This is a genomic window from Bradyrhizobium sp. SZCCHNS2022 (genome assembly GCF_032377575.1).
Lineage (GTDB): Bacteria > Pseudomonadota > Alphaproteobacteria > Rhizobiales > Xanthobacteraceae > Bradyrhizobium > Bradyrhizobium aeschynomenes.
On the sequence record NZ_JAUHHZ010000001.1, the window covers coordinates 3,680,335 to 3,786,949 of the forward strand.

At 64.9% G+C, this 106,615-nt stretch carries 132 protein-coding genes (1 of these 132 cut by a window edge); 42 read left to right on the forward strand and 90 right to left on the reverse strand.

The annotated features are described in order from the left end of the window. Positions 1-743: the 5' portion of a quinone oxidoreductase gene (locus QXZ94_RS16340; protein WP_315721263.1), read on the reverse strand. Its footprint begins 232 nt before the window's first position; 743 of the gene's 975 nt are visible here — the first part of the coding sequence; its start codon is at positions 741-743; its stop codon lies beyond the left edge, outside the window. A gap of 213 nt (positions 744-956) precedes the next feature. Here QXZ94_RS16340 and QXZ94_RS16345 point away from each other — a divergent pair, with 213 nt between their 5' ends. The 3 genes from QXZ94_RS16345 to QXZ94_RS16355 all read left to right on the forward strand — a co-directional run bounded on the left by QXZ94_RS16345 (position 957) and on the right by QXZ94_RS16355 (position 3,296). Further along, a complete protein-coding gene (locus tag QXZ94_RS16345; RefSeq protein WP_315721264.1) occupies positions 957-1,217 on the forward strand; it encodes a hypothetical protein in 261 nt (86 codons plus the stop codon). A 234-nt stretch (positions 1,218-1,451) separates the two neighbouring features. Continuing rightward, entirely contained in the window at positions 1,452-1,778 is a 327-nt protein-coding gene (locus QXZ94_RS16350; protein ID WP_315721265.1) for a multidrug efflux SMR transporter, read from the forward strand. 1,296 nt (positions 1,779-3,074) lie between these two features. Further along, positions 3,075-3,296 (forward strand): hypothetical protein, encoded by a 222-nt coding sequence (locus QXZ94_RS16355; RefSeq protein ID WP_315721266.1) that lies wholly within the window; start codon positions 3,075-3,077, stop codon positions 3,294-3,296. 24 nt (positions 3,297-3,320) lie between these two features. Here the strand turns inward: QXZ94_RS16355 and QXZ94_RS16360 are convergent, their stop codons facing one another. The 9 genes from QXZ94_RS16360 to phnG are packed head-to-tail and all read right to left on the reverse strand — an operon-like array spanning position 3,321 to position 10,275. After that, positions 3,321-3,932, reverse strand: coding sequence for a pyridoxamine 5'-phosphate oxidase family protein (locus QXZ94_RS16360; RefSeq protein WP_315721267.1), 612 nt, complete (start codon positions 3,930-3,932; stop codon positions 3,321-3,323). Beyond that, positions 3,910-4,554, reverse strand: a complete 645-nt coding sequence (phnN, locus tag QXZ94_RS16365) for a phosphonate metabolism protein/1,5-bisphosphokinase (PRPP-forming) PhnN (protein ID WP_315721268.1) — start codon at positions 4,552-4,554, stop codon at positions 3,910-3,912. The genes QXZ94_RS16360 and phnN overlap by 23 nt, the downstream gene beginning before the upstream one ends. After that, positions 4,551-5,708 carry an alpha-D-ribose 1-methylphosphonate 5-triphosphate diphosphatase gene (locus tag QXZ94_RS16370; RefSeq protein WP_315721269.1) on the reverse strand — a complete coding sequence of 386 codons (1,158 nt, stop codon included), beginning with the start codon at positions 5,706-5,708 and terminating at the stop codon, positions 4,551-4,553. Before QXZ94_RS16370 ends, phnN begins: the two co-directional genes overlap by 4 nt. 15 nt (positions 5,709-5,723) lie before the next feature. Next, positions 5,724-6,422 (reverse strand): phosphonate C-P lyase system protein PhnL, encoded by a 699-nt coding sequence (gene phnL / locus QXZ94_RS16375; protein WP_315721270.1) that lies wholly within the window; start codon positions 6,420-6,422, stop codon positions 5,724-5,726. Positions 6,423-6,433: 11 nt separating this feature from the next. Next, a complete protein-coding gene (phnK, locus tag QXZ94_RS16380) occupies positions 6,434-7,228 on the reverse strand; it encodes a phosphonate C-P lyase system protein PhnK (RefSeq protein ID WP_315721271.1) in 795 nt (264 codons plus the stop codon). Further along, on the reverse strand, positions 7,221-8,105 hold the full coding sequence (locus QXZ94_RS16385; protein ID WP_315721272.1) for an alpha-D-ribose 1-methylphosphonate 5-phosphate C-P-lyase PhnJ: 885 nt from the start codon (positions 8,103-8,105) through the stop codon (positions 7,221-7,223). The genes phnK and QXZ94_RS16385 overlap by 8 nt, the downstream gene beginning before the upstream one ends. Further along, on the reverse strand, positions 8,102-9,205 hold the full coding sequence (locus QXZ94_RS16390) for a carbon-phosphorus lyase complex subunit PhnI (RefSeq protein WP_315721273.1): 1,104 nt from the start codon (positions 9,203-9,205) through the stop codon (positions 8,102-8,104). Before QXZ94_RS16390 ends, QXZ94_RS16385 begins: the two co-directional genes overlap by 4 nt. A 3-nt stretch (positions 9,206-9,208) precedes the next feature. Then, positions 9,209-9,820, reverse strand: coding sequence for a phosphonate C-P lyase system protein PhnH (phnH, locus tag QXZ94_RS16395; protein WP_315721274.1), 612 nt, complete (start codon positions 9,818-9,820; stop codon positions 9,209-9,211). Then, positions 9,820-10,275, reverse strand: coding sequence for a phosphonate C-P lyase system protein PhnG (gene phnG / locus QXZ94_RS16400; RefSeq protein WP_315721275.1), 456 nt, complete (start codon positions 10,273-10,275; stop codon positions 9,820-9,822). Before phnG ends, phnH begins: the two co-directional genes overlap by 1 nt. 119 nt (positions 10,276-10,394) lie before the next feature. Here phnG and phnF point away from each other — a divergent pair, with 119 nt between their 5' ends. Beyond that, complete coding sequence (gene phnF / locus QXZ94_RS16405) at positions 10,395-11,120, forward strand: phosphonate metabolism transcriptional regulator PhnF (protein WP_315721276.1); 726 nt, start codon at positions 10,395-10,397, stop codon at positions 11,118-11,120. Positions 11,121-11,156: 36 nt separating this feature from the next. Here phnF and QXZ94_RS16410 read toward each other — a convergent pair whose 3' ends face one another. The 9 genes from QXZ94_RS16410 to phnC all read right to left on the reverse strand — a co-directional run bounded on the left by QXZ94_RS16410 (position 11,157) and on the right by phnC (position 19,523). Next, a complete protein-coding gene (locus QXZ94_RS16410; RefSeq protein ID WP_315721277.1) occupies positions 11,157-11,999 on the reverse strand; it encodes a phosphodiesterase in 843 nt (280 codons plus the stop codon). Between the two features lie 7 nt (positions 12,000-12,006). Continuing rightward, positions 12,007-13,059 (reverse strand): ABC transporter ATP-binding protein, encoded by a 1,053-nt coding sequence (locus QXZ94_RS16415; RefSeq protein ID WP_315721278.1) that lies wholly within the window; start codon positions 13,057-13,059, stop codon positions 12,007-12,009. A gap of 5 nt (positions 13,060-13,064) precedes the next feature. Next, a complete protein-coding gene (locus tag QXZ94_RS16420; RefSeq protein ID WP_315721280.1) occupies positions 13,065-13,850 on the reverse strand; it encodes an ABC transporter permease in 786 nt (261 codons plus the stop codon). Between the two features lie 4 nt (positions 13,851-13,854). Continuing rightward, entirely contained in the window at positions 13,855-14,670 is an 816-nt protein-coding gene (locus tag QXZ94_RS16425) for an ABC transporter permease (protein WP_315721281.1), read from the reverse strand. Between the two features lie 52 nt (positions 14,671-14,722). Next, the gene (locus QXZ94_RS16430; protein WP_315721282.1) at positions 14,723-15,730 is read right to left on the reverse strand and encodes an ABC transporter substrate-binding protein; all 1,008 of its coding nucleotides are present in this window, start codon (positions 15,728-15,730) and stop codon (positions 14,723-14,725) included. 158 nt (positions 15,731-15,888) lie between these two features. Further along, positions 15,889-16,737, reverse strand: a complete 849-nt coding sequence (gene phnE / locus QXZ94_RS16435) for a phosphonate ABC transporter, permease protein PhnE (RefSeq protein ID WP_315721283.1) — start codon at positions 16,735-16,737, stop codon at positions 15,889-15,891. Beyond that, positions 16,734-17,618 carry a phosphonate ABC transporter, permease protein PhnE gene (gene phnE / locus QXZ94_RS16440; RefSeq protein WP_315721284.1) on the reverse strand — a complete coding sequence of 295 codons (885 nt, stop codon included), beginning with the start codon at positions 17,616-17,618 and terminating at the stop codon, positions 16,734-16,736. The genes phnE (QXZ94_RS16435) and phnE (QXZ94_RS16440) overlap by 4 nt, the downstream gene beginning before the upstream one ends. 93 nt (positions 17,619-17,711) lie before the next feature. Next, complete coding sequence (gene phnD / locus QXZ94_RS16445) at positions 17,712-18,644, reverse strand: phosphonate ABC transporter substrate-binding protein (RefSeq protein WP_315721285.1); 933 nt, start codon at positions 18,642-18,644, stop codon at positions 17,712-17,714. Positions 18,645-18,716: 72 nt separating this feature from the next. Continuing rightward, entirely contained in the window at positions 18,717-19,523 is an 807-nt protein-coding gene (gene phnC, locus QXZ94_RS16450) for a phosphonate ABC transporter ATP-binding protein (protein WP_315721286.1), read from the reverse strand. Between the two features lie 178 nt (positions 19,524-19,701). On the opposite strand from phnC, the gene QXZ94_RS16455 reads away from it, so the two are divergent. Genes QXZ94_RS16455 through QXZ94_RS16465 form a run of 3 tightly spaced genes read left to right on the forward strand, consistent with a single transcriptional unit; the run spans position 19,702 to position 22,256 of the window. Continuing rightward, a complete protein-coding gene (locus QXZ94_RS16455; RefSeq protein ID WP_315721287.1) occupies positions 19,702-20,364 on the forward strand; it encodes a chloramphenicol acetyltransferase in 663 nt (220 codons plus the stop codon). Further along, a complete protein-coding gene (locus QXZ94_RS16460) occupies positions 20,361-21,548 on the forward strand; it encodes an alpha-D-ribose 1-methylphosphonate 5-triphosphate diphosphatase (RefSeq protein ID WP_315721288.1) in 1,188 nt (395 codons plus the stop codon). The genes QXZ94_RS16455 and QXZ94_RS16460 overlap by 4 nt, the downstream gene beginning before the upstream one ends. Before the next feature lie 6 nt (positions 21,549-21,554). Continuing rightward, a complete protein-coding gene (locus QXZ94_RS16465) occupies positions 21,555-22,256 on the forward strand; it encodes a DUF1045 domain-containing protein (protein WP_315721289.1) in 702 nt (233 codons plus the stop codon). A 17-nt stretch (positions 22,257-22,273) separates the two neighbouring features. Here the strand turns inward: QXZ94_RS16465 and QXZ94_RS16470 are convergent, their stop codons facing one another. From QXZ94_RS16470 to QXZ94_RS16495, 6 genes are all read right to left on the reverse strand, one after another. Continuing rightward, complete coding sequence (locus QXZ94_RS16470) at positions 22,274-23,386, reverse strand: mechanosensitive ion channel family protein (protein WP_315721290.1); 1,113 nt, start codon at positions 23,384-23,386, stop codon at positions 22,274-22,276. 121 nt (positions 23,387-23,507) lie between these two features. Continuing rightward, positions 23,508-24,263: an SDR family oxidoreductase gene (locus QXZ94_RS16475; protein WP_315721291.1), complete on the reverse strand. Its 756-nt coding sequence runs from the start codon at positions 24,261-24,263 to the stop codon at positions 23,508-23,510. Between the two features lie 27 nt (positions 24,264-24,290). Further along, on the reverse strand, positions 24,291-25,214 hold the full coding sequence (locus QXZ94_RS16480) for an acetamidase/formamidase family protein (RefSeq protein WP_315721292.1): 924 nt from the start codon (positions 25,212-25,214) through the stop codon (positions 24,291-24,293). Between the two features lie 32 nt (positions 25,215-25,246). Beyond that, on the reverse strand, positions 25,247-26,113 hold the full coding sequence (locus tag QXZ94_RS16485) for an ABC transporter permease (protein WP_315721293.1): 867 nt from the start codon (positions 26,111-26,113) through the stop codon (positions 25,247-25,249). Next, positions 26,110-26,931 (reverse strand): ABC transporter ATP-binding protein, encoded by an 822-nt coding sequence (locus QXZ94_RS16490; protein WP_315721294.1) that lies wholly within the window; start codon positions 26,929-26,931, stop codon positions 26,110-26,112. The genes QXZ94_RS16485 and QXZ94_RS16490 overlap by 4 nt, the downstream gene beginning before the upstream one ends. Next, positions 26,928-27,971 (reverse strand): ABC transporter substrate-binding protein, encoded by a 1,044-nt coding sequence (locus QXZ94_RS16495; protein ID WP_315721295.1) that lies wholly within the window; start codon positions 27,969-27,971, stop codon positions 26,928-26,930. Before QXZ94_RS16495 ends, QXZ94_RS16490 begins: the two co-directional genes overlap by 4 nt. 588 nt (positions 27,972-28,559) lie before the next feature. Here QXZ94_RS16495 and QXZ94_RS16500 point away from each other — a divergent pair. From QXZ94_RS16500 to QXZ94_RS16515, 4 genes are all read left to right on the forward strand, one after another. After that, positions 28,560-29,114, forward strand: coding sequence for a peroxiredoxin (locus tag QXZ94_RS16500; protein WP_172132846.1), 555 nt, complete (start codon positions 28,560-28,562; stop codon positions 29,112-29,114). 2 nt (positions 29,115-29,116) lie between these two features. Continuing rightward, the gene (locus QXZ94_RS16505) at positions 29,117-29,662 is read left to right on the forward strand and encodes a carboxymuconolactone decarboxylase family protein (protein ID WP_315721296.1); all 546 of its coding nucleotides are present in this window, start codon (positions 29,117-29,119) and stop codon (positions 29,660-29,662) included. Between the two features lie 503 nt (positions 29,663-30,165). Beyond that, a complete protein-coding gene (locus QXZ94_RS16510; RefSeq protein WP_315721297.1) occupies positions 30,166-31,083 on the forward strand; it encodes a sel1 repeat family protein in 918 nt (305 codons plus the stop codon). Positions 31,084-31,185: 102 nt separating this feature from the next. Further along, complete coding sequence (locus tag QXZ94_RS16515) at positions 31,186-33,546, forward strand: ABC transporter substrate-binding protein (protein ID WP_409998752.1); 2,361 nt, start codon at positions 31,186-31,188, stop codon at positions 33,544-33,546. On the opposite strand, the gene modD is transcribed toward QXZ94_RS16515, so the two are convergent. Continuing rightward, positions 33,547-34,413, reverse strand: a complete 867-nt coding sequence (gene modD / locus QXZ94_RS16520; RefSeq protein WP_315726313.1) for a ModD protein — start codon at positions 34,411-34,413, stop codon at positions 33,547-33,549. 119 nt (positions 34,414-34,532) lie between these two features. On the opposite strand from modD, the gene QXZ94_RS16525 reads away from it, so the two are divergent. Continuing rightward, positions 34,533-35,126 carry a DUF2478 domain-containing protein gene (locus QXZ94_RS16525; RefSeq protein ID WP_172132844.1) on the forward strand — a complete coding sequence of 198 codons (594 nt, stop codon included), beginning with the start codon at positions 34,533-34,535 and terminating at the stop codon, positions 35,124-35,126. 7 nt (positions 35,127-35,133) lie between these two features. Here QXZ94_RS16525 and QXZ94_RS16530 read toward each other — a convergent pair whose 3' ends face one another. From QXZ94_RS16530 to nifH (QXZ94_RS16580), 11 genes are all read right to left on the reverse strand, one after another. After that, a complete protein-coding gene (locus QXZ94_RS16530; RefSeq protein WP_172112537.1) occupies positions 35,134-35,340 on the reverse strand; it encodes a molybdopterin-binding protein in 207 nt (68 codons plus the stop codon). Positions 35,341-35,488: 148 nt separating this feature from the next. Continuing rightward, positions 35,489-35,785, reverse strand: a complete 297-nt coding sequence (locus QXZ94_RS16535; protein ID WP_315721298.1) for a ferredoxin family protein — start codon at positions 35,783-35,785, stop codon at positions 35,489-35,491. Between the two features lie 40 nt (positions 35,786-35,825). Beyond that, positions 35,826-37,133: an FAD-dependent monooxygenase gene (locus QXZ94_RS16540; RefSeq protein WP_315721299.1), complete on the reverse strand. Its 1,308-nt coding sequence runs from the start codon at positions 37,131-37,133 to the stop codon at positions 35,826-35,828. 22 nt (positions 37,134-37,155) lie between these two features. Then, positions 37,156-38,262 carry an electron transfer flavoprotein subunit alpha/FixB family protein gene (locus QXZ94_RS16545; protein ID WP_172132843.1) on the reverse strand — a complete coding sequence of 369 codons (1,107 nt, stop codon included), beginning with the start codon at positions 38,260-38,262 and terminating at the stop codon, positions 37,156-37,158. 35 nt (positions 38,263-38,297) lie between these two features. Next, on the reverse strand, positions 38,298-39,143 hold the full coding sequence (locus tag QXZ94_RS16550; protein WP_315721300.1) for an electron transfer flavoprotein subunit beta/FixA family protein: 846 nt from the start codon (positions 39,141-39,143) through the stop codon (positions 38,298-38,300). A gap of 259 nt (positions 39,144-39,402) precedes the next feature. Continuing rightward, a complete protein-coding gene (gene nifW, locus QXZ94_RS16555; RefSeq protein ID WP_315721301.1) occupies positions 39,403-39,741 on the reverse strand; it encodes a nitrogenase stabilizing/protective protein NifW in 339 nt (112 codons plus the stop codon). Beyond that, complete coding sequence (gene cysE / locus QXZ94_RS16560; RefSeq protein ID WP_315721302.1) at positions 39,738-40,529, reverse strand: serine O-acetyltransferase; 792 nt, start codon at positions 40,527-40,529, stop codon at positions 39,738-39,740. The genes nifW and cysE overlap by 4 nt, the downstream gene beginning before the upstream one ends. 2 nt (positions 40,530-40,531) lie before the next feature. Continuing rightward, entirely contained in the window at positions 40,532-41,671 is a 1,140-nt protein-coding gene (gene nifV / locus QXZ94_RS16565) for a homocitrate synthase (RefSeq protein ID WP_315721303.1), read from the reverse strand. Positions 41,672-41,985: 314 nt separating this feature from the next. Further along, on the reverse strand, positions 41,986-42,480 hold the full coding sequence (gene irrA, locus QXZ94_RS16570) for an iron response transcriptional regulator IrrA (RefSeq protein WP_315721304.1): 495 nt from the start codon (positions 42,478-42,480) through the stop codon (positions 41,986-41,988). A gap of 17 nt (positions 42,481-42,497) precedes the next feature. Beyond that, entirely contained in the window at positions 42,498-43,223 is a 726-nt protein-coding gene (locus QXZ94_RS16575; protein ID WP_315721305.1) for a nitrogen fixation protein NifQ, read from the reverse strand. A gap of 84 nt (positions 43,224-43,307) precedes the next feature. Then, positions 43,308-44,195: a nitrogenase iron protein gene (gene nifH, locus QXZ94_RS16580; protein WP_006609655.1), complete on the reverse strand. Its 888-nt coding sequence runs from the start codon at positions 44,193-44,195 to the stop codon at positions 43,308-43,310. Positions 44,196-44,617: 422 nt separating this feature from the next. Here nifH (QXZ94_RS16580) and QXZ94_RS16585 point away from each other — a divergent pair, with 422 nt between their 5' ends. Both QXZ94_RS16585 and QXZ94_RS16590 read left to right on the forward strand, forming a co-directional pair. Beyond that, complete coding sequence (locus QXZ94_RS16585) at positions 44,618-45,049, forward strand: response regulator transcription factor (protein ID WP_041756928.1); 432 nt, start codon at positions 44,618-44,620, stop codon at positions 45,047-45,049. A gap of 1 nt (position 45,050) precedes the next feature. Further along, positions 45,051-45,467, forward strand: coding sequence for an ArsC/Spx/MgsR family protein (locus QXZ94_RS16590; protein WP_315721306.1), 417 nt, complete (start codon positions 45,051-45,053; stop codon positions 45,465-45,467). An 18-nt stretch (positions 45,468-45,485) separates the two neighbouring features. On the opposite strand, the gene QXZ94_RS16595 is transcribed toward QXZ94_RS16590, so the two are convergent. From QXZ94_RS16595 to QXZ94_RS16605, 3 genes are read right to left on the reverse strand one after another with little or no spacing between them, the layout of a single operon-like run. Next, the gene (locus QXZ94_RS16595; RefSeq protein ID WP_315721307.1) at positions 45,486-45,848 is read right to left on the reverse strand and encodes a (2Fe-2S) ferredoxin domain-containing protein; all 363 of its coding nucleotides are present in this window, start codon (positions 45,846-45,848) and stop codon (positions 45,486-45,488) included. Next, positions 45,845-46,174, reverse strand: coding sequence for a Grx4 family monothiol glutaredoxin (gene grxD, locus QXZ94_RS16600; RefSeq protein WP_315721308.1), 330 nt, complete (start codon positions 46,172-46,174; stop codon positions 45,845-45,847). Before grxD ends, QXZ94_RS16595 begins: the two co-directional genes overlap by 4 nt. Before the next feature lie 39 nt (positions 46,175-46,213). Next, positions 46,214-46,447 (reverse strand): BolA/IbaG family iron-sulfur metabolism protein, encoded by a 234-nt coding sequence (locus QXZ94_RS16605; protein WP_006609694.1) that lies wholly within the window; start codon positions 46,445-46,447, stop codon positions 46,214-46,216. A 262-nt stretch (positions 46,448-46,709) separates the two neighbouring features. Here QXZ94_RS16605 and QXZ94_RS16610 point away from each other — a divergent pair, with 262 nt between their 5' ends. From QXZ94_RS16610 to QXZ94_RS16625, 4 genes are all read left to right on the forward strand, one after another. Then, complete coding sequence (locus QXZ94_RS16610) at positions 46,710-47,201, forward strand: hypothetical protein (protein WP_315721309.1); 492 nt, start codon at positions 46,710-46,712, stop codon at positions 47,199-47,201. Between the two features lie 95 nt (positions 47,202-47,296). After that, a complete protein-coding gene (locus QXZ94_RS16615) occupies positions 47,297-47,659 on the forward strand; it encodes an iron-sulfur cluster assembly protein (protein ID WP_315726314.1) in 363 nt (120 codons plus the stop codon). Between the two features lie 37 nt (positions 47,660-47,696). Continuing rightward, positions 47,697-48,452 (forward strand): dienelactone hydrolase family protein, encoded by a 756-nt coding sequence (locus QXZ94_RS16620; protein ID WP_315721310.1) that lies wholly within the window; start codon positions 47,697-47,699, stop codon positions 48,450-48,452. 23 nt (positions 48,453-48,475) lie between these two features. After that, positions 48,476-48,718 (forward strand): hypothetical protein, encoded by a 243-nt coding sequence (locus QXZ94_RS16625; protein WP_315721311.1) that lies wholly within the window; start codon positions 48,476-48,478, stop codon positions 48,716-48,718. A 513-nt stretch (positions 48,719-49,231) separates the two neighbouring features. Here the strand turns inward: QXZ94_RS16625 and QXZ94_RS16630 are convergent. The 20 genes from QXZ94_RS16630 to QXZ94_RS16725 form a co-directional block, all read right to left on the reverse strand. After that, positions 49,232-49,690, reverse strand: a complete 459-nt coding sequence (locus QXZ94_RS16630) for a group II truncated hemoglobin (RefSeq protein ID WP_315721312.1) — start codon at positions 49,688-49,690, stop codon at positions 49,232-49,234. 16 nt (positions 49,691-49,706) lie between these two features. Beyond that, positions 49,707-49,874: a hypothetical protein gene (locus tag QXZ94_RS16635; protein ID WP_006609688.1), complete on the reverse strand. Its 168-nt coding sequence runs from the start codon at positions 49,872-49,874 to the stop codon at positions 49,707-49,709. Between the two features lie 10 nt (positions 49,875-49,884). Continuing rightward, complete coding sequence (locus QXZ94_RS16640; protein ID WP_315721313.1) at positions 49,885-50,193, reverse strand: DUF6156 family protein; 309 nt, start codon at positions 50,191-50,193, stop codon at positions 49,885-49,887. A gap of 35 nt (positions 50,194-50,228) precedes the next feature. Then, positions 50,229-50,441, reverse strand: a complete 213-nt coding sequence (locus QXZ94_RS16645) for a hypothetical protein (RefSeq protein WP_315721314.1) — start codon at positions 50,439-50,441, stop codon at positions 50,229-50,231. A 12-nt stretch (positions 50,442-50,453) separates the two neighbouring features. Then, positions 50,454-50,762: a 2Fe-2S iron-sulfur cluster-binding protein gene (locus QXZ94_RS16650; RefSeq protein WP_172185768.1), complete on the reverse strand. Its 309-nt coding sequence runs from the start codon at positions 50,760-50,762 to the stop codon at positions 50,454-50,456. A 36-nt stretch (positions 50,763-50,798) separates the two neighbouring features. Beyond that, positions 50,799-52,013: a DegT/DnrJ/EryC1/StrS family aminotransferase gene (locus QXZ94_RS16655; protein ID WP_315721315.1), complete on the reverse strand. Its 1,215-nt coding sequence runs from the start codon at positions 52,011-52,013 to the stop codon at positions 50,799-50,801. A gap of 2 nt (positions 52,014-52,015) precedes the next feature. Beyond that, complete coding sequence (locus QXZ94_RS16660) at positions 52,016-52,276, reverse strand: hypothetical protein (RefSeq protein ID WP_172115343.1); 261 nt, start codon at positions 52,274-52,276, stop codon at positions 52,016-52,018. 17 nt (positions 52,277-52,293) lie between these two features. After that, positions 52,294-52,650: a DUF3024 domain-containing protein gene (locus tag QXZ94_RS16665; protein ID WP_315721316.1), complete on the reverse strand. Its 357-nt coding sequence runs from the start codon at positions 52,648-52,650 to the stop codon at positions 52,294-52,296. A gap of 16 nt (positions 52,651-52,666) precedes the next feature. Beyond that, positions 52,667-52,906, reverse strand: a complete 240-nt coding sequence (locus QXZ94_RS16670; protein WP_006609681.1) for a nitrogen fixation protein NifZ — start codon at positions 52,904-52,906, stop codon at positions 52,667-52,669. After that, entirely contained in the window at positions 52,903-53,226 is a 324-nt protein-coding gene (locus QXZ94_RS16675; RefSeq protein WP_009032133.1) for a nitrogen fixation protein NifZ, read from the reverse strand. Before QXZ94_RS16675 ends, QXZ94_RS16670 begins: the two co-directional genes overlap by 4 nt. After that, positions 53,223-53,996, reverse strand: coding sequence for a 4Fe4S-binding leucine-rich repeat protein (locus QXZ94_RS16680; RefSeq protein ID WP_315721317.1), 774 nt, complete (start codon positions 53,994-53,996; stop codon positions 53,223-53,225). Before QXZ94_RS16680 ends, QXZ94_RS16675 begins: the two co-directional genes overlap by 4 nt. Next, entirely contained in the window at positions 53,989-54,522 is a 534-nt protein-coding gene (locus QXZ94_RS16685) for a hypothetical protein (protein WP_315721318.1), read from the reverse strand. The genes QXZ94_RS16680 and QXZ94_RS16685 overlap by 8 nt, the downstream gene beginning before the upstream one ends. 11 nt (positions 54,523-54,533) lie before the next feature. Further along, positions 54,534-54,863, reverse strand: a complete 330-nt coding sequence (locus QXZ94_RS16690; RefSeq protein ID WP_315721320.1) for an iron-sulfur cluster assembly accessory protein — start codon at positions 54,861-54,863, stop codon at positions 54,534-54,536. A 10-nt stretch (positions 54,864-54,873) separates the two neighbouring features. Further along, a complete protein-coding gene (locus QXZ94_RS16695) occupies positions 54,874-55,098 on the reverse strand; it encodes a YfhL family 4Fe-4S dicluster ferredoxin (protein ID WP_006609676.1) in 225 nt (74 codons plus the stop codon). Positions 55,099-55,153: 55 nt separating this feature from the next. Next, positions 55,154-56,716 carry a nitrogenase cofactor biosynthesis protein NifB gene (gene nifB / locus QXZ94_RS16700; RefSeq protein WP_008960281.1) on the reverse strand — a complete coding sequence of 521 codons (1,563 nt, stop codon included), beginning with the start codon at positions 56,714-56,716 and terminating at the stop codon, positions 55,154-55,156. A gap of 259 nt (positions 56,717-56,975) precedes the next feature. Next, positions 56,976-57,842 (reverse strand): SIR2 family protein, encoded by an 867-nt coding sequence (locus tag QXZ94_RS16705; RefSeq protein ID WP_315721321.1) that lies wholly within the window; start codon positions 57,840-57,842, stop codon positions 56,976-56,978. Then, a complete protein-coding gene (gene nifT, locus QXZ94_RS16710) occupies positions 57,842-58,063 on the reverse strand; it encodes a putative nitrogen fixation protein NifT (RefSeq protein ID WP_006609673.1) in 222 nt (73 codons plus the stop codon). Before nifT ends, QXZ94_RS16705 begins: the two co-directional genes overlap by 1 nt. Then, positions 58,060-59,274 carry a cysteine desulfurase NifS gene (nifS, locus tag QXZ94_RS16715; protein WP_315721322.1) on the reverse strand — a complete coding sequence of 405 codons (1,215 nt, stop codon included), beginning with the start codon at positions 59,272-59,274 and terminating at the stop codon, positions 58,060-58,062. The genes nifT and nifS overlap by 4 nt, the downstream gene beginning before the upstream one ends. Positions 59,275-59,283: 9 nt before the next feature. Then, positions 59,284-59,574, reverse strand: coding sequence for a NifU family protein (locus tag QXZ94_RS16720; RefSeq protein WP_172115359.1), 291 nt, complete (start codon positions 59,572-59,574; stop codon positions 59,284-59,286). A gap of 39 nt (positions 59,575-59,613) precedes the next feature. After that, positions 59,614-59,934 (reverse strand): HesB/IscA family protein, encoded by a 321-nt coding sequence (locus QXZ94_RS16725; RefSeq protein ID WP_008960276.1) that lies wholly within the window; start codon positions 59,932-59,934, stop codon positions 59,614-59,616. A 325-nt stretch (positions 59,935-60,259) separates the two neighbouring features. Between QXZ94_RS16725 and QXZ94_RS16730 the strand changes: the two genes are divergently transcribed. Further along, complete coding sequence (locus QXZ94_RS16730) at positions 60,260-60,868, forward strand: hypothetical protein (RefSeq protein ID WP_315721324.1); 609 nt, start codon at positions 60,260-60,262, stop codon at positions 60,866-60,868. 217 nt (positions 60,869-61,085) lie between these two features. Here the strand turns inward: QXZ94_RS16730 and QXZ94_RS16735 are convergent, their stop codons facing one another. Beyond that, the gene (locus QXZ94_RS16735) at positions 61,086-61,508 is read right to left on the reverse strand and encodes a Rieske (2Fe-2S) protein (protein ID WP_315721325.1); all 423 of its coding nucleotides are present in this window, start codon (positions 61,506-61,508) and stop codon (positions 61,086-61,088) included. A 198-nt stretch (positions 61,509-61,706) separates the two neighbouring features. On the opposite strand from QXZ94_RS16735, the gene QXZ94_RS16740 reads away from it, so the two are divergent. Genes QXZ94_RS16740 through QXZ94_RS16750 form a run of 3 tightly spaced genes read left to right on the forward strand, consistent with a single transcriptional unit; the run spans position 61,707 to position 63,413 of the window. Continuing rightward, positions 61,707-62,165 carry a hypothetical protein gene (locus tag QXZ94_RS16740; protein ID WP_315721326.1) on the forward strand — a complete coding sequence of 153 codons (459 nt, stop codon included), beginning with the start codon at positions 61,707-61,709 and terminating at the stop codon, positions 62,163-62,165. A 48-nt stretch (positions 62,166-62,213) separates the two neighbouring features. Beyond that, the gene (locus QXZ94_RS16745; protein WP_315721327.1) at positions 62,214-63,065 is read left to right on the forward strand and encodes a sulfurtransferase; all 852 of its coding nucleotides are present in this window, start codon (positions 62,214-62,216) and stop codon (positions 63,063-63,065) included. Positions 63,066-63,095: 30 nt separating this feature from the next. After that, complete coding sequence (locus QXZ94_RS16750) at positions 63,096-63,413, forward strand: hypothetical protein (RefSeq protein ID WP_008965769.1); 318 nt, start codon at positions 63,096-63,098, stop codon at positions 63,411-63,413. A 323-nt stretch (positions 63,414-63,736) separates the two neighbouring features. Here QXZ94_RS16750 and hspQ read toward each other — a convergent pair whose 3' ends face one another. From hspQ to nifH (QXZ94_RS16800), 10 genes are all read right to left on the reverse strand, one after another. Next, positions 63,737-64,063, reverse strand: coding sequence for a heat shock protein HspQ (hspQ, locus tag QXZ94_RS16755; RefSeq protein ID WP_315721328.1), 327 nt, complete (start codon positions 64,061-64,063; stop codon positions 63,737-63,739). Between the two features lie 19 nt (positions 64,064-64,082). Further along, positions 64,083-64,370 (reverse strand): ferredoxin III, nif-specific, encoded by a 288-nt coding sequence (fdxB, locus tag QXZ94_RS16760; RefSeq protein ID WP_315721329.1) that lies wholly within the window; start codon positions 64,368-64,370, stop codon positions 64,083-64,085. A 23-nt stretch (positions 64,371-64,393) separates the two neighbouring features. Further along, entirely contained in the window at positions 64,394-64,594 is a 201-nt protein-coding gene (locus QXZ94_RS16765; RefSeq protein ID WP_006609662.1) for a CCE_0567 family metalloprotein, read from the reverse strand. Positions 64,595-64,610: 16 nt separating this feature from the next. Continuing rightward, complete coding sequence (locus QXZ94_RS16770; RefSeq protein WP_006609661.1) at positions 64,611-65,081, reverse strand: NifX-associated nitrogen fixation protein; 471 nt, start codon at positions 65,079-65,081, stop codon at positions 64,611-64,613. 10 nt (positions 65,082-65,091) lie between these two features. Next, entirely contained in the window at positions 65,092-65,487 is a 396-nt protein-coding gene (nifX, locus tag QXZ94_RS16775; protein ID WP_172115371.1) for a nitrogen fixation protein NifX, read from the reverse strand. A 25-nt stretch (positions 65,488-65,512) separates the two neighbouring features. Further along, positions 65,513-66,910 carry a nitrogenase iron-molybdenum cofactor biosynthesis protein NifN gene (nifN, locus tag QXZ94_RS16780; protein WP_315721330.1) on the reverse strand — a complete coding sequence of 466 codons (1,398 nt, stop codon included), beginning with the start codon at positions 66,908-66,910 and terminating at the stop codon, positions 65,513-65,515. Between the two features lie 10 nt (positions 66,911-66,920). Continuing rightward, positions 66,921-68,594 (reverse strand): nitrogenase iron-molybdenum cofactor biosynthesis protein NifE, encoded by a 1,674-nt coding sequence (gene nifE, locus QXZ94_RS16785; protein WP_315721331.1) that lies wholly within the window; start codon positions 68,592-68,594, stop codon positions 66,921-66,923. A gap of 133 nt (positions 68,595-68,727) precedes the next feature. After that, positions 68,728-70,287, reverse strand: a complete 1,560-nt coding sequence (nifK, locus tag QXZ94_RS16790) for a nitrogenase molybdenum-iron protein subunit beta (RefSeq protein ID WP_315721332.1) — start codon at positions 70,285-70,287, stop codon at positions 68,728-68,730. 83 nt (positions 70,288-70,370) lie between these two features. Then, a complete protein-coding gene (gene nifD, locus QXZ94_RS16795) occupies positions 70,371-71,873 on the reverse strand; it encodes a nitrogenase molybdenum-iron protein alpha chain (protein ID WP_315721333.1) in 1,503 nt (500 codons plus the stop codon). A 72-nt stretch (positions 71,874-71,945) separates the two neighbouring features. Further along, on the reverse strand, positions 71,946-72,833 hold the full coding sequence (gene nifH / locus QXZ94_RS16800) for a nitrogenase iron protein (protein ID WP_006609655.1): 888 nt from the start codon (positions 72,831-72,833) through the stop codon (positions 71,946-71,948). A gap of 448 nt (positions 72,834-73,281) precedes the next feature. On the opposite strand from nifH (QXZ94_RS16800), the gene QXZ94_RS16805 reads away from it, so the two are divergent. Beyond that, entirely contained in the window at positions 73,282-73,698 is a 417-nt protein-coding gene (locus QXZ94_RS16805; protein ID WP_315721334.1) for a response regulator, read from the forward strand. A gap of 13 nt (positions 73,699-73,711) precedes the next feature. Beyond that, positions 73,712-74,170, forward strand: coding sequence for a SufE family protein (locus QXZ94_RS16810; protein WP_315721335.1), 459 nt, complete (start codon positions 73,712-73,714; stop codon positions 74,168-74,170). 265 nt (positions 74,171-74,435) lie between these two features. Here QXZ94_RS16810 and QXZ94_RS16815 read toward each other — a convergent pair whose 3' ends face one another. The 7 genes from QXZ94_RS16815 to QXZ94_RS16845 form a co-directional block, all read right to left on the reverse strand. Further along, positions 74,436-75,677: a cysteine desulfurase gene (locus tag QXZ94_RS16815; RefSeq protein ID WP_315721336.1), complete on the reverse strand. Its 1,242-nt coding sequence runs from the start codon at positions 75,675-75,677 to the stop codon at positions 74,436-74,438. Between the two features lie 3 nt (positions 75,678-75,680). After that, positions 75,681-77,006 carry a Fe-S cluster assembly protein SufD gene (gene sufD, locus QXZ94_RS16820; protein WP_315721337.1) on the reverse strand — a complete coding sequence of 442 codons (1,326 nt, stop codon included), beginning with the start codon at positions 77,004-77,006 and terminating at the stop codon, positions 75,681-75,683. Positions 77,007-77,022: 16 nt separating this feature from the next. Then, on the reverse strand, positions 77,023-77,784 hold the full coding sequence (sufC, locus tag QXZ94_RS16825; protein ID WP_315721338.1) for a Fe-S cluster assembly ATPase SufC: 762 nt from the start codon (positions 77,782-77,784) through the stop codon (positions 77,023-77,025). 38 nt (positions 77,785-77,822) lie between these two features. Then, on the reverse strand, positions 77,823-79,340 hold the full coding sequence (gene sufB / locus QXZ94_RS16830) for a Fe-S cluster assembly protein SufB (protein WP_315721339.1): 1,518 nt from the start codon (positions 79,338-79,340) through the stop codon (positions 77,823-77,825). A 39-nt stretch (positions 79,341-79,379) separates the two neighbouring features. Continuing rightward, positions 79,380-79,574, reverse strand: a complete 195-nt coding sequence (locus tag QXZ94_RS16835) for a 4Fe-4S dicluster domain-containing protein (RefSeq protein ID WP_006609648.1) — start codon at positions 79,572-79,574, stop codon at positions 79,380-79,382. Between the two features lie 489 nt (positions 79,575-80,063). Continuing rightward, the gene (gene nifA, locus QXZ94_RS16840) at positions 80,064-81,803 is read right to left on the reverse strand and encodes a nif-specific transcriptional activator NifA (RefSeq protein WP_315721340.1); all 1,740 of its coding nucleotides are present in this window, start codon (positions 81,801-81,803) and stop codon (positions 80,064-80,066) included. A 435-nt stretch (positions 81,804-82,238) separates the two neighbouring features. Next, positions 82,239-83,090 carry an SDR family oxidoreductase gene (locus QXZ94_RS16845; RefSeq protein ID WP_315721341.1) on the reverse strand — a complete coding sequence of 284 codons (852 nt, stop codon included), beginning with the start codon at positions 83,088-83,090 and terminating at the stop codon, positions 82,239-82,241. A gap of 362 nt (positions 83,091-83,452) precedes the next feature. Here QXZ94_RS16845 and QXZ94_RS16850 point away from each other — a divergent pair, with 362 nt between their 5' ends. Then, the gene (locus tag QXZ94_RS16850) at positions 83,453-84,286 is read left to right on the forward strand and encodes a xanthine dehydrogenase (RefSeq protein WP_315721342.1); all 834 of its coding nucleotides are present in this window, start codon (positions 83,453-83,455) and stop codon (positions 84,284-84,286) included. A gap of 106 nt (positions 84,287-84,392) precedes the next feature. Then, the gene (locus QXZ94_RS16855) at positions 84,393-84,635 is read left to right on the forward strand and encodes a bacterioferritin-associated ferredoxin (RefSeq protein ID WP_172114181.1); all 243 of its coding nucleotides are present in this window, start codon (positions 84,393-84,395) and stop codon (positions 84,633-84,635) included. 162 nt (positions 84,636-84,797) lie between these two features. On the opposite strand, the gene QXZ94_RS16860 is transcribed toward QXZ94_RS16855, so the two are convergent. Continuing rightward, complete coding sequence (locus QXZ94_RS16860; RefSeq protein WP_315721343.1) at positions 84,798-85,658, reverse strand: SDR family oxidoreductase; 861 nt, start codon at positions 85,656-85,658, stop codon at positions 84,798-84,800. 126 nt (positions 85,659-85,784) lie between these two features. Between QXZ94_RS16860 and QXZ94_RS16865 the strand changes: the two genes are divergently transcribed. Continuing rightward, positions 85,785-85,955: a hypothetical protein gene (locus QXZ94_RS16865; protein ID WP_172114179.1), complete on the forward strand. Its 171-nt coding sequence runs from the start codon at positions 85,785-85,787 to the stop codon at positions 85,953-85,955. A gap of 382 nt (positions 85,956-86,337) precedes the next feature. Here the strand turns inward: QXZ94_RS16865 and QXZ94_RS16870 are convergent, their stop codons facing one another. From QXZ94_RS16870 to QXZ94_RS16885, 4 genes are all read right to left on the reverse strand, one after another. Then, positions 86,338-86,493 (reverse strand): hypothetical protein, encoded by a 156-nt coding sequence (locus tag QXZ94_RS16870; protein ID WP_315721344.1) that lies wholly within the window; start codon positions 86,491-86,493, stop codon positions 86,338-86,340. Between the two features lie 30 nt (positions 86,494-86,523). Then, on the reverse strand, positions 86,524-86,712 hold the full coding sequence (locus QXZ94_RS16875; protein WP_315721345.1) for a DUF2934 domain-containing protein: 189 nt from the start codon (positions 86,710-86,712) through the stop codon (positions 86,524-86,526). Positions 86,713-86,888: 176 nt separating this feature from the next. After that, positions 86,889-87,245 carry a hypothetical protein gene (locus QXZ94_RS16880; RefSeq protein ID WP_315721346.1) on the reverse strand — a complete coding sequence of 119 codons (357 nt, stop codon included), beginning with the start codon at positions 87,243-87,245 and terminating at the stop codon, positions 86,889-86,891. 102 nt (positions 87,246-87,347) lie between these two features. Next, positions 87,348-88,697 (reverse strand): histidine kinase, encoded by a 1,350-nt coding sequence (locus QXZ94_RS16885; protein ID WP_315721347.1) that lies wholly within the window; start codon positions 88,695-88,697, stop codon positions 87,348-87,350. 154 nt (positions 88,698-88,851) lie between these two features. On the opposite strand from QXZ94_RS16885, the gene QXZ94_RS16890 reads away from it, so the two are divergent. After that, positions 88,852-89,472 carry a response regulator transcription factor gene (locus tag QXZ94_RS16890; RefSeq protein ID WP_315721348.1) on the forward strand — a complete coding sequence of 207 codons (621 nt, stop codon included), beginning with the start codon at positions 88,852-88,854 and terminating at the stop codon, positions 89,470-89,472. An 86-nt stretch (positions 89,473-89,558) separates the two neighbouring features. After that, positions 89,559-90,404 carry an S-formylglutathione hydrolase gene (gene fghA, locus QXZ94_RS16895; RefSeq protein WP_315721349.1) on the forward strand — a complete coding sequence of 282 codons (846 nt, stop codon included), beginning with the start codon at positions 89,559-89,561 and terminating at the stop codon, positions 90,402-90,404. Between the two features lie 633 nt (positions 90,405-91,037). Here the strand turns inward: fghA and QXZ94_RS16900 are convergent. Next, positions 91,038-91,553 carry a DUF3280 domain-containing protein gene (locus QXZ94_RS16900; protein WP_315721350.1) on the reverse strand — a complete coding sequence of 172 codons (516 nt, stop codon included), beginning with the start codon at positions 91,551-91,553 and terminating at the stop codon, positions 91,038-91,040. A gap of 106 nt (positions 91,554-91,659) precedes the next feature. Here QXZ94_RS16900 and QXZ94_RS16905 point away from each other — a divergent pair, with 106 nt between their 5' ends. From QXZ94_RS16905 to QXZ94_RS16925, 5 genes are all read left to right on the forward strand, one after another. Further along, positions 91,660-92,868, forward strand: coding sequence for an ABC transporter substrate-binding protein (locus QXZ94_RS16905; protein ID WP_315721351.1), 1,209 nt, complete (start codon positions 91,660-91,662; stop codon positions 92,866-92,868). A gap of 263 nt (positions 92,869-93,131) precedes the next feature. Next, positions 93,132-94,097 (forward strand): YVTN family beta-propeller repeat protein, encoded by a 966-nt coding sequence (locus tag QXZ94_RS16910; RefSeq protein ID WP_315721352.1) that lies wholly within the window; start codon positions 93,132-93,134, stop codon positions 94,095-94,097. Then, positions 94,097-94,924 carry an ABC transporter ATP-binding protein gene (locus tag QXZ94_RS16915; protein WP_409998795.1) on the forward strand — a complete coding sequence of 276 codons (828 nt, stop codon included), beginning with the start codon at positions 94,097-94,099 and terminating at the stop codon, positions 94,922-94,924. Before QXZ94_RS16910 ends, QXZ94_RS16915 begins: the two co-directional genes overlap by 1 nt. Next, positions 94,921-95,775 (forward strand): ABC transporter permease, encoded by an 855-nt coding sequence (locus QXZ94_RS16920; protein ID WP_315721353.1) that lies wholly within the window; start codon positions 94,921-94,923, stop codon positions 95,773-95,775. Before QXZ94_RS16915 ends, QXZ94_RS16920 begins: the two co-directional genes overlap by 4 nt. Next, the gene (locus QXZ94_RS16925) at positions 95,772-96,383 is read left to right on the forward strand and encodes a hypothetical protein (RefSeq protein WP_315721354.1); all 612 of its coding nucleotides are present in this window, start codon (positions 95,772-95,774) and stop codon (positions 96,381-96,383) included. The genes QXZ94_RS16920 and QXZ94_RS16925 overlap by 4 nt, the downstream gene beginning before the upstream one ends. A 32-nt stretch (positions 96,384-96,415) precedes the next feature. On the opposite strand, the gene QXZ94_RS16930 is transcribed toward QXZ94_RS16925, so the two are convergent. Then, positions 96,416-96,979: a PQQ-dependent catabolism-associated CXXCW motif protein gene (locus QXZ94_RS16930; RefSeq protein ID WP_315721355.1), complete on the reverse strand. Its 564-nt coding sequence runs from the start codon at positions 96,977-96,979 to the stop codon at positions 96,416-96,418. Between the two features lie 5 nt (positions 96,980-96,984). Further along, positions 96,985-97,854, reverse strand: a complete 870-nt coding sequence (locus tag QXZ94_RS16935) for a substrate-binding domain-containing protein (RefSeq protein ID WP_315721356.1) — start codon at positions 97,852-97,854, stop codon at positions 96,985-96,987. 152 nt (positions 97,855-98,006) lie between these two features. Here QXZ94_RS16935 and QXZ94_RS16940 point away from each other — a divergent pair, with 152 nt between their 5' ends. Both QXZ94_RS16940 and QXZ94_RS16945 read left to right on the forward strand, forming a co-directional pair. After that, on the forward strand, positions 98,007-98,933 hold the full coding sequence (locus QXZ94_RS16940) for a quinoprotein relay system zinc metallohydrolase 2 (RefSeq protein WP_315721357.1): 927 nt from the start codon (positions 98,007-98,009) through the stop codon (positions 98,931-98,933). A gap of 56 nt (positions 98,934-98,989) precedes the next feature. Beyond that, positions 98,990-99,811, forward strand: coding sequence for a quinoprotein dehydrogenase-associated SoxYZ-like carrier (locus QXZ94_RS16945; protein ID WP_315721358.1), 822 nt, complete (start codon positions 98,990-98,992; stop codon positions 99,809-99,811). Positions 99,812-99,834: 23 nt separating this feature from the next. Here QXZ94_RS16945 and QXZ94_RS16950 read toward each other — a convergent pair whose 3' ends face one another. Next, positions 99,835-100,194 (reverse strand): hypothetical protein, encoded by a 360-nt coding sequence (locus QXZ94_RS16950; protein WP_315721359.1) that lies wholly within the window; start codon positions 100,192-100,194, stop codon positions 99,835-99,837. Positions 100,195-100,280: 86 nt separating this feature from the next. Between QXZ94_RS16950 and QXZ94_RS16955 the strand changes: the two genes are divergently transcribed. From QXZ94_RS16955 to QXZ94_RS16970, 4 genes are read left to right on the forward strand one after another with little or no spacing between them, the layout of a single operon-like run. Beyond that, positions 100,281-101,261 carry an ABC transporter substrate-binding protein gene (locus QXZ94_RS16955; protein WP_315721360.1) on the forward strand — a complete coding sequence of 327 codons (981 nt, stop codon included), beginning with the start codon at positions 100,281-100,283 and terminating at the stop codon, positions 101,259-101,261. Continuing rightward, the gene (locus QXZ94_RS16960) at positions 101,261-101,998 is read left to right on the forward strand and encodes an ABC transporter permease (protein ID WP_315721361.1); all 738 of its coding nucleotides are present in this window, start codon (positions 101,261-101,263) and stop codon (positions 101,996-101,998) included. The genes QXZ94_RS16955 and QXZ94_RS16960 overlap by 1 nt, the downstream gene beginning before the upstream one ends. Further along, entirely contained in the window at positions 101,988-102,698 is a 711-nt protein-coding gene (locus QXZ94_RS16965) for an ABC transporter ATP-binding protein (protein ID WP_315721362.1), read from the forward strand. Before QXZ94_RS16960 ends, QXZ94_RS16965 begins: the two co-directional genes overlap by 11 nt. Positions 102,699-102,737: 39 nt before the next feature. Continuing rightward, positions 102,738-103,085: a hypothetical protein gene (locus tag QXZ94_RS16970; protein ID WP_315721363.1), complete on the forward strand. Its 348-nt coding sequence runs from the start codon at positions 102,738-102,740 to the stop codon at positions 103,083-103,085. 13 nt (positions 103,086-103,098) lie between these two features. Here the strand turns inward: QXZ94_RS16970 and QXZ94_RS16975 are convergent, their stop codons facing one another. Continuing rightward, positions 103,099-103,311, reverse strand: coding sequence for a hypothetical protein (locus QXZ94_RS16975; protein WP_315721364.1), 213 nt, complete (start codon positions 103,309-103,311; stop codon positions 103,099-103,101). A gap of 216 nt (positions 103,312-103,527) precedes the next feature. Here QXZ94_RS16975 and QXZ94_RS16980 point away from each other — a divergent pair, with 216 nt between their 5' ends. Further along, entirely contained in the window at positions 103,528-103,836 is a 309-nt protein-coding gene (locus QXZ94_RS16980) for an EthD family reductase (protein ID WP_315721365.1), read from the forward strand. A gap of 135 nt (positions 103,837-103,971) precedes the next feature. Here QXZ94_RS16980 and pqqA read toward each other — a convergent pair whose 3' ends face one another. Both pqqA and QXZ94_RS16990 read right to left on the reverse strand, forming a co-directional pair. Then, complete coding sequence (pqqA, locus tag QXZ94_RS16985) at positions 103,972-104,052, reverse strand: pyrroloquinoline quinone precursor peptide PqqA (RefSeq protein WP_009031067.1); 81 nt, start codon at positions 104,050-104,052, stop codon at positions 103,972-103,974. Positions 104,053-104,276: 224 nt separating this feature from the next. Then, on the reverse strand, positions 104,277-104,549 hold the full coding sequence (locus QXZ94_RS16990; protein WP_315721366.1) for a hypothetical protein: 273 nt from the start codon (positions 104,547-104,549) through the stop codon (positions 104,277-104,279). Between the two features lie 381 nt (positions 104,550-104,930). Here QXZ94_RS16990 and QXZ94_RS16995 point away from each other — a divergent pair, with 381 nt between their 5' ends. Next, entirely contained in the window at positions 104,931-106,595 is a 1,665-nt protein-coding gene (locus tag QXZ94_RS16995) for a methanol/ethanol family PQQ-dependent dehydrogenase (RefSeq protein ID WP_172181721.1), read from the forward strand. Positions 106,596-106,615 lie beyond the last annotated feature (20 nt).

Consider the following 106,615-nt stretch of genomic DNA (forward strand, 5'->3'; position numbering starts at 1 on the left):
TTGAGCGGATCGACCGTGCCGGAGGACTGGCCGAACAGCACCGCATAGCCGAGCGGCGCGAGGCAATCGAGCGACTTCAGGAACGTGTCCTTGCCGACGGAATCATAGACCACCGGCACCTTCTTGCCGCCGGTGATCTCGTTCACGCGGGCAACGAAGTCCTCGCGGGAATAGACGATCGTATGCGCGCAGCCATGCGCCCTCGCCAGTTCCGCCTTGTCGTCGCTGGAGACCGTGCCGATGACGGTGACGCCCAGATGCTTGGCCCACTGGCTGAGGATGAGCCCGACCCCGCCGGCGGCCGCATGCAGCAGAATGGTCTCGCCGGCCTTGACCCGGTAGGTCTGGCGGATCAGGTACTGGGCGGTGAGGCCCTTGAGCATCATCGCGGCAGCCGTCTTGTCGTCGATCTCGTCCGGCAGCTTCAGCAGCAGCGCCGCCGGCATCAGCCGCGCCTCGGAATAGGCGCCGAGCGGCGACGAGCCATAGGCGACCCGATCTCCGACCTTCAGGTCCGTAACCCCCTCGCCGACTTCCTCGATCACGCCGGCGCCCTCGCTTCCCAGGCCGCTGGGCAGCTGGACGGGATAGAGACCCGACCGATTGTAGATGTCGATGAAATTGAGCCCGACCGCCGTGTGGCGGATGCGCGCCTCACCCGGGCCCGGCTTGCCGACCTCGACCTGCTCCCAGCTGAGGACCTCGGGACCACCGGTCTTGTGGAAACGAATGGCATTCGTCATGTGACGTTCATCCTCCCTGTCTGACGCCCGGAGGTCGCACCGCTCCGGCGCGGCTGTTCTACGTGCACGAGCATCTTCATCACGTGCGACTGAGACCTGGATGATTTGGTAGCCGCTCTCGCCGCCGCTTGGCAATCGCTTCAAGGCGCCCCCGCCCACAGGAACAACGCTCGCCGCTCCAGCGTTCACGGGCGATAGCGGAGGACAGCTCCAATGCCGCCCAAAAAACGCAGCGCAGTGGTCAGCCCGGCCATCCTGATCGAGCTCGCCTGTCACACCTTCATGGGCACCGCGCTCGGTCTCGGCTTCGCCTTTGCGCTGACCCAGGTCGATGCCTTCGGGATTTCGCCCCTGATCGCCCGCAGCGGCGATCCGCACCTGACCTTCACCGTTCTCGTCGGCACGTTCACGCTGGCATTTGCGGTGGGCGCCACAATGACCGGGATCGTCTTCACAATGATGCAAGAGAGGTGACGCAAACCGGCTGAACTGATCACCACCGCGACATGGCCGCCGCCGCGTCCTATGCGTCGTCAGTGGCTGACTCCGTCATATGCACGTCGTGCAAAGATTGCAGATGGATGGCATTCGGACCGCGGAGCCGAGAATGCCCAGACGATTGGTTGCGGTTGCTCAGCCGTCGACGAGAGCGAACCCGCCACGACATATCGTCGCACGACGCCTTGCGTGGGCGGAAAGCACACCGTCATGACAAGCGGCTGGCTCGCGCTTCTCGCCGCAGGACTGCTCGAGATCATCTGGGCGCTCGGTCTCAAGCATTCCGACGGGCTGACGCGGTTCTGGCCCAGCCTGGGCACGGGGGTTGCGATCCTGCTCAGCTTCGCAATGATGTCGTTCGCCTTGCGATCACTGCCCTTTGGCACCGCCTACGCGGTATGGACCGGGATCGGCGCCGCAGGGAGCATCATCGTCGGCATGATTGTCTACAGCGAGCCGGCCGATCCGATGCGACTGCTCTGCCTGACGCTGATCATCGCCGGCATGGTCGGACTCAAGTTGAACTCGCCGGTCTGATCGCCCAGGCATGGTCCGCCGACTCCGGCCGAGCTCGATCATGCCGAACAGAGCGAGCGACAGCACGAACGGCAGCAGATGGTAGAGAATGCGAAAGATCAACAGCGCCGCGAGCAGCTTCTCCTGACCATTGCCGCCGAGGCCGAGCAGGATGGTCGCATCGAATACGCCGATGCCCGCCGGCGCGTGGCTGGCAAATCCAAGCAGGGTTGCGGCTATGAAGACCGCGATCAACCGCATCACGTCGATGCCGAGTTCGGCCGGCAGCAGCACATACATTGCGAGCGCGGCCGTGCTGAGATCGAACAGTCCGATCAGGATCTGCAGCAGCACCGCCGGCCCCGACGGCAGGCGGACCGGCCATCGGAGGCTACGACGCCCCGGCCAGCTCCAGACAACGAAGGCGAGCACGCCAGCCAGCAGCGCCGCCGCAATCAGCCGATTCAGCGTCGGCGGCCAGTATTCAACCCAGCCGAAGGCATCTGGATCGATCATCAGGCTCAGACCAAGTGCGGTCAGATTGCCGAGCCAGAACGTCAACCCCGTGAGAAAGCTGATATTGGCAATGTCGATCGCGCTCAGTCGATACGGCGCATAGATCCGGTAGCGCACCAGCGGGGAAATCAGGGCCACCACGCCGATACCATGCGCAATCGGATAGCTGGTAAAGCTGCCGACAGCAGCTGCGCGAAACGGAATGTCGGCGCGGCCGATCGTGCGTAGCGCGAAGAGGTCATAGAGCGTCAGGCTGGCGTAGGAGAGCGCGATCAGCGCCAACGCGAGAACGATGAGCTTGTGATCGGTCGCCTGCGCGATCGATACGACATGACCGACATCGAGCTTCTTGAGCGCCCGCATCAGCACGACGACCGCGATCGCGGCGATCGAGATGCTCAATGCCAATCCCCCCAGACCACGGATCCACGTCCTGCGGCTCAGGCGCGGCGTCAGATCGTCGTTCAGCACAGCCATTCAACGGATCTCGCGCCGCGCAGTTCGCGCCGGCTGATTCGAGCGGGATGATGGCGCCGTGTGACACGCTGATGTGACAGCTGCGTTACTCTGGATCACGCAGCGCCCGCCTTAATTGCCCCTTAACCACACGCCAGCTGCATGTTGCTCTGCGCAGAGTTCGTGAGCGCCGCAATGCAAATTGCGGATCATTCAAAATTGAATTAAACGCGGCGTCCTTCGCGCGTAATGACATGAGCCGTATCACTACGGATGCATGGCGGTCGCATCTTCGTCACGCTGTTTACCTAAGACGTGTGCGCGACAACAAGGCTACGAGGCAACATGAACGCGGACTTCGATCACGAGCTCACGCCGGATCAATGGGAGATGCTGAAGACGCTCCGCACTCCCGCGCGTGAACGCCGCCGGTTGAACAGCATGGTCGTGAGCCAACTCGTTGACCTCGGACTTGCGGTCATCGATGACGGCACCGCAACCATCACACAGGATGGCCGCAAGGTGCTGATACGGGGCTCGTCACGCCTGCTCGACGTGGCCGCTTGACGGCGCGCGGGGCGCAACCGGCCGTCACCACATCGACTGGCGCGCGCGCTCGGGCCACTCGCGGTCGTACTCGGCCCCGTCGATGGCGTCGGCCGTCATTGCGGCCAGGATCTGTCCGGGACTCGGGATCTGCCTGGGATCGACCCGCTTGTCGGGGTTCCAGAGATCGGCACGCACGATCGCTCGGGCGCATTGGAAGTAGATCTCGTCGACGGTCATGACGAGGACACTCCTCGGCAGCTTGCCCTCCATCCGGAACGATTCAAGCAGACCGGCGTCCGTGGAGAGGTAACCGCGCCCGTTCACACGCAGCGTGTTGCCCGATCCCGGAATCAGGAACAGCAGGCCGATCCGCGGGTCGCGCACGATGTTCCGCAAGGAATCGACGCGATTGTTGCCACGGCGGTCGGGCATCATCAGCGTCTTCTCATCATGGATGCGGACAAAGCCGGGGCGATCGCCGCGCGGGGAGCAGTCGAGACCTTCCGGGCCGCAGGTCGCGAGTGCGACGAACGGCGACGTCTCGATCATCACGCGATAGTGCGAAGTCACGCGGTCGGCGACCTTCGCCGTCGATGTAACGCCAGTCTGGCCATAGATCGCTTCGAGCTGCTCAATCGTGGTGATGACCGACATCGTTCGCACCTCCCATTGTCCCCGGCAGGGCTCCGTCTCCGGCCCCCCTGATCACATCGAGCAGCCTGCGTCCGTGCTGAGCCGGATCGCCCACATTGACGATGGTGACATCCGCTGCCACCGTATCGTCCTTGACCGTCCGATGAAGCCGCTCGCCGATGTCGGCATCGCTCGGGCGATGCCGCTTGCCCAGACGTTCCGCGAGCACCTCCGCCGGCGCCGTGATGTTCACGACGACGACATCGGCATAATCGCGCCGCGCCGACGGGATGACCATCCGCGACACGTTCACGACGACGGTACAACCCGCGGCGATGTCGTCCCTGATCGCACGCGGAACACCGTAGCGGTGGCCATGCGCATCCCAATGCAAAGCGAACGCACCCGAAGCGAGGGCCTCGTGAAAAGCCGCCTCGCTCATCTCGAGATTGTCCTCAAATGCCGACGCTTCGCGGGTTACGACGCGCTGCGGGAATACGATGCGATCGTCACCAGCGCATCCGGCTCGCGCCAGATTGAGCAAGGTGTCCTTGCCCGCTCCGCTCGGCCCGACGACGAGCACGAGCCGGCCCGGCCCCAGCTGTTCGCTCCCATCAGCCGATCGGCTGGACTCTCCGCTCATGCGACCCGCAATCCTTCGCGCCATGCGCTGCGTACGACCGCGAGATCACCAGCCAGATGAACACGGATCAGGTCAGCGCGCTTGCCGGCGGCAATTTCGCCGCGATCATGAAGACCCACGGCCTCGGCGGGAGCCTTGGTCACGGTGCGGACCGCAGCAGCGAGATCGATGGCCGGCACGCGCTGCGGCAGTTGCAGCGCGCCCATCAGCAGGCTCGAAGGCACGTAGTCGGACGAGAGGATGTCGAGCAGGCCCTCGCGCGCCAGATCGACCGCGGCGATGTTGCCCGAATGCGATCCGCCGCGCACGACATTCGGCGCACCCATCAGGATGCTGATGCCGGCCTCGTGAAGCCCCCGCGCTGCCTCGATCGTGGTTGGAAACTCCGCGACGGCGATGCCGTCCTTGATTGCGTCGGCAACATTCTCCGCGGTGGTGTCGTCATGACTGGCCAGCGGCACATCATGGATCTTCGCCAGCGCAACGATGTCGCGCATGTTCGAGGCCGCATAGGCCTTCTGATAGGCAAAGCGCCGCTCGAACATCACGTCGAGCTCGGCGTCGGTCTTGCCCCCGCTCTTGCCGCGATAATAGTCCCGCAGCTTTCCCTCGTCGCGAAACTGCCGCTGCCCCGGCGTGTGATCCATCAAGGACATCAAGCGGACATCGGACCGGCCCGCCAGCTGCTTCGCCTCCTCGACAACGGTCGGCATCGGCACCTCGCAGCGCAGATGCAGGAAATGGTCGGCGCGCAACAGACGGCCGTCGCGCGCGGTTGCGATCGCCTCGGCGAGCACATTGGCCTGGCCGTCGACGCCTTCGGCGCCTTCCTCGCTCCAGACCCGCAAGGAATCGAGCACCGTCGTGATGCCCGCCGTCGCCAGCTGCCCATCATAGGAGATCACCGCGGCAACGGGATCCCAATAGACTTTCGGCCGCGGCACGAAATGCGCCTCGAGATGATCGGTATGCAGCTCGATCAGGCCGGGCATGAGCAGATCCCCCTCGGCATCAAGACTGCCGGCGGGCGCAGCCCCTTCACCCAGCTCGACGATGCGGCCACCTGCGATGGCCACCCAGCCCTGCTCGATGACTCTCTCGGCGAGGACCAGCCTGGCATTGCCTATCACCGTGTCGGACATGTTCGCGCTCATCTGTTGTTGTGCCTGTTATGCCGCCGCCGCGAAAGTCGTCACATCGACCGTGCGATCTGCGATCTGCCTCCGAATCTCGTCGTCATGCACGATCGCGATCATGGCGACGCCGGCTTGCTTCTTGGCCGCAATCAAGTCCACCACGACGGCGCGGTTCGCCGCATCGAGCGAGGCGGTCGGCTCGTCCAGCAGCAGGATCGGAACGTCCGATATGAATCCGCGCGCGATATTGACGCGCTGCTGCTCGCCGCCGGAAAAGGTCGACGGCGGCAGCGACCACAGCCGCTCGGGAATGTTGAGCCGGCCGAGCAAGGCGCCGGCCCGCACGCGCGCATCCTCCCGCGAGAGTCCCGCGGTGAGCAGCGGCTCGGCGACGACATCGAGCGCCGGCACGCGCGGCACCGCGCGCAGGAACTGGCTGACATAGCCGATGGTCATCCGCCTCGCATTGAGCACCAGGCGCGGTTCGGCGCCTGCGAGGTTCGTCATCTCGCCCTGATGACGGACGCTGATGCGGCCACCGTCGCACCGATAGTTGCCGAAGATCATCTTCAGGATCGACGACTTTCCGGCGCCGGACGGCCCCGACAGGACGACGCATTCTCCTGCATTGACCTTGAACGACACGTCGCGCACCACGGGCAGAGAGATCCCGCCCTGAAGGTGCATGGTGAAGCTCTTCCGGGCATTCTCGACATCAAGCATCAGGGTCATTGTTATCGGGCTCATGGCGGCAGGATCGAGGACACGAGAAGCTGTGTGTAGGGCTCGCGCGGATCATCGAGCACCTGATCGGTGAGGCCGGTCTCGATCACCCGCCCCTCCTTCATGACCATCACACGGTGGGACAGCAGCCGCGCCACTGCAAGATCGTGCGTGACGACGATCGCCGCGAGGCCGAGTTCGTTGACGAGGCTGCGCATCAGGTCGAGCAGGCGCGCCTGCACCGAGACGTCGAGCCCGCCGGTCGGCTCGTCCATGAACACCAGCCGCGGCTCCGTCACCAGATTGCGCGCAATCTGCAGCCGCTGCCGCATGCCGCCGGAATAGGTCCGCGGCGCATCATCGATACGGGCGACGTCGATCTCGACCCGCTGCAGCCAGGACGATGCGGTCTGCCTGATACGGCCGTAGTTATTCCAGCCAATGGCCATCAGCCGCTCGCCGACATTGGCGCCCGCGGATACGGCCATGCGCAGGCCTTGCGCCGGATCCTGGTGCACATAGCCCCAGTCGGTGCGAAACAGAAAACGCCGCTCGGCCTCGCCGAGATCGGCGAGACTGCGCAGCACGCCATCGCGCATCCGGTAGGACACGCGGCCCGCGCTTGGCGCGAGCTGCGCCGAGAGCATCTGCAGCAGCGTCGACTTTCCCGAGCCGGATTCGCCGACGATCGCGAGCACCTCGCCCGGATAAAGCACGAACGAGACGTCGCGACAGGCTGCGAGCCGGCCGTAGCTCTTGCCAAGTTCTTCAGCGACCAGCAGCGGCTGATCGGATGCGCTGTTCATGTCAACCATGAGCGCCCTCCTTGTGCGGGGCGGCATTCTCGATGCCCCGATGTCCGGCCGCCTGGCGGCCCTCGCAATAGTCGGTGTCGGAGCAGACGAACATGCGGCTCCCCTTGTCGTCGGTGACGATCTCGTCGAGATAGGAATCCTCAGCGCCGCACAGCGCGCAGGGTGCGTCGAACTTGTAGCGCGTGAACGGATGGTCCTCGAAATCGAGCGACACCACCGACGTATAGGGCGGGATGGCATAGATCCGCTTCTCGCGCCCCGCCCCGAACAGCTGCAGCGCCGGGCAATTGTCCATCTTCGGATTGTCGAATTTTGGCGTCGGCGACGGGTCCATCACGTAGCGCGCATTGACCTTGACCGGATAGGCATAGGACGTCGCGATGTGGCCGAACCGGGCAATGTCCTCGTAGAGCTTGACATGCATCAGGCCGTATTCGGCAAGCGCATGCATGCGGCGCGTCTCGGTCTCGCGCGGCTCGAGAAACCGCAGCGGCTCCGGGATCGGCACCTGATAGACGAGCACCTGGCCCTCCCGCAGCGGCGCCTCGGGAATGCGATGGCGAGTCTGGATCACACTCGCCTCTTCCGTCGATGTCGTCGTTGCCACGCCTGCCGTCTTGGCGAAGAACTTGCGGATCGAGATCGCGTTGGTGGTGTCGTCCGAGCCCTGGTCGATCACCTTGAGCACGTCATGCGGGCCGAGAATGGCCGCTGTGACCTGCACGCCGCCGGTGCCCCAGCCATAGGGCATCGGCATCTCGCGGCTCGCAAACGGCACCTGATAGCCGGGAATGGCGATGGCCTTGAGGATCGCGCGGCGGATCATCCGCTTGGTCTGCTCGTCGAGATAGGCGAAGTTGTAGGTCGGCGCGTTCATTCCGCGGCCTCCTTCAACACGGCAACGGCATTGGCATCGGCAAACTCCTGGCGCAGCTTGCGCAGCAGGCCGAGCTCGGATTGAAAGTCGACGTAGTGCGGCAGTTTCAGATGCTCGACGAAGCCGGTCGCCTGCACGTTGTCGGAATGTGACATCACGAACTCCTCGTCCTGTGCCGGGGCGATCAAATCCTCGCCGAGCTCGCGCGCGCGCAGCGCGCGATCGACCAGCGCCATCGACATCGTCTTGCGCTCGCTCTGACCGAAGGCCAAGCCATAGCCGCGGGTGAAGCATGGCGGCTCGGTCGCCGATCCCTTGAACTGATTGACCATCTGACATTCGGTCAGCTCGATCGATCCGAGCGGCACGGCGAACCCGATCTCCTCGGCGAGGAACTCTACCTCGACTTCGCCGAAACGGATCTCGCCTGCGAACGGATGGTTGCGGCCATAGCCGCGTTGCGTCGAATAGCCGAGCGCCAGCAGAAAGCCTTCGTCGCCGCGCGCGAGATTCTGCAGCCGCAGATCGCGGCCGGCAGGAAAGCTCAGCGGATCACGCGTGAGATCTCCCACGGGCGCCTCGGGGTCCGCGTCAGGCGACGGCTCGATCAATCCGTCCTGACCGAGAATGTCGGTGACCCGCGGCATCGGCGCGTCGGACGTCGACGCAAGGGCCGGCGCCTCGGGATCGCCTGCCTCGGCCAGAGCCGGATCGAGCAGCCGGTGCGTGTAGTCGAATGTCGGGCCCAGCACTTGCCCGCCGGGAATGTCCTTGAAGGTGGACGATACGCGCCGCTGCACGCGCATCTCGCCGGTATCGACCGGCTCGGTCGCACCGAAGCGCGGCAGGGTCGCACGGAAGGCGCGCACCAGGAAGATCGCTTCGATGAGATCACCGCGCGCCTGCTTGATGGCAAGAGCTGCCAGCTCGTGATCATACAGCGAACCCTCGCTCATGACGCGATCGACCGCGAGTCCGAGCTGCTCCGAGATCTGCGCAAGCGACAACTCGGGCACGCTCCTATCGCCGCGGCGCTCATGCGCCAGCAGCCGGTGTGCGTTCTCGATGGCGCGCTCGCCGCCTTTGACCGCCACATACATCCGCTAAGCTCCTGCAGGTGAGAGACGCGTCGTGCGCGGGATCGCGACCAACGATTGATCGTCGACCAGAATGACGTCGATCCCGCGCGGGAACAGCGCCTCGTTGATTGACAGTCGCGCGAACAGATCGCGCGGCTCGATCGTCGCCGCGAGCGAGGTCACCCCATCGATCCCAGGACCACGCAGGTGGAACGTCGGCCCCGTAGAAAGGCTCGGCACCTGAAGGATGAGGGTTGTCGACCGGTCCGGGTATTCCGGCGTCCCCAGAGCAAAGGACGCGAGATCAGGCAGCGCGTCGGGCGCCGCCACGAGTGCGAAACTTGCGAGCTCTGGACGCGTCACGACCGGCGCGCCGGTGTGAAATTTCAGCCAGGCTCCGACATCGGGCGCGCGCGCGAAGGCCGCATCGAGCCAAAGCGGCGTATCCTGGTCCAGCAAGGTCAGGGCGATCGCCGCAACGCCGGCCGTCATCGACGTTGGCCGGCCGGCGCCGTCGTCGACCGACACCACCTGTCCGGGACGCGCCATCGCCTCCATCACCATGCGGAAGGTCGATTGCGCCGACAGAACCTTGTCGGCAAAGCCGGGCTGCAGCTCGACAGTCATTGCCGTCATCACCCTTCTCCCCGCACCATCGTGTAGAAATCGACCCGCGTCGCCGCGGCCTCGGCGGCGCTTCGATCCCGCTCCTGTTGCATCTGCGCCCGCAGGGGCGCAACGACCTCCCTCTCGATTGCCTTGGCGTGATCGGACGATTGAAGCAAGGCGTCGCACAGCGCGATCAGGCGCGCCTTGCCGCCGTCGCGCCCGAGGACATAGCCAAACCCCACCTGCCCGCCCTGCAGACGAACAGCCGCGCGAGACACCGTCGCCTCACCGAGATTGAACGGCGCGCCATCGCCGCCGATCCGGCCACGGACCATGACGAGGCCGCTTTCGGGGGCACGCAGATCCTGGTGGGGCGGCACCGGCAGCGCGGCCATCCTATTCTCGATGTCGGCGGCCGCAACGTGCGACAGCACCTTCATCGCGTCCCGCCGCTTCTCCTGCAACGCCGTATCGCCGCTCATCGCCATTCTCGATCTTGCCTGCATCAAGTTGTCTATGATACTAGACAACTCGATAAGAGAGCGCCATGACTGTTTGATGACATGGACGTGATTTTCACAACACGACGCGGGGAGCTGCGATGAGCATGCCGGACGCCGGATCTGGCGTCGCGCTGTGGCGGCGGGTGGCCGACGGCATCGAGCGCGACATCGCCGATGGCCGCTTCGCGGCCGGTACGCGCCTGCCGGGCGAGACCGAGATCGCGGAGACCTACCGCGTCAACCGCCACACGGTCCGGCGGGCGCTGGCGACCCTCGCGGAACGCGGGCTCGTCCGCGCCGAGCGCGGCAGCGGCACCTATGTGGAAGCCCCGCGCCTGTCCTATCCGCTGCGATCGCGGACCCGATTCTCGGAGATCGTCGGCGCGGGCGGTCGTGAGCCGCGCGGGCAGCTGATCGCGGCCTCGGAGGAATCCGCGACGCGCGACCTCGCACGACTGCTGGGATTGAAGACGGGTGCTCCGTTGGCGCGCATCGATGCGCTGCGCTTCGCCGACAAGACGCCGATCTGCGTCAGCACCTCCTGGCTCTCGGCCGAGCGATTTCCCGACGCAGGGCGGGTGTTCGCCGCGACCCGCTCGATGACGGCGCTCCTCGCGCATTACGGCATCCGCGACTATCGCCGCGGTGCGACCAGGATCACGGCAGCGATCGCCGATGCCAGCGACGCGTCCCGCCTCGACCTCGCGCTGGGGCGTCCGGTCCTGGTCGTCGACAGCACCGACATCGACGCCGACGGGACGCCGCTCGTCAGCAAACGCTCGCGCTTCGCTGCGGAGCGTGTGACGTTCGAGGTCGAGAGCTAGGGCGAAACCGTCGCCATGTTCTCGACCTCGGGGCACTCAGTCGATGAGCGTGCCGTCTTGATTGAAGAACGGATGCGGCCCGTCGAAATCCCCGATGGGCACCTGATGCGTGACGATCGTTCCGAATCCCGGCCCTGGAAACCAGGCATGAAGGTGAAAGGCTGGAGGCTCGATGCAGAAGGATGGCGATTGCATCTCGGCGAGATCCAGTGCCACGGCATGGTTCGGCGCCGGGCAGATCGTGCAGGGGATTGCGGCAAACCGGGTCAGCGCTGCACGATGGACGTGACCGCATCCAATCAATTGCACCCGCGGGTGACGCGTGAGGATGGCTGCGAGATCCGCAGCATTGCGCAGGTTCTGCCGGTCCATGTGACCGATGCCGGTCGAAAATGGCGGATGGTGCAGAAACAGCAGGGCCGGCTTGTCGGCACGAGCAGAGAGCTTGGCATCGAGCCATTGCAGACTCGCCTGATCGATCTCACCATGCGGATGGCCGGGCACGCTGGAATCGAGCAACAGCAGATCGAGATCGGCCAATTCCACATGCCGATTCAGCGGACCCGAGGGGTGATCATGAGACGCGTCCGGAAACGCCACTCGCATCAACTCGCGTGAATCGTGATTGCCGGGCACGGCAGCGAACGGAATCCGGAGCTCGGCAAGCAGATCCTTGAGATGATCGTACTCGGCCGGTGACGGCGTGTCGGCGAGATCCCCCGAGATCACCACCAGGTCGAGCTTTGGCTCAAACCGGTTGAGCTCCGTGATGCATCGCGCGAGCGCGCGCGCCGTGTCGACACGACGATAGGCCAGCCGACCGGGCGCCTTGATGTGGAGGTCCGAAATCTGCGCAATGTTGACCGCGTTCTTGGTCATGAGATGATCAACCTTCCGCTGGCAGCAGACGAATGGAATTCGGCTCAATCGACAGTCCGATGCGCTCTCCGGCATGGACCTTGATCGTATTCGGCGCATCCACGGTGAGTGGAATGGAGGCCGCGCCGCGAACGATGATCCGCTGCCGGTCGCCGGCAAAACGGACGCTGTGGACGACGCCGGTCAGCTCCGATGCCGCGGCCTCGACGATGCCAATCGTTTCCGGTCGAACCATCGCAACGGCCTGGTTACGCGGCGCGGGATCGGCGACCGGCAGTCGTCCGCCCGGCAGAACGAGGTGGCCGCCGTCGATCGGTGCCTCGATGATGTTGGCCGCACCGACGAACTCCGCCACGAAGCGATCGGCTGGAGTGAAATAGATCTCTCGCGGCGTCCCGATCTGGGCGATGGCGCCCTTGCGCATGACGACAATGCGGTCGCCGAGCTCCATGGCTTCGGCCTGGTCATGCGTGACGTAGATCGCCGTGATCCCGAGCGTGCGCAGCAGGCTGTTGAGCTCACCGCGGAGCCGCTCGCGCAGGGCCGCATCCAACGCCGTGAGCGGTTCGTCGAGCAGGAGCACGCTCGGCCGGATGGCGACCGCACGTGCGAGCGCGACACGCTGGCGCTGGCCACCCGAGAGTTGATCGATGCGGCGATCTTCGAGCCCGCCCAGATTTGTCAGGACCACGAGTTCGGCGACCCGCGCGGCCCGTTCAGCCCTCTTCACGCCGCGGATCTTGAGCCCGTAGCCGATATTGTCGGCGACCGTCATGTTGGGGAACAGCGCATAGGACTGAAACACCATGCCGACGTTGCGCTTCTCGATCGGCTGCCGCGTCAGGTCTTTGCCGTCGAACAGCACGCGTCCGCCCGCATCGGGATTTTCCAGCCCGGCCACGATCCGCAGCAGCGTGGTCTTGCCGCAGCCGGACGGCCCCAACAGCACCAGCGTCTCGCTCTGCGCGATGTCCAGCGTGGCGCGCGCCAGCGCGCACGTCCCGTCGGCAAAGGTCTTGCCGCAGTTCTCCACCTTCAGCGCGGCTCCATGCCGGGTCATCGTGCTCACCGCAGGTTTCCTCTCTCGCCGATCCATTGCATGGCCACCAGCAGCGGAATGATCATCACGAAGAAGATCAGCGTATAGGCGGACGCGACCTCCAGCCGCATCGATGCGTAGCTGTCGGCGAGGCCTACCGGCAGGGTCTTGGTCAACGGCGTATGCAACATCCAGGTCAGGTTGAACTCTCCGAGCGACAACGTCACCACCATGAGGCTGCCAGCCAGAATGCCGGGGGCGGCATTGGGAACGATGACGTCGATGAAGCGCCGCCATGGCGCGGCCCCGACGGATGCGGCGCCCTCATCGAGCGATTTGACGTCGATCGTCGCGAATACCGCCATGACGGACCGGACCATGAACGGCATCGTGAAGATCACATGACCGGCGAGGATGAACAGCCATGAGCGGCGGAAGCTTCCGAAGCCGCCATAGGTCAGCAGCAGCGCGAGCGCGATGGCGAGTCCGGGAATGGCGAGCGGCAAGGTGATGATCTCCTCGACCAGCCGTGCCAGCCGCCCGCCGCGAACATACAGCGCATAGGCGGCGGGAATACCGACCACGAGCGTGACTGCCAGGGTGCCCAGCGCAATCAGGATCGAGGCCATGATCGTGCCGGCGTAGAGCTCCCAGACCTGGGCAACCCATTGCAGCGTGATGCCGGACTGAATGCCGCGGAAGTAGTTGACCGTGACGCCAGCGGCGATCGACAGCGCCGCCGGCACGGCCAAGAAGGCGGCGACGAGCAGCGTGAACAGCAGTTGAAGGATGAAGATGATACTGTTGCGCACGAGCCTACCCTGCCGCCGCCACCGAGCTGCCGGCGAAGGAGCGCGCCAGCGCCAGCATGAGCCAGGTCATCACGCCAAGGCCGACCGAGAGCGCCGCCGAGGTGGCCAGGTTTCCGGCCAGCGTGAACTCGGTATAGATCAGCATCGGCAGCACATCGATGTTCGTCGCCAAGGTGAATGCCGTTCCGAACGCGCCCATCGCCGTCGCGAACGCGATCGCGCCGGACGCGATCAGCGCCGGCGTCAGTGCCGGCAGGATCACGTCGCGCAGCACGGCCCATGGGCTCGCGCCGAGCGATCGGGCCGCCTCCTCCAGACCGGGATCCAGCTTCTGCGCCGCAGCCATGATGGTGAGGATCACGCGCGGGATCGAAAAGTAGAGGTAGCCCAGGAACAGCCCATGGATCGAATAGGCGAACACGAGCTTGTCTCCCGTGAGCCTGGACGAGACTTCCCCGATCAGCCCCTGGCGGCCGGCCAGAAGAATGATCATGAAGCCGACCACGACGCCGGGGAAGGCGAGCGGAAACGTCAGGATCGCGACCAGGATCGCACGGCCGCGAAAGCGGTGCCGTTGCAGAAACAGGCCCGCGATGGTCGCGATGATCAAGGTCGCGACCGTCGTTACCGCCGCCAGCACCAGCGTGTTGAGCAGGGTCGTCCGATAGCGCGGCTCGAGGATGATCGCGAGATACTCGGCCAGCCCACGCGGTCCTTCTGCGCCGGTGAGGAGCAGCCTCGCCATCGGCAACAGGAAGAACGCTGCCGTGACCGCCGCGAGCGGCAGCAGACAGAGACGGACGAAGGAATTGTGAGACATGGAATTGATTGCACCTCCGCCGGAGCGTCTCCGGCGGAGGCGCGGCACTCCTTTAGCGGACCTCGGACAGGTAGCGATCCACGAAGCCCTTCTGCGCGGCCTCCATGTCGCCCCAGTTCACGCTCTTGGCACGGGCATAATCGCTGTCCGGAAGGAACTTGCTCTTCACCGAGTCCGGCAGCTCGATGGGGCGCGCCGGACGCAGATAGGCATTGGTCCAGATCGCCTGGCCCTTGTCGGACAACAGATAATCCATGACTTTCTTCGCCTTGTCCTTGTCGGGGGCGTTCTTCACGAGGCCGACGACATACGGGAAGACCACTGAACCTTCGCAGGGAATGACGAACTCGAAATTGCCCTTCTCGGTATACTTCGCGCGGTAGGCGTTGAAGTCGTAGTCGAACAGGATCGGGATCTCGCCCGAGACGACGCGTGCATAGGACGTCTGCTTCGGCACGATAGGATCGTTCTTGCGCAGGTCCTTGAAGAAGCCCAGAGCCGGATCGAAATTGGCCTGCGTACCGCCGAGCGCGAGGTTGACCGCGACGGCGCCGACATAGCCAACGGCCGCCGAGCTCGGATCGAGATAGCCAACCATGCCCTTGTAGTCCGGCTTGAGCAGATCCTTCCAGCAGGCAGGAACCGGCTTGCCGCCGAGCGCATCCTTGTTCACGAACAGGCCGAGCGTACCCGAGTGGATCGTGGTCCAATAGCCGTCCGCGTCCTTCAGGCCGGCGGGGACCTGATCCCAATTCGCGGGCTTGTAGGCCTCCAGCGCATCCTGCGCCTTCGCCTTCATGCCGAAGGTGACGCCGAAATAGCCGATGTCGCCGACGGGATTGCTCTTCTCAGCGAGGATCTGCGCCAGCGCCTGGCCGGAATTCTTGTTGTCATGTGGAATGTCGTAGCCGAGATCGGTCTTGATCGCCTTGAGCATCGAGGCCCAGTCGGCCCATTCCGGCGGGCAGTTGTAGCAAATGACGTCCGCGGCCTTGGCCGGGTGCCACGACGCGACGACACACAGCGCGAGCAGAGCGAGAACGAGGCGGGTGACCTTCATGAAGACAGACTCCGTATTCCTGGCATCACGGCCAGTTCCGAAGCTTCCCCTAAAGACGGCCCATGAAGGATTTGCGACAGCGATTGCAGCGCACACAGCGCATGCTGCACCCTGATCGCTTGCACACGAACGATCGCAACCTTCAGATGCCTATCGGTTCAAGCAACAGCCCGACGGCCGATGATCGCGAAGCGCAGCTTGCCGGAGATCCAGTCGATCGCGGCGACGGCGACGAGGATCATGAGGATCAGGAACGACACCTTCTGCCACTCCAGGACGCGAATCTGCTCCGCTAGCTGCAGCCCGATGCCTCCCGCGCCGACGATGCCGATGATCGTCGCCGAGCGCGTATTTGATTCGATGAAGTAGAGTACCTGACCCGCAATGACCGGAAGCACCTGTGGCAGCAGGCCAAAGCGGATCTCGTGCAGCGCATTGCCGCCGGCCGCGCGCACGCCTTCGACCTGCTTGCGGTCGGCGCCCTCCATCGCCTCCGAAAACAGCTTGCCGAGGGCGCCGAAGTCGGACACCGCGATTGCGAGCACGCCCGCGAAAGGCCCGAGACCGACGACGTTGATCCAGACCAGCGCCCAGATCAGCGTGTCGACGCCGCGGATGGTGTCGAACAGGCGGCGCACCGGAAAGCGGAAGATCGCCGACGGAATGACGTTTCTCGCCGCAAGCAGGCTGACCGGGAAGGCGACGCATGCGGCGAGCGTCGTGCCGAGCACCGCGATCGACAGCGTTTCGCCAAGCGCCTGGAGATAGATCGGCAGCGACGCGCCGGGATCAGGCGGCAGCATCAGCCGGGCGATCCAGCCGAGCTGGCCGAGGCCGGCCAGCATCCGCGACGGCGAGAAATCCAGATCGATAAGGCCGAACACGAACACCGCGAGCGCGACCAGCAGCACCACCGGGGTCGCAAGGCGCGCCGACATCGGACGCTCGAAAACGTGTGGATAGCGCTCCCTGAGCACGCGCGGATCTGGCGTCTCGCCGCTCTTCATGTTCGCGGCTCCGCGCCGAACAGCCGGCCGCGCAGCCAGCCGGTGGCGATATCGATCAGGAACACGGTCACCACGATCATCACGAGAATCGCGCTCACATCGGAATAGTAGAACTTTCGCACGGCGACGACGAGTTCCTGGCCGATGCCGCCGGCGCCGACGAACCCCATCACCGAGGCTTCGCGCACGTTGATCTCGAAGCGTAGCAGCGTATAGCTGGAGAAGCCGGCCATCACCTGAGGCAGCACGGCAAAGCGCATGCAGGAGAGCCAGCTGGCCCCGGTGGCACGGACGCCCTCGACCGGCTTCATGTCGGCGTTCTCGACGACCTCGGCAAACAGCTTGCCGAGCGCTCCGCTCGAATGAACGGCGATCGCGAGCACACCGGCCACCGGCCCGAGGCCGAAGGCGATGACGAAGATCAGCGCGAAGACGATGCCGGGGACGGTGCGCGCGAACTCGAGCAACCGTCGCACCGTGAAGCGCACCCACGGCGCAGGCGAGGTGTTCTCAGCGGCGAGGAAGTTCAGGCCGAACGCGACCAGCATCCCTGCCAGCGTGCCGACATAGCTGATCAGCAGCGTCTCGCCGAGCAGCTTGATCCACTTCTTGAAGCCCCAGAACCACTCGAAGACATTGCTCCAGACCCGGTGACCATCGTCGAGCGTGAAGATGCGGTCGAAATAGCCGACGAAGTTGCCAAAATATGCATAGAGCGTCCGGACGTTCACCTCCGCGCCGATGGCGGCAACGACGAGCACGGCCGCGAACGCACAAGCTCCGAGCAGAGTTCGCCAGCGCCGGCGCGCGACGGCCTTGCGATAGGCCTCGTTCAGCACCGCGAGTTGCTGGCTGGGAAGGATCGAGACGGCGACCGCCATCGGACTATGCTGGCCCTGTTCGAAGCGTGGAAGCAATTCTCAAAGGATGAGCCGGGCCACAGGGACCCGGCTCATGCCACAATCGGATGACGATCAGGACGCCTTCTTGCGCAGGCTGTCGACGAACTTGATCAGGTCGATCGTGCCGTCCCAATCCTTGGTCGTGGCAGGATGGAAGCCCTTCTTCTGGCCGTCGGAGAGACGGTCGAACGCCGCCTTGTCCTTGGTCGGCGCGTCGAAGAACGCCTTGGCAATCGCCGACTTGAGATCGTCCGGCAGATCGGTGTTGTAGGCGTAGGGACCGTTGATGATCGGCGCCGACTTGTGAATGATCCGGAAGTCTTCCTTCTTCATCGGCGAGCCGTCGGCGTTCTTCAGCATGCCCTTGGTCAGCATCTGCGCCAGCGTCGAGTCGTTGTCGCTGGTCCACTGGTTGGCTGCGATGTCGACGGTCCCCTGGGACAGGGCCAGCACCGCATTCTCGTGGCTGCCGGTGAAGACCACCTTGCCGAAATACGTCTCGGCATCGGTCACGCCCATTTTGTTGAGCTCGAAGCGCGGCACATTGTTGCCCGACGTGGAATTCGGATCGACCAAGCCGAGATTCTTGCCCTTGAGGTCCTCGACCTCCTGATACGGGCTGCTCGCCTTGACGAAGAACACCGAATAATAGCCGGTGCTGCCGTCGGCATTGATGTCGTTGGCGAAGGCATCGGTCTTGACCCCCGTCAGGCGGGCCCGGGCGAACGAGGCCGAGCCGTAGCTCGCAATGTGGATGTTGCCGGCGCGCTGGCCTTCGATCACGGCCGCGTAGTCGTTGGCGATGCGCAGCGTGACTTTCACGCCGAGCTCCTTGGAGAGATAGCTCACGAACGGCGCCCAACGCTCGGTGACGCCAGAGGCATTCTCAGCCGGAACGACGGCGAAGGTGAGCTCGGGATATTTCGCCTTCCAGTCAGCGGCGGAGGCCGAAGCGGTGAACGCAAGCGCGGCGACGCCTGCCAGAATGATGCGACGATTGATCATGACCTATCCTCTTGCTGCAATCATACGATGCGACCGTCGCGCGCGGCGGCCGAAACTTGTGATACATACGGCTCAGGCGACGGCGGCCTCGCCAAAGGCCGGAACGGCTGCCGGCGGCACGGGGCGAGCATCCATGACCTCATCGGCTTCCAGATCGTAAAGCTCGCGCGCGATCTGGCCGGTGAGAGCGGCAGGGACGTCATCGAACACGACGCGCCCGGTCGCCATGCCGATCAGGCGGTCGCAATAGCTGCGCGCCAGATCGAGCGAATGCAGATTGCAGACCACCGTGATGCCGAAATGCTTGTTGATGCGCAGCAGCGCATCCATCACGATCTTGGTGTTGCGGGGATCGAGCGAGGCGATCGGCTCGTCGGCCAGGATGATGTCGGGCTGCTGCACGAGCGCACGCGCGATGGCAACCCGCTGCTGCTGCCCGCCCGACAATTGATCGGCGCGCTGCGCGGCGAGCGAGGCCATGTCGAACTGCTCCAACGCGGACATCGCGATGGCGACATCCTCGGCCGGCCACAGCTGCGCCAGCGAACGCCAGGAAGGAATTTCGGCCAGCCGTCCCATCAGCACGTTGGTGAGCACGTCGAGCCGGCCGACGAGGTTGAACTGCTGGAAGATCATTGCCGAGCGCGCACGCCATTGGCGCAGGTCGCGCCCGCGCAGCGCCGTCACGTCGAGGTCGTTGAACAAAACCCGTCCGGAGCTGACGGGACTGAGCCTGTTGATGGAGCGCAGCAAGGTCGACTTGCCGGCCCCGGACCGCCCGATCACGCCGACGAAGCTGCCGGGCGCAATGGCGAAGGACGCATTGTCGACCGCGGCTTTCGCACCGAACCGGCACGTCAAACCATCTACCACCAGCATTGCAAGCTCCAGACGCCTCGTGACGCGCTACCGCTAGCGTCTGGATTCAACAGTTATGTGACAATGCGCTCACGCTCGCCTGCTCATCCACATCGGCGACGCCCCGGTCATCCGCCCGTCACGCAACCGTCATAGTGAGCACCTTAGACATCCGAGAACCTCCAGAAGCAGACGAGACATGGCCGGCAAGTCACTTTCAATCCATCCCACCGTCGATCCCACCGCAACCCTCCACGACGTGAGGCTGGGCGCCTATTGCGAAGTGGGTGCCCGCACCATCCTCAACGAGGTGGCGATGGACGACTACTCCTACGTCGTCAACGATGCACAAATCACCTACACGACGATCGGAAAGTTCTGCTCGATCGCGGCGATGACCCGGATCAATCCAGGCAATCACCCGATGCATCGCGCGACCCAGGCGCATTTCACCTATCGCGCCAGCGCATATTTCCCGGGCGAACCCGACGATGCGGATTTCTTCGCCTGGCGACGCCAACACCATGTCGACATCGGTCATGATGTCTGGATCGGCCATGGTGCGATCGTGCTGCCAGGACGCAACATCGGCACGGGCGCCGTCGTGGCGGCCGGCGCCATCGTCACCAAGGACGTGCCCGATTATACCATCGTCGCCGGCAATCCCGCGCGTCTCCTGAAGCGCCGTTTCCCGGAGGACATCGCTGAGCGTCTGCGGCGCCTCGCCTGGTGGGACTGGGATCACGACGCACTGCGCGCGGCCTTGCCGGACTTCCGGCGCCTGGAGATCGCCGACTTCCTGGACAAATACGAGGCAGCTCTCGACGACGGCGTTCAGCTGCGGCAGAGTGCCACGCCATGACAGACATCTTTGTTTCGGGCGGCAAGTGCCTGATCGGCTCCGAGCTCGTCGACGCATCGCTGATCCTCTCGCGGGGCGTGATTGCCGGGATCGACACGACTACACCGCGTACCGGACTCGATCTCGATGCGAGCGGGCTCACGGTGCTGCCCGGCATCGTCGATATTCATGGTGACGCCTTCGAGCGGCAGATGATGCCGCGCGCAGGCGTGGATTTTCCGATCGACGTCGCTCTGGTCGATAGCGACCGCCAGGCCGTCAGCAACGGCATCACCACGGTCTTCCATGCGACCACCTGGTCGTGGGAGCCGGGCCTGCGAAGTGCTGCGAACGCGCGCCATCTGCTCGAGGCGATCGAAGCTCTGCGGCCGCGCCTCGCTGCCGATACCCGCTTCCATTTGCGTCACGAGACCTACAATCTCGATGACGAGGACGAGATCCTCGCATTGCTTGCAGCGCGGCGCATCGACTTGTTCGCCTTCAACGACCATATGGACTCCACCGTGGCGAGCCTGGACAAGCCGCACAAGCGCCAGCGCATGGTGGATCGCACGGGAATGTCCGGCAGCGACTTCGATCGCCTGGTCGCGCGCATCGTTTCACGGGCCGATGCCGTTCCGGCGTCGATCGCCCGCCTTGCCGCGGCCGGCCGCGCGGCCGGCATCCGCATGCTGTCTCACGACGACGAGAGTCCGGAGATGCGCCGTGCCTTTCGGGAACAGGGCGTGGGAATCGCAGAATTCCCGGTCAATGAGGAGACCGCGCGCGAAGCCGCCGCAGGCGGCGATGCGATCGTGTTCGGCGCCCCCAACGTCGTCCGCGGCGGCAGTCACACGGGCTGGACCAAGGCGAGCGACATGATCGCCAAGGGGCTGTGCTCGGTGCTGGCCTCCGACTACTATTATCCAGCGCCGTTGCTGGCAGCCTATCGGCTCGCCGCCGACGGCGTTCTTCCCCTGTCGCGGGCCTGGAGCCTGATCTCGGCTGGTCCTGCGCATGCCGCGGGCCTGTCGGACCGTGGCACGCTCGCGACAGGCCAGCGTGCCGACATCATCCTCGTCGACGACAGCATACCGACGCGTCCGCGCGTCGTCGCTGTGATCGCGGCGGGGCGACTGGTCCACATCACGGGGGCCGCTCGGCTCAGCACCAACGCTGCGCCTCGCGCCGCGGCGGCCGAGTAGCGCATCATGACCGCCATCGCCCGCTACGCAATCTACTACACGCCGGCGGCTGACACCGCCCTGGCGGAATTCGGCGCCGGCCTGCTTGGCTACGATGCCTGGACCGGCGGTGAACGGGAGTTTCCGAGCGAGATACGCGACGCCGTCCCGGATTGGACCGAGCTCACGGGTGACGCTCGCAAATACGGCTTCCACGCGACGTTGAAGGCGCCGTTTGCACTTACCGACGCACGCGCCGAAGCCGAGCTCTGTGACGCCTGCGCCAGCTTCGCCGCAGCACCTCGGGCCGTTCCGCTCATCCGTCCGGTCGTCGATGCGATCAGCGGTTTCATCGCCGTCATTCCCGGCGACGCGTCACCTGCACTCCAGGAGCTCGCGGCCGCTGCCGTCACGGCGTTCGAGCCGTTCCGTGCCGCGATGTCGCCGGAGGACCGGGCGCGGCGCAAGCCTGACCTGCTGACGCCGCGGCAGCGCGATCACCTCGACCGCTGGGGCTATCCTTATGTCATGGAGGATTTCCGCTTCCACATGACGCTGACATGCCGGCTTTCCGACATGCGGCGCCGTCCCATCCTGTCGATGCTCCAGGACCGCTTCGCGACCCTTGAGCTTTCCACGCTGGCAATTGATCGGATCGCACTGTTCCGGCAGCCGAGCGCGAGCAGCCGCTTCAGCATCATCGGCAGCTGGCCGATCACGGCCGCATAGCGTCGGCCGAGCCACGGTCAGTTCGGCGCGGCCGCGAAATGCGGCGGCGACTGCGGATCGAACACCGACAGCGGTGGCGAAATGTCTGCGCGGTCACGCGGCAAGGCTTCGCGCATCTCCCGCTGCAGGAAGGCAATGAGCTTCTCGCGGACCTCACATCTGAGGTCCCACGCCTGCGGCGCGTTCCGGGCGCTCACCAGAGCCCGCAATTCCATGGTGCGCGTATTGGTATCGACGACCTGCAGATTGACCACGGCGCCGTCCCAGATCTTCGACTCCTTCGCGACCTCCTCCAGCCGCCTTCTGATGCGTGGCACGTCCGCGGCATAGTCCACGTGCAGAACCACCGAGCCGATCAACGAGGCCGCATCTCGCGTCCAGTTCTGGAACGGACGTTCGATGAAATAGGACAGCGGAACCACCATCCGCCTCCAATCCCACAGCCTGATCACGACATAGGTCGAGGCGATGTCCTCGACCCAGCCCCACTCGTTCTCGATGATGACGGCATCCTCGATGCGGATCGGCTGCGTGACCGCGATCTGCACGCCCGCGATCAGGTTGCTGAGCAAGGGCCGTGCGGCGAGACCGACGATCAGGCCGGCGGCGCCAGCGGATGCGAACAGGCTGACACCATATTGCCGGACCGAATCGAAGGTCATCAGCGCCGCCGAGACGGCGACGATGATGATCAACGTGTCGATCACGCGCTTGAAGACGCGAACCTGCGTCACATGCTTGCGGGCGAGGAAATTCTCCGTGATGTCGTCACGGAACCGCTGCATGTAGCGCGCCGAGACCATGTCGACGACGCGGATCGTGATCCAGCCGACCAGCGCGATCGTCGCCACCACGAACAGGTGCGCGAGCGCGCGGCGCCATCCTTCGTTCAGCGGCGCCAGCGGAAGAACGAGCGCGACGGCCACCAGACAGAGAGCCAGCCGCACCGGTCCCGCGGTCCTCCGCAGGATGGGAAGCAGGATCGAGTTCCGGCTGCCGATCGCCCGCTTCACGAGGGCGCGCGCGATATTGTAGACGAGCAGCGCACCGAGAATGGCGCCGATGATCAAGCCCGGCCCGATCATCCAGTCCGGGACGATACCGGTCAGCTGCTGCACGAGTGCCTGCATGCCTTGCTCTCCCTTGCGGCCTCAAGGGCTCTCAACTCGTGAGATCGCAGGGAGAGTCGGACGGCAGCCGCAGTGCAGCATTCGTCGGCTGCATGGCTCGCCTGCCACCGTAACGACGGGCTTACACCGCCTTGGTCAGCGCACCGTCAATGATGAGGTTGGTTCCCGAGATTCGGCTCGCCAGCGGGCTGGCCAGCATCACCACGCCATAAGCCACTTCCTCTGCGGTTCCCATGCGTCCGGTGGGATTCAAACCCATTGCGGTCTTGAATAGGTCCGGCGAGCCGTTCTCGATATTCTGCCAGATGCCGCCCTCGAAATAGGTGTTGCCTGGCGAGACCGCGTTGACGCGGATGCCCTTGCCGACGAGCTGGTGAGCAAGCCCCTTTGCATAATGGATCAACGCGCCCTTGATCGCGCCATAGGATCCCGCGGCAAAGTCGACCTCGAATCCGGACACGCTGGAGATGATGCTGATTGAAGCCGCTGTCGACTTTTCGAGATACGGAACGGCCGCCGCGATGGAATTCACCGTGTGCATCATGTCGGTGCGGAACGATTTCTCCCAGGTCTCCGGTGAATCGCCGACCGCGAGCGCGCTGACATTGCAGACCACGCAATCGACGCCGCCGAGCTCCTTGGCCGCGCCGTCCACCCAGTCCTTCAGCGCGACGGGATCGGCCACGTCGATGCCCTGTCCCCACGCCTTGACACCCCTCGCCGCGAGCTTCGTGACCGCCTGGCCGACCGCTTCGGCATCGCGCGCGCAGATCGCGACGTTGGCGCCTTCGACGGCAAACAACTCGGCGATCGCAAGCCCGATGCCTTTGCTGCCGCCCGTCACCAGCACGCTCTTGCCGGCCAATCCTAGATCCATGATGTTCTCCTTCTCGAATGTACGGCGTCAGCCGTAATAGCCGGCGAGCAAGGTCTTGCTGACCTTGCAGATGTAGGTGTATTTCGGATTCACCACCTGGGTGCAGCGGGCCTCGGCGATCTGGCCGAGCAGCATGTAGGCCTCCGGCGCCGGGATCTTCCAATCATCCTCGAGCCAGTTGATCATCTCCTCGAACGCGATCCGCATCGCGTCCTCGAGCGGGCGCGCGCAGCCGAGCGTGCAGATATGCGTCGGCGTCTCGATGCGCGGATGGTTCAGCCGCGCCGGCGCCTTGTCGAGCGACACCTTGACGGTGAGGTTGGCCGCGATTTCGATTGCACCCATGCCATTGGCTTCGCCGTCGCCCTGGATCGCATGACAGTCGCCGAGGAAGAGATGCGCGCCATCCTTGTTGACGCGGAAGAACACCGAGTTGCCCGAGGTGATCTCCTGGACGTCGAGATTGCCGCCGTGAGGACCGTTGTCGACCGTCAGCACGGCGCCATGGACAGGCGCCACGCCGGCGACGCCGATCATCGGGCGAACCGGAAGCTTCACATGCTCGTTCCACAAGACGTGCCCGTTCTCGACGGCCACGACGCGGGTCTGGATGCCGAACTCCTTGCGCCGGACCCAGTCCGGAAACATGCCGATGCCCGGCCACAGTGCGGTGAAGCCGAGCCGGTCGAGCTCCATGTCGATGATGTCGAGCCGCAGCATGTCGCCGGCCTTGGCGCCGCGGACCTCGATCGGTCCGGTGGCGCCATTGACGTAAGGCAGCGTCACGTCGCTCTCGACCAGCTGCTGGCCGAGCGCGCGGATGGTGCCGTCATTGACGTTGATCGCGCACTCGACGACGAAGATCTCGCCGGGATCGACGGCCGCGATGAAGGCCTCGTCACCTGAAAGCGCGTATTTGATGTTGCCGGCCTTGCCGACCCGTCGTGACATGATCGCTCCCCGCTATGTCTGACATGGATTCTTCATCGCTGCTGCCTCTGCCACGGCATCAGCAGCTGCTCGATCTTGCCGACCGCGAAGGTCAGCAGCAGCGCCAGCGCGATGGTCGCGACCAGTGCGGCAAAGACCTTTGGGATGATGTACAGCGAGCCGGCCTTGAAGATGGCGTGCCCGAGCCCCTCGGATGATGACATGAACTCGCCGACGATCGCGCCGATCAGAGCAAAGCCGACGGTCAGCTTCAGGCCGGCGAAGATATCAGCCAGCGACGCCGGGACCACCAGCTTGCGAAAGATCTGGAACTTGGAGGCGCCGAGCGTGCGAAACAGGTTGATCTGATCCGGATCGACGCCCGTCGCGCCCTTGTAGGAGGTTACCAGCGCGACGATGACGACCGACAGGGTCGACATCGCGACCTTCGAGATCAGGCCGGTGCCAAACCAGATGATGATGATGGGCGCCAGAGCAATGATCGGGATCGAGCCGAGCGCGATCACGAACGGCTCGACGACGCGGGAGACGAAGCGCGAATACCACAACGACAGGCCGATCAAGGTGCCGATGCAGTTGCCGACGAAGAAGCCGAGCAGGGTCTCGAGGCCGGTGACATAGGTGTCACGCCACAGGCTGCCGTCATAGGCCATCTGCGACAGGAACTTGAAGATGGCCGACGGCGAGCCGAACATGAAGGCGGCCGCCTTGTTCTGCCCGGTCATGTATTCCCAGAAGGCGAGAAAGGCGGAGAGAACGACCAACTGGGTGACGATCACTGTGAGCGTGCTGCGCAGCCGCGGCCAGCGCCGCCCTTGGGACGTTGCACGCTTAGCTGGGCCGACGGACGTCGGCGTGCCCCCCGAGGAAGCCGGCGCAGCGTCGACATCGGCTGTCATTGCAGCACCACGTCGAGATCGGCCCAGATGCTGCGGACATAGTCGCTGAAGCCGGGCGCCTGCCGGACCGAGATGACATCGTGACGATCGGCGCCGAGCGCGATGTCGTAGACGGCCTTGATCTGCGTCGGCCGCTTCGACAGCACGATCACGCGGTCGGCGAGCGAGACGGCCTCCTCGATGTCGTGGGTGATCAGCAGCAGCGAGCGGCGTCCCTGCCGGACCAGACCGACCGTGTCGTTCTCGATCAGGAGCTTGCTCTGAAAATCCAGCGCCGCGAACGGCTCGTCCAGCAGCAGAACATCGGGATCGTTGACGAGCGTGCGGGCGAGCGCCACGCGCTGCCGCATGCCGCCCGACAACGTCGTTGGATAGTGGTCGGCAAAGCCGTGCAGACCGAGCTGGTCGAGCATGGCCCGGCAGCGGTCCTCGGCCTGACCCGACGGCATGCCGCGGATCTCCAGCCCCAGCATCGTATTGCCGAGCGCGGTCCGCCACGGCAGCAGCAGGTCCTTTTGCAGCATGTAGCCGACGTTCTGCGGTTGGCCCGCGACTTCGCGACCATGCCAGCGGATGCGGCCGGCATCGGGCGCGAGCAGGCCGCACAGCGTATTCAGGAGCGTGGTCTTGCCGCACCCTGAGGGACCGACGATGCTGACGATCTCCCCTTCTCTCAACGTCAGGCTGAGATCGCCGATGACGGGCACGATCCCGCCGCCATCGAGTTCGTAGCTCTTGGCGACATGCTCGACCACGAGCGGCGGCGCGGGCGCTGCGACGCCCGTGCCGGTCTGCGTCTTGAGGCCGGTCTCAATCATTTGAGACTGGCGATCGCCTTCTCCGCGAAGGAATTGTCGATGATCTGGTCGAACGGCACCGAGCCCTTGGCATTGCCGAGATAGACCTGCATCTCCATCAGGTTCGCCCACTGATCCGTCTTGGTGATCACCGATTGCGCCGGAATGAGATATTTCAGCTCGGCATCGATCGCCTTGTCGACGACCTCGCCGGGAAGATCGGGAAATTCCTTGCGCGCGACCTCCTTGGAGAAGGCAGGGTCGGCGTAGGTCTTGCGCGAGGCCTCCTCGAACGAGGTCACCAGCGCCTGCACCATCTCGGGATCCTTCTGGATCGTGGTCGGCAGCACCATGATGCCGGTGTTGCAGAACGGGCCGATATAGTTGGAGAAGTCGAACACCACCTTGGCGCCCTGTGCCTCGGCGGCCGACACGCTCGGCTGATAGGCAATTGCGATGTCGGCCTGCCCCGCCAGCATGGCCGCGATTTCGGTCCCGGGGTTGACCGGCACGATGGTCGCATCGACGCCGACCTTCATGCCCGCCTTCTCCAGCAGGCGCTTGGCGACGCTATAGTTGGTGTTGGGCTCGGGCGATGTCACGATCTTCAGGCCCTTGAAGCCCTTGGGATCGGTGATCGGTTGCAGCGTCTTCGACACGCCGAAGTAATGCGCCCGCTGCACCACGGTGCCGACGACCACACCAGGACCGCCATTCTCGCGCGAGATCTGGGCCATGGTGGCATCACCGATGGCAAAATCAGCGGAGCCGCCGAGCACGGCAGCGAAGGTCTGGGTGTCGCCGCCCGCGGCGCTCACCTGCATGTCCAGGCCGTTCTTCTTGAAGATACCGGCATGCATGCCGACGTAGAGGTTGATGTAGCCGAGATTGTGCACGGCCTCGCTGAAGCGGACCGTCTTCAGGCCGGCTGCTGCGGCCCGACCGCTCCCGAGCAACGCGGGCGCGCCGAGCCCCGCCGCGATTGCCGCTGACGTCGCGAGGAAGCGACGTCGATCGATGGTTGGTCTTGCGCCCGCAGATGCCGAGACACGTTCGCTCATGGTGCAGAACTCCTCCCAGACCGTTGAAATCTGAAAGGAGACTATGGTCGTGACGTGCAGCAGCAAGGCGAAATAACAGACGCGATTTGCGCAAAAGCTGACGACACCGAGCGTGATGAGGCACGCAGCGACGTGCGACGCCTGCGCTCTGCCGAGCAGTTGTCGCCCTGCTGCCGCTTAACGGGTCGCCATGGTCAAACGTGCATCGCAACAGAGGCGATAATGTCAATTTTGCCATTAAGGCCGCACAAAGAAAATGCAGCTCCGCCGCAACTGCATGAGGTGAGATCGGGCCTCTGGCGCGACCTTCCCGAGACGACGATGCATCAACCCTTATATGCAGTCTGCATCCCGTGCACGCTCGACACGTATCCATGCACCGTCATCCGGTGTCACGAATCGAACGCGGCGCCTTGGCCTCCCAGCGGCTTGGTGCCGTCTCGAACATCGCACCCATTCGCAATTGCAGCAACACCGCACTGACTGTCGCGTTTGCGACAAATCATTGATGTTGATAGCTAATGGCATATCGCTTGCAATGCACAATGCGCCTCGCTATTGCAGCGCAGAAATTTCTTGGAGTGCGACATGCTCGGAATTGGAAGTCAGCTGCCTTCGTTCGAAGTCGTCGGTGTGAAGCCCGGTTTTCATCTTCAGGAGGAGAAAGGCGAGAGCGCCTTCGAAACCCTGACCGAAGCCAGCTTTCCCGGCAAATGGAAGATCATCTTTTTCTATCCGAAGGACTTCACGTTCGTCTGCCCGACGGAAATCGCCGAGTTCGCGCGCCTCGGGAAAGACTTCGCCGACCGGGACGCCGTCGTGCTCGGCGGCTCGACCGACAACGAGTTCTGCAAGCTCGCCTGGCGCCGCGACCACAAGGATCTGCACAAGCTCCCAATCTGGCAGTTCGCCGACACCAAGGGCTCGCTGGTTGACGGCCTCGGCGTCCGCTCGCCGGACGGCGTCGCCTATCGCTACACCTTCATCGTCGATCCCGACAACACGATCCAGCACGTCTACGCCACCAACCTCAACGTCGGCCGCGCCCCCAAGGACACGCTGCGTGTCCTCGATGCCCTGCAGACCGACGAGCTCTGCCCGTGCAACCGCGAGGTCGGCGGCGAGACCCTGAAGGTCGCTTGATCATGTCGATCGAGCAGCTCAAGGATCAGATCCCGGACTTCGCCAAGGACGTCAGGCTCAATCTGTCGTCCATGGCGTCCGACGAGACGCTGTCCGTGCAGGCCAAATACGGCCTGCTCGTCGCCTGCGCGATTGCGACTCGCAATCCGACGGTGACGGCGGCTCTCGAATCGGTCGCAGCCGCACATTTGTCGCCTGCGGCTTTGGCGGCGGCGAAGTCGGCCGCCGCGATCATGGCGATGAACAATGTCTACTACCGTTTCGTGCACCTTGCCTCGAACAAGGAGTACGCGACGATGCCGGCCCGGCTGCGGATGAACGTCATCGCCAATCCCGGCGTCGACAAGGCCGATTTCGAGCTGTGGTCGCTGGCGGTGTCGGCCATCAACGGCTGCGGCACCTGCATCGACGCCCACGAGAAGGTTCTGCAGGACGCGGGTGTCAGCACCGCCGCGATCCAGACCGCCGTCCGCTTCGCCGCCATCATCCAGTCGGTTGCCGTCGCGATCGAAGCCGCTGGTGTGACGATCGCCCTGGCGGCTGAGTAGAAAGCGACCCGATATGTGAATGCGGCCGGCATTGTCCGGCCGCATTTCATTTCCGACGATTCACGCATTGGTTGCATGACCAACCGCCGCGCGCGCAACCGCTTGGCCAGCTAAGCCTCTGACTTCGCGGCAAAGTCGAATGGGGTGCGGCATCCCGATACTGCCGACCGACCTGCCGCCTTGAGCAGAGGCAGCCCGAGATCTCGCGCATGGCGAGAATTCATCGATATGGCCAGCCGGGAAATTTCCATCAAATAGCCTTACCTGCTCACGCTTCCCGCCAAGAAACATTGATCAGCTGAGGGCCAAGCAACATCGATTGTGACCAGGGCGCGCGAAAACAGTGGCGCGCGTGTCGGAAGGAAACCGGAACTGTCAGTCTCGACGGCAGCGTTGGCGAAGTCTCTCCGATGGCGCATGATGCGAGCCTCGGTTCGATCACGCGCGCCCGACGCCCTGAAGGTCTCTCCCACGATCCGTTCGTCGGAGACAGGAGGCTAGTGATGAGTGCTCCAGGTCAGAACGATCCGGCCAAGCCGACGCCGCCTTGGGCAAGCGAGGAGCTCCGCAAATATGCGCCGCGCCGACACCAGGCGGACGCCGGCTCAGCGACCCACGACATGTCGGAGGAAGGCGCCCGGCTGCCGCACCATCTGATTGCCCGGCCCAGCTTCCTGCCGGCGCGGCCGGCCGCCGTCGATCTCGACGATGAAGAGGTGCGTCGTGTCTGGAGTGCGAAGCTCGACCCGGTCGTCATGCCGCTGCCGCCGGAAGATTCCGACAAGTCGGCGCGTCTTGGCGGCCTTATCAAGATCGGCGCGGCCGTCGGCATCGCCGCATCCGTTGCCATGATCATCGTCAACATGGTCCCGTTCGACAATGGCGCGGCGGTGCCGGGCGGCAAGAGCCAGATCATGCCGTCGACGGTGCTGGAGAGCCTGGCCCAGATCGACCCGGCGGAAGCCAAGGTCGCCCAGGATGATCCGCCGCAGACCGTCGCTTCGCTCGTGGCACCCAGCAGCATCGATGTGACGACGAGAGCCTGGCCGTCGGCCCCGCCATCTCCCGCACCGGCCGCGGCTGCCCCGCCGGTCGCGAGCCAACCGCCAATGTTGCCGGCCGCACCGTCTCGTCCGACCGTTTCACTGCCCCGAGACGAGGTCGACGGACTCATGAAGCGGGGGCGTGATCTGCTCGCCGCCGGCGACGTCGCAAGCGCGCGCCTGATCCTCACCCGGTTATCCGATGCCGGGATCGCCGACGCGTCTCTCCTGCTCGCGCGTACCTATGACCCGGTCGAGCTGACGAAGTCGCGGCTCCTCGGCGCCGTTCCCGACGCTGCCAAGGCACGCGCCTGGTACCTCAGGGCTGCCGAGCAAGGATCGCCGGAAGCTAGCCGCCGCATCTCCGCAGCGCGCTAATTCATCAGATCGGAACGCACAAACGCGATCCGGACCGCTCTCGCAAGAAGGGGCGGCCGTGCTCGTCTGCGCTCACGAACAAGACATCGAGGGGAGGATTTGATGATGCAGAGCATCGGCGTGGCGGGTGGCACCGGCGGGACCGCCACAGGAAGCCAGGATCATCAGTTGCGGCCTCATCAGATGGTCCGCGCCAGCCGCGCCACGAAGGCCGCCTGCCTTGCCCTGGCTCTGTCCGCTCCGGTCACGCTGGCCGGCGATCGAACGGCGGCCGCAGCCGAGAATGAAATCCGTATCGGCAACACGATGCCCTATAGCGGCCCCGCCCTCGCCTATGGCGTCATCGGCAAGACCATCGCGGCCTATTTCAACAAGGTGAATGCCGAAGGCGGCATCAATGGCCGGCGGATCACCTTCATCTCCTATGACGACGCCTATTCTCCGCAGAAGACGATGGACCTGACGCGCAAGCTCGTCGAGGAGGACAAGGTCCTGCTGACCTTCGCGAGCCTCGGCACCACGACCAACGCCGCGGTCCGACCTTATCTGAACGCCAACAAGGTCCCGCAGCTGTTCGTCGCCTCGGGCTCCTCGATGTGGGACGAACCGCGCGATTTTCCTTGGACGATGGGCTTCCAGCCAAGCTACCAGGCCGAGGCGCACATCTATGCGCAATACCTGCTGGAGACACGGACCCGCGGCAAGATCGCAATCCTCTATCAGGACGACGACTTCGGAAAGGACTACGTCAAGGGCCTGAGGGACGGACTTGGCGGCAAGATCCCGATCGTCGCGGAGGCGGCGTACAAGGTGACGGACGCCAACGTCAACCAGCAGATCGCGGTCCTGAAGGCATCCGGCGCAGACATCTTCTTCGACATCGCCACGCCGAAATTCACCGCGATGGCGATCCGCCGGGCCGCCGAGATCGGCTGGCGGCCCGATCACATCATCTCCACGGTGTCGAAATCCGTCACGTCGCTGATGTCGGCGGCGGAGCTGCAGAGCGCCGAGGGCCTGCTGTCCGCCGGCTATTACCTGGAGGGCGACGACGCCACGACGACGAGCGACCCTGCCTACCGGGCATGGTCGAGCTTCATGGATCGCTACCTGCCGGACGTGTCCAAGAACAATGGGCTCACGATCTACAGCTATCTGGCCGCCAGCACCATGGTCGCGGTGCTGAAGGCCTGCGGCGACGACCTCTCGCGCGACAACGTCATGCGGCAGGCCCGCTCGCTGAAGGGCCTCGTGCTGCCGATGCTGACGCCCGGAATCAACATCAATACCAGCGCCTACGATCATGCCCCACTGGAGCAGATGCAGATGGGACAGTTCACCGGCGGCCGGTGGCAGCGGTTCGGGCCGGTCCGCAGCGGAACCGATCCCGGCAGCGTCAGCGATTCCTTCAAGACCATCTTCCGCTACGGCAACGCCAAGCGCGATCTCGCCAATCAGCTGAACGCCAATACGGTGACGCTGATGACTGGATCGCTCGGCAGTACCTATGCGAACATGGGCGCGGATCTCTCCTCGGTGCTGGATAAGGGAACCGAGCTGCGTGTTCTTCCGGTGATCGGGCGGGGCTCGGTCCAATCGGTCGCCGACATCCTGCTGCTGCGCGGCGTCGACGCGGGCATCATCCGCAAGGACACGCTGGCCTTTCTCGAGCGCAAGGATTTCGCCAACAATGTGCGCGAGCAGCTGGCCTATGTCGCCAAGCTGTTCAACGAAGAGATGCACGTGGTCGCGCCGAAATCGATCACCAGCCTGAGCGACCTCGACGGCAAGACCATCGCGGTCGACCTGCCCGACGGCGGCACCTTCGTCACGTCGATCAACGTGTTCGAGCGTCTGGGGATCAGGCCGCACCTTCTCTACATCGAGCCGCGGCTGGCGCTGGACATGCTGCGCAAAGGCGACATCGACGCCATCATCGCCGTCGAGGGCAAGCCGCTGCAATGGCTGAGCCAAGTCAACGACCCGAACCTGCATCTCGTGCCTGTCGAATACGACAAGGCCCTGCATGACGATTATCTCCCCGCCAAGCTGTCGGCCGAAGACTATCCCAACCTCGTCAGTGCCTCGGCCCCGGTGAATACGATCGCAGCCGAGGCCTTGCTGGCATCGTTCAACTGGCAGCCGGGCAGCGATCGTCATCGCCGCCTGTCGCTACTCGTCGAGGCGTTGTTCAACAACATGCAGGCCCTGCAGCGGCCGCCATTTCATCCGAAATGGCTCGAAGTCGCGCCACTGGCGCCGATCGCCGGCTGGACGCGGTTCAAGACGGCACAGGAATGGCTCGACCGCAATATGCCGGCCCCCCAAGTCATGGGCGCCAACGCCCAGGCGGGCGATCTGCAAGCCAGCAACGCCCCCAACGACCCCAAGCTGTTCCGTGAATTCCTGGAATGGCGCGCCAACCGCCAGAAGCGGCCAGCCGCAGCAAGCCCGAAGCCATGATCAGGCCGTGACCGAGGCACCCGTGATCCTCACCTGCACATCGCAGGGACGGGCAAGATAGGGCGCCGAGGTGACCAACACATCGGCGCCAGCGGCGGCATAGGCCGCGGCGTTCTGCGCGTTGACGCCACCCGCGGCGGCGATGATCGACCGTCTCGGCAGCGTTCTCATGCGTACCGCCAGCGCCTCGATGTCCTCGGGCGGAAACTTCTCCGCCTGAATCACATCGAAGCCCGCGGCAGCGGCAGCGATGGCCTGCTCGACCGACGTCACCTCGATGACGAGCCGCTTCTCCGGAGCGGTACGGCGCAACCGCTCCCCTATATCCGCCAGCGGCGTATCGCCGAGAAACGCGCGATGCTCGGGAAACACGAGAATGGTCTCGGACAGGCCGAGCCGATGCATGACGGCGCCGCCCGCCTTGACTGCGGCAACCGCAAACGACTTCGTGCCCGGCACGTTCTTGCGCGTGCAGGCCACGGCAATGCCGGGCACGACCGCACGCGCCGCGCGCACGATCGCTGCGGCCTCGGTCGCCACGCCCGACCAGATCTCGATCAGCGTCTGCGCCACCTTCCAGCTCCGCAACAGGCCCGCGGCAGCGCCCTGCGCCTGCAGGATCGGAGCGCCCTTCTCCAGCACCGTCCCGCTGGTCGCGTGCAGTTCGACACGGCACCCCGCCAGCTCGATCAGCGCAGCGGCGTCCTCGGCCAACGCCAGCACCATGCGGTCGCGCGCGGCGAACTGCATCAGTCCAGCTTCAGCCCCAATGCCCAGCGCCTCCGTCGTGAGGTCGCCGTAAGGAACATCGTCCCGAAGCAGAGCTTGCAGATCATGACGGGGAGCGGTGGTCAACACGTGCGGCATCTCCTCTTTGTGCCGAGGCCATATTCTCGATATACCTACCGCGCGCTGCCGCACCTCGATGGCCCGGCCGACACGGCCTGGATGTGCTCGGAACGACGGCGGCCGCCCGAGGTCAACGCATGATACCGCCCGATCTTCAAGAGCCGGCTGAGCTCAATCCGCCCCGCCTCGCCGCCATTCTCTATGGGCCGGGCGACGATGCCGATGTGCTGCTGGACGATTTTGTCCAAGGACTGGTGCTGCGAGGGGTCCGCGTCGGCGGCATCGTTCAGCGCAACACCCGAGACGAGATCGGCAGGAAGAGCGGGATGGACGTCATCGACCTCGGCAATGGCGATACGATCTCGATCTGCCAGGACCTCGGCAGCGGCTCGACCGCCTGCAAGCTGGATGCGGCCGGCCTTGCCGAAGCCGGCATGGCCGTTCACCGCGCCATCGCGGCCCATGCCGACCTCATCGTGATCAACAAATTCTCCAAGCAGGAAGCGTCGGGGAGCGGACTGCGCGGCGAGCTGGCCGATGCAATCACATCCGGAATTCCGGTGCTGACCGCCGTGCCGCAGAAATGCATCGAGGATTGGCGCGTCTTCACCGGCGATCTCGGCGCCCTGCTGCCGGCGACCCGCACGGCGATGGATGCATGGTGGCTGACGGTGAGCCCACAGGCGTCGGCCCCGGCTGAGGATCGCAAGACGGCTCATCCATCATCGTGATCGCGTGCTATTTGCCGATCATCACGTCCGATGACTTGATCACGGCTGAGACGGTGTCGCCGACCGCGAGCGCGAGCTCGTCCACGGCCTCGTTGGTGATCGCTGAAAAGACCGTGAGCCCCGGAGCGAGCTCGACCCTGACATGGGCCGTGGTCGCGCCCTTGGATACGGAGATCACCTTCCCCGGCAAGACGTTTCGTGCGCTCAGTTTCACGTGCTGCTCCCATCTGCTGCAGCATCGTTGCTGCAGCAGCATGTAAGCAGAGGAGCGCCCCGAATTCAATGACCTATATCAACTGCGATATAGCATTTGGCGCCGCGATCATGTGTCTTATGACGGTGCGCCATTCCCTCAGCGTCATTCAGCCGAACTTGAACAGAACGCCGTAGCCGCCGCGCGGATAGCTCCACTCGATGTCGCCGCTGGCCTCGCCGATGACGCGGCAGGTGCCGCATTCGATGCAGCCGTCCACCGTGATCTCGACCTGCCCCTTGTCGTTGAGCTCGTAGCAACGCGCCGGGCAAGCCCTCAAGAGTGCCTTCAGCTGCGGCGTCGGCGTCGTATGCGGGCGGACCTTGATATGGGCCCGGCCCGGATCGACCTGATAGCGATTGTAGAACAGCTTGTCTTCGACCCGCACTGCGACATCCGTGCTCATATCTGATCTCCCTTGGCAACCGTTTCGTTCACTCAAGCGATCATCGCCACGCCCGCGCAAAGCGGAACGCGTCGCCGAACAGCCCCGTCCACGACCGCGCGCTGACGAACGAGCGCAGCGTGCTGCTTTCCTTCTCCTTCTTCGGCGTGCCGTCCACGCGCACGAAGTTCTGCATCGCCTTGGAGACGAGCTGCGGATAGGTGAGGAAGAAGTTCTGCGACTGGTTGTGCAGCAGCGCAGGCATGTCCTTGTACTTCTTCAGGTCCTTGATGACGAACGACTCCTCCAGCATCTTCTTGTAGAGCGAGAGGTTCTCCTTGGTCATGGGATCTCGGCGCGACTTGACCTGGAAGATCGCCTCGGCGGCGATCCGACCCGAGGTCATGGCCAGATTCGAACCCTCGCGGTGGATGGCATTGTTGAGCTGGGCGGCGTCGCCGACCACGACCCAGCCATCGCCGCAGAGCTGCGGGATCGCGTTGTAGCCGCCTTCGGGAATGAGATGCGCCGAGTATTCCTTGACCTCGGACCCCTCGATCAGCGGCGCCACCGACGGATGCTGCTTGAAGCGCTCGAGCAGACCATACGGCGTCTCGCCGGTCTTCTGGAAGTCGGAGACGAGACAACCGATGCCGAGCGAGATGCACTCCTTGTTGGAGTAGATGAAGCCCATGCCGGTCATTCCGCGGGAGATCGTGCCGACGGCCTCGATCACCGCGCCCTCATCGCCCTTGAGATTGAAGCGCGCCTCGATCGTCTCGCGCGGCAGGAAGTGCATCTCCTTGACCGCCAGCGCGACGCTCTCCGGCTTCGGCCGCTCACGCAGGCCGGCGCGGGTGCCGAGCAGGCCGTTGACCCCCTCGGCGAGCACGACGACATCGGCATGAATCTCGCCATCGCGCCGGTCGGTCTTGACACCGATCACCTTGCCGTAGGCATCCTGCGCCAGCTCGGTGACCGTGGTTTCACACAGCACGGTCGCGCCGGCTTCCTTGACCTTGGACGAGAACCATTTGTCGAACTGGGCGCGGATGATCGTGTAGCGGTTCGGCTTCTCCTCGTTGAAGTCGTCCGACTTGTAGTGCAGGCCGACATGCGACTTGTCGTCGAGCATCCAGAAGCGTTGCTCGACCAGATGCCGCTCGAGCGGCGCTTCCTCGCGGAAGTCGGGAATGAGCTTCTCCAGCATGTCGGCGTAGAGGATCGCGCCCTGTACGTTTTTCGAGCCGGAATACTCACCGCGCTCGAGTTGCAGCACCTTCATGCCGCGCTTGGCCATGGTCAGCGCAGCCGCATTGCCGGCCATGCCGGCGCCTACGACGATCGCGTCGAAACGTTCCTCGATCATTGCCCTGCTCCCTCTCTGGTGCCTAGCTTGCGATGCGGTCGCGCGAATGCGGCGAAAGACGCGCGCGGAATGCCTCGGTCAACGCCGGCAGCAGCCGGATCGCGTCGGTAACGATGCCGACATGCGCGAAGTCGAAGATCGGCGCGTTCTTGTCGGTGTTGATGGCGACGATCAGGTCGGCGCCCTCGACGCCGACCCGATGCTGGATCGCGCCGGAGATGCCGGCGGCAATATAGAGCTTGGGGCGAATGGTCTTGCCGGTCTGCCCGATCTGGCGATCGGAGGTGACCCAGCCCTTCTGCACCAGCGGTCGCGAGCAGCCGAACTCGGCGCCCAGCACGGCGGCAAGTCCCTTGACGAGTTGGAAGTTCTCCGGCGAGCCGAGCCCCAGCCCACCTGCGACGACGACGTCGGCATAAGCGAGATTGGACTTTGCCGAGTCGCGATCTGGAATGAAGGACAGCACCTTGGTGACGATGTCCTCTTCGACCAGCCCGAGCTTGTGCTCGATCACGCGCGTCGCAGGCTTTTCCACGCGATCCGGCATCGGCATGACGCGCGGGCGCACCGTCGCCATCTGCGGCCGGTAGTTCAACGTGTAGATCGTGCAGAGCAGCGAGCCGCCGAAGGTCGGCCGCGTGGCCGCCAGCGAGCCGTCGGCATCGACATCGAGCTCCGTGCAGTCGGCGGTCAGGCCGGTGAGCAGGGTCGTCGCCACCGAGCCCGCGAGATCGCGGCCGAGCGTGGTGGCACCGAGCAGCAGGATCTCCGGCTTGAACGTGTTGACGACGTCGGTCAACGCCTTCGTATACGCCTCGTTGCGATAATCCGTGAGAACGTCGTCGGACACGATATAAGCGAGATCCGCGCCGTAACAGAACGACTCGGCTGCAGCATGCTGAACGGCTTCCCCGGGCGGGCCGATGACGACGGCCGCGAGGTCGACCTTGAGCTTGTCGGCGAGCTTGCGGCCGGCGCCCATCAGCTCCCACGAGACCGGGTGAACCTGGCCGCGCTCCTGCTCGATGAACACCCAGACGTGCTTGTAGGCCTTGAAATGCTCCGGCAGCTCCTTCTTGGTCGCGGCGCGACCGGCTGCGGCAGGCGGTGCTTTGGTGGGTTCGCTCATGGTCGTCGTTCCCTTGATCCGTCAAAAGCCGTTGGTCAGAAGCCGTGCGCCGATGAGATCAGTTCGGCTTCCAGCTTCGGCTGGCGCTTGAAAAGCTCCTCGATCAGCGCCTCAGCCGGCGGGCGATTGGCGAAATCGACGAAGACAGCCTTCTCAGCGCGCGCCGACGGCGCGAACACGCGCTTGACGATGGTCGGCGAGCCCTTCAGGCCGCACTTGGAGATGTCCTCGACACCGGCGTCCTTGGCGCTCCAGGTCACGATCTGCGCCCGCGCGGCGCGCAGCGCGTCGGCCATGGCGCCGCGGCGGATCTCGTTGGTGGCCTCCAGCATCGTGACAAGACAAGGCAGCCTGGTCTTGAGCACCTGCACGCCGCCTTCCGAGCGGCGCTCGGCTTCGATGGTGCGCGCGGCGGGATCGACCTCGTTGATCTTGGCCACATAGGTCAGTTGCAACAGGCCGAGGCGCTTGGCGATGCCGGGCCCGACCTGCGCGGTGTCGCCGTCGATCGTCTGCTTGCCGGTGAACACGATGTCGGGCGCGCCGAACGTCTCGCTGATCTTGCGGATGGCGGTGGCCAGCGCATAGGTCGTCGCCAGCGTATCGGCACCGGCGAAGAAGCGATCCGTCAGCAGCACGGCGCGATCGGCCCCGTAGGTGAGCGCGCGGCGCAGTGAGTCCTCGGCCGAGGGCGGGCCCATCGTCAGCACGGTCACTTCGCCGCCGAACTTGTCGCGCAGCTGCAGCGCGGCTTCGAGCGCGAACAGGTCGTAGGGATTGATGATGGTGGGCACACCCTGGCGCATGATGGTGTTGGTCACCGGGTGGACGCGGATCTGCGCGGAGTCCGGGACCTGCTTGATGCAGACGACGATATGCATGCGATCACTCCGGTGTTGAGCCTGCGATGAGGACAGCAATTGTCGTACCAGTTTGGATCGCAACGAATATCGATCCGGATTCAATAGGTTGGCGCAGGCGCCTGCGTGGCTGCTCGGGATCGGTGCAGAGGTCCGACACGTCGCAAGCAACACGCGTCGGGAATACGACAGAGGCTGCTCGGCAAGCCAACGGCCTTGAAAGCAGAAGCGCCGCCAGTGGAGCTGGCGGCGCTTGCTGTTGTGGTGATGAGTTCGCCTGCTACTTGAGCGTCGTCAGCGACACGAACGGCTTGGGCGCCGGCTTCGGCGGCGCCACGGCTTCCTTGAGCACCTTGAAGACGCGCTGGTCGAGGGGCGTCGATACCACGAAGTCCTGGTAGGCCTGCTCGAGGAACGATTTGCAGCGCGTCGCGATCTCCTCGTTGGGGACATCCGAGAAGTCCTCGCTGACGAGATACTGCCCCATCCGCCTCAGGATGTGCAGGCGGCAGACGTTCAGCACTTTCGGATCATAGTCGACGCCGAGCAGCTTGAAGAACTCCTCTGCCGCTGACGTCTGCTTCAGTTGCTCGAGCACATTCAGTGTTGCCGCAGTCATTGCTTCGCTCCTTGAGTCAAAGTCGGGTCAACTTCGCATCCGTTGATCGGCGCCGGTGGCGGTGGTCCCTGGCGCACCTTCTGCCGGACATGCGCGAGCTGCGCTTCGAGGAACTCGATGCGGTCGAGCATCACCGACAGCGCCTCGCCGACCGGATCGGGCATCAGGTGATGATCGAGATCGATGCGTCCGACCGTGCGACGGTGCGTGAACTCCGGCCGCACGACCTTGGCTGGAATGCCGACCACGGTGACATCCGGCGGCGTGCTCTGGATGACGACGGAGTTGGCGCCCACGCGCGTGCGCGGACCGATCGTGATCGGTCCGAGAATCTTGGCGCCGGCACCGACGACGACGCCGTTCTCCAAGGTCGGATGGCGCTTGCCCGGCGACCACGACGTGCCGCCCAGCGTGACGCCGTGATACAGCGTGACATCGTCGCCGACCTCGGCGGTCTCGCCGATCACGACACAGGCGCCGTGGTCGATGAAGAAGCGGCGGCCGATCTGCGCGCCCGGATGGATGTCGACATTGGACAGGAAGCGTCCGAGCCACGACAGCAGCCGCGCCGGAAACCGCCAGCCGCTGATCCAGAAGCGATGCGCGAGGCGATGCCAGATCAGCGCGTGGATGCCGGGATAGGTCAAAAGGGTCTCGATCTCGCTGCGCGCCGCCGGATCGCGCGAGCGGACGCAGCCGATGTCCTCGCGGATCAGCCGGAACAGCGAGGGCGGGCTGGCTTCGGCGGCGACAGGCTTGGCGATCGGGTTGTCCACGATATCGGTCATGCTCAGGCAAAGCTCGCGTGCGGGTGATCACAGACTTCGCGCCAGATGGCGGCAACGGCTTCCTTCGGCACCGGCCCCTTGTGCGCGACCGCATGCTTGCGCACGCGCGCGAGGATACGTTGCGCCTGGTCGGCGCTTGCCGGCAGGCGCAGATCCGACAGCAGCGAGGTGATCGCCGAGAGACCTGAATGCTTGCCGATCACGATCCGGTTGGAACGGCCGAACAGCATCGGATCGAGCGCCTGATAGGTGCGCTGGTCCTTGAGCAGACCGTCAACGTGAATTCCCGACTCGTGGGTAAAGACGTGCTCGCCGACGATCGCCTTGTTGAGCGGAATCGCGCGTGCCGCGGCGGCGGCCACGACATTGGCGACTTGATCGAGCTCGGCCAGCACGATGCCGGTCTCGCGGCCGTAGAGCTGCCGCAGCGCGACGGCGACCTCCTCCAGCGGTGCATTACCGGCACGTTCGCCGAGCCCGATCACCGTGACGGATGCGTGCGTCGCGCCCGCCTTGACCGCGGCCAGCGTGTTGGCGGTGGCGAGACCAAGATCGTCATGACCGTGAAATTCGATCTCCAGGTCGGTCGTCGCGCGCAAGGCTCCGACCAGCGCCGAGGTCGCATCTGGATCGAGCACGCTCAGCGTATCGGCGACACGGAAACGGCGCGCACCGAGCGCCTTTGCGGTCGCGATCACTTCGGTAAGAAAGCCGACATCCGCGCGCGACGAGTCCTCGCCGCCGACGGCGACCGCCAATCCTCGGCTCCTGGCATAACCCACGACGCGCTTGAGCAGCTCCAGCGCAGCACTCCGGCCGCCGCCGAGCTTGGCGGCGATCTGCACGTCCGATGTCGGGATGGAGACATTCACCATCGAAACGCCCGCGGCGATCGCGGCATCGACGTCGGCCTCGCGCATCCGGCACCAGCCGATGATGGTCGCCGGCAGGCCGGCCTCGACGATCGCGCGGATGGCGGCAATCTCGTCGGGGCCCATGGCCGGGGTGCCGGCCTCGATCTCGGGAACGCCGGCCCGCGCAAGCGCGCGGGCGATCGCGACCTTCTCGGTGAGGGCGAAGGCGACGCCCGGAGCCTGCTCGCCATCGCGGAGCGTGGTGTCGTTCAAGATGACCCGGGGCATCGGGCTCCCCGAGACGGTGCTCCCAAGAGTGGAGCCGGCATCCCGGACATTCCTGCTGCTAGTCTTGGGCCCGCGCGGTCCGAGGACGTCAGGCATTCACTTGCTCCGTCGCAACCTGTGTCGACCGCCAGAGCTCGACGCTCGCCACGGCCTGCCTGTCACTCAGCAACGGCCATGCCAGGGCCGGACATCACCCTACTCGCTTGAATATGCGTGGGTTTTCCGAACGACCGAGATTGTCGGTTTTGTAACAGGGTCGGAAATCGGACGTGCCGGAGATGGAAAGACTTGCGGCCGACGCGGCGGCCCGCGCCTTAGCCGTGGCGTCTGCGACGCAGGTGGATGACGACGTCGACGCGTTCCATGGCGTAGCCCGGCAGCGGCTCGGGCAGTCGATCGAACGCCACGATGTCGGGTACATCGACGAGTTCGCCCTCATCCTCGTAGAAGAAGTGCGGATGCACCGTGGTGTTGGTGTCGAAGAACGATCGGGAGCCGTCGACGCCGATCTGACGCAGCAGGCCCAGCTCGACGAACTGATTGAGCGTATTGTAGATGGTCGCCTGCGAGATCTTCATGCCGGTGGCGACCGCCTCGGCATACAGCACGTCGGCGGTGATGTGGCGGTCGCCGTTGCCGAACAGGATGCGGCTGAGCTGCTGGCGCTGCTGGGTCGGGCGCAAGCCGGCCAGCCTCAGCGCGTCCTCGCAGCGGCGCATCAGGATCTCACCAGCCTCGCAGGTCTCGGCTTCGGGGCAACGTCCATGCTCGGAGTTGCACGGAGATCCAAGCTGGGGGTCCATCAACATCGTCGCAGTCCTTGTACTCACATTGCGGCGGTGGCCGCCTCCTGCAGCGCCACCTCGCGGCGCCGTTCCGCCATCCGGCTCTCGCCGCTCTCCTCGCCAAAGCAGAGCGCGAAGTCGTTGCACTGGGTGCAGACCGGCGTCGTGCACATCACGAAGCCGTCGTCCTCGCACAGCATGCGGTAGAAGAAGCGCTTCCAGCGCATGTTGCGGGTGTTCCGGCTGGCCAGCGGACCGAAATGGCGCATCAGCAGCCGCGACAATTCGGACCGCTCGCGCAGGCCGAGGTCTTCCCAGAGATGGTTCGGCTCCATCGCGCGCCGCGCGACCATCGCCGCGAGCCAGCGGCTGACGTCGCCATCGGTCGAGCGCTGCGCCGTCAGCAGATCGCGCACCATCGCGATCTCGTCGTCGTCGGGGGCTGGAGCTGCGCCGTTGGTCGGCAGCCAGGTTGAATCGATCGCCGCGGCGGGAAACAACTGCGCCAGCAGCGCAATCAGCTCGACGGTCGAAAGCCCTGCGCGCTCAGCGAGCGCGCCATGCTCCATCGCCGACACTGCCAGGATCGATGCGATCACGTGGCGGTCGAAGTTGAAGTCGTCGTCGATCACCGCCTCGGCTGGGTCGTTGCCTGTCAGCAGGCGGTAGATCTGCCGGCCATGATGCCGCTTGTCGTCCTCGAAGGCGAGCGGTGCTTGCAGGTTCACCGCGGCGGCATGCGACGTATCGACGATTGCGATGGTCATGGCGCGATCTCCTATCGAGGCCGATGAGAGTTCGAAGAAGAGGTACCGGCCTTCCGACGGGAGGAAGGCCGGTACCAAGACTGCTTAAGCCGTTGCGGCGAGTTCGGCGGCAGTCTTTCCGATCTGGCTCTCGTCGACCGCCTTCATGATGCCGTGCTCCATCAGCATGTCCTCGAGCTCGTCCATCGTGATCGGAGTCGGGATGATGCCCTTGCCGGCATTGCCGTGGATCTTGGTCGCCAGGTTACGGTAGTGGTTGGCCTGGACCGACTCCGGCGCATATTCCAGCACGGTCATGCGGCGCAGCTCGGCGTGCTGCACGATGTTGTCGCGCGGCACGAAGTAGATCAGCTGGGTGCCGAGCTTCTTGGCGAGAGCCTCAGCCAGCTCCAGCTCCTTGTCGGTCTGGCGCTCGTTGCAGACCAGGCCGCCCAGGCGCACGCCGCCGGAGTTCGCATACTTCAGAATGCCCTTGGAGATGTTGTTGGCGGCATACATCGCCATCATCTCGCCGGACATCACGATGTAGATCTCCTGCGCCTTGTTCTCGCGGATCGGCATCGCGAAGCCGCCGCAGACCACGTCGCCGAGCACGTCGTAGGACACGTAGTCGATGTCCTCATAGGCGCCGTTCTCTTCCAGGAAGTTGATCGAGGTGATGACGCCGCGGCCAGCGCAGCCGACGCCCGGCTCCGGACCGCCGGACTCGACGCAGCGGATGTCGCGATAGCCGACCTTCATGACCTCTTCGATCTCGAGGTCCTCGACGCTGCCGGCGGCAGCGGCCAGGCTCAGGATGGTGTCCTGCGCCTTGGCGTGCAGGATCAGGCGGGTGGAATCCGCCTTGGGGTCGCAGCCGACGATCAGGATCCGATGACCCATCTCGGCCAGCGCGGCCAGGGTGTTTTGCGACGTCGTCGACTTGCCGATGCCGCCCTTGCCGTAGAATGCGATTTGTCGCAGCGATGACATTCTGCTCTCCATCAACCGATTGCTATAGCCGCGCCCGCTTGCAGCGGAGCGTGACCGCGTCCTCTCATGTGTCCGAACCGGCAGACGGGTTATTGGGAAGGAGAGCATCGCTCGTCCGAAGCGTCGGCGTGCACTCAGCCCTCAACCATTGCCTGAACGGAGTTTTGCAACGGCTGTGCCAGCGCCCGGGGCGAACGAAAAAGGTCATGTTTTGAACGAGATGAAGCGCAATCCGCTGGTCGCAGCGGCTTGTTGCAAACCCGACATCGGAACGCTTCGCAAGATGTGATGGTGCGCCGCACTGTCCGAAACGACACAACAAACGCAGGCTTTCAGCGGCGAAAAGCCCGGAACGACTCTTGCTAGATGCTCCCCTGCAGCCTTGCGGCCAAGGATCTTGCGAAGATTTGAGGAGGATGCTGATGCAGATCGGAGTTGAAACGGCGAAAGCGGTGGACCAGCGGCGCGTGTTCGTGATCGATGACGACGAGATTACGCGCGCCGCCCTGCAGTTCATGCTGCACGATGAGATCGAGACCCACGAGCTGGCGACACCGGAAGAGGCCTATGAGAAGGGCGTCGACTGGCTGGCGCCGAACGTGGTGCTGCTCGGGGTCTCCTTTCTCAAGCAGCGCGGGCCTGAGCTGGTGCGCGAGATCGCCGCCAAATTCAAAGGCGTTCGGATCCTGATCGTGACGGCGAAGGCGGACGAGGCGATCGCGATCGAAGGGCTCAAGGCGGGCGCGCATGGCGCGGTGGTCAAGCCGCTCACCATCGAGTCGGTGCGCAAGAAGGTCGACACCATTCTCGGCCGCGCCGGTGGCGCGCAGCTGGTCCAGCTCGGCGGGCTCTGACGTGACCACCGTCGTGTTCTACGAGAAGCCGGGCTGCGGCACCAATGCCCGGCAGAAGCTGATGCTGACGCGCGCCGGCCATGAGGTCGAAGCCAGGAATCTCCTGACCGAACCTTGGACCGGCGAGCGGCTGCGTGCCTACTTCGCCGGAACGCCGGTGTGGTCCTGGTTCAACCCGGCCTCGCCTCGCGTCAAGGCAGGCGAGATCGAGCCGGAGGCGATCGAAGCCGTCGCCGCGATCGATCTGATGCTCGAGGACCCGCTGCTGATCCGCCGGCCACTGATCGAAGCCGACGGCTTGCGCTGCGCCGGCTTCGATCGCGAGCCGGTGCTGTCGCTGCTCCAGCGCGAGGATGACCTCGACGACGTCCGGGGCTGCACGCGGCCCGAGGCATCGCCCTGCCCGGAGCCGCGCTGAGCGGCTCCGGTCAAGACGTCAGCGCTTCAGCACCATCACCAGACGGTCGACGCGCTTGCCCTGCTTGAAGTGGGATTCGACGATCTCGTCGATATCTTCGGGCTTGGTCGGCCGATACCAGATGCCATCGGGATAGACCACCATCATCGGACCGGCGCTGCAAAAGCCGAAGCAGCCGGCGGCGGTGACGCCGACATCCGTCAGCCGCTGCGCCTCGATCGTCTTGGTCAACCGGTCCCACAGCGGCTGGACACCGAGCGCGCCGCAGCTGCCGCGCGGATGACCGGGCGGACGCTGCGTCAGGCAGACGAAGGCGTGGTGCTTGTAGAGCTGCGGAATCTCGAAATCGTCATCCGCCTCGACGACGCTGCCATCGCTCATGATGCGGCCGCCTTGATGCCCTTGTCGGCCAGCATGGTCGCGAGTTCGCCGGCCTGGAACATCTCGCGCACGATGTCGCAGCCGCCGACGAACTCACCCTTCACGTAGAGCTGGGGAATGGTCGGCCAGTTGGAGAACTCCTTGATGCCCTCTCGGATGAAGGGATCGGCCAGCACGTTGACGCTCTCATAGGGGACGTCGAGCTTGGCCAGGATCTGCGCCACCGCGGCGGAGAAGCCGCATTGCGGCGCCGCCGGCACGCCCTTCATGAAGAGAACGATGTCATTGCTGTCGATCAGCTTCTGAATGCGTTCGGATGTCGACATTGTATTGTCCTTTCGTCCCTGGAGGTGTCGCGGCAGCGATCATTTCGGCAATGACGTCTCGAGCGCCAGCGCATGCAGCACGCCGCCCATCTGGCCTTTGAGGGCCGAATAGACCATCTGATGCTGCTGCACCCGGCTCTTCCCGGCGAAAGCCTGCGAGGTGACGCGTGCCGAGTAGTGGTCGCCGTCACCGGCCAGATCTTCGATCACGACGACTGCATCCGGGAACGCCTCCTTGATCAGACGTTCGATATCAGTTGCTGCCATCGCCATCGCTCTGTCTCCCGCTGGATTGATGACAGCGTCATGCAAGCTCCGAACCAGCCAATTGCAGCTCCTGAGCCCTGTGCCTGCTCTGCCCAAGCGCCGAATTGACGATGGTCGCGTCGGCTTTGCGACAAGCACGACGATGCGACCCAGGCGTGGCGTTCAAAATCCAACATGCCCGCGCGTTTTGGCCCGCTTCGCGGCGATGAGGGCCTCTGCTGCACCACCGCAAAACGGTCCGCGTCTTGCAATGATTTGATCGAGGTCAATGCAGATGCTCGAACTCGTCAGCGAACCCGACACGATCAACTTCGGCGATCTTCCCGAGGAGATCGACGCGCTGCTGCAGCAGGGGGTGGCGGCGTATCGCCGCGATCACGCGCGCGCCGACCGGCTGTTTCGCCAGGCGCTGGCGGCCGCCCCGCAAGAGCTGCCGACGTATTTCTGCCTCTATAAGATTCACACCTATCAAGGCCATCTCGACGAAGCCAAGGCGGTGGCCGAACTCGGCCTTGCCGAAGCCGCAAGACAGGCCGGCTGGTCGTCGGATTGGCGGCATTGGGTGCCGCATGATCCGATGCCCGACGGCGCCGGGCGCTTCGCGCTCTACACGCTGAAGGCGCTGGCCTTCATCCATCTGCGCAAGAACGATCCCGAGCGCGCGGGCGAGATGCTCGAAGCGCTGCGCCAGCTCGATCCGGCCGGTGCGGTCGGATGGCCGGTCGTGGCGGCGCTCGCCGACGGACTCGGCGCGGAATGAGGCCCGGCCATGCAGCATCCCAAGCGCAATCTCGACACGACTTCGAACGACCATCCCCCGGTGCGAACCAGGACCAAGAGAGGAACCAACGCATGATGAGCATGCACGCCGCGCCCCCTCCCTCCCCATCGCAGAGCGCCGTCGCGACCGGCTCCCAGGACGCCGCCGAGAGCGTGATCGCGGCGCTGCGGACAGTGTATGATCCGGAGATCCCGGTGAACGTCTACGACCTCGGTCTGGTCTATCGCATCGCGCATGAAGGCGGCGGTGCCGTCGAGATCGACATGACGCTCACGGCGCCGGGCTGCCCCGTCGCCAGCGAGATCGTCCGCATGGTCGAGGACGCTGTGCAGGCCGTCGACGGGGTCGTCTCCGTCAAGGTGACGCTCGTGTTCGAGCCGCCGTGGGACAAGTCACGAATGTCCGAAGAGACTGCCCTGGAACTGGGCTTGTTGTAACGCGCGCCGGCCGCGCCAACGGAAGCAGGAGCATCACATGGCCACAGAGAGCACCATCAAGCTCACCGCCCATGACGGGCACACCTTCCAGGCGTTCCGTGCCGATCCGGCCGACACGCCGAAAGGCGCCATCGTCGTGCTGCCGGACGGCAGCGGCAGCAGCAAGGTCCGCAAGGTCGCCGATGCCTTCGCCGCGAGCGGTTATGTGGTGATCGCGCCCGAGCTGTCGCCCCCCGCGGCCGTCGCGGCCAACGCAGACGGCGAGGCGCCGGCAGCCGCACAGGATCCGGTGGCCCCTCTGCTTGCCGAGATCCAGTCGACCGTCGACAGCGTCAAGGAGTGCGGCAAGGTGGCCGTGGTCGGTTATGGCGCCGGCGGCGGCCTCGCTTACAGCGCCGCGAACCGTGTGTCCGGTCTTGCCTGCGCCGTAAGCTACTACGCGACCGGCGTGGTCGACGCCGCCGGGGCCAAGCGCAAGGTCCCGACCCTGCTGCACTTCGGTGAGGCGGATGCGGTCGTGCCGTTTCCGGCCGTGAGCATGTTCCGCGCCCATCATCCCGAGGTCAGCGCCTTCTCCTATCCCAATGCCGCCCACGACTTCGACGCCGAGGGCGCCACCTACGACGAGGCCGCCAGCGCGCTGGCGCAGGAGCGTACGCTCGCCTGGATCTCGCAATATGTCGTCGGCCAGCCGCCGATCACCTTGAAGAACGCCGGCGCCTACGCGCTCGCCAAGACCGACAAGAAAAAGAAGAAAAAGGCGGATGACGACATGGGACCGCCGGCTGACTGACACCCGATCGAGCGAGCGTCGAAATGCAGCCGACCACCATCCTGATCGACGAACGGCCGCGCTGCGTGGTGCGGCCGAACGACACCAAGGACCTGAATCGTTTCATCCGCAACGGCAAGCCCTACCTGCTCGCCGAAGCGCCCGACGGCAAGATCACCCACCGCAGCGCCAGCGAGGCCGAGCTGATGCATTGGCAGAATGCCTTGGCGTTGCACCGCGCCTGGGGCGGCGATGAGGAGAGCTTCTTCGGCGTTCCATTGTATTAGTTGGAATCCGTAGGCGCGTAGGGTGGGCAAAGGCGCCACCGGCGGTCGTGAGTTAGCACCGCTCGACGTGCGCCGTGCCCACCATTCAACAGCGGCATCTGCCGATCAGGCGTCCGGTGGGCACGCTTCGCTTTGCCCACCCCACGCTTTGTATCTCCGTCATTGCGAGCGAACAGCGAAGCGAAGCAATCCAGCGACTAGACTGCACATCCTCGGTGTTGCCCCTGGATCGCTTCGCTGACGCTCGCGATGACGACTATGATTCACGCTCCGCTGTCATGCCCGCGCAGGCGGGCATCCAGTACGCCGCGGCCTCTCGGTGGACTCACGGACGCCTCAGCGTACTGGATCGCCCGGTCAAGCCGGGCGATGACGCCGTGGCGGGGCGACACTGTCCACCATCGTCATTGCGAGCGTAGCGGCGTAGCGAAGCAATTCAGAGCCCCGCGACGACTCTGGATTGCTTCGTCGCCTTCGGCTCCTCGCAATGACGACTGAGACGGTGACCCGGCCTCACGGCCGCGCCGCACGTGCATCGTGTGGGTTGCCGGCCTGGTTGCGCATCCAGTCGGCCAACTTCGTCATGGCGGCGTCGACATCCTGGCGAGCCGCCACATCCGCTACGGTCTCCTCGAGCGCACCGCGCATGCACAGCAGCCACGCGTCGCGCTCCGCGTTGCCGATCGGAAACCCCAGGTGGCGTTGGCGCAGCCGCGGATGGCCCTTCTCCGGAGAGTAAAGTTTCGGGCCGCCGAGCCATTCCGAGAGATAGCGCTTCAGGATGACTTTGATCGGCCCCAGATTGGTGCCGTGCATGTCCCGGATCGTCTTGGCCTCAGGCAACGTGTCCATGCGATGGTAGAACGATTCGACCAGTCGATCGACCACGACGGCGCCGCCGATCCGCTCATAGGGCGTGACCACCGGCCCTGTCGCCGACGTGTCCGTTTCTGTCGCACCCGCGTCCGCCATCCGATCAGTCCTGCTTCTATTCGTCCAAGCTCGGCTGCAGGATCACCTCGGCCGGCGCGCCCGGCCCCTGCTCGGCCACGAGCTCCAGCGCATCGACCCGCGACAATCCGGCGCCGGAGTCCATCAGCACGATAGCGTCCTTGGGCATGCTGGCAAGGGCCTCGATCAGCTTGGCGACGGTCACGGGGTCTTCCTCATGCGGCGTCAAGACCGGCGACGGGCGCGCCGGTCTCATCGAAGTGCAGCGTCACCGGATCCTCATCGAGCATGACGATCTCGGCGCTGCGCAACACCCCGCTGGCGTGGTAGCCGTAGCGGTGCGTCAGCTCGATCTCGCCATAGACGACCTTCTCGAATCCGGTCAGCGCGCCCGCGGCATTGAAATAGCCGCGGATGAAGGTATTGCGGTTCGACAGCTGCTCCGGCGCGATCACCGTCACTAGGCGCAGCGGCAGCTTGACGCCCGTATACGAGACGAAGAACTGAACCGTATCGGTGCTCATGCCGCCACTCGCGTCGATCCCCCGCAGCGTCGTCTTCAGGCGACGGCGGCGGCCTTCAGGGCCTCGACCTGGTCGCGGGCGACCTTGAAGACGCCGCGGCCGCCGGCGAAGGTCTGATAGGCCTTCATGCCGATCGCATCGCTCAGCTTGTTGAACCATTGCTGCGGCGTGAGCGCCGCCGGCCGCTCGCTGATCTCGGCGACCGTGCCATCCGGAGCGAAACGAACGTGAAGCGTGATGTTGTCCATGTGATCCTCCTGTTACAGACCTGACGAGAAGCCGAGCAGCTCGATCTTGACGTTCTCGGTGCCGAGGATCGTCGCCTGGCACGCGAGGCGGGACTTGGAGCCGACGCCCACGATGGTGTCCAGCTTCTCATTTTCGAGCTTGCTGACCTTCGACACGCCCTTGCGTCCTTCCTGCAGGAAGATGTGGCAGGAGCCGCACTTGGCCTGCCCCTCGCACTTGTGCGGGATCTCGACCTCGGCGGCGAGCAGCGCCGCGAGAATGGTGGTGCCCTCGCCCACCTCGATCGTCTTGCCGGATGGCATGACCGTCAGAGTTGCCATTTGGAGTCTCCTTCTTAGGTTTGAGGTCAGAACTCGTCAGTAGATCGCCGCGCCCGCTCCGACATTGACCGAGGCGTCCTTCATCGTGGCGACGATGAAGGCGATCTGGTCGGTGGTCAGATGGACGTGGAATGGCAGGGCCACGACGCGATCGGCGACCTTCTCGGTCACGAGATAGTCGCCGCGACGATAGCCCATGTCGAAATAGTGCCGCTGCAGGTGCAGCGGACTGGAATAAGCGACGGCCTCGACCTGCTCGACCCGGAGGTCCTCGACGATCGAGTCGCGGCTCGATTTCGAGAACCGCGTCCCCAGATGCACCTGGTAGAGAAACCAGTTCACCTCGGTGACGTCAGGGCCGACATAGGGATCCTTGATGCCCTCGAACGATTGCACCTCGCTGTAATAGATCTGCTCGATCAGCTTGCGGCGCTCGAGGATCTCGTCGATGCGCTTCAATTGGGCAAGTCCCAGCGCTGCGGTGACGTCGCTCATGACCGCCTGATGCGACGGGGTGCTGCAAACGACGACCGAGGCCCGCTCGTCGAGACGGTGCGAGCGATGGCGGCGCACCGCAACCGCGATGTCGACGTCATCGGTGACGATCATGCCGCCCTCGCCGCAGGTCAGCGCAAATGGCTGAGCGAAGTCGAATACAGAGGCTGCGCCGAACGTGCCGACCAGGGCGCCCTGATATTTCGAGCCGATCGCCTCGCTCGAATCCTCGATCAACGGCAGATCATGCGCTTTTGCGATCGCCTGCAGCTCGGTCCATTTGGCCGGATGGCCGTTGGTGTTGCCGGCCAGGATCGCCTTGGTCCGCGCGGTAATCCGCGCCTCGATCTTGCTGGGCGCCAGCGTGCCGGAGTAGTAGTCGATATCAGAAAATACCGGCTTTGCGCCGGCGATGCTGATCGCGTGCGCGACCTCGCGGAACGAATAGGACGATGCGATCACCTCGTCGCCGGCTCCGATGCCCATCGCCTTGAGCACGAGCAGCAGGCCGAGCGTTCCGCTCGGAACCGCGATGGCATATTTGCGTCCGAGATAGGCCGCGAATGCAGCCTCGAACTCTTCGACGAGCGGACCAGTGGACAGCCGCGGCGAGCGCAAGGTCGCCTCGACCGCCGCGATCTCCGCCGTCGTGATGTCGGGATCGGACAGCGGGATGAAGTCGGAGCCGACCGGCGTCAGCTCGACCTCGTCCTGCTCCTGCCTGTCGGCGTCATGCACCAGATAGGGCTTGGTCATGATCAGCTCCGCTTCGCCAGGATCAGGCCGGTGGCCTTGGCGGGATCGTCGGTGACGCCGGCACAATGCTCGCTGGCGTCGAGCAGATGCAGATCGAACGCCGCGTAGCTGCGGAACGGCGCCTCCGTCACATCCGAGGCGTCGCAGCGCGTCAGAACCAGCTTGGGAAAGCGCCGGCGCAGCTCGGCGAACGCCGTGCTCCCGGCGTCAGGTTGGTCGAGGACCTGCGCGATCTCATTCAGTTCCTGCTCGGCCAATGCCATCTCACCCGTCCTCCTCGTTACTGCCAGAAGATCCGCTCGGGGTCGGCGTTCAGCTCGTCGACCGCCGCGGTCAACCGCTGGTGCACACTGTGCAGCTCCCAGATCCCCTTCGCGTGATCTCTCCAGAACAGCTTCCACATCGTCTTCGCCGGGTCATGACGCAGCAGCGCCACGTCGATCACCCCGCCGTCCTTGTCGATGTTGCGCGAGCAACACGGACTGCGGACCTGATAGCCCTGATCGACCGGCACGACCGCCGGCTCGACATAGCGGTAACGCTTGCGCGACTTCAGCGCGCGCTCGATCCGCTTGCGATCCAACTCGTTGGGATGCGCGGGCAGGGTGAGACTGGGCTTAAGCGCGGTTGCCACCATGGCTCATCATCGCCCCTCACACCGGGACGATCTCCTCTTCCAGACAGCCCACCACCAGCTTCTCGCCGAACTCGACGAGATAGATCGGCATGTTCGCCTCGGTGTGCGTGCCGACCTGGACGATCTCGCCCATGTCGCCGACGCCCACGAGCTTGGCCTCGGCCGGCGCATTCGGGAATGAGCCGTCATTGACCAGGTCGATCAGCGCCTTCACGCGCTGGCCCCACTGGTATTTCGGCATCCGCGGTTCGATCATGATCTGTACGCTCCCGGCAGCGGCAGCTCGTCCTCGGCCTCCCCGCGGGGAACGGTGGATTCGAGCTCCTTGCGTTTCATGCCGACGCGGTTTCCGCTTTCGAGAAACTCGACGCCGTAGATGTAGAACTGCTGCAGGAAGGTGCCGATCGAGACGACGTAGCCGATCTCGCCCTTCTTCGCGAGGATCTCGCCGATCTCCTTGCCTGCGTAGGTGCCGTCGTTGCGGATCGTGCGCTTCGCCTTCACCTTCTCGCCGAACGTGAAGTATGGCGGCGCCGACAGCTCCACGACCTCGCTGTCACGAACGATGTTGCTCATGCCGGTTTCTCCATCGCTGCTCCCGAACGGTTGTCGAGCCGGCTCCGCGCCATCTCCTGCACCAGCGGATCCTCGTCGCGCGCGAGCTCGGCGAGTTCGCCGAGCGGGATGCGGCTCGCGACCTCATGGCGCACGCGCCAGTCGGCATCCTTGCGCATCGCGGTCAGCAGATCCGGCGCCAGGCGCTCCGCGATCTCCAGCCGGACCCGCGCATCGGGATCGCTGATCATGCCGAGCAGCCAGTCGCTCGGGATGCGCCGCGCGACGACACGGCGCACCTCGGCTTCGGGATCGCCCATCATGCGGCCGAGCACGGACGGGACGATCCGGCGCGCAACGACGAGCCGGACGTAATAGTCGTCGTCCATCATCATCGGCATCAGGTCTTCGGGATCGAGCACGGTCGCGATGCGGATGCGGACCTCGCGGTGCGGATCATGGCGCAGCCGCAGCACAAGACGTTTCGGCAGCCGCCGCGCCGCATTCCAGCGCACCGTTTCCTCGGGATCGTCGAGCAGCGGCGGCAGATAAAACGGGCTGGCATGCTTGGCCGCGATCGCCCGCACCTCGAAATGCGGATGCTTGACGTAGTCGTTAGCAAGCGCCGGATTCCAGTTGAAGAAGCGGTCGATGCGCCGGGCGTAGCGGTCGTGCACGCAGGCGTGGCGGAGCTTGCAGCCGCCGGCCGCGCTCAGCTGCTCGTGGGCGCAGCCGCTACAGCTGATCTCGTTGCCCTGCCAGTCGATGGCTTCGTCGATGTCGTCACTCATCGTCGAGCTCCACCCGGTCGACCACCTCCAGCAGCACGCGCGCGCCGATCTTGTCGCTGGGATCGAGGTCGAGCAGCTTCTGCACCGCGAGCCGCCCTTCGACGAGATTGCCGAGCCGCATCTGCAAGTAAGCATAGCCCTTCAAGGTGAACATGAAGAAGCGTGGCAGCATGTGGTCGAAGCTGCCGAATTCGGCATGCTCCGGCCGGACGTCGCGCCAATGCGGCGGCAGATGGTTCTCAATTGCGGCCTTGGCCAGGCAGCGCTTGGCGATGCGCAGCGCGTCGTTGAGCCGCCCCTTGTAGAAATAGAACCGGTAAAAGCCGATCAGAACTGCGGCATGATCCGGCGCCAGCGCCTCGGCCTGCTTGAGATGGGCCTCGGCGACGTCGTCGAGGTGATAGCTCTGACTGGCCTGCCACAGTTGACGTTCGGCCTCTTCCGGCAGCCCGCCACCGAGCAGCGCGTCCGCAAGCAGCGCGTCCTCGATGGCAGTCTGGGAGGTGGGCCGGGCATCGGTCGGCATTGTTCGTTGTCCTAGTCCTGCAGCGCCTTCAGCGCGTGGCTGGAACACGAGACCTGCTTCGGATCGTGGAACACCAGGCCGGTCTGGGTCGCGGTATCAGCGAAATCGATCGTGACGCCGTCGAGCAGCAGGCGGCTCTCGGCCGGCAGGAACAGTTTGACGCCGTCGCGCTCGACCACGGCGTCGCCGGCGAGCGGCGTCGCGAGCACGCTGATGTCCGCGGCGAGACCCGAGCAGCCGCCGGGCGACACCGCGAGGCGGAAGCCGGCGCCGGCGCCGCCGTCGGCCCGCAGCATCATGCGCATGAATTTCTGCGCAGCTGGCGTGAGCGTAAAGTTCATCGGGATCTCCTCAGGCCGGCGGCTGATAGCGCGGGAACGAATTGTCGATGACGCAGGTGTTGTCGACCGGACACACCGCGGCGCATTGCGGCTCGTCGAAATGGCCGATGCATTCGGTGCACTTCTTGGGGTCGATCACGAAGGTGCCGTTCTTCTCGGAGATCGCCACGTTCGGGCATTCGGGCTCGCAGGCCGAGCAGCTCGTGCATTGCGAAGCAATGATCTTCAAAGTCATGAAACGCTCCTGTCGAAAGGGGCCGGCGGCGCCGGAGCGCCGCCGGGATCGGATCTCACGCCGCCGAGGTCAGGGCGCCCTGGCGGATCTCGGCGTCGCCGCGCACGACGTGCTGGATCTCGCCGCTGTTGACCTTGTCGAGATAGCTCTTGAACCAGGCGATCGCCGACTTCTCGATGAACTCATGGGCGAACTGGTCGACCGGCTCGATGCCCGCAGCCTGCAGGTCGCTCTTCGGGCAGCCGCCGATCTTGGCCACGAACACCGCATGACAGTCGTTGATCGCGCGGATGACGGTCTCCAGGCTGTCCTCGTCGCCATAGCCGCCCTGGCAGTACAGGTCGACGCGGCGGTGACCGACGAACTTCGCACCGGCCGTGGAGAGCTCGTAGACCTGGAACTCCTTGGCGTGACCGAAATGCTCGTTGATCAGGCCCGAGCCCTTGGTCGCGACGGCGACCAGCAGCTTGATGTCGCTGGACTGGCCGGCGAGCGAGGCCAGTTCCTCCTGGCGGGCGACGACCTTGGCGACACGCTCGCTCTCGACCGCCTCCTGATAGGCCTTGCGGCTGTCGATGTCGTAGTTCACCTCCATCGCCATGATCTTGTCGGTGGTGAACTCCGCCGAGCGGTCCTCGCCGAGCAGGCCGACGGCGTCGGCGCGGCACTGGCGGCAGTGCCGCATCATGTTCATCTCGCCTTCGCACTCGTCCTGCAGCGCCTTGAGCTCCTGCGCGGTCGGGCCACGCTGGCCGGTCAGGCCGAACACGGTGCCATGCTCGGGCGAGGAGATCAGCGGCATGATGTTGTGCAGGAAGGCGCCACGCGACTTCACCGCCTTGTTGACCTCGACGAGGTGCTTGTCGTTGACGCCCGGGATCATCACCGAGTTGACCTTGCACAGGATGCCGCGCTCGGTCAGCATCTCCAGGCCCTGCAGCTGGCGGTCGGTGAGCAGCTTGGCCGCCTCGACGCCGGTGTAGCGCTTGTGCTTCCAGAACACCCAGGGATAGATCTTGGCGCCGATCTCGGGGTCGACCATGTTGATGGTGATCGTGACGTGGTCGACGTTGAAGCCGGCGATGGTGTCGACATGGTCGGGCAGCGCCAGACCGTTGGTCGACAGGCAGAGCTTGATGTCGGGCGCGGTGCGCGCGATCAGCTCGAAGGTCTTGAACGTCTTCTCGGGGTTGGCGAGCGGATCGCCGGGGCCGGCGATGCCGAGCACGGTCATCTGGGGAATGGTCGAGGCGACGGCGAGCACCTTCTTGGCGGCCTGCTCCGGTGACAGCTTTTCGCTGACCACGCCCGGACGCGACTCGTTGGCGCAGTCATATTTGCGATTGCAGTAGTTGCACTGGATGTTGCAGGCGGGCGCCACGGCGACATGCATGCGCGCGTAGTGGTGATGCGCCTCCTCGCTATAGCAGGGATGGTTCTTCACCTTCTCCCAGATCTCCGGCGGCAGGTCGTTCTCGCCGGCGCCCGAGCCGCAGCTCGCCTTGCCGCTGCCGCCCGAGGTGCCGCAGCCCTTGTGTTCTGCGATGGTCTGCATCACCGAGCTCAGCTTGTCGCCGTCCGGTATCGTCGCCTGTTCGTGCTGCACTGACGCGTCCATGTCCGCTCCTTAACGTTGCTGGCGAGCCGCAAACCGCCTTGGAAAGGAGTTCAGCAACTCGCGTGCCACGCCGCGGACAAGATCATTCTTGCGGACTATCAACGCCTTAGCAAATTCATTGCGGCTGTCGCCTTGCCAACATGCGAAAGCCTCTCGTTTGATGCGTTGTTAGAAACGTTACAGACTCGAACCGAGAAGAGGACGCACAGCAAAACAGCGCGGCTTGCGGCCGCGCTGTTTTGATCGTGACAGCCCGCGTTCAGCCGCCGATGATGATCTCGGTGGCGCGGGCCAGCGGAATCGCGATCGGCGTCAGCCGCTCGGCGATGAAGAACTTCAGCTCGTTCTTCGACAGCGTATCCGGCTCGACCAGGACGTAGTGCTCGGTGCCCGAGCGCTTGATGACCTGGCGGCCATAGGTGCGCAGCAGCTGGTCGTTGAAGCGGCAGCCGATGAACAGGAAGCCGCGATCGGTGCGGCGATCCTTCACGGTGTCGGGAATCGGCGTCTGAATGTCGATGTCGGTCAGGACCTCGACATAGTCGGCGTCGGTGATCAGGAAGTTCTTGGCCGGCGTGATGCCGCCATGCGGCTTGTACAGCAGCGTGGTCCAGCCATTGGCCTTCTCGCGATCGCTCTCGCCGCCCGCGGCGTCGTAGAAGCGATACCAGCGGTCTTCGCCGATATGGGCGCGGGTGATGCCCTGCACCTCGCCCCAGTCGCTGCGGCCGGCCAGCGCCGTCCGCATCGCGCCGTCATACCAGCTGTCGACGATCATCGGTAGCGGCAGCGACGCCAGATGCTGTTGCAGCGGCGTCGGCGCAACGGGAGCTGCGAACGCCTCCGCCATCAGCGCCGTGACCGTCGAGCGATGGCGCGTGCTCTCGATGTGCTGCGCCGAGGCCCAGGCGTTGCCCTTGGCGCGGCGCGGCAGCGCCACCTTGGTGCCGAAGAACGCAGCCAGGGCTTCCGGATTCATCGGCACGGCAGCGCCGGACTGTTCCGACACGGCCGGCCCCAGGAACGGAACGACCTTGCCCGCCTTGAGCTTGGCGACGACGTCCTTCAGCAACGCCTCGGCGTCGGCCTGCTTGATGATGTCGATATGAGGAAGCGGCGCATTCATCACTCGTCCCCTTCTCCGCCGCGCTTGCGCGCATTGATCGTGATCGGCAGCCGCGTGTCGGCGGCCATCTGCGGCAGCTCGAGAACCCAGCCATTGGCGATGCGGATCCAGCCGCCCCACAGGGTCTCGTGCTCGGACTCGACGATCGGCTCCTCCAGGTCCTTCTTGGGGACGTAGATGGAGAGGCCGGTTTCCGGCGAGCGGCGGATCATGACTTTCATTGCGTGAGCTCCGTGGGACGAAGGGCGTCCGCGGCGGTTGACGGATGATGTTGCAGCCAGGCCGGCGAGGTCTCGCGGAGACGGCCGACGATGTCGGGCAGCACGGCAAGCACGCGCGTGATGTCGTCGTCCGTGGTGTCGCGTGACAGCGAAAACCGGACAGCGCCGCGCAGAAAATCCGGCGGCACGTTCATCGCCCTCAGCACATGCGACGGCTCCATCGAGCCAGAGGCGCAGGCAGAGCCCAGCGACGCCGCGATGCCCGCCTGGTTCAGGCGCATCACGATCGGCTCGCCTTCGAGATGCTGAAACGCGATGTTCGCCGTGTTCGGCAGCCGCTGATCGGGATCGCCGAGCACGGCGCAATGGCCGACGCCCTGGATGATGCCCTGCTCGAGCCGGTCGCGCAGCGCGCGGACACGCCCCTGCTCGTCGGCGAGATGTTGTGCGGCAAGCTCGGCCGCCTTGCCGAGCCCGATGATGGCGGGCACGTTCTCGGTGCCGCCACGCCGGCGGCGCTCCTGCGGGCCACCGCGCACCAGCGGCGCGAACGGCGTGCCCTTCCTGACATACAGCGCACCGATGCCCTTGGGCCCGTGCAGCTTGTGCCCGGACAGCGACAGCATGTCGACGCCGGCTGATTTGAGATCGATCGCGATCTTGCCGACCGCCTGCACGGCATCGGTATGAAACAGCGCGCCGGCGTCATGCGCGAGTTTCGCCAGCTCCGGAGTCGGGTTCAGCGTCCCTGTCTCGTTGTTGGCCCACATCACCGAGGCGATCGCGGTGCGCGGCCCGAGTGCCCGCTTGTACGCTTCGAGATCGAGCCGACCGGCCGCATCGACGCCGATCAGGTGTACCGCGACGCCGCGCTTGTCCCGGAGGTACTCGACCAGCGACAGGATCGCGGGATGCTCGACCGCGGTGGTGACGATCTCGTCGCGGCCGTCTTGCGTCTCCAGCGCCGAGAGGATCGCGGTATTGTCGGATTCCGTCCCGCCCGACGTGTAGACGATCTCGTGGTCGAACGCAGCGCCCAGCAGCGCCTGCAGGCTCTTGCGCGCCTGGCGGACGGCGCCCGCGACCTCGCTGCCGAAGGCATGCGAGGACGACGCGTTGCCGAACTGGTCCGTGAAGAACGGCAACATCGCCGCGACGACCTCGGGGTCGACGCGCGTCGTGGCGTTGTTGTCGAGATAGACCGGACGCAAGGCCGCTCCTTAATGCCGCGCCTTGGGTGCGCCGGCGACCGGAACGAGACGGACGAATTCGCCGAGCTTCTCGATCATGCGGGCCTGGATGCCTTCCAGCGTCGCGCTGGCGAGCTTGCAGAAGATGCAGGCGCCCGCGAGCTTGACCATGATTTTGTTGCCGTCGATCTCGACGAGCTCGCAATCGCCGCCGTCGCGCTTGAGGTTCGGGCGGACCTCCTCGATCACGGCCCGGATGATCCGCTCGCGCTCGCTCATCTGAGCCGGCGCTTCGACGATGCCCTGGGTTTCGACCAGCATGATGTCACTTCTCTCGTGTTGATGGATCAAGCGAAGGATTTAAGCGAAGGACTTGCCGCAGCCGCAGCTCGACTTGGCATTGGGGTTCTCGAAGGTAAAGCCGGAGCCTTCCAGGGCGACGACGAAATCGATCGTCGTGCCCTCGAGATATTCGAGGCTCTTGTGATCGACGAGCACGCGCACACCCTCGCGTTCGATCACGGTGTCCTCCGGCTCGCTGCCGCTGACGAGGCCCATGTTGTATTTGAGCCCGGCGCAGCCGCCGGCCTCGACCATGATCCGCAGGCCGTCGACCGGCTTGTCGGAGGTCGTGATCGCGTTGCGAACCGCGTTGATGGCACTGTCGGTCAGGTTGATCATCATCGTCTGGCCTTTCCCATTCGGCTGTTGCGAACGGAATTGGCAAGTCTCGTGCCATGCATCAATCGCCTGAAAGAACAGGGCTTTTCGCGATGTCGCTGTGGCGTTTCCGACGCGTGTCGGCTTTGCGACAGGCGCGGTTCACGCCGTGTCGCGCCCGTGACGCCGCGATGTCGCGGCGCAAATCCGACAATCGACGGGCCCGACGGGCAGAAATTCCAGGCAAATCAACGCACAACACACATCGGCAGACAACTTGCATCACCGCCCTTTTGACCGCGCCGTGCGGCGAACGGCTCATGAACGACATGCGAGGGGATTGCTGATGACGACATTGGAGAAGACGGTTGCGATCGAGACCACCGCGCTCGCGCAGCTCGACAAGGAAGGCCGGCTGCTCAACGCCGTGCTGAAGGCGCCGACCACGAAGCCCGGACGGTTCGGCTTCCGCGGCGACATCGCGTTGAAATTCCAGACCCAGGTCGCGGACGAGAAGCGTCCGCCGGATTTCTCGATCGAGCAGGTGCTGACGATCGTGAACGACGGCGAGCCGACGATTCCCGTGCTGGTCGGCTACATCCACTCCCTCGCCTATCTCGAGACGGCGGTCGAGGTGCTCAAAGGCCTGCTGAAGCCGGACGGCAGCTACTTCATGTTCTGCAACAACATCGACCTCCTGGCGAAGTACCGCATCAAGATGGGCGACGTCACGTTCTACGTCCTGCCCTGCGACGAATCGACGGTCTGGAAGGAGATGATGGATCTCCTGGGCATCGACAAGAACGACATCAAGAAGCTCGACACCGCCGGCAAGCTCGATCACCTGCTCGACGCCGCGGTGAAGTTCAGCGGGAGCTACGAGCTCATCGCCTATGCCGACGCGCTGGCCAAGATGGAGCCGGTCAAGAACCGCAACGAGAACCGGCCGGTCTGAGGTTTTCTTACCATCTCCACAGCTGTCATGCTCCGCGTAGGCGGAGCATCCAGTACGCCGCGGCAGACGATGTAGAGCCGAGACGTCACGGCGTACTGGATCGTCCGCCTTCGCGGACGATGACAGTCGGGGTTACATAACTTGAGGTGCCAAGACGTTAGGGGCGCCGAGCACAACATGAAGTCCCGGTCCTTTCGCCGGGACTTCATGTGAGATCTCAACCTTCCTCACACTGCATACCGGTCTCTTCCTCGTCGTCCTCGTCATCTTCGACCAGGGTCACGCCGGTGACGCAGATGTCGCCATCGATCACCGACAGCGCCACCGGCGTCAGGCTCTCGCCCTTGCAGGGTCCATCGACGCACATCCCGGTGCCGATCTCGAACAGCGAGCCGTGCTTGCCGCAGAGGATGCGCAGCCCGTTGCCGTCCATGAACTGGTTGCGCTCCCAGTCCAGATTCACCTTGTCGTGCGGGCACATGTTCAGATAGCCGAACACCTGCTTGCCCCAGCGGATCACGAAGATCGGCCACGGGCGATGGCTGCCGTCCTCCGCCACGATCATGAGCTGGAAGCCCATGGCGCGGCGGCTCGGGATGTCGTTGAAGCTGCAGATGGCGTAGGCGACGTCGGTCGTCATGTCAGGCCTCATCGATGTCTGGCGCATGTCCGACATTGCCGCTTTCTTTGCGATGAGAGCGACGGTCGGCTCGCTGACGGATCACGTTGCAAGATTCGCGCAACTCCGCCGCTGACCGTCCCTTCTCGCTGTTGCGAGAGACTGGCACAGAACTTGAAAATTTCTCCTGCAAAGGCCTCTCTTTGTAAGGAGATCGACATGAACGTGACACTGGACTTCGTCGAAAGCTCACTCGACGACATCAAGGCGGCTCTCGACGGCGGCACGCTGACCGTCTACTCGGTGGCGCGGCCGATCACCGCCGACAAGGCGGTCGATCGCAGTGGCGTGCTCGCGACCTTCACCTTCGGCTCGCCCGCGTTCGGGCCCTCGGTCGACGGCCTGGAGCAGCCGAACTTCGTCGCCGCGGCGGTGCCCGCCGCTACCGTCGGCACGCCCGGCTTTGCCCGCGCCCGCAAGGCCGACGGCACCACGGTCGCCGATTTCTCCGCCGGCCCTGGCGAGCGCGAAATCAAGTTCACCGAAGTGTCCTGCTCGCCCGGCGCGCCGGTCACGGTCGCGACCTTCAAGATCATCGCCGATGGCGGCTGGCCGGAGCGTCCCGAGTACTACGATAGCCATCCGCGCCCGGGCTATGCGATGCCGAAGACGCTCTGACGCGCAGACACGCGTCAACCAGATTGGCCCCTCATCGAGAGCGCATGCATGAGCAGAGATCCTTCCGACGCCCTGGTCAGCTCCGAATGGCTGGCGCAGCATCTCGCCGATCCCGGCATCAAGATCCTCGACTGCACCTGGCATCATCCGAGCACCAATCTCGACGGCCGCACGCAATATCGCGGCCGGCACCTGCCGGGCTCGGTGCATTTCGACATCGACCAGGTCGCCGACAAGACCAACCCGCTGCCGCACATGCTGCCGACGGCGGAGGACTTTGCTCACAAGGTCGGACTGCTCGGCATCAGCAATTCAGACCGCGTCATCGTCTATGACCGCCATTATGGCGGCTCGGCCGCGGGACGCGTGTGGTGGATGTTCCGCGTCTTCGGCCATGACAACGTCGCCCTGCTCGATGGCGGCTTCGGCAAATGGACCAAGGAGAAGCAGCCGGCGGAGATGACACCGGTGCGTCCGGCGCCTGCGAGCTTCATGGCGAGCTTCCGGCCCGAGCTGGTCGCGACCTCGGCGCAGGTTCAGGACGCGCTGCAGAGTGGCGCCCAGCTCGTCGACGCCCGCGGCCCCGGCAAGTTCGACGGGACGCAGCCGGACGTCTTCACCTTCAAGCGCCAGGGCCACATTCCCGGCGCCATCAACCTGCCCTGGGCCGATCTGGTCGATCCCGATACGGGTGTGCTGCTGCCGCCCGACGCGCTCGCCGCGCGCTTCTCGGCCGCCGGCATCGATCTGGCGAAGCCGATCGTCACCACCTGCGCCTCGGGCATCACCTCGTGCATGCTGGCGCTGGCGCTGTACCGGCTCGGCGTTCCCACCGTCGCCGTGCATGACGGCGCCTGGGCGGAATGGAGCCAGCTCGACGACACGCCGGCGGCGGCGTGACCTCAGGACCTCAATGACGGGAGCACACGCATGGCAAAGACTTTGGTCAAGACCACGCAGGACGGCCGCAAGGTCGAGGTGATCGGCTTGGCGATCTGCCTGGACGGCGAGCTCGAGGCGTTCGAGCTGGTCGAGGTCAAGCTGCATCCGAATCGGCGCAAGATCTGGGAGGCCGCGCCCGATGCCACCCACATGGCTGGCCGGATCACGCTGACGAAGGAGGAGGCGGCGATCGTCGAGGGCGCCTTCGCCGGCGCGCAGTCCGAGATCCTCGCCAGCCCCGCCGCGATCAACGAACGCTTCCGGATCGCAGCGATGTGGAAGGCACGGGAACAGGGGATCGAGTAGGTCCCGAGCTGGCTTTTGGAGTATCCAGCCTCTATCCGCCGTCATTCCGGGGCGCGCGCAGCGCGAGCCCGGAATCCATAGCCACAGGCGGTCATGAGGCATGAGATGTCCGTGGCGCTCGTCCTCCCGGACAACCGCCGTTCGTGGTTATGGATTCCGGGCTCGCGCTGCGCGCGCCCCGGAATGACCGGTGGATAGACATTGCCTTATATCTGATTGCGGTAGTTCCGGGAGACGCTGAGTGCTGCTGCCGTCATCGCGAGCGCAGCGACGCGATCCAGGGCGGTGCTTGGACTCTGGGACGGCCGTGGATATCCGGCCGACTATTGGAAGATCCGCCCGCGGTAATGATAGCTGCCGCCGTCATCGACGTCGAACAACTCGCCGATGTCCGGATGCTTCACAGGCTCGCCTGACACGTCCGCCACCAGGTTCTGCTCCGGCACGTAGGCGATGTAGCTGCTGTCGCCGCATTCGGCGAGCAGATAGTAGAACGGCTGCTTCTTGTCGAGCCTGGCGTCCATGGTAATGGCGCGCCAGCCCTCTTCCTCGGAAAACGACAAATCGACGTCGAACACGACGCCGCGCAAATCGTAGACGCGGTGCCGGGTCACCTGGCCGATCGTGAACTTTGCTTCCATCCGCAGCATGGCCGCACGCCCGATAGGATCACGCCGCCGGCGAATGGGTCTGGCAGTTGGTCGGGCAGACCCGGGCGCAGGCGCCGCAGCCGATGCAGGCGCCGGTGTCGTGCATGACCATGATCTTCTTCTCGACCTCGTCATCCTCGTCGTCGTCGAGCTCGACGAACTCGCCCTCGTCGTTGATGCCCTTCAGGGTCATCACCTCGCGGCCGCAGACCTTGTAGCAGCGGCCGCAGCCGATGCATTTGGCCGGGTCGATCGCGACCAGATAGTCCGGCCGCCAGTCGCGGCCGTCGCGGGTTGAATTGGACATGGTGGCAGATCCTCGTGCGGGCTTTACGCGGCCTCGAGCTTCTTCAGCTCGGCCCGCTTCTTCTCCAGCTCGGCAAATGCCTCGTGCGCCTTCTGCGCGGTCGGCAGGATCTGGTCCCAGTTGATGGGCAGCTCCTCCGACAGATCGTGCAGGTTCATCTTGGCATCCATGGCGCGGGCCGACAGCTTCTTGATCTCGGCCTTCAATGTATCCAGGTCGCTCATCGTCTCATCCTCGCCTTCAGTAATTCGCGACGTCCTTGAACTTCTCGATCATCTCGACGCCGGCCTTGACGAACTTGTCGCCCTCGTCGGCCAGCTTGCCGAGATTGTCGAAGCCGAAACGGTGCACGTCGCGCAGCTGCTTGTTGACCACGATCAGCCGGCCGCCGATCAGCACCATGCGGCCAAAGCCTTCATGGCTCATCTTCAGCATCGGCGAGATCATCACGCCGGTGGCCTTCTCTATCGACAGCGCGATCGCGTTGAAAAACAGCTCCAGCCGCCAGATCGTCTCCGGATCGGGATCGCCGATGATCGGCAGCGCCCGGCGCTTCTCCTTGTCCAGGATGTAGGGCTCCAGCAGCTCGACGTCCTTCTTGCCCTCCCAGGCCCCGTGAGTGTCCTGGGCGCGCCAGACCTTGATCAGCTCCTTGACGAAGGGGCGCTGCTCGGCGGGGACGACTTCTTCTACGACTGCGGTATCAGACATGTGCGTTTCCTCATTCCTCGAAATCGAGCGCGCGTTCCTGGCCCTTGGCCAGCGCTTTGCGCAGCCACGGCGGCGGCGTGCCCTTCAGCACCGCCTGCAGCTTGCCGAGCAGATCGGTGATCTCCTCGGGCTGGGTGACCTTCATCGGATGGATGTTGTTGGCGACGACGCGGGCCGCGCCGGAGCCGCCGATCGCCGCGACATAGAGGATCGCGCAGTCCTTGATCGCCTCGATCTTCGGCGCCAGCTTGTCCTCGTTGCCGTCTTCCTTGAGATCGCCATCGAACTCGACGGCCTCGAGGAAGCGGTAGCCCTCGGGATCGAGATCGTAGATCGCGATATTCTTGGCCCAGCCGAAATGGGCGTCGACGCGTTTCAGATCCTGGGTAGCGAATGCGACTTTCATGTCGTCGGTCCTTTCTCCTGACGCGTCAATGCAAGGGTGCCACGACCGCGGACTCGGGCGTCGCCTGCTGGAAATCCTTCCAGGGATCGATCCAGGTGTCCGGTGTCGGCTGATGGTTGTCCTCCCGGTCGGCGATGATCAGATTGGCGAGCGCGAAGATGAGATCGCGGGTGCCGCGATAGCCGACCGTCAGCAGATGCCCTGCTCCCAGGCGGTCGAACATCGGAAAGCCGATCCGATAGAACGGGATCTTCAGCCGCGCCGCCGCCTGGCGGCCATGCGAATGCGTCATCATCAGCCCGCAGTCGCGCTCCTTCGCACGCGTCTCCAGATCCTCAAGATCGCCGATCAGCACCTCCTCGCACGGCATGCGCTCGAGCACCGGTGATTGCGTGGTGGTGATGGCGACGGAGATCTCGGCGCCCATGTCGTGCAGCATGCTCGCGACGTCGAACAGCAGGTCCGGCTCGGCGCCGATGGCGAGCTTGCGGCCGCCGATGTGGAAATGCGCGTCCAGCATCGCATCCGCGAGCTGGCCGCGCTGGCGGCGATACTTCGCCGGCACCGGACGCCCCGAGATCTCGCTGAGGAACGACATGAACTCATCGTTCGGCAGCAGGCCGCAGAGCCGCTCGAACAGCCGGTACGGCACACCGGTCCTGGCCTGCATCGCCTCCGCCGCGCGCTTCATCTGCGCCCCGATCGCGATCGTCCAGCTCGCGCTGCCCATGGTCGCGATCTCTTCCAGTCCGATGCCGCCGATCGTCGTCGGCGTGAACTCGTCGGGGATGTGGCCGTCGAGCGAGCCACCGATATCCGGCAGGAACGACGGCTCCAGGCCGAAATCCTCGAAGATGGTGCGGAGCTCTTCAATATCGCCCGGCGTCAGATGGCAGCCGGGCAGCACGTTGACCGTGGCGGGATCGCGCCGCGTCGAGGTCGGCTTGTCGACGAGCACCTCGACCATCTTGGCAACCGTCTTGTCCCAACCATCCTGGAACGCATCCTTGAAGTCCGGTGTCGAGACGTAGACCAGCGGATAATTGGCGAGCTCCGGGTGCTTCTCGCGGATCAGCTTGATATAGCCGTCGACGTCGTCGCCCTTGGTCTCGGTGACTCCGGTCGAGCAGATGCCGATGATCTCCGGCTTCTGCTTCTTGTAGATGTTGAGGATCGCCTGCTCGACATTCTCGTAGCCGCCGAGCACGGTGGCGACCTCGCTCATGGCCGTCGTCTGCATCGGCACCGCTTCCTTGAAGTGGCGCACGAACAGCGTCAGGCCGAACGAGGTGCAGCCCTGCGAGCCGTGCAGCAGCGGCATCGCGCCACGCAGGCCGAGGAAGGCGAACGAGCCGCCGATCGGCTGGCTCATCTTCAGCGGATTGACCGCGCAGGCCTTCTTTCCGATGGTAACCTTGGCCATGAGCGCCACCCTATTCCGCCGCCTGCAGCAGTTCCGCCGGCGCCCTCTGCGCGGCCAGGATGTCCTCGACCCGCCCGGCACAGGCACCGCAGCCGCCCGACGCGTTGGTGTGGGTCCGGACGCCGGCGACGTCGGTCAGGCCATGCGCCTTGATCGCATCTTCGATGGTGCCGAGATCGACCGACTTGCAGTGGCAGATCTTCTTGGCGCGGCGCGCGGCTTCCGCCGCCACGGGATCAGCCGCGAGCGCAGCAGCTTCCGCATCGGCCTGCGCAATCGCCTTGGCCTGCCAATTGTTGCTGGCGGTCTCCCAGGGCGCCCGCTTGCGCAGCTGCTCCCACATCGGGTTGTAGATCGCCTTGTCGATCTCGGCGACCAGCTTCACCATGCCAATGTAGCCCATGAAGGCGTGCGAGCGTTCCTGGTTGATGTCGAGCCAGGGCATCGCGGCCTTCAGCGCCACGAATTGCGACTTGCCGCCCGACAGCATGATGTCGGCCTTGGCGTCCTTGAGCATCTTGTACATCTCGCGGGGCGCCATATCGTCGATCATATGCGCGTCCTGACCCATCAGCTCCTTGATGCGCTCCTTGTCCTCCTTGGTGGACTTCTTGACGGAGGTGCCGACCAGCTCCATGCCGGCCTCCTGCAGCGCCGCCACCACCGACCACGACTTCACGCCGCCGGTGATCAGCAGCACCTTCTTGCCGGTGAGCCGCTTCTTGAACGGCTCGATCGCCGCCCAGGCCTTGGCCTCCTCGCGCGCGATCACGGCCTCGGTGCGGTCCAGCAGATCGGCCGGCGCGCCGCGCTCGACCAGCAGACGCGCGATCTCGCGCAGCGAGTCCGAGGAGTCCTGGATGCCGTAGAACGAGCCTTCGAAGAACGGAATGCCATAGCGCTCCTCCATCTTGCGGGCGACGTTGATCATCGCCTTGGAGCACACCATCATCGCCGCGCGGGCGCGGTGCGACGACGCCACCTCCTTGTAGCGGCCGTCGCCGGAGATGCAGGCGGAGATGCGGATGCCGAGCTCGTCGAACAGCGGCTTCACCTGCCAGAGCTCGCCGGACAGATTGTATTCGCCGATGATGTTGAGATCGTAGGGCGTCGTGACCTCCGGCTCGACGGTGCCGATGACGTGATCGAGCAGCGCCTCGCCGGCGAGCTTGTTGCCGAGATTCTTCGGGCCGACGAAGCCGGGCGAATTGACGGGAATGCAGGGCTTGCCGAACTTGGCCGAGGCCGCCTTGCAGACCGCGTTGATGTCGTCGCCGGTCATGGCGGGCACGCAGGTCTGGTAGACGAAGACCGCCGGCGGATCGTATTTCTCGATGATTTCCTTGATCGCCTTGTAAAGGCGCTTCTCGCCGCCGAACACGACGTCAGTCTCGTTGATGTCGGTGGTGAAACCGGTGCGCCAGATCTGCGAGCCAGACGAGGCCGCGCCGCGGTTGTCCCAGGAATTTCCTTCGCAGGCGATCGGCCCGTGCACGAGATGCGCGACGTCGGTCAGCGGCTGCAACGCGACCTTGGCGCCGTCGAAGGCGCAGCCGCCGGCCGCGCCGCCCGGCTGCAGCTGCTTGGTGCAACCCTTCTTGCGCTCGGCCTCGGACTTGTTGGCGTTCTTGCCGCAACCCGGCTCGTTGAAGACGTTCTGGATCGTGGCAGACAGCGAGCTCATCGGCTTCTCCTGTTGGCGGACCTTCTGCGCGTCTCTTCTTGGAGAGGAGGCTCCGGCCGTTTCCGACCTTCCCCTGAGCCTCATCGTCCCGATCGAAGCGCGGCGGCCCCGAGGGACCGCCGCGCGCCGTGACTTAGCGGATGATGTCGAAGCTGTAGTCCGACTTGGCCGGCACGTTGGTGTTGCGGTCGATCTCGTCGAAGATCTTGTCGAGGATCGTGACCAGCACGTTCAAGCCGCCCTGATAACCCCACACCGGATAGCGGTGCTTGTGGTGGCGATCGAAGATCGGGAAGCCGATGCGGATCAGCGGCGTGCCGGTGTCGCGCTCCAGGTACTTGCCGTAGGTGTTGCCGATCAGGAAGTCGACCGGCTCGGTGAACAGCAGCGACCGCATGTGCCAGAGATCCTTGCCGGGATACACATTGCAGTTCTTGCCGAACGGCGAGCTGTCGAACACCGCCTGCACCTTCTCGGCCCAGTGCTTGTTGCCGTTGGTGGCGAGCACGTGGGTCGGCTCGGCGCCCAGTTCCAGCAGGAACGCAGCGAGGCCGAGGCAGAGATCCGGATCGCCATAGATCGCGAACTTCTTGCCATGGATGTGCGCGCTGGAGTCGGCGATGGCGTCGACCAGGCGGCCGCGCTCCAGCGCGAGCGATTCCGGGATCTCCTTGCCGGTGATCCGGGACAGCGCCATCACGAACGCGTCGGTGCCGGTCACGCCGACCGGATGGTTGAAGGCGACGATTTCCTGGCCGTGGTTGCCGATGAAGGGCAGCGTCTTCTCGGTGCAGTATTCCTGCATCGAGATAGTCGCCTTGGCGTGGATCGCATTGGCCGCATCCTCCAAGGTCGTGCCGCCGTCATACATGCGGAACTCGCCGTCGGTCGGGGTGTCGAACACGTTCGAATTGTCGCCGAGGATGGTGTAGTCGATCCCCATCGCCTCGAAGATGTGCTTCACTTCCTTGATGTTGCCGACGGTGTAGCCATCGAAACCGCCGATGAAGTTGATCTTCTCGTTCGGAACGCGCTCCAGCTTCGGCGCGGTGCCGGCCTTGCCGTCCCAGAAGTGCTCGAGAATGCCCTTCATCGCATTGTCGTAGCCGGTGACATGGCTGCCGACGAAGGCGGGCGTATGAGCGAACGGCACATCGAATTCGGCGGGAACCGAGCCCTTCTCCTTGGACGTCTTGATGAAGGCGTTGAGGTCGTCACCGATGACTTCCGCCATGCAGGTGGTGGAGACCGCGATCATCGACGGCTTGTACATGTTGTAGGCGTTGGCGAGGCCGTCGATCATGTTGTTCAGGCCGCCGAACACAGCCGCGTCCTCGGTCATCGACGACGACACGCAGGAGCTCGGCTCCTTGAAGTGGCGCGACAGATGGCTGCGATAATAGGCGACGCAGCCCTGCGAGCCGTGCACGAACGGCAGCGTCTTCTCGAAGCCGACCGCGACGAACACCGCGCCGAGCGGCTGGCAGGCCTTGGCCGGGTTGACGGTCAGCGCCTCGCGGGCAAAATTCTTCTCGCGGTATTCGGGCGTCTTGGCCCATTCTCTGATACGCTCGACTTCCGCGGGATCGCGCGGATTTTCGAACATCTTCTTCTTGTTGGCCAGCATCTGCTGGTATTCGGGACCACGGAAAAGCTCGAAGTGATCGAGCACATGTTCGGCAGACTGCGTCATGGGATAACCCTCTCTATTTTCCTGTGTCGATCAGGGAGCGCTGGCTCTCCGCCGAAGGAGAGCCAGGCCGTGGGTGGTGGTGATTACTCGGCTGCCTGAAGCAACGGCTTGGGCGCCTGCTTCCAGGGAGCCTTTGCCATCTTCCAGACCGGCGAGTTGATGGCCATGTCCATGTCGCGGGCGAAGATCGCGAACCCGTCATAGCCATGGTAAGGACCCGAGTAGTCCCAGGAGTGCATCTGGCGGAACGGCACGCCCATCTTCTGGAACACGTACTTTTCCTTGATGCCCGAGCCGACCAGGTCCGGCTGGACCTTCTCGACGAACTTCTCGAACTCGTAGCCGGTCACGTCGTCATAGATCAGCGTGCCGTCCTTGACGTAGTGCTGGGCGGTGCGCTGATAGTCGTCATTGTGGCCAAACTCGTAGCCGGTGCCGACGACCTCCATGCCGAGGTCCTCATAGGCGCCGATCACGTGGCGCGGACGCAGGCCGCCGACGAACAGCATCACGGTCTTGCCTTCGAGGCGCGGCCGATACTTGGCGATCACGGCATCCATCAGGGGCTGGTACTTGGCGATGACGCGCTCGGCACCTTCCTTGATCTTGTCGTCGAAATAGCTGGCGATCTTGCGCAGCGACTCGGCGATCTTGCTCGGCCCGAAGAAGTTGTATTCGCACCACGGAATATTGTACTTCTCTTCCATGTGACGCGAGATGTAGTTCATCGAGCGGTAGCAGTGCAGCACGTTCAGCTTCGCCTTCGGCGTCGCCTCGAGCTCAGCCAGCGAGCCGTCGCCCGACCACTGGGCGATCACGCGCAGACCCATCTCCTCGAGCAGGATGCGCGAAGACCAGGCGTCGCCGCCGATGTTGTAGTCGCCGATGATCGCGACGTCATAATCCGACGGCTCGAAGCGCGGCGCGGCATCGGCCGGCAGCTTGTCGAACACCCAATCCCGGATCGCGTCGTTTGCGATATGGTGACCGAGCGACTGGGAGACGCCGCGGAAGCCTTCGCAGCGGACGGGGACGATGGTCTTGCCGTCATACTCCTTGGACTTGACCTTGGAGACCGCCTCGATGTCGTCGCCGATCAGGCCGATCGGGCATTCCGACTGCACGGTGATGCCGTTGTTGAGCGGGAACAGCTCCTGGATTTCGTCCATGATCTTGGCGAGCTTCTTGTCGCCGCCGAAGACGATGTCCTTTTCCTGGAAATCGGAGGTGAACTGCATCGTCACGAAGGTGTCGATGCCGGTCGTGCCGATATAGTAGTTGCGGCGTGCCGCCCAGGAATACTGGCCGCAGCCGACCGGGCCGTGGCTGATGTGGATCATGTCCTTGATCGGGCCCCAGACCACGCCCTTCGAGCCGGCGTAGGCGCAGCCACGGATGGTCATGACGCCGGGGATCGACTTGATGTTCGACTTGACGCCACAGTCCGACTTGCCGTTCTCATGCACGTTAAGATGCTTGGCGCGGCGCTTGGCGGTCTTCTCCGGATAGACCTTCAGAACCTCGGCGATCAGTTCCTTGTTGCGTGCCTTGATCTCGGCGACGCTTTGTTTCTCGGTAACGCTCATCTGGCTTTCCTCGATGATCGGTTGCGGGGGTCACCCGGCCCTTCCGATGAAGGACCGGGTGACCGGTGGCGGTTATGCCGTGGCGGCGAGCTCGGCGGCGGTCTTGCCGATCTGGCTCTCGTCGACCGCCTTCATGATGCCGTGCTCCATCAGCATGTCCTCGAGCTCGTCCATCGTGATCGGAGTCGGGATGATGCCCTTGCCGGCATTGCCGTGGATCTTGGTCGCCAGGTTACGGTAGTGGTTGGCCTGGACCGACTCCGGCGCATATTCCAGCACGGTCATGCGGCGCAGCTCGGCGTGCTGCACGATGTTGTCGCGCGGCACGAAGTAGATCAGCTGGGTGCCGAGCTTCTTGGCGAGAGCCTCAGCCAGCTCCAGCTCCTTGTCGGTCTGGCGCTCGTTGCAGACCAGGCCGCCCAGGCGCACGCCGCCGGAGTTCGCATACTTCAGAATGCCCTTGGAGATGTTGTTGGCGGCATACATCGCCATCATCTCGCCGGACATCACGATGTAGATCTCCTGCGCCTTGTTCTCGCGGATCGGCATCGCGAAGCCGCCGCAGACCACGTCGCCGAGCACGTCGTAGGACACGTAGTCGATGTCCTCATAGGCGCCGTTCTCTTCCAGGAAGTTGATCGAGGTGATGACGCCGCGGCCAGCGCAGCCGACGCCCGGCTCCGGACCGCCGGACTCGACGCAGCGGATGTCGCGATAGCCGACCTTCATGACCTCTTCGATCTCGAGGTCCTCGACGCTGCCGGCGGCAGCGGCCAGGCTCAGGATGGTGTCCTGCGCCTTGGCGTGCAGGATCAGGCGGGTGGAATCCGCCTTGGGGTCGCAGCCGACGATCAGGATCCGGTGACCCATCTCGGCCAGCGCGGCCAGCGTGTTCTGCGACGTCGTCGACTTGCCGATGCCGCCCTTGCCGTAAAATGCGATTTGTCGAAGTGATGACATTCTGCTCTCCATCAACCGATTGCCAATGCCCCGCATGCGCCTTGCATGACCAGGACCGCGTCCTCTCTCCAGAACCGGCAGACGGGTTATTGGGAAGGAGAGCATCGCTCGTCCGAAGCGTCGGCGTGCACTCAGCCCTCAACCATTGCCTGAACAGAGTTTTGCAACGGCTGTGCCAGAGCTTTGGAATCGTTAAAAAGGCCATGTTTTGAAAGAGATGCGGCCAAGCTCGGCACTAGGATGTACTTGTTGCAAACCCGACATCGGGGCTTTTCACCCGACGCTCCCACGACGTGCTGTCCGAAACGACACATGTCGCCGCAGGCTCCACGCAGCGCGCCGGCAAACATCCTGCGACAGCGATGCGTGAGGCCTGCTCAGGGCGCGGTACGGAGTTTGCTTGATGTAGATCAAACCCGCCTCCGAACGGGCCAGAAGGAGTATTCCGATGTCGAGCAGGACGTGCGTCTTTGTCATTGAAGCCGATCAGGTGATCCGCTCGGCGCTCGGCTATATCCTCAGCGAGCGTCACGAGACCTTCACCTTTGCAGAGACCGCGGATGCGCTCACCAAGGCGAACCGCGCCACGCCCGATGCCGTGCTGGTCGGGAGCAGCATCCTCGAGGACGACGGTGCCGAGACCGTCGGCATGCTCGCCCGCAAGCTGCATCAGGCCGGCATCATCGTCGTGGCGGGGTCGACCAAGTCGCCGCTGGCGCTGGCGGGCCTGCGCCAGGGAGCCGAGGCGATCATTGCCAAGCCGATCACCTTCGACGGTGTGACGCATGCGGTGGATTCGGTGCTGGCCCGACGCGGAACGGAGCCAGCGGCAACGCGGCCGGTGGTGGTGGAAATCAGCAGATGACCAGGAGAGAATCATGTTGAAGATGACCCAGGCCCCGACGCCGGGAACACCGGACATCGAGGACATCGTCGAGAACTTCACCCTGCTCGACGACTGGGACGACCGCTACCGCTACGTCATCGAGCTCGGCCGCGGCCTGACGCCCCTGCCCGACGCCGACCGCAACGACGGCAACAAGGTCCCGGGCTGCACGAGCCAGGTCTGGGTCGCGACATCGGTGCGGCATGGCAGTGCTGCGCCAGTCCTCGACTTCGTCGGCGACAGCGATGCCCACATCGTGCGCGGCCTGGTTGCGATCCTGCTCGCGATGGTGTCCGGCCGCACCGCGCCGGAGATCCTCGCCACCGATCCGATCGCCCTGTTCGAGAAGCTCGGCCTGCGCGAGCACCTGACCCCGCAGCGCTCCAACGGCTTCCGCTCGATGGTGAGCCGGATCAAGGCGGATGCGCAGGCGGCGATGGCTGCGGCGTAGGTTTTGATTGGCTGGTTTGCTGGTTCGATTGAGCCCTTATAGCGCGCCATACTCGGTGTACCCTCTCCCCTTGTGGGAGAGGGTGGCGGCCGAAGGCCGCCGGGTGAGGGGTTCTCTCCGCGTACTCAGACGGTCGTGACTCGCGGAGACAACCCCTCACCCGAGTGTGTCCGGAGCTGATCGCGGTGTAGCCCTCTCCCACAAGGGGAGAGGGCGCAGTCATGGGCACCGCTTCTTCGCAACAATGGCGGCCGAGAGATCCGCCTTACGAGAAAAACTCCTGCGCCTTCCTCAGCGCGCGCACGAGCACGTCGACCTCTTCTCGCGTGTTGTACATCGCGAACGACGCCCGGCAGGTCGCCGTGACGCCGAAGCGCTCCAGCAGCGGCATGGCGCAGTGGGTGCCGGCACGCACCGCGACGCCGGAGCGGTCGATGACGGTGGCAAAGTCATGGGCGTGGGCACCCTGCATCTCGAACGAGACGATGGCGCCCTTGTCGGCGGCGTTACCGATGATGCGCAGCGAGTTGATCTCGCGCAGCTGCTCGGTGGCATAGGCGACGAGGTCATGCTCGTGCGCGGCGATCCGCTGCTTGCCGATCGAGGCGACGTAGTCGATGGCGGCGCCGAGACCGGCGGCTTCGACGATCGGCGGCGTGCCGGCCTCGAAGCGGTGCGGCGGGTCGCCATAGGTGACGAAGTCCCGCGACACCTCGCGGATCATCTCGCCGCCGCCGTTGAACGGCGGCATCGATGCCAGGAGCTCGCGCTTGCCATAGAGCGCGCCGATCCCGGTCGGGCCGTAGATCTTGTGCCCGGTGATACAGTAGAAGTCGGCGTCGAGATCGCGGACGTCGACCTCCATGTGCACGGCGGCCTGCGAACCGTCGATCAGCACCGGAATGCCGCGGTCATGCGCGATGCGGATGACCTCCTTCACCGGCACGACAGTGCCGAGCACGTTCGACATCTGCGTCATCGCCACCATCTTGGTGCGCGGGCTCAGCAGCTTCTCGAACTCGTCGAGCAGGAAGTTGCCGTCGTCATCGACCGGAGCCCACTTGATGACGGCGCCCTGGCGCTCCCTGAGGAAATGCCAGGGGATGATGTTGGCATGGTGCTCCATGATCGAGAGCACGATCTCGTCGCCCGGTCCGATGCGCTCGCGGCCGAAGGTCTGGGCAACGAGGTTCACCGCCTCGGTCGCACCCCGCGTAAAGATGATCTGCTCGGGGCTCTCGGCATTAAGGAAGGTCGCCACCTTGGCCCGGGCGCCCTCATAGGCTTCGGTGGCGGCGTTCGCGAGATAATGCAGCCCGCGATGCACGTTGGCGTATTCGGACGTGTAGACCTGGTTCATCCGGTCGAGCACAGCCTGCGGCTTCTGCGCTGACGCAGCGTTGTCGAGATAGACCAGCGGCTTGCCGTGCACCTGCATGCCGAGGATGGGGAAATCCGCCCGGATGCGGCCGACGTCGTAGCCGCTTCCACTCACCGCTGCATGCATCATCTACTCCCGTCGCCCGAGCCAGCCCAGCATCGCCTCCGTCAGCGCCGCCCGCACGTTTTCATTGGCTGCGCCCTCGATGATCTCGCCGATGAAGGCCTGAATCAGCAGCGCCTTGGCCTCATCAGGCGGAATGCCGCGCGCCATCAGATAGAACAGCAGCTCGTCGTCGATCGCCCCGGTCGTGGTGCCGTGGCCGCACTGGACGTCGTCGGCGAAGATTTCGAGCTCCGGCTTGCTGTCGGCCTCGGCCTCGTCGGACAGCAGCAGCGCCCGCGACATCATCTTGGCGTCGGTCTTCTGCGCGCCGGGAGCGACCGTGATCTTGCCCTGGAACACCGCGCGGGCGGTGTCGCCGACGACGGCCTTGAAGGTCTCGCGGCTCTGGCCGTTCTCGGCGGCATGCTCGATCGCAAGCGTGGTGTCGGCATGCTGCGTGCCCGACAGCAGCGCGCCGCCGCGGATGTCGGCGACGGTGCCCTCGCCCGCCAGGCGGATGAACAGCTGATTGCGGACCAGGCTGCCGCCGGCAACGAAGCCGAGCTGGTTGAAGGTCGCGCGCGCCCCGATGTTGGCGAGCAGCGAGCCGATGTGCAGCGCGCCGTTGCCCTCACCGACCACCTTGATGTGGTCGATCCGCGCCTCGTCACCGACGACCAGCTGCATCGCGGTGTTGACCTGGTACTCGCTGCCGTCGGGTCCCTGGTGCGACTCGACGATGGTGGCACTGGCGCCGGCGCCGATATTCACCAGCGAGCGGGTGAACATCGATGTCGCGACCCAGTTGGTCGTGACGAAGGCGACATGGATCGGCCGGCTCAATGCGGTCCCCGGGGCAACCAGGATGACGACGCCATTGGCCGCCAGCGCGGTGTTGAGCGCCAGCGCCGGATCGTCGTCCGGCACGACGGGACCGAGACGCTGCGACAGCAGCGGCTTGTCGGCGGCGAGCGCATCGGACATCGGCTGGATGGTGAGGCCCGGCTCGAGATCGGCGAGATCCGACAACTCCGGCACGAAGGCGCCGTCGACGACCATCAGCTTGCGGAAGCCGGCGCCGGCAAACAAGTCGCGCGCCTCGCGCGCCTTCGTCTTGGCGGCGTCGTCCGGCAGCGAGGCGAGCCGCTTCGCCTCCTTCATCTGGGTGCGCAGATCGGTGTAGCGCCACGCCTCGACGCGACGGTGCGGCAGGCCGACCGCATTGAAGCGATCGAAGGCGGCGGCGCGCACCGCCGTGATCTCCTCGCCCCCGGGCAGATAGCGGCGGGCGCCCTGGTACAGGTCGGCCAGTCCGAGCTCGGCCTTGGTCTTGCGGATCGCGACGCCCATATCCGTGCTCCCTGCCTTACGCGGCTTCGCTCTGGTACTGGGCGTAGCCGGTCGCCTCGAGCTCGCGCGCGAGATCCGCGCCGCCGGTGCGGACGATGCGGCCCGCCGCGAACACGTGGACGATGTCGGGGACGATGTAGTCGAGCAGCCGCTGATAATGCGTGATCACGATCATGCCGCGCTCGGCCGAGCGCAGCGCGTTGACGCCGTTCGCGACCACCTTCAGCGCGTCGATGTCGAGGCCCGAATCGGTCTCGTCGAGCACGCAGAGCGAGGGCTGCAGCAGCGCCATCTGCAGGGTCTCGTTGCGCTTCTTCTCGCCGCCGGAGAAGCCGACATTGAGCGGCCGCTTGAGCATGTCGGCGTCGATGTTCAGGGTCTTGGCGATCTCGCGCACGCGCTTGATCAGGTCGGGCGACGACAGCTCCTCCTCGCCGCGCGCCTTGCGCTGGGCGTTGAAGGCAGCACGCAAGAACGTCAGAGTCGCGACGCCGGGGATCTCCAGCGGATATTGGAACGCGAGGAACACGCCCTTGGCGGCGCGCTCGTCGGCCTCCATCGCCAGCAGGTCCTCGCCGTTGAGGGTGACTTCGCCGGCGGTGATCTCGTAGCCGGGCTTGCCGGCGAGCACGTAGGACAGCGTCGACTTGCCGGCGCCGTTCGGGCCCATGATGGCGTGGATCTCGCCCTTGTTCACGGTCAGGTCCAGGCCCTGGATGATCTTGCGACCACCGGAGATCTCGGCATGGAGCCCCTTGATTTCGAGCAAGGCCGTCATCGAACACTCCTCATCTGTTGTCGCCGCGCGCGACGTCCTTATCCGACTGAACCTTCGAGGCTGATCGAGATCAGCTTCTGCGCCTCGACCGCGAACTCCATCGGCAGCTGCTGCAGCACGTCCTTGACGAAGCCGTTGACGACCAGGCCGACCGCCTCCTCCTGGCTGAGGCCGCGCTGGATGCAGTAGAACAGCACGTCCTCGGAGATCTTCGAGGTCGTGGCCTCGTGCTCGAACACCGCCGACGAATTCTTGGCCTCGATGTAGGGCACGGTGTGCGCGCCGCATTTGTCGCCGATCAGCAGCGAGTCGCAGGCGGTGAAGTTGCGCGCGCCGGAGGCCTTGCGGTGGGCGCTGACGAGGCCGCGATAGGTGTTCTGCGATTTGCCGGCTGCGATGCCCTTGGAGATGATGCGGCTCGACGTGTTCTTGCCGAGATGGATCATCTTGGTGCCAGAGTCGACCTGCTGGAAGCCGTTGGAGATCGCGATCGAGTAGAACTCGCCGCTGGAGTTATCGCCGCGCAGAATGCAGCTCGGATATTTCCAGGTGATCGCCGATCCCGTCTCGACCTGGGTCCAGGAGATCTTCGAATTCGCGCCGCGGCAGTCACCGCGCTTGGTGACGAAATTGTAGATGCCGCCGACGCCCTCGGAATTGCCGGGGTACCAGTTCTGCACCGTCGAATATTTGATCTCGGCATCATCCAGCGCGACCAGCTCGACGACGGCCGCATGAAGCTGGTTCTCGTCGCGCTGCGGCGCCGTGCAGCCTTCGAGATAGGAGACGTAGGCGCCCTTGTCGGCGATGATCAGCGTGCGCTCGAATTGGCCGGTGTTGCGCTCGTTGATGCGGAAATAGGTCGACAGCTCCATCGGGCAGCGCACGCCCGGGGGGATGTAGACAAACGAGCCATCGGAGAAGACCGCGGAATTGAGCGTGGCAAAATAATTGTCGGTGGTCGGCACGACCGTGCCGAGATATTTCTGCACCAGGTCCGGATGCTCGCGCAGCGCCTCGGAGATCGGCATGAAGATCACGCCGGCCTTCTTCAGCTCCTCCTTGAAGGTCGTGGCCACCGACACCGAATCGAACACGGCATCGACCGCGATCTTGGTGCGCGGCGCGGCCGCCTCGCCGTCCTCGGTCTCGACGGCGGCGGCGGGGCGCTCGACGCCTTCAAGGATCTCGACCTCGCGCAGGGGAATGCCGAGCTTCTCATAGGTCTTGAGAATCTCCGGATCGATCTCGTCGAGCGAGGCGACCTTCTTCTTCGGCTTGGGCGCCGAATAGTAATAGAGATCCTGATAGTCGATCTTTGGATATCCGACGCGGGCCCAGGTCGGCTCGGCCATGGTCAGCCAGCGGCGATACGCCTCCAGCCGCCATTCCAGCATCCAGGCCGGCTCATTCTTCTTCGCCGAGATGAAGCGGATGGTGTCTTCCGACAGCCCTTTCGGAGCCTTTTCGGATTCGATCTGTGTCTCGAACCCGTAACGATATTGATCGACGTCAATGCCCTTGACCCGATCAATGGTCTCCTGAACCGCTGCCATCTCTCACTCCGCTTCCAAGCTCTCGACGAGGTGCCCGCGTCAGGCGGGCACGCAGGTGTCCGGCACCGGACAGACGGCAGCGCATTGCGGCGCGTCGAAGTGGCCTTCGCATTCCGTGCACTTCTTCGGATCGATGATGTACATGTCGTTCTTCAGCCGGATGGCCGCATTCGGACATTCGAACTCACAGGCTCCGCAGACCGTGCATTGTGAGGCGATGATCTTGTAGGTCATGTGCCGCTCCCCGCGCTCTCAGCGACATCGGGCGATGTCATTCGGGCATGATCTTTCAAGCGCCGTGCCAGAGCTCATTTGGTTGATTTCTAAGGAGGATTCTAAATGTCGCTGATCGCGGGCAGCTGTCGTTCTCCCGACAGCATGTCGCAGATGCGACAGGGCGGCAGCAGCTGTGGTCGAACGAGCTACTCACGGCCTGGCGGCAAGTTGCGCTGTCCTCCGCCACGCGGTTGAAGCAAGCGCGCGTCTCTCCTCCGTCATTCCGGGGCGTGCGCAGCACGAGCCCGGAATCCATCGGGCGGCAGAGCAGGTGGAAAAATGGATTCCGGGCTCGTCGCGCTTCGCGCGCCGCCCCGGAATGACGGCGAGATTGGAGATCCCCCGCAGGGTCCAGCGCGGATCATCAAAGCAGAAAGGGCGCGCATCCGCGCGCCCTTTTCTCAGTTCCAGGCCTCAGTTCCAAGCCTCAGTGCCAAGTCGATCCACTCAGAACCGCTTGACCTCGATGTTGTGCTTCTTCAGCGCGTAGCCGATCTGGCGTGGCGTCAGACCGAGCAGGCGCGCGGCCTTGGCCTGGACCCAGCCGGAGCGCTCCATCGCCTGGACGATGCGGTCACGCTCGGGCACGGCACCACCGTCCATGGCCTCGGAGTACTCACCGTCGTCGGCCTCAGCCGCAGGCAGGTCGGCCGGCGGTTCGATCGGCGCGGAGGTGCGCGGCAGGATCGGCAGCGGCACCATCGGCTGGCCGCGTGGCGGCGGCGGGGTCACCGTGTTGCCCTTCCACAGGATCGCCGACATGCACTCGTTGCGGCTGCAGGCGAAATCGTCCATCCCGATCGCCGAGCCCGACGCCATGGTGGCGGTCCGCTGCACGCAGTTCTCCAGCTCGCGCACATTGCCGGGGAAGCCGCAATGCATCAGCACCTCGATGGCGCTGACGTCGAAGGTGAGATCACGCTCGTTCTCGCAATTGAAGCGGCGCAGGAACTCGCGCGCCAGCTGCGGGATGTCGCTGCGGCGCTCGCGCAGCGGCGGCAGCTTGATCGGCACGACGCTGATCCGGTAGTAGAGGTCGGCGCGGAACTCGTTGCGCGACACCGCCTCTTCCAGGTTACGGTTGGTCGCGGTGACGATGCGCACGTCGACCTTGATGGTCTGGTTGCCGCCGACGCGCTCGAACTCCTGCTCCTGCAGCACCCGCAACAGCTTGGCCTGGAACGCCGGCGAGATCTCGCCGATCTCGTCCAGAAACAGGGTGCCCTTGTCGGCGAGCTCGAAGCGGCCCTTGCGCGAATTGATCGCACCGGTGAAGGCGCCCTTCTCGTGCCCGAACAGCTCCGATTCCAGCACCGTCTCCGGCAACGCCGCGCAGTTGATCTTGATGAAGGGGCGCTTGGCGCGGTTCGACAATTCATGAATCGCCTTGGCCACCAGCTCCTTGCCGGTGCCGGATTCGCCACGCAGCAGCACCGGCGCGTTCGACTTGGCGACGACGTTGATCTTCTCGAGCAGCGCGCGCAGCGCCGGGCTGTCGCCGACGATGCCGTCGACCAGCACCTTCTTGCCCTTAGCTGGCGCCGGCTTCAGCTCGAGCAGCTCCTTCTGCAGCCGGTGGCTCTCCGCCATCAGCCGCTCGCGGTCGCGTGCGACGACCCGATGCAGCTTGATGGTCTGGCCAATCAGGTTGGCAACCATCGTCAGGAAACGAACGTCGGAGTCGAGCCGGAACACGGCGCGGCCATCCCAGACACGATCGATCGTCAAGGTGCCGACGACGCGCTGGTCGATGCGGATGGGAACGCCGAGAAACGACACGCGGGTGTCGGCTCCGGCCCCGAGCGTGGCCGCGTCGGCGGCGCTGAAGGCGGGATGATCGGCGACGTTCTCCGCGATCAGCGGCACCGCCGTCGCGACGATCTGGTCGATCGCCTTCTGCGGCAGCCGCTCGCGATAGCGCTGGTCGCTGCCCTCGCTCCACCCGGCCCCGACGGCGAGATCCGGGATGCCGTCGTCGGCGAGCAGCGACACCACGCCGTGGCGCATCTGCATGAAGGATTGCAGCAGGTTCACGACGTTGGCGAGGGTGATTTCCAGCCGCGTCGGCGCGGCCAGGATTTTCGAAATCTCGAAAATTCCCGTCAGGGCAATCTCGCTCAGCGGGATCGGGGCGGCGTTGGACCTGACGTCCTGAGCTTCGACCTGACGTGTTTCCGTTTGGACCATGGTCGCTTCTCTGATCGTCACGGACGCTTCATTGCGACCGCCCGTGATTGTAGGTGTTCTAACATCCTCCCCTAACTGCAGATGATTGTCGTGCCTAACTTTGCTGCATTGCCGCAGAAGTAGTGTGCAACGAATGGAGCAAAAAAGCCGCAGCCTTTCATGATGTTAACAAATTAGTTTACACCCCGCATGGCGAGTGCGTTGCATGAGCCGGCGAGGCGGAAAACCGCCCGCGTCACGAATTCGCGTTGTCTTCCCGACGCCTGATATTTGCCGGCCTAGACGCCGCGCGCGATCGGCTTGAATCGAGCGGACCTGAACACCAACTTTCCACGCCCGCCGTGGCACTCGCGGCCCCCGGCTGCCAGCCCGCGGCCTGTTCTCTTCACATCTCTCTTCACATCACCGTGTCGTCCGCACCATGCGGCGATCAACCTACAGGTGCTGACCTCCATTGATCTGGATCTCCTCGCCGGTCACGTAGCTGGCAGCATCCGAGCACAGGAAGAACAGCACCTTCGCCACCTCCTCCGGCGCGCCGATCCGGCGCATCGGAATCAGCGGCGAGAACCGCGCCTCCGTCTCGGGCGACACCATCTCGGTCTTGATCTCGCCCGGCGCGATGGCGTTGACGCGAATGCCGTGCGGCGCGAAGTCGTGCGCCATCTCGCGGGTCAGGCAGGCGAGCGCAGCCTTGGAGGTCGCATAGGCTGTGCCCGCAAACGGATGGACGCGCGTGCCGACGATCGACGTCACGTTGACCACCGCCCCATGCCCGCGCTTCAGCTCCTCGAACAGGCCGCGGGCCAGCAGGATCGGACCGAGGAAGTTGACATGGAAGACGGTCATCCAGGTCTCGACCGAGGTCGACAGCGAGTCGAGCCGGCCGCCATCCTCGGCCTTCGGCGAGATTGCGGCATTGTTGATGAGCGCGTGCAACGGCGCGCCGTCGAGCCTTTCCTTGATGTCGGCGATGGCGCGCGGGATCGCCTTGCGATCGCTGAGGTCGAACTGGACGTGATTGTCCGGCCCGGCATCCCAGGGACAGCGGACGCCGTCGAACGGCTGGCGCGAGCAGGTGATGATGCGCCAGCCGGCATCGGAGAACAGCCGGGCCGTCGCGTGACCAATGCCGCGCGAGCCGCCTGTCAGCACCAGCGTCTTCTGCTCGCTGCGCCGAGAACGTTCAACGGCCGCGACGTCCCGATGGAACGGACATGACGCAGCGCTTGCCGCGGCGTCATCCGCGGCCGACTCGCGAACATCCTGGTCGAGATCGAGGCTCACCTCATGCTGTCCTGATCATCAGGCCGCGATGCCATCCGGCTGCCGACCAACCGGGCGGGGCGCGGCAACCGCGGATCGGTCCGCGGTATTGCCATGCTGCGGTTGTGCAGATTCCGGGCCAGCGAAAACCGCGCGCAAAGCCGCTCATTCCTGTCGCGTTCGCGACAGATTGGCGGCTTCAGGACAGTGCCAGCGTCGGCTTTCCCCCGTGCCTTGGACAAGCCTCTCAATCCGCAGCCTTTTTCAAGATGGAGGGTGATGGTCCAACTCTTGCTCAACGGACTGCACGGTCGAAATGGAAGCGGGCTTTCCAGTCTGACCAATGGACAGCCACGAGACGCCAACACCGTATGGACCGGGACATGGGGACGAATGCAGTGCGCTTCGCCGTGGTCCTTGGCACGAATGAAATTGCTTCGGCGATCGGCGTCCATCTTCACCGCGAAGGCTACTGCGTGGTGCTGTCGCATGACCCGAACCCGCCCGTGCTCCGGCGCAAGATGGCGTTCCACGACGCGCTGTTCGGCGACGCCGCCCGCGTCGAGAATGTGATCGGCGCGCGCGTCGAGAGCACGATGGACGTGTTCAAGGCGCTGGCCGGCCCGCAGCACGTCCTGGTCACCTGGCTCGGCCTGCTCGACCTGCTGCCGGTGCGCGGCATCGACGTGCTGATCGATGCGCGGATGCAGACGCGGGAGGTGACGCCGAATCTGCGCGGCATGACGCGCTTCTCGATCGGCATCGGCCCGGGCTTCTCACCGTCGGTCAATTGCGACGTCGCGATCGAGACCCGGCCGGATCGGCTCGCGCAGATCGTGCGCGACGGCTGGACGCTGGCCAAGGACGACGCCTGCCAGCTCGGCGGCATCGGCGCCGAGCGGCTGGTGCGCTCACCTCACGAGGGCCGCTGGCACACGCCGGTCGAGATCGGCACCCGGATCTACAAGGGCTTCGTCATCGGCCATCTCTCCGGCATCGCGATCACCGCGCCCTATGATGGCATCCTACGCGGCATCGTCCGCGACGGCAGCGATGTGACGGCTGGCGTTGCGCTGGCCGAGATCGATCCGCGCGGCCGGCACGCGCAATGGACCGGCATCGACACCCAGGGACAGGCGCTGGCGCAGGCCGCCATCGCCGCGATCCGCAAACACGCGGCCGGTGGTGTCCGTGCAAGCGCCGCCAGCCCGCGCTGATACCGCCCGCTTTGAACGATTCTGACTAGCCCGCCCCGACGGCCTCGGCCTTCGCAACCGGCTTGGCATCGCCGTTGCTTATCGTTGGCAGGAGCGAGCAACAGCCATGATCATTTGTTCCTGCAACGTCATCAGCGACACCGCCATTCGTGACGTCGTCACGACAGCCGACACCATCTTCGGCTCGCCGGCGCAGGTGTATGATTGCCTGGGCTGCTCGGTCCAATGCGGCCTCTGCTCGCGCTCGGTGAAGCGGATTCTCGACGAACGGCAGGGCGAAACCGCCACCGCGAGGGTCTGGCCGGTGCACGCCGAGCCCGCGCCGTGCGAGCTGATGTCGGTGGCGTGAGGCGACAACAACGCGCGCGTGTCGCATCGCGCGCTGTCGGATGTCGGACAATCCGACACCAATTGCCGGAGCAGCGCTGGCTTCGGTCCTCCCCGGTGAGGGGGCGCGCAGCGCCGTCTCGAACCATGAGGCCGGTCGCGGCCGAACCGCACCGTCGACGCCTCAGATGAACGGCTTGCCGCCGGTGACCGCGACCGTCGTTCCCGACGTGTAGCTCGACAGCGGGTCCGCCAGCATCACATAGGCCGTCGCGAGCTCCGCCGGCTGGCCGGCCCGCTTCATCGGGACCTGCTGGCCGAAGCTCGTCACCTTCTCCTCCGGCATGGTCGAGGGGATCAGCGGCGTCCAGATCGGCCCGGGCGCCACGGCATTGGCGCGGATGCCCTTCTGGGCGAGCATCTGGGCAAGGCCGCCGGTGAAATTCTGGATCGCGCCTTTTGTGGTGGCGTAGGCGAGCAGGCTCGGATTGGGCATGTCGGAATTGACGGAGGCGGTGTTGACGATCGCGCTGCCCGGCTTCATGTGCGGCACCGCCGCCTTCGTGAGATAGAACATGGCGTGAATGTTGGTGCGGAACGTCATCTCCCATTCGTCGTCCGAGATGTCGCCGATGTCGCTGAAGGTGGCCTGGTGCGCGGCGTTGTTGACGAGGATGTCGATGCCGCCGAGCTCGTCGACGGCGCGCTGGATGATCGCCTTGCAGTGCGATGCGTCCTGGATGTCGCCCGGCATCAGCACCGCCTTGCGTCCTTCCTTTTCGATCAGCTGCTGCACCTCCCGAGCGTCCTCATGCTCCGCGAGATAGGCGATCAGCACATCGGCCCCCTCGCGTGCATAGGCGATCGCGACCGCGCGGCCGATGCCGCTGTCGCCGCCGGTGATCACGGCCTTCTTGCCGGCCAGCCTGCCGGAGCCCCTGTAACTGGTCTCACCGTGGTCGGGCCTCGGCCGCATCGCCGCCGTCGTGCCCGGCATGGCTTGCTGCTGCGGCGGGAACGGCGGCGCGGGGTGGTGGTCGGACATGACTGTTCTCCTGACGGTTGCTGCAGCTTCAATCGCAGGATCGGACGGCTGTTCCTGCCGGCCCGCGGGGGAACGTCGGCACCAGCCCGCGCATTGCCTCGACCGAACAGTCGGAAGGATCAGGCAATGGCAAACGACCTCCCCATCAACGGGCGCGAGCCCGACCGCTCCGAAGACGACATCCAGCGCAATCAGCTCGGCCCGCGCGGCGTGCCCGGCGCGAAGGACCCGGCGAAGATGACGCCGCAACGTGAGAAGAAGACGCCGGATGATGTCGATCCCGGACATACGGCGTGAGGGTGTTGATGCGAGGTGAGTGAAGCGATCGAGGTCTACCACTCTCACCACCCATGCCGCTGCCCCTCACCCCGACCCTCTCCCCGTGAAGAACGGGGAGAGGGAGCGCAGCGCCGATCAGGCGACTACGAGAACTCACAATGGGCACGCCATGCATTTCGACGTTGACCCGTGGTCGGGGGCAGTCTTGGGCACGCGGCGAACATCCAATGATTGATAGTCAGCCTTTGTTTTGGCAGAAGCAGCGCGAGCTCTCGCCGCACGCGCAGTGCGCCCCCTCTCCCCGTTCTTACGGGGAGAGGGTTGGGGTGAGGGGCAGCCACACGGGAAGTCGCAATCAAGGCCCCCGCCCTCCTCTCGCCGCCCAACCCCGAACCTCACCTCAATGCGTCTTGCTCTCGCCCCACTTCTCCAAGTCCTTCGCCGTCTCGGAGCGTTGCTCCTTCTCCGGCTTCTCGGCCCAGGGCTTGTCGGTCTGCTTCATCGAGCCCCAGTCGCTCTCCTGACGCGGATCGTCCTTCGGTGTTTCCTTGCTCATCGGGTCTTCCTTCGGTTGGTGGCGTGGCGTTCAGGTCGGCAGCATCGTCGGCGGAGGAGCGGTCGCCTCGTCGTGCAACTGCTCCATGTCGCGGACGTCGCGTTCGGCCTGATACCAGAACTCATCCTCACGGCCCTCCGGCCGCCCGGACTGCTCCCACAGCGCATGCGCGCGCTCGCGGATGCGCTGCTGCAGATGTGCATCGTCGGTCTGTTCCATGGTGATCCTCGCCAGGATGGACGTCCCCTGCCGCGATGGGCGGGAAGCCGCGCAGGTCTCATCGACTGCATGACCTGGTAGCAATCAGGCGGCGGAGACGAAGTTCCAGCGCGGGTGCGCGCGGGACCATGCGCCGCAGCCGCATTGCGCGTCACGAAGGCCTCGATCGGTCGCGCTCAGCTCAGATTACCCGGCAGGAAGCAGCGGATCGAGGTGCCGAGCGAGCCCTTGATCGGCCACACCATCGTGCGGCCGGCGCGATTGGGCTCGGTGATCACGGCATCGTCCGGCACGACGATCCATTGGCCGTCGAGCCGCACCCGATAGTGCGTGCCTTCCAGATCCCAGTCCGGATCGGAGACAGCGAAGCCGTCGGCGTCCGAGCAGCACGGGCCGCGCCCGCTCCTGAGGCTGTCGAACCAGCCCTTGAGTGGCGAGTTGGCATAGCGGCCGTCGTCACGTGCGACGGCGTTGTGGAACGGCAGCGCAGCCAGCAAGGCTGCGCCGCTCAGCACAGGCAGGGTTCTGGACATCTGATCACCGCAAGCTACCGGCGCGTGCTCCGGACTGCGGCTCACGCCCGTCGCAAGTAGCTCGTTGAACGCGCCGTCCGATCGTCGGTTCCTAGGCCCGGCTCACGCCGCATCCGCGGGCACCATGGCCTCGATCGTGACACCCGTGCCGCTCGAGGCGACCGTCAGCGTGCCGCCGAGCGCCAGCAGCCGTTCGCGCATGCCGGTCAACCCGAATCCGAGCTTGTGCTCGGGCTTCAGCCCGTGTCCGTCATCACGCACGCACACCCGCGTGTAGTTGCGGCGGTGCCCGGCCATGGTCTGCTGCAGCGGCTCGATGGTGACGTCGACCGCAGTCGCCTCGGCATGGCGGAACACGTTGGTCAGCGCCTCCTGCACGACGCGATAGATCGTCAGCTCCGAGGTCTCGTTGCTGCGCACGAGATCATCGGCGAACGTCGTCGCGATCGCCACCTCCGGCCGCGACTCCCGCCACAGCCGCACCAAGGCGCCGAGCGCCTCGCGCAGGCCGAGCTCGGCGAGACCGACGGGGCGCAGCCGCTCCAGGATGCGGCGGTTGAACTGCTGCACGGCATTGACCTGGTCGAGGATGGCCTGGCCGTGCCGGCGCATCGCGGCGACATCGATCGCCTTCGCCTCCGGCAGCCGCATCAGGGCGCTGGCATGCGCGCGCAGCGCGAACAGATGAGGCCCGAACTCGTCGTGCAGCTCGCGCGCGATCTCCTTGCGCTCGATGTCCTGCAGCGAGACGGTGCGCTCCGCCAGGCGGCGCTTCTCCTCCACGGCCTCGCCGAGCGCGCCGGCGAGATGATTGAGCTTGGCGCAGAGCGCGGCAAGCTCGGGCGCGCCGCCCGGCTTGACGCGGGCGTCATAGGCGCCGGCCTCGATCCGGCTCATCGCCTCGGACAAATCTGCCAGCGGCGCCAGCGCGCGGCCGACGACGAGCATCGTGATCCCGAAAATCGCCATCGCAATCGCCGAGCCGACGACGAGCTGGGTGACGATGCCGTCCCAGATCTCGGCGATCTCGTCGTCGGGATGCGACGTGATCACCAGCGTATCGGGCTTGCCCGCCACGACCACGGGCATGCTGACCGACGTCTTGTCCGGATGCACGAGCGCGATGAACCACCCCGGCGCGGCCCGGTCCCCGGCGCTGGACGACCGCTCCCGCTGAGCCGGCAGGGCCTGCCTGACGACGCTGACATGCCGCAGCTGCCCGAGATCGCTGACGATGCGGTTCAGGCGGGACTCCGGGTCCGGCGCGTCATTGACCTCGTCCATGATGGTCTCGACGAAGGCACGCGCGAGGCGGATCACGCTCTGGTCCTCGGCCAGCACGCGCGGCGCCGCCTCGAGCACCAGCCGGCCGATGTTGACGGCGAGACCCAGCGTCAGCACCAGCGCGAGCAGCACGTTGATGCGCCTGCGCAATGACCAATTCTGCCACATTATCTCCGCCTCAAAGCCACCGTGTTTCACGCGCACTTACATTGACAGACAAATCCGCCAGCGATCTAATTGCAACATGATGCAACATCGCGCTGCTCGCATCCATGATGCATTGCAATAATGACGCGAGATGGAAGTCCGGGACCCCAAGGCCATGCGCGTTCTGATCGTCGATGACCATCCCATTGTCGCATCCGGCTGCCGGGCCCTGCTCTCGACCGATCCGGACCTCGAGCTGCTCGAGGCCGCCGATGCCGAGAGCGGTGAAGCGAGCTTCATCGCGCGCCGGCCGGACGTCTGCGTCGTCGACATCAACCTGCCGACCGTGTCCGGTTTCGAGCTGGCGCGCCGCATCCTCGGCCGCGATGCCAATGCCCGGCTGATCATGTTCAGCATGAACGACGATCCGGTGTTCGCCGCGCGCGCCATCGACATCGGCGCCAAGGGCTATGTGTCGAAGAGCGGCGATCCGAACGATCTCGCCGAGGCGATCCGCGAGGTCGCGCGCGGCGGCAGCTACCTGCCGCCGGCGATCGCCCGCAGCATCGCCTTCGCCGGCTCCGCGGTGGCGCAGAGCCCGCTGGCGAAACTGACGTCGCGCGAGCTCGAGATCCTCCGGCTGCTCAGCGCCGGCAAGAGCCTGTCCGAGATTGCCTGGCTGATCCACTCGTCCTACAAGACCGTCGCCAACACCTCCTCGATCATCCGCCAGAAGCTCGGCGTGCGAACGTCCGGCGAGCTGGTGCGTCTGGCGATCGAGAACGGCGTGGCCTGATTGGCGTTGACTGACCGACGCAGCGTAAAGCACGTTGGCGACACGCTCGCCGACCGCCCCGACATCATTGCCGCACAGGTGATCCCATGACGCTCACGACCGTCTCGCAGAACAAGTCCCATGGCGGCGTCCAGGGCGTCTATCGCCACGCCAGCCAGGAGACCAAGACCGAGATGACGTTCTCGGTGTTCGTGCCGCCGCATGCCGACGGCGCCAAGCTGCCGGTCGTCTGGTATCTGTCGGGCCTCACCTGCACCCACGCCAATGTCACCGAGAAGGGCGAGTTCCGCGCCGCCTGCGCCGAGCTCGGCCTCGTCTTCGTCGCGCCCGACACCTCGCCGCGCGGCGACGGCGTGCCCGGCGATCCCAACAATGCCTATGATTTCGGCCTCGGCGCCGGCTTCTATGTCGATGCGACCGAGGCACCATTCGCAAAGAACTACCGGATGTGGAGCTATGTCACCGAGGAGCTGCCGAGCGTGGTGGCGGCGAACTTCCCCGTCGACCCGCGCCGGCAGTCGGTGATGGGCCATTCGATGGGCGGCCATGGCGCGCTCACGGTGGCCCTGCGCAACCCGGACCGCTATCGCGCGGCAAGCGCGTTCTCGCCGATCGTGGCGCCGTCGCAGGTGCCGTGGGGCGAGAAGGCATTGGGCGGCTATCTCGGTTCCGACAAGGCGGCCTGGCGCAAGCACGATGCGGTGGCGCTGATCGAGGACGGCGCCCGCGTCTCCGACCTGCTGGTCGATGTCGGAACTGCCGACCAGTTCCTGACGCAACAGCTGCGGCCGGAGCTGCTCAAGGCCGCCTGCGAGAAGGCCAACATCCCGCTGCTGCTGCGGAAGCAGGACGGATACGACCACAGCTACTACTTCATCTCCACCTACATGGCCGATCATCTGCGCTGGCACGCCGCGCGTCTGGGACGCTGACGTCAGCCGCAGCCTGATTTGCCCGGCGGGCACGATGACGCCCGTGCGGCGGCGATGTCGCCGTCGCCACGGTCCGGTCATCGCGTGCGCGCGCGGACCGATTTCCGCTGACGGCGCAAGGCCATCACCCCTGTCCAGTCCCGGCGCGAAAAAGAATCTCGTTTCTTTTTTCCAGAACTTGTGATTGAGTAGCCCCATCCCGCCTCGTCGAGAGGGCGTATCGCGGTCGTCACGAACGTGGAGGTGGGGTGCGGTGGACGCCGGCGGCGCGCAGCATGCTCGTGTGAGTGTGCCGACGAACGCGTCACGGCGTACGGCCAAGTCGCGTGGTCCTGGCATCCCGATGCCGATGCCCCCGCGGCGGCGCGCGAGAAGCGTGTCGTTGCGCACGGTGACCAGAAAGCCCGGCGCACCGGGGAGAACGCGAAGCAACCGTGAAAACCATCGCGCAGGGAGGGCCGGGATGTCCGAGCCGAACCTGTGGTACCTGCCGCCTGCATTTTCTTCTGCAGGCGGGCCATGGGGGCGGCAGGCTCCCGGCCTTCCCTGCGCCTCTTGTGTTTTCCGAGAGGCCATCGACACGCAAAGCTCGGGCGTCAGCGGCCGCGAGAGTGAACCATCATGTCTCGACAACTACTGCGCCTGCGGAGCGCCGTAGTTCGGCGCCAGCAGGCGGTTGCGGATCAGCCAGGCCATGGTGCGTGTCCAGGACTCGTCGGTGTTGCCGCGCATGTCCGCGGTCATCGCCGCCACCGGCTTTCCGGTGTGGGCATCGCGCAGATAGATGTTCATGTTGAGGATGAGATTGGAGACCTTCTGCACGGTCCCGGTGATGGCGAGATCGGCCCCGATGTCGCCAGCCAGCTTGACGTCGCAGCCGCCGCAGGCCTGCAGATTGCTGTGGTGCGCCGCATCGTTAATGGGGGCGATGTCGAGTACGCGAAATCGGCCGGAGTCCTGCAGCGCCGCGCGCAACTGCACGGCCGCATGCGCGAGCCGCTGCTGCTCGTCCTGGCGCGGGCCCTGCACCTCGCCCTGCAGGCTGGTGTCGATCAGCTCGAAATCGAACACCGCCACCTTGGGCGGCTCGGCGCGTGCAGATGTCGTCAACGTCAGGATGAGGAACGCGAGGAGAACAGCAGCTTTCAAGGTCGTGATCCGAAATGACGCCGCAGCGGCCAAAAGTGGGGTTGAAAGCTAGGCCAATTCGTTCATCTTGCAAGATGAAACCTCGCCGAAAAACGACGAGGGAACAATGGGAGGACATGTGGTCCTTGGAGTTCTGGCCCGATCCCTGATCGGCGCGGTCGGCCTCGTGGCCGCCGCAACAGCAGGCCGCGCCGCGGAGCCGATCGACATTGCGATCGGCTATCTCGGCCGCGCGGGCGTGCCGCAGACCTTGTCGCCGCTCGACCAGCCGGCGGCCGATGACGGCGTGGCCGGCGCGAAGCTCGCGATCGAGGACAACAACACCACCGGCAAATTCCTCAACCAGCGCTTCACGCTGATCGACCGCAAGGTCAAGGACGATGAGGACGCAGCCCAGGCCGCCAACGAGCTCGCCGCAAAGACGGGCTTCATCCTGGCGGATCTGCCGGCGGATGCGTTGCTGAAGGTCGCCGACAGCCTGCGCGGCCGTGGCATCACGCTGCTCAACGTCGGCGCCACCGACGACCGGCTGCGCGAGCAGGACTGCCGCGCCAATGTCATCCACGTCGCGCCAACGCGCTCGATGCTCGCCGACGGCCTCGCGCAATATCTGGTGTGGAAGCAGTGGAAGCGCTGGCTGCTCGTCACCGGCTCTCATGACAAGGACAAGCTGTTCGCCGATGCGCTGCGACGCGCCGCGACGCGCTTCGGTGCCAAGATCGTGGAGGAGCGCACCTTCGAGGACACCGGCGGGGCGCGCCGGACCGACTCCGGCGTGACCTTGATCCAGCGGCAGATGCCGGTGTTCACGCAAAAGGCGCCGGCCTACGATGTGCTGGTCGCGGCCGACGAGAGCGAGGTGTTCGCCAACTATCTGCCCTATCGCACCTGGGATGCGCGTCCGGTCGCGGGCTCCGCAGGCCTGCGGCCGACGAGCTGGGACCCGGCACAGGACCAATGGGGCGCCACGCAGTTGCAGAACCGCTTCATGAAGCTGGCCGCACGCCGGATGGACGCTTTGGACATGCAGGCCTGGATGGCCGTGCGCATGGTCGGTGAAGCCGCCTCCCGCACCAACTCCGGCGATGCCAAGGCGATGAGCGACTATCTCAAGGGCCCGAACTTCACCATCGCCGCCTTCAAGGGCACGCGGCTCTCCTTGCGCGACTGGAACCTGCAACTCCGCCAGCCGATCCTGCTGGCCGACGGCCGCATGATCGTCTCGGTCTCCCCGCAGGAGGGTTTCCTGCACCAGGTCTCCGAGCTCGACACGCTCGGTGTCGACCGCCCCGAAACCAAGTGCAAGCTGCAATGATGTCGGATGGAATGATGTTGATGGAGATGGTTGGTCCGACAGATCAGGCCAAAGCGGTAGCAGCTCCGTGGCCTCATGGTTCTCGAGGCGATGCGAACGCAGTGCCTGAACGCGCCTACGGCGCTCTTCACCGTGAGGGTCTTGAGCGCGAACGAGGCGACGAAGGAAGTCCCGGATTTTGCCACATACACCACCCTCGTCCTGAGGAGCCCGCCAAAGGCGGGCGTCTCGAAGGACGGCCGCAGCTTCGCAGGTGTGTCGGCATGGCAGCATTACTGCTCGCCGCCGCGCTCTCGCTGGCCACCATCGCCCCCGCCTCCGCCTACGTCGCCTTCGTCTCGAACGAAAAGGGCAACACGGTCTCCGTCATCGACACCGACAGCTGGACCGTGACCAAGACCATCAAGGTCGGCCAGCGACCACGCGGGATTGCGTTCACCCGGGACGGCAAGTTCGTGATGGTCGCGGTCGGCGACGACGACACCATCCAGGTGATCGATGCCAAGAAGATGGAGGTGGTCGACACCCTGCCCTCCGGCCCCGATCCCGAGCTGTTCGCGCAGGATGCCCAGGGCAAGACGCTCTATGTCGCCAATGAGAACGACAACACTGTCACCGTGCTCGACCTCGAGAAGCGCATCCGCATCGGCGACGTCCAGGTGGGCGTCGAGCCGGAGGGCATGATGCTGAGCCCCGACGGCAAGATCCTGATCTGCACCTCCGAGACCACCAACATGGCGCATTTCATCGACACGGCGACGCGAAAGATCGTGGCGAATGTGCTGGTCGATGCGCGGCCGCGCTACGCCGAGTTCAAGACCGACGGCTCCGAGCTGTGGGTGTCGGCCGAGATCGGCGGCACCGTCTCGATCATCGATCCCGCCAAGCGCGAGGTGACCGGCAAGATCAAGTTCGCCGTGCCCGGCCTGCGCAGCGAGGCCATCCAGCCCGTCGGCATCGCCCTGACCAAGGACGGCAAGACCGGCTTCGTCGCGCTCGGCCCGGCCAACCGGGTCGCCGTCGTCGACGGAACGACCCACGAGGTGAAGAAGTATCTGCTGGTCGGACAGCGCGTCTGGCACATGGAGTTCACGCCGGATGAGAAATATCTGCTCGTCACCAACGGCGTCTCCAACGACGTCTCGGTGATCGACGTCGCCGCGCAGAAGGTGATCAAGACGATCCAGGTCGGCGAGCTGCCCTGGGGCATCACGATTGCACAGCCATGATGACGCAGAACGCACCCGCCCTCGACGCGACGAGCCGCACGCCGCAGCCGGCGCCCGATCAGATCCCGGCGCTCTCGGTTGCCGGCGTCAGCCATTCCTATGGCGCACGCAAGGCGCTCAAAGACGTCAGCTTCACCGTGAAGCCCGCGAGCTTCACCGCCCTGCTCGGCCTCAACGGCGCCGGCAAGAGCACGCTGTTCTCGCTGATCACGCGGCTGTTCGCAGTTCAGTCCGGACAGATCAACATCTTCGGCCATGACATCGGCCGCACGCCGGGCGAGGCGCTGCGGCTGCTCGGCGTCGTGTTCCAGCCGCGCACGGTCGATCTCGATCTGTCGCTGCGGCAGAACCTGCTCTACCACGCCGCGCTGCACGGCATTGCGCGCCGCGAGGCGCTTGCCCGGAGCGAGGAGCTGCTGGCCCGCATCGGCCTCGCCGACCGCGCCGGCAACAAGGTGCGCGACCTGTCGGGCGGCCAGATGCGCCGCCTGGAGATCGCCCGCGCGCTGCTGCACCGGCCGCGCCTGCTGCTGCTCGACGAGGCCACCGTCGGGCTCGACGTCAAGGCCCGTGCCGACATCGTCGGTCATGTCCGCCAGCTCGTCACCGAGCAGGGCATCGGCGTACTCTGGGCGACGCATCTGTTCGACGAGATCGCCGCGACGGATGATCTCGTGGTCCTGCATCAGGGCCGCGTGCTGGCGCGCGGTCTCGTGCCGCAGGTGATCGCCGAGGCCGGCGCCTCCGACGTGAATGCCGCGTTTGCGCGGTTGACGACACAACCCAGCCAGTCCAGCGCTTCTCCGCTGCGGAGCGCAGAGTCATGAGCGTCACGACCGTCCACTCACCCGCGCCCGCACGAAGCGGCTTCTCGGCCGGCGAATACATCACCTGCCTGATCGGCATCGTCTGGCGCGAGGGGCTGCGCTTCCTGCATCAGCGCGAGCGCTTCGTTTCGGCGCTGGTGCGGCCGCTGGTGTGGCTGTTCATCTTCGCCGCCGGCTTCCGCCAGGTGCTGGGCATCTCGATCATCCCGCCCTACGAGACCTACATCCTCTACGAGGTCTATATCGCGCCCGGCCTGATGGCGATGATCCAGCTGTTCAACGGCATGCAGTCGTCGCTGTCGATGGTCTACGACCGCGAGATGGGCAACATGCGCACCCTCTTGGTGAGCCCGCTGCCGCGCGGCTATCTGCTGTTCTGCAAGCTCCTCGCCGGCACCGCCGTCTCCGTGCTCCAGGTCTACGCCTTCCTGGTCATCGCCTGGTTCTGGGACATCACGCCGCCGCCGATGGGCTATCTCACCGTGCTGCCGGCCCTGATCCTGTCCGGCTTGATGCTCGGCGCGCTGGGCATGCTGATCTCCTCCGGCATCAAGCAGCTGGAGAACTTTGCCGGCGTCATGAACTTCGTGATCTTCCCGATGTTCTTCGCCTCGTCGGCGCTCTACCCCTTGTGGCGCGTCGAGGAAGGCAGCCCGTGGCTTGCGTATCTCTGCGAAGCCAATCCCTTCACCCACGCGGTCGAGCTCATTCGGTTTGCGCTGTACGGCAAGCTGAACTGGGTGTCGCTCGCGGTGGTCGGCGGCTGCACCGCCGTGTTCATGATCGGCGCGATCCTGGCCTACGATCCGTCGCGCGGGTTTGTCAGGCGGGGTCCCGGAGGCGAGGCATGAGGATGAGATCGAGTTTGCTGGCCATCGGCCTGATCGCATCGGCCGGCACCGCGCACGCGGCCGATCCGCGCTATCCCGACTGGCCCTGCCCGCAGGCCAAGGTGCCAGAGATCTCGATTGCAGCGGTCTGGGCCGGCCCCCCGATCGACGATGTCGGCACGAGCTGGAAGGACGATGCCAAGATTGCCGCGCTCGTCGCGAAGCTCGCCGCACGCCGCATCCCGCTGGAGCAGGCGCAGAAGGACGTCGCCGACTTCCTCACCGGCACCGCCGACGAGAAGACCCGCAAGGGCAGGCTGCTGTTCGCCGGCCTGTTCGACACCCTCAACGCCCAGCGGACCTCGGTCATGAATGGGCTCGAACGTGTGATGCGCAAGCAGCGCGAGGCCGTCGACAAGGTGCGCGGCGACACCATCGCGCTCCAGGGAATGCACAGCAGCGCCTCGCCGGATCAGGCCAAGATCGAGGAGATGACCAACCAGCTGAACTGGGAGACGCGGATCTTCGAGGACCGCCGGAGCGTGATGAAGTTCGTCTGCGAGGTCCCGACCGCGATCGACCAGCGCCTGTTCGCGCTCGCGCGCGAGATCCAGCAGGACATGGAGTAGGTCTGCGGATGTCCTACCCGCGACCCGATCGCTCACTCCTCCGGCCGCGGCTCTGGCTGCGTCTGCTGCAGCGGCAGGTCGGCGCGAGCCCAGCCATCGGTGCCGTCGGGGTACCAGGCGACGTTGCGGTAGCCATAGGTCAGCGCGCGCTTGGCGGCGTTCCACGACATCCAGCAGTCTTCGAGGCAGTAGAACACGAGCAAGCGACCCAGATCGCCGTCGGACGCGCGTGCCAGTCCGCGCTTCAGGTAGTCCTCCGTCGGCGCCGCCAGCACGCCATAGCCGGTGTCGGGCAGCCAGATGCTGCCGGGAATGTCGAGGCGCGGCTGCTCGCGCCACACCGTTCCGGCCGGCAGGTTCTTCGGCTTGGGCGGCCGCGGCAGCACGTCGATGAAGGCCGCGGACCTGGCGCGCCAGATGGCTTCGGTCTCCTGCGTCGACAGCACACGCGCGCCGGCCAGCGTGGTCGGCACCGGCGCGCGGTAGTTCTCGGTCCGATAGCTGTCCGGCTCGACCACGAGTTCATCAGCCCACGCGGCCGCCGCGATCAGCAGCAGCACGCCGGCCAGGACAGCTGCGGTGAGCCGAACGAGCATGATGCCTACTTGGCAGCCTCCGCGGTGATCAGATGATTGCTCTCATCCAGCAGCGGCACGCCGTAGTCGAGCAGGATCTTGTTGATCTCGCTCTGGTTCTCCTGGATCAGCTTGTTGAGCTGCCGGCGCCAGTTCTGGTCCGCGCCGCGCACCCCCATCGCGATCCGGTAGATCAGCTTCGGCCCCGACGTCTCCTTGACCAGCGGCGTCACGCGGAGTTGCGGGCTCGCCTGCTTGGCATAGTAGCCGGCCATCGGCCCCCACAGCACGCCGGCATCGATCTCGCCGGACTTCAGATCGTTGATCATCGCCTCGGCCGAGGAGTCCACGCGCGTGTCGACCATCAGGGGATAGGGCTTCGCCGTCGGCATCAGCCCGGCGAGCGCCATGTTGGTCGCGGGCGGCGTCCCCGCCACGATACCGATGTGCTTGCCCTTGAGCTTGGCGTCCTCCAAGGTCGTCACGTCGGCAAGCTCGGAGCCCGGCTTCGTCACGATCGCGTAGGCCGTCCGGTAGTAGGGACTTGTGCTCTGCACCAGATCATCCCCTTGCGGGAAGCCCATGATGACGTCACAGCGATGCGACCCGAGCGTCATGCGCACGAAGCCGGTGGCCTGCGGAAAGAACGTATAGTCGACCTTCTTCTGCAGCTTGGCGGCCAGGAAATCGGCCAGCTTGTTCTCGAAGCCCTCGCCCTTCTCGTTGGAGAACGGCAGGTTGCGGGGGTCGGCGCAGACCCTCAGCACCTTGGGATCGACCAGCTCGATCGACAGGTCCAGGCCGTCATTGCTCTGGGCGTAACAGGCGGCCGGTCCGAGCAGACTAAGCCCCGCGGCAACGGCCAGCGAGCAGACAACAGTGCGACGCTTCGTCATTCTTATTTCCATCCCTATGGAGCGCATCCAGGTATTTTTGAAAATGCTAGGCCGCCTGCCTCGCGGGCGCAACAGCTGCTGTCATCGCGAAGAGTTGACCGTCTGTTGCGCCGCAGCGCCCGCGGGCTGTCGCACATGAGCAAGGCGAGCCGATGGTGAAGCAACTCATTCTCGCCATCGCCGCATGGGGCGCCGTTGCGATCGGCGGCTCGGCCGATGCGGGGGCGTCACAACTCGAGGTCAGCGAGATTGCGCCCGGCGTGTTCGTGCATATCGGCCAGACGGCGCTGATGAACGCCGAGAACGAAGGCGCCATCGCCAATGTCGGCTTCGTCATCGGCGACGACGCGGTCGCCGTGATCGATACCGGCGGCAGCGTCCGGGAAGGACGCGCACTGCTCGCCGCGATCCGCGCCCGCACCACCAAGCCGGTCCGCTATGTCATCAACACCCATGCTCACCCGGATCACGTGTTCGGGAACGCCGCCTTCGAGGGCGAGGGAGCGAGCTTCGTCGGCGCCAAGAACCTGCCCCGCGCGCTCGCCGTGCGCGGACCGCATTATATCGAGGCGTTCCGACGGCTGATGGGCGCCGAGTTGATCGACGAGGTGCGCCTCGTCGCCCCCGCGATCCTCGTCGATGACCAGACGGTGCTCGACCTGGGCGGCCGCGCGCTCACGCTGAAGGCCTGGAGCACCGCACATAGCGACTGCGATCTCACCGTCTATGATGACCGGAGCCAGACCCTGTTTGCCGGCGATCTCGTGTTCCTGCGCCACATCCCCGTGATGGATGGCAGCCTGCGTGGCTGGATTGCGGACCTTGCGGGGCTCGCGACGATCCCCGCCGCGCGCGTGGTGCCGGGTCATGGACCCGTCAGCGAATGGCCCCTGGCGCTCAGCGATGAGCAGCGCTACCTCGACACATTGGCCAGCGACGTTCGCGAGCTGATCAAGGCGGGCAAGCCAATTGCGGATGCGGCGGGAGCCGCCAGGTCGGAACGGGACAAATGGGAGCTGTTTGGCGACTATAATGCGCGCAACGCCACGGCGGCATTCTCGGAATTGGAATGGGAATGACCTCGGGGACGCGCTATGATCTTCAACCTGCCAGAACGCTTTTGGAGGACTGCGCCATGATCCGGCTCCGCCTGCCGTCCACATTGCTTCTCGGGGTATGCCTCGCATTCGCCTTCGCACCTGCGAAAGCCGCCGATGGCTACGATCCCTGGCCGGGACTGGTCCAGGACATCTTCAACAACAAGGCGATGCAGGACGGCGCCAATGTGCTGTCGATCGAGATGCCGACGCGCGCCGAGGATGCCTCGGTGGTTCCGGTCACCCTGCGCAGCAAGCTGTCGCCGACCGACGGGCGCCGCATCAGGACCATCACGCTGGTGATCGACCAGAATCCGGCGCCGATGGCGGCCAAGTTCACGCTCGGCCCCGATGCCAACGTGAGCGCGATCTCGACCCGCGTCCGCGTCAACAACTACACGGATGTCCATGCCGTGGCCGAGCTGACCGACGGCCAGCTCTACGTCGTGAAGACGTTCGTGAAGGCCTCCGGCGGCTGCTCGGCGCCGGCGGCGAAGAATCCGGACGAGGCCAAGGCGCGGATCGGCCAGATGCGTTACCGGCAGTTCGCGCAAGCCGGCGAAGGCGCCACCAGCGGCATGCGTGAAGCTCAGGTGATGGTTGGCCATCCGAACAATTCCGGACTGCAGATGGACCAGTTGACGCAGCTGTACATCCCCGCCTTCTTCGTCGATCAGCTGACGCTGTCGCAGGACGGCAGCCTCGTGCTGTCGGTCGAGGGCGGCATTTCGATCTCGGAGGACCCGAACATCCGCTTCACCTATGTATCCAACGGCGCCAAGCACTTCCGTGCCGAGGCCCGGGATACGCAGGGCCACGTGTTCGAGCGCGAGTGGCCGGCGGAGGGTTCAGGCACCTGATGGAGAGGCAAGGCCGAACGGCATCAGAAGCATCTCACTTCGGCTTCGGCCTGCGCGCGGCGGAGATCGTTCAGCGCGTTGGCAGCCTGCTCGGAGGTGCGGAACTGGGTGCCGAGATTGCTCTTCACCTGGGACATGCTGAGCACGGTCTCGGCCGTGACATAGCGCTCATAGGGAATGATCGAGGCGATCACGTCGATCGAGCAGGAGCATTGCGCGATCGACTGGCGGGACTCGCCATTCGCCTTCATGCAGCCGAACACATATTCGGCCCGGGCCGAGGTCGGATAGTCGTTGAGATCCTCGGCACGAGACGGAGCACTCGTGCCGATCATGGCGACACAAAAGGCGACAATCGGTCCTACCGAAACAGCACAACGCATCACAGTCCTCCGCGGCATCGCAGCCGAAGCTATGCTAAGGGAATGAGGCTGAAAAGAACACTCCTCGAGGAAACGCAGACGGGCTCATGATGCGGATCGGTCGCTTGTTGATCGCACTATTCGCCTGCGCCGTGCTGCCGGTTTCGGCATGCTGCGCCGCCGAGACCGTCCGGGTTGCAGTGCAGAAGACCGGCACATTCGCCTGGGAACTGGCTGTCATCCGCGCGCACCAGCTCGACAAGCAGGCGGATATCGCGATCGATGCGGTCGAGCTCGCAAGTCCCGAGGCCGGCAAGATCGCGTTGCGCGCCGGCAATGCCGATATCATGGTGTCGGACTGGCTCTGGGTCTCGCGCGAGCGCACGCTCGGCGCCAAGCTGACCTTCTTCCCCTATTCGAGCGCGCTCGGCGCCGTGATGGTGCCGGCCAATTCGCCGCTCAAGACACTCGCCGATCTCAAGGGACGCAAGCTTGCAGTGGCCGGCGGCCCGCTGGACAAGAGCTGGCTGTTGCTGCAAGCCGCTCTGAAGCGCGACGGCGTCGAATTGAAGTCGCAGGCGACCATCACCTATGGCGCGCCGCCGCTGCTCGCCGCCAAGCTCGCCGACGGCGAAATGGACGCCGGCTTGAACTACTGGAATTTCTGCGCGGCGCTCGAGGCCAAGGGCTTCCGCCGCCTCGCTGGTGTCGAGGATCTGCTGCCGCCGTTCGGCGCCAAGGGCCGCACGGCAATGATCGGCTACGTGTTCGACGAGGACTGGGCCGGCAAACACCGCGATCTCGTTGCACGCTTTCTGTCCGTCACGGCCAAGGCCAAGGAGATCCTGGCCACGTCGGACGCCGACTGGCAGACCATCGCGCCGCTGACCGGCGCGCCGGACGAGGCCACATTGCGCGCCTATCGCAATCGGTACCGCGAGGGCATTCCGCGCCGCTCAGTTGCGGAGGAAGAGGCCGACGCCCGCATTCTCTATGGCGTGCTCGCCGCGATCGGCGGTCGCGATCTGGTCGGCCCCGCCGCTGAGCTCAGCCCCGGCACCTACTACAGGGCGGATGCGAGGGATTAGTGCTGCGGCTGTTGTCCTTTGCGCTTCTGCTGGCCACCTGGTGGGTGGCCGCGACCGTCGCCGGCAGCGCCAAGCTGCCGCCCCCCTCGGCCGTGCTAGCGGTTGCAGTGGCGGAGGCCAGGTCTGGCGCGGTGTTTCTGCATCTCGGCGCCACACTCGCCCGTGTCGCGCTGGCCTTCACGCTCTCGATGGCGATCGGGTCGGCGCTCGGCTACTGGATGGGGCGCAGCCGGCTCGCCAACCGCCTCGGCGATCCCTGGCTGATCCTGCTGCTCAATCTGCCGGCGCTGGTGGTGATCGTGCTCGCTTATATCTGGGCCGGCCTCACCGAGGTCGCCGCGATCGCCGCGATCGCGATCAACAAGCTGCCGACGGCCGTCGTGACCTTGCGCGAGGGCGCCCGCGCGCTCGATCCGTCGCTGGATGAGATGGCGAAGGTGTTCGCCTTCCCGCGCGGCCGAATCCTGCGCCATGTCCTGCTGCCGCAGCTTGCGCCTTATATCGCGGCTGCCGCGCGTTCGGGCCTGTCGCTGGTCTGGAAGATCGTGCTGGTGGCCGAACTGCTCGGTCGGCCCAACGGCATCGGCTTCGAGATCGGCGTCGCTTTCCAGCTGTTCGACATCCCGCTGCTGCTCGCCTACTCGCTCAGCTTCGCCGCCGTGGTGCTCGTGATCGAAGCCGTCATCGTCCAGCCGTTCGAGCAGCGCGCATCAAGGTGGCGGCTCCGTGCGGCTTGAGGTCGATATCAGATCGAAGAGCTACACCAGCGCCAATGGCAAGCGCCAGGAGGTGATCAGCGGCATCGCGTTTGCGCTGCAAAGGGGCGAGGTCGGCGTCGTCGTCGGCCCGTCCGGCTGCGGCAAGAGCACGATGCTGCGAATCCTTGCCGGGCTCGACCTCGACTATCAAGGCCAGGTGTCGCAACCCGCCGGCGCGCGGCTGGCGATGGTGTTTCAGGAGCCGCGATTGTTGCCGTGGCGATCCGTGGAGGACAACGTCAGGCTCGCGGCGCCCGATGTGGCGGAGGACCGGCTGGCCGCGATCTTCGGCGTGCTCGAGCTCGGAGCCCACCGCACGCATTTTCCAGGAGAGCTGTCGCTCGGCCTCGCCCGCCGCGTGGCTCTGGCGCGGGCCTTTGCCGTCGAGCCGGACTTCCTCATCCTGGATGAGCCACTGGCTTCGCTCGACGACGCGCTGGCCGCGCGGCTGCGCGAGGAGATCGCGACGCTGGTCGCTTCGCGGCCGATGATCACGCTCCTCGTCACGCACAGCATGGACGACGCCGTGCGGCTCGGGGATCGCATCTTCCTGTTGTCCTCGCGCCCTGCCCGCCTGCTTCACGCGGTCACGATCGACGTGCCGCGCGCGCAGCGCAGCAACGCGGATGTCTCTGCGCTCAAGGCCGATCTGGCGCGATTGGATTTTTCCGTGTCATAGTCATGGCAATCGATGGACATCGGACGCTCGGGACATGCCATGAGACTCGCCTTTGCCGTGACGGCCATCCTTCTGTCGGCCCTGCCGACCGCCAGCTTCGCGCAGGGCAAAGGCGTCCGGCTGTGGAATCTGACCACCGCGACGATGACCGGCTTCCAGCTCTCGCCGGCCGGCCAGAACAATTGGGGACCGAACCAGACCTTGAACGACAAGGACAAGGAGCTCGATCACGACGAGCGGTTGAAGCTGACCGGGATCGAGCCCGGACGTTACGATGCCAAAGTGAGCTATTCCGGCGACCGCCAATGCATCGTCCGCGACCTCGACGTCAAGCCCGACGCCATCATCCAGGTCGCGGACAAGGACCTCAAGGAGTGCACGAACTAAGCCGCGAAGCGACTCAGGCCTTGTCGTTGCTGTGGGGGTACTCGCAGCGCCACCGCACCGCCGTCCATTTCGGGTGCTCGCCGACCCATCGGGCGATATAGGGCGGCGCCTTCATCGCGCATTGCTGCAATGAGGCTCCGCCATCGGCGAAAACGAGATGCCGCTCTTCGCAGTTGGATGGCGACAGGACCGCGCAGACGGTGATGACGAGATCGATGGGGCTCATGGCTCAGTGTCCTTCGATAAGCCTGACGACGACAGACTATCTCAAACTACGACGACGGGCTGCATCGGTTTCCCGGTCCACACCAGATTATGGTGGAACCGGTCGGAAACGACCATCATCCGGCCCATCGAGTCCAGACGCTTGATCCGGACCGGCAGATCGGCTGCAATGTCCGTGGTCGATCGACCTTTAAAAAAGCGCATGCGGAGGAAGCAGATGCCCAAGGTTCTCGTACTCTACAAGACGCCGAAGAGCGCCGAGGCGTTCGACAAGCACTACATGAATGTCCATGTCCCCTTGGCAAAGAAGATTCCGGGCCTGAAGAGCTACGACATCAGCCGCGGCCCGGTGAATGGGCCGGCAGGTCCCACCAACATCCACCTCGTCGCCACCCTGGTGTTTGACTCGATGCAGGCGCTGCAGGCGGGGATGGGCTCGGCCGAGGGCAAGGCGGCAGCGGGGGATCTGCCCAATTTCGCCGACGGCGGCGTGGACCTCTATATCTTCGACACGCAGGACGTCTGAGCGATCGACGATCGCATTCGTCCGACGGCTCGCCGTTACGTCCGATCGGCCGATGCGCCGGTCGGCCCCGACAATGGATCCGCCAAGCCAGCCCGAAGCAAACGTCGCTCGGGTGGCTTGGCAGATCGCTAGTCGCTACTTGCGCGCCGCGCAGGCATACATGTTGATTTCCATGCCCACCGGCACTTCGACGATCTTCGGTGTCTTCCAGGCCATTTCGAGCTCCCAAATTCAGACTATCATTGACTGGCGCTTCCCTCGCGCCAACGCCGAAGCTAGGACCGCGTCCGAGAGAACGCAAGGCTCGACGGCCCGGAGCGCGTCCGGTTGCTAGTCGCTGGCTTGAACGAAGCGAACGCCCACGGCCGGACGTGACGGCGTTCCGCCTCATTTCTCACACGAGATCGCGACAATCCCCGCCCTGTCAAGGCTTCTGCCGCTCACGCGCCGCCCGGCTGCACGTAGCAGAACACATATCGGTTGCGGCTCAGGAAGATGATGCCGTGACCTGTGGGATTTCCCTTGTCCCATTTCAGCTTGTGATCAGGGACCTCGATTTCGGTGCCGATATCGACGTGCGGACGCCCACGTGGTGCATCGGGCCTGTCATCGGTGATGACCACATAGGTCTTGCCATCCCGCACATGGATCTCGTCGGCAAAATACGCGTCAGCCTCACCGCAACACGATGCCGTCGGCGCGTCGGGCTGCATCAGGGCTTCGTACCATTGGCGCAACGCCGGATCGGCTGCTCCCCATTGCCCGACATCACGCGCACTCGCACTCACCCAGAGGCAACAAAGCATGCCGAGCCAAAGGATGGTTCGTGTCATCCGCCACTCCTCATGTTAGCCCGGCATGCTGCAACGAAGCAATGTTCATGCCGCAAAGCAGCATGAACGAGATGAGATCCTGCAGCTCGCAAGCGCGCTGCAGGCACAATGGCCTGACTGCCCAGCTCGGGCTGACTGGGATGATGTCCCGATCGAGCGGTGGTGACTGCCAGCTTTTCGTATTGACGCTTCCCGATTTCGAGCGGAGTGTTGTTCCCGCAGCGTCAGGATAGGCGCGCATAAAAATCTTGGAGGAAATGAATGAAGCGGATCGCGCTGGCCGCAGGCCTCGCCATTTTTGCATCACATGGTGCAAGCGCGCAGAGTGCCGATCAGTTGATCAAGGGTGCAACTGATACGGCGAACGTCCTCAATTACGGCATGGGCTACAATCTGCAGCGGTTCAGCTCGCTCACGCAGATCAACAAGGACAACGCCAAGAATCTCGTTCCGGTCTGGAACTACAGCTTTGCCGATGACCGCAGTGAGGAATCGCAGCCGCTGGTGTACCAGGGCGTGCTCTACGTCACGACCCACAATGCGACGATGGCGGTCGACGCCAAGACCGGCAAGCAGATCTGGAAGAGCAAGATCGAATATCCGGCAGAGACGCCGCGCGTGGTCTGCTGCGGCATCATCAACCGTGGCGCCGCGCTGTACGACGGTAAGCTGTTCCGAACGACGCTCGATGCCAACGTGATCGCGCTCGATGCCAAGACCGGCAAGGAGCTGTGGCGACAGAAGGCCGCGGATATCAAGGAAGGCTATTCGATGACGGTCGCGCCGCTCGTCGCCAATGGCGTCGTGCTGACCGGCATCTCTGGCGCCGAGTTCGGCACGCGTGGCTTCATCGATGGCTGGGATCCGGCGACCGGCAAGCATCTGTGGCGAACCCACACCGTTCCGAGCCCGGACGAGCCCGGCGGCGACACCTGGAAGGGCGACACCTGGAAGCTCGGTGGCGGCTCGACCTGGATCACGGGATCGTACGACCCCGAGCAGAACACCGTGTTCTGGGGCGTCGGCAACCCCGGCCCATTCAACGCGGCAGTGCGCCCGGGCGACAATCTCTACACCTGCTCGGTGCTCGCGCTCGATCCGAAGACGGGCAAGATCAAATGGCACTTCCAGTTCTCGCCGAACAATCCGTTCGACTATGACGCCGTCGCCGAGATGGTGCTTGCCGACATGAACGTCGAAGGCAAGCCGACCAAGGTGCTGATGAACGCCAACCGTAACGGCTTCTTCTACGTGCTCGATCGCACCAACGGCAAGCTGCTCGCCGCCAACCCCTATGTGAAGGTGAACTGGGCCTCCAGCATCGACATGAAGACCGGCAAGCCGGTCGAGACCGATGTCACGCGTGATGCGCGCGAGGGCAAGAAGGTCACCGTTTACCCCTCGATTCTCGGCGGCAAGAACTGGGAGCCGATGTCGTTCAATCCGCAGACCGGCTTGGCCTACGCCAACACGCTGGTGTTCGGCGGCCACTACAAGACCGAGCCGGCGACCTATAAGGCCGGCGAGTGGTACCTCGGCATGGATCTGACTGACCTCTGGGATTGGCCGGAAGGTCCGCGCGGTCAGCTCAAGGCCATCGATCCGATGACCGGCAAGACCAAATGGGAGCAGCCGAGCGATATCCCGCGCTTCTCCGGTGTGCTGTCGACCGCGGGCGGCGTGGTGTTCTCGGGCAAGCTGACCGGCGAGTTCGAGGCGTTCGACGCCGACAGCGGCAAGAAGCTCTGGCAGTTCCAGACCGGCTCCGGCATCGAAGGCCAGCCCGTTACCTGGCAGCAGGACGGCGTGCAATATGTCGCCGTGACCTCCGGCTATGGCGGCGTGTACTCGCTGTTCTCAGGTGACGAGCGCCTCGCCAACGTTCCCGCTGGCGGCTCGCTCTGGGTCTTCGCGGTCAAGAACTGAGTGCGGATTGCCCGTGAGAC

Bases quoted from the DNA above. Each gene is read 5' to 3' on its own strand.
- QXZ94_RS16345 (WP_315721264.1), top strand. From the start codon at position 957: ATGCCGCCCAAAAAACGCAGCGCAGTGGTCAGCCCGGCCATCCTGATC.
- QXZ94_RS16350 (WP_315721265.1), top strand. From the start codon at position 1,452: ATGACAAGCGGCTGGCTCGCGCTTCTCGCCGCAGGACTGCTCGAGATC.
- QXZ94_RS16355 (WP_315721266.1), top strand. From the start codon at position 3,075: ATGAACGCGGACTTCGATCACGAGCTCACGCCGGATCAATGGGAGATG.
- QXZ94_RS16360 (WP_315721267.1), bottom strand. From the start codon at position 3,932: ATGTCGGTCATCACCACGATTGAGCAGCTCGAAGCGATCTATGGCCAG.
- phnN (WP_315721268.1), bottom strand. From the start codon at position 4,554: ATGAGCGGAGAGTCCAGCCGATCGGCTGATGGGAGCGAACAGCTGGGG.
- QXZ94_RS16370 (WP_315721269.1), bottom strand. From the start codon at position 5,708: ATGAGCGCGAACATGTCCGACACGGTGATAGGCAATGCCAGGCTGGTC.
- phnL (WP_315721270.1), bottom strand. From the start codon at position 6,422: ATGACCCTGATGCTTGATGTCGAGAATGCCCGGAAGAGCTTCACCATG.
- phnK (WP_315721271.1), bottom strand. From the start codon at position 7,228: ATGGTTGACATGAACAGCGCATCCGATCAGCCGCTGCTGGTCGCTGAA.
- QXZ94_RS16385 (WP_315721272.1), bottom strand. From the start codon at position 8,105: ATGAACGCGCCGACCTACAACTTCGCCTATCTCGACGAGCAGACCAAG.
- QXZ94_RS16390 (WP_315721273.1), bottom strand. From the start codon at position 9,205: ATGTATGTGGCGGTCAAAGGCGGCGAGCGCGCCATCGAGAACGCACAC.
- phnH (WP_315721274.1), bottom strand. From the start codon at position 9,820: ATGACGGCAATGACTGTCGAGCTGCAGCCCGGCTTTGCCGACAAGGTT.
- phnG (WP_315721275.1), bottom strand. From the start codon at position 10,275: ATGAGCGGCGATACGGCGTTGCAGGAGAAGCGGCGGGACGCGATGAAG.
- phnF (WP_315721276.1), top strand. From the start codon at position 10,395: ATGAGCATGCCGGACGCCGGATCTGGCGTCGCGCTGTGGCGGCGGGTG.
- QXZ94_RS16410 (WP_315721277.1), bottom strand. From the start codon at position 11,999: ATGACCAAGAACGCGGTCAACATTGCGCAGATTTCGGACCTCCACATC.
- QXZ94_RS16415 (WP_315721278.1), bottom strand. From the start codon at position 13,059: ATGACCCGGCATGGAGCCGCGCTGAAGGTGGAGAACTGCGGCAAGACC.
- QXZ94_RS16425 (WP_315721281.1), bottom strand. From the start codon at position 14,670: ATGTCTCACAATTCCTTCGTCCGTCTCTGTCTGCTGCCGCTCGCGGCG.
- QXZ94_RS16430 (WP_315721282.1), bottom strand. From the start codon at position 15,730: ATGAAGGTCACCCGCCTCGTTCTCGCTCTGCTCGCGCTGTGTGTCGTC.
- phnE (WP_315721283.1), bottom strand. From the start codon at position 16,737: ATGAAGAGCGGCGAGACGCCAGATCCGCGCGTGCTCAGGGAGCGCTAT.
- phnE (WP_315721284.1), bottom strand. From the start codon at position 17,618: ATGGCGGTCGCCGTCTCGATCCTTCCCAGCCAGCAACTCGCGGTGCTG.
- phnD (WP_315721285.1), bottom strand. From the start codon at position 18,644: ATGATCAATCGTCGCATCATTCTGGCAGGCGTCGCCGCGCTTGCGTTC.
- phnC (WP_315721286.1), bottom strand. From the start codon at position 19,523: ATGCTGGTGGTAGATGGTTTGACGTGCCGGTTCGGTGCGAAAGCCGCG.
- QXZ94_RS16455 (WP_315721287.1), top strand. From the start codon at position 19,702: ATGGCCGGCAAGTCACTTTCAATCCATCCCACCGTCGATCCCACCGCA.
- QXZ94_RS16460 (WP_315721288.1), top strand. From the start codon at position 20,361: ATGACAGACATCTTTGTTTCGGGCGGCAAGTGCCTGATCGGCTCCGAG.
- QXZ94_RS16465 (WP_315721289.1), top strand. From the start codon at position 21,555: ATGACCGCCATCGCCCGCTACGCAATCTACTACACGCCGGCGGCTGAC.
- QXZ94_RS16470 (WP_315721290.1), bottom strand. From the start codon at position 23,386: ATGCAGGCACTCGTGCAGCAGCTGACCGGTATCGTCCCGGACTGGATG.
- QXZ94_RS16475 (WP_315721291.1), bottom strand. From the start codon at position 24,263: ATGGATCTAGGATTGGCCGGCAAGAGCGTGCTGGTGACGGGCGGCAGC.
- QXZ94_RS16480 (WP_315721292.1), bottom strand. From the start codon at position 25,214: ATGTCACGACGGGTCGGCAAGGCCGGCAACATCAAATACGCGCTTTCA.
- QXZ94_RS16485 (WP_315721293.1), bottom strand. From the start codon at position 26,113: ATGACAGCCGATGTCGACGCTGCGCCGGCTTCCTCGGGGGGCACGCCG.
- QXZ94_RS16490 (WP_315721294.1), bottom strand. From the start codon at position 26,931: ATGATTGAGACCGGCCTCAAGACGCAGACCGGCACGGGCGTCGCAGCG.
- QXZ94_RS16495 (WP_315721295.1), bottom strand. From the start codon at position 27,971: ATGAGCGAACGTGTCTCGGCATCTGCGGGCGCAAGACCAACCATCGAT.
- QXZ94_RS16500 (WP_172132846.1), top strand. From the start codon at position 28,560: ATGCTCGGAATTGGAAGTCAGCTGCCTTCGTTCGAAGTCGTCGGTGTG.
- QXZ94_RS16505 (WP_315721296.1), top strand. From the start codon at position 29,117: ATGTCGATCGAGCAGCTCAAGGATCAGATCCCGGACTTCGCCAAGGAC.
- QXZ94_RS16510 (WP_315721297.1), top strand. From the start codon at position 30,166: ATGAGTGCTCCAGGTCAGAACGATCCGGCCAAGCCGACGCCGCCTTGG.
- QXZ94_RS16515 (WP_409998752.1), top strand. From the start codon at position 31,186: ATGATGCAGAGCATCGGCGTGGCGGGTGGCACCGGCGGGACCGCCACA.
- modD (WP_315726313.1), bottom strand. From the start codon at position 34,413: ATGCCGCACGTGTTGACCACCGCTCCCCGTCATGATCTGCAAGCTCTG.
- QXZ94_RS16525 (WP_172132844.1), top strand. From the start codon at position 34,533: ATGATACCGCCCGATCTTCAAGAGCCGGCTGAGCTCAATCCGCCCCGC.
- QXZ94_RS16535 (WP_315721298.1), bottom strand. From the start codon at position 35,785: ATGAGCACGGATGTCGCAGTGCGGGTCGAAGACAAGCTGTTCTACAAT.
- QXZ94_RS16540 (WP_315721299.1), bottom strand. From the start codon at position 37,133: ATGATCGAGGAACGTTTCGACGCGATCGTCGTAGGCGCCGGCATGGCC.
- QXZ94_RS16545 (WP_172132843.1), bottom strand. From the start codon at position 38,262: ATGAGCGAACCCACCAAAGCACCGCCTGCCGCAGCCGGTCGCGCCGCG.
- QXZ94_RS16550 (WP_315721300.1), bottom strand. From the start codon at position 39,143: ATGCATATCGTCGTCTGCATCAAGCAGGTCCCGGACTCCGCGCAGATC.
- nifW (WP_315721301.1), bottom strand. From the start codon at position 39,741: ATGACTGCGGCAACACTGAATGTGCTCGAGCAACTGAAGCAGACGTCA.
- cysE (WP_315721302.1), bottom strand. From the start codon at position 40,529: ATGACCGATATCGTGGACAACCCGATCGCCAAGCCTGTCGCCGCCGAA.
- nifV (WP_315721303.1), bottom strand. From the start codon at position 41,671: ATGCCCCGGGTCATCTTGAACGACACCACGCTCCGCGATGGCGAGCAG.
- irrA (WP_315721304.1), bottom strand. From the start codon at position 42,480: ATGTTGATGGACCCCCAGCTTGGATCTCCGTGCAACTCCGAGCATGGA.
- QXZ94_RS16575 (WP_315721305.1), bottom strand. From the start codon at position 43,223: ATGACCATCGCAATCGTCGATACGTCGCATGCCGCCGCGGTGAACCTG.
- nifH (WP_006609655.1), bottom strand. From the start codon at position 44,195: ATGTCATCGCTGCGACAAATCGCATTCTACGGCAAGGGCGGCATCGGC.
- QXZ94_RS16585 (WP_041756928.1), top strand. From the start codon at position 44,618: ATGCAGATCGGAGTTGAAACGGCGAAAGCGGTGGACCAGCGGCGCGTG.
- QXZ94_RS16595 (WP_315721307.1), bottom strand. From the start codon at position 45,848: ATGAGCGATGGCAGCGTCGTCGAGGCGGATGACGATTTCGAGATTCCG.
- grxD (WP_315721308.1), bottom strand. From the start codon at position 46,174: ATGTCGACATCCGAACGCATTCAGAAGCTGATCGACAGCAATGACATC.
- QXZ94_RS16605 (WP_006609694.1), bottom strand. From the start codon at position 46,447: ATGGCGATGGCAGCAACTGATATCGAACGTCTGATCAAGGAGGCGTTC.
- QXZ94_RS16610 (WP_315721309.1), top strand. From the start codon at position 46,710: ATGCAGATGCTCGAACTCGTCAGCGAACCCGACACGATCAACTTCGGC.
- QXZ94_RS16615 (WP_315726314.1), top strand. From the start codon at position 47,297: ATGAGCATGCACGCCGCGCCCCCTCCCTCCCCATCGCAGAGCGCCGTC.
- QXZ94_RS16620 (WP_315721310.1), top strand. From the start codon at position 47,697: ATGGCCACAGAGAGCACCATCAAGCTCACCGCCCATGACGGGCACACC.
- QXZ94_RS16625 (WP_315721311.1), top strand. From the start codon at position 48,476: ATGCAGCCGACCACCATCCTGATCGACGAACGGCCGCGCTGCGTGGTG.
- QXZ94_RS16630 (WP_315721312.1), bottom strand. From the start codon at position 49,690: ATGGCGGACGCGGGTGCGACAGAAACGGACACGTCGGCGACAGGGCCG.
- QXZ94_RS16640 (WP_315721313.1), bottom strand. From the start codon at position 50,193: ATGAGCACCGATACGGTTCAGTTCTTCGTCTCGTATACGGGCGTCAAG.
- QXZ94_RS16645 (WP_315721314.1), bottom strand. From the start codon at position 50,441: ATGGACAACATCACGCTTCACGTTCGTTTCGCTCCGGATGGCACGGTC.
- QXZ94_RS16650 (WP_172185768.1), bottom strand. From the start codon at position 50,762: ATGGCAACTCTGACGGTCATGCCATCCGGCAAGACGATCGAGGTGGGC.
- QXZ94_RS16655 (WP_315721315.1), bottom strand. From the start codon at position 52,013: ATGACCAAGCCCTATCTGGTGCATGACGCCGACAGGCAGGAGCAGGAC.
- QXZ94_RS16660 (WP_172115343.1), bottom strand. From the start codon at position 52,276: ATGGCATTGGCCGAGCAGGAACTGAATGAGATCGCGCAGGTCCTCGAC.
- QXZ94_RS16665 (WP_315721316.1), bottom strand. From the start codon at position 52,650: ATGGTGGCAACCGCGCTTAAGCCCAGTCTCACCCTGCCCGCGCATCCC.
- QXZ94_RS16670 (WP_006609681.1), bottom strand. From the start codon at position 52,906: ATGATCGAACCGCGGATGCCGAAATACCAGTGGGGCCAGCGCGTGAAG.
- QXZ94_RS16675 (WP_009032133.1), bottom strand. From the start codon at position 53,226: ATGAGCAACATCGTTCGTGACAGCGAGGTCGTGGAGCTGTCGGCGCCG.
- QXZ94_RS16680 (WP_315721317.1), bottom strand. From the start codon at position 53,996: ATGAGTGACGACATCGACGAAGCCATCGACTGGCAGGGCAACGAGATC.
- QXZ94_RS16685 (WP_315721318.1), bottom strand. From the start codon at position 54,522: ATGCCGACCGATGCCCGGCCCACCTCCCAGACTGCCATCGAGGACGCG.
- QXZ94_RS16690 (WP_315721320.1), bottom strand. From the start codon at position 54,863: ATGAACTTTACGCTCACGCCAGCTGCGCAGAAATTCATGCGCATGATG.
- QXZ94_RS16695 (WP_006609676.1), bottom strand. From the start codon at position 55,098: ATGACTTTGAAGATCATTGCTTCGCAATGCACGAGCTGCTCGGCCTGC.
- nifB (WP_008960281.1), bottom strand. From the start codon at position 56,716: ATGGACGCGTCAGTGCAGCACGAACAGGCGACGATACCGGACGGCGAC.
- QXZ94_RS16705 (WP_315721321.1), bottom strand. From the start codon at position 57,842: ATGAATGCGCCGCTTCCTCATATCGACATCATCAAGCAGGCCGACGCC.
- nifT (WP_006609673.1), bottom strand. From the start codon at position 58,063: ATGAAAGTCATGATCCGCCGCTCGCCGGAAACCGGCCTCTCCATCTAC.
- QXZ94_RS16720 (WP_172115359.1), bottom strand. From the start codon at position 59,574: ATGCTGGTCGAAACCCAGGGCATCGTCGAAGCGCCGGCTCAGATGAGC.
- QXZ94_RS16725 (WP_008960276.1), bottom strand. From the start codon at position 59,934: ATGATCAACCTGACCGACAGTGCCATCAACGCGGTTCGCAACGCGATC.
- QXZ94_RS16730 (WP_315721324.1), top strand. From the start codon at position 60,260: ATGACGACATTGGAGAAGACGGTTGCGATCGAGACCACCGCGCTCGCG.
- QXZ94_RS16735 (WP_315721325.1), bottom strand. From the start codon at position 61,508: ATGACGACCGACGTCGCCTACGCCATCTGCAGCTTCAACGACATCCCG.
- QXZ94_RS16740 (WP_315721326.1), top strand. From the start codon at position 61,707: ATGAACGTGACACTGGACTTCGTCGAAAGCTCACTCGACGACATCAAG.
- QXZ94_RS16745 (WP_315721327.1), top strand. From the start codon at position 62,214: ATGAGCAGAGATCCTTCCGACGCCCTGGTCAGCTCCGAATGGCTGGCG.
- QXZ94_RS16750 (WP_008965769.1), top strand. From the start codon at position 63,096: ATGGCAAAGACTTTGGTCAAGACCACGCAGGACGGCCGCAAGGTCGAG.
- hspQ (WP_315721328.1), bottom strand. From the start codon at position 64,063: ATGCTGCGGATGGAAGCAAAGTTCACGATCGGCCAGGTGACCCGGCAC.
- fdxB (WP_315721329.1), bottom strand. From the start codon at position 64,370: ATGTCCAATTCAACCCGCGACGGCCGCGACTGGCGGCCGGACTATCTG.
- QXZ94_RS16765 (WP_006609662.1), bottom strand. From the start codon at position 64,594: ATGAGCGACCTGGATACATTGAAGGCCGAGATCAAGAAGCTGTCGGCC.
- QXZ94_RS16770 (WP_006609661.1), bottom strand. From the start codon at position 65,081: ATGTCTGATACCGCAGTCGTAGAAGAAGTCGTCCCCGCCGAGCAGCGC.
- nifX (WP_172115371.1), bottom strand. From the start codon at position 65,487: ATGAAAGTCGCATTCGCTACCCAGGATCTGAAACGCGTCGACGCCCAT.
- nifN (WP_315721330.1), bottom strand. From the start codon at position 66,910: ATGGCCAAGGTTACCATCGGAAAGAAGGCCTGCGCGGTCAATCCGCTG.
- nifE (WP_315721331.1), bottom strand. From the start codon at position 68,594: ATGAGCTCGCTGTCTGCCACGATCCAGAACGTCTTCAACGAGCCGGGT.
- nifK (WP_315721332.1), bottom strand. From the start codon at position 70,287: ATGACGCAGTCTGCCGAACATGTGCTCGATCACTTCGAGCTTTTCCGT.
- nifD (WP_315721333.1), bottom strand. From the start codon at position 71,873: ATGAGCGTTACCGAGAAACAAAGCGTCGCCGAGATCAAGGCACGCAAC.
- nifH (WP_006609655.1), bottom strand. From the start codon at position 72,833: ATGTCATCACTTCGACAAATCGCATTTTACGGCAAGGGCGGCATCGGC.
- QXZ94_RS16805 (WP_315721334.1), top strand. From the start codon at position 73,282: ATGTCGAGCAGGACGTGCGTCTTTGTCATTGAAGCCGATCAGGTGATC.
- QXZ94_RS16810 (WP_315721335.1), top strand. From the start codon at position 73,712: ATGTTGAAGATGACCCAGGCCCCGACGCCGGGAACACCGGACATCGAG.
- QXZ94_RS16815 (WP_315721336.1), bottom strand. From the start codon at position 75,677: ATGCATGCAGCGGTGAGTGGAAGCGGCTACGACGTCGGCCGCATCCGG.
- sufD (WP_315721337.1), bottom strand. From the start codon at position 77,006: ATGGGCGTCGCGATCCGCAAGACCAAGGCCGAGCTCGGACTGGCCGAC.
- sufC (WP_315721338.1), bottom strand. From the start codon at position 77,784: ATGACGGCCTTGCTCGAAATCAAGGGGCTCCATGCCGAGATCTCCGGT.
- sufB (WP_315721339.1), bottom strand. From the start codon at position 79,340: ATGGCAGCGGTTCAGGAGACCATTGATCGGGTCAAGGGCATTGACGTC.
- QXZ94_RS16835 (WP_006609648.1), bottom strand. From the start codon at position 79,574: ATGACCTACAAGATCATCGCCTCACAATGCACGGTCTGCGGAGCCTGT.
- nifA (WP_315721340.1), bottom strand. From the start codon at position 81,803: ATGGTCCAAACGGAAACACGTCAGGTCGAAGCTCAGGACGTCAGGTCC.
- QXZ94_RS16850 (WP_315721342.1), top strand. From the start codon at position 83,453: ATGGGGACGAATGCAGTGCGCTTCGCCGTGGTCCTTGGCACGAATGAA.
- QXZ94_RS16855 (WP_172114181.1), top strand. From the start codon at position 84,393: ATGATCATTTGTTCCTGCAACGTCATCAGCGACACCGCCATTCGTGAC.
- QXZ94_RS16860 (WP_315721343.1), bottom strand. From the start codon at position 85,658: ATGTCCGACCACCACCCCGCGCCGCCGTTCCCGCCGCAGCAGCAAGCC.
- QXZ94_RS16865 (WP_172114179.1), top strand. From the start codon at position 85,785: ATGGCAAACGACCTCCCCATCAACGGGCGCGAGCCCGACCGCTCCGAA.
- QXZ94_RS16870 (WP_315721344.1), bottom strand. From the start codon at position 86,493: ATGAGCAAGGAAACACCGAAGGACGATCCGCGTCAGGAGAGCGACTGG.
- QXZ94_RS16875 (WP_315721345.1), bottom strand. From the start codon at position 86,712: ATGGAACAGACCGACGATGCACATCTGCAGCAGCGCATCCGCGAGCGC.
- QXZ94_RS16880 (WP_315721346.1), bottom strand. From the start codon at position 87,245: ATGTCCAGAACCCTGCCTGTGCTGAGCGGCGCAGCCTTGCTGGCTGCG.
- QXZ94_RS16885 (WP_315721347.1), bottom strand. From the start codon at position 88,697: ATGTGGCAGAATTGGTCATTGCGCAGGCGCATCAACGTGCTGCTCGCG.
- QXZ94_RS16890 (WP_315721348.1), top strand. From the start codon at position 88,852: ATGCGCGTTCTGATCGTCGATGACCATCCCATTGTCGCATCCGGCTGC.
- fghA (WP_315721349.1), top strand. From the start codon at position 89,559: ATGACGCTCACGACCGTCTCGCAGAACAAGTCCCATGGCGGCGTCCAG.
- QXZ94_RS16905 (WP_315721351.1), top strand. From the start codon at position 91,660: ATGGGAGGACATGTGGTCCTTGGAGTTCTGGCCCGATCCCTGATCGGC.
- QXZ94_RS16910 (WP_315721352.1), top strand. From the start codon at position 93,132: ATGGCAGCATTACTGCTCGCCGCCGCGCTCTCGCTGGCCACCATCGCC.
- QXZ94_RS16915 (WP_409998795.1), top strand. From the start codon at position 94,097: ATGACGCAGAACGCACCCGCCCTCGACGCGACGAGCCGCACGCCGCAG.
- QXZ94_RS16920 (WP_315721353.1), top strand. From the start codon at position 94,921: ATGAGCGTCACGACCGTCCACTCACCCGCGCCCGCACGAAGCGGCTTC.
- QXZ94_RS16925 (WP_315721354.1), top strand. From the start codon at position 95,772: ATGAGGATGAGATCGAGTTTGCTGGCCATCGGCCTGATCGCATCGGCC.
- QXZ94_RS16930 (WP_315721355.1), bottom strand. From the start codon at position 96,979: ATGCTCGTTCGGCTCACCGCAGCTGTCCTGGCCGGCGTGCTGCTGCTG.
- QXZ94_RS16935 (WP_315721356.1), bottom strand. From the start codon at position 97,854: ATGACGAAGCGTCGCACTGTTGTCTGCTCGCTGGCCGTTGCCGCGGGG.
- QXZ94_RS16940 (WP_315721357.1), top strand. From the start codon at position 98,007: ATGGTGAAGCAACTCATTCTCGCCATCGCCGCATGGGGCGCCGTTGCG.
- QXZ94_RS16945 (WP_315721358.1), top strand. From the start codon at position 98,990: ATGATCCGGCTCCGCCTGCCGTCCACATTGCTTCTCGGGGTATGCCTC.
- QXZ94_RS16950 (WP_315721359.1), bottom strand. From the start codon at position 100,194: ATGCGTTGTGCTGTTTCGGTAGGACCGATTGTCGCCTTTTGTGTCGCC.
- QXZ94_RS16955 (WP_315721360.1), top strand. From the start codon at position 100,281: ATGATGCGGATCGGTCGCTTGTTGATCGCACTATTCGCCTGCGCCGTG.
- QXZ94_RS16970 (WP_315721363.1), top strand. From the start codon at position 102,738: ATGAGACTCGCCTTTGCCGTGACGGCCATCCTTCTGTCGGCCCTGCCG.
- QXZ94_RS16975 (WP_315721364.1), bottom strand. From the start codon at position 103,311: ATGAGCCCCATCGATCTCGTCATCACCGTCTGCGCGGTCCTGTCGCCA.
- QXZ94_RS16980 (WP_315721365.1), top strand. From the start codon at position 103,528: ATGCCCAAGGTTCTCGTACTCTACAAGACGCCGAAGAGCGCCGAGGCG.
- pqqA (WP_009031067.1), bottom strand. From the start codon at position 104,052: ATGGCCTGGAAGACACCGAAGATCGTCGAAGTGCCGGTGGGCATGGAA.
- QXZ94_RS16990 (WP_315721366.1), bottom strand. From the start codon at position 104,549: ATGCAGCCCGACGCGCCGACGGCATCGTGTTGCGGTGAGGCTGACGCG.
- QXZ94_RS16995 (WP_172181721.1), top strand. From the start codon at position 104,931: ATGAAGCGGATCGCGCTGGCCGCAGGCCTCGCCATTTTTGCATCACAT.